Annotated in this window: 118 protein-coding genes, 1 tRNA gene and 1 pseudogene (2 of these 120 only partly in view); 67 read left to right on the top strand and 53 right to left on the bottom strand. The window is 69.7% G+C overall.

Translation table 11 applies throughout. The features are described from left to right. From DFR69_RS35150 to DFR69_RS10970, 3 genes are all read left to right on the top strand, one after another. Positions 1-2,028, top strand: partial view of an amino acid adenylation domain-containing protein gene (locus tag DFR69_RS35150; protein ID WP_244198198.1) — the 3' portion only. Its footprint begins 1,851 nt before the window's first position; only the last 2,028 of its 3,879 coding nucleotides appear in the window; its start codon lies beyond the left edge, outside the window; it ends in the stop codon at positions 2,026-2,028. Between the two features lie 43 nt (positions 2,029-2,071). After that, a complete protein-coding gene (locus DFR69_RS10975) occupies positions 2,072-2,935 on the top strand; it encodes an oxidoreductase (RefSeq protein WP_110037348.1) in 864 nt (287 codons plus the stop codon). A gap of 89 nt (positions 2,936-3,024) precedes the next feature. Then, positions 3,025-3,495, top strand: coding sequence for a carboxymuconolactone decarboxylase family protein (locus DFR69_RS10970; RefSeq protein WP_110037562.1), 471 nt, complete (start codon positions 3,025-3,027; stop codon positions 3,493-3,495). Between the two features lie 4 nt (positions 3,496-3,499). On the opposite strand, the gene DFR69_RS10965 is transcribed toward DFR69_RS10970, so the two are convergent. After that, positions 3,500-4,315 (bottom strand): NmrA family NAD(P)-binding protein, encoded by an 816-nt coding sequence (locus DFR69_RS10965; protein WP_110037347.1) that lies wholly within the window; start codon positions 4,313-4,315, stop codon positions 3,500-3,502. A gap of 303 nt (positions 4,316-4,618) precedes the next feature. On the opposite strand from DFR69_RS10965, the gene DFR69_RS10960 reads away from it, so the two are divergent. Next, positions 4,619-5,707, top strand: coding sequence for a 3-deoxy-7-phosphoheptulonate synthase (locus tag DFR69_RS10960; protein WP_110037346.1), 1,089 nt, complete (start codon positions 4,619-4,621; stop codon positions 5,705-5,707). Between the two features lie 72 nt (positions 5,708-5,779). On the opposite strand, the gene DFR69_RS10955 is transcribed toward DFR69_RS10960, so the two are convergent. Further along, entirely contained in the window at positions 5,780-6,064 is a 285-nt protein-coding gene (locus DFR69_RS10955; protein WP_110037345.1) for a hypothetical protein, read from the bottom strand. A 72-nt stretch (positions 6,065-6,136) separates the two neighbouring features. Here DFR69_RS10955 and DFR69_RS10950 point away from each other — a divergent pair, with 72 nt between their 5' ends. Continuing rightward, a complete protein-coding gene (locus DFR69_RS10950) occupies positions 6,137-8,722 on the top strand; it encodes an ATP-dependent RNA helicase (RefSeq protein WP_186817338.1) in 2,586 nt (861 codons plus the stop codon). Between the two features lie 13 nt (positions 8,723-8,735). Here the strand turns inward: DFR69_RS10950 and DFR69_RS10945 are convergent, their stop codons facing one another. Further along, positions 8,736-9,305: a class I SAM-dependent methyltransferase gene (locus DFR69_RS10945; RefSeq protein ID WP_110037344.1), complete on the bottom strand. Its 570-nt coding sequence runs from the start codon at positions 9,303-9,305 to the stop codon at positions 8,736-8,738. Between the two features lie 95 nt (positions 9,306-9,400). Further along, positions 9,401-9,976 (bottom strand): GNAT family N-acetyltransferase, encoded by a 576-nt coding sequence (locus DFR69_RS10940; RefSeq protein WP_110037560.1) that lies wholly within the window; start codon positions 9,974-9,976, stop codon positions 9,401-9,403. A 67-nt stretch (positions 9,977-10,043) separates the two neighbouring features. Between DFR69_RS10940 and sigJ the strand changes: the two genes are divergently transcribed. Further along, a complete protein-coding gene (sigJ, locus tag DFR69_RS10935; protein ID WP_110037559.1) occupies positions 10,044-10,937 on the top strand; it encodes an RNA polymerase sigma factor SigJ in 894 nt (297 codons plus the stop codon). 49 nt (positions 10,938-10,986) lie between these two features. Here sigJ and DFR69_RS10930 read toward each other — a convergent pair whose 3' ends face one another. After that, positions 10,987-11,202 carry a hypothetical protein gene (locus tag DFR69_RS10930; protein WP_110037343.1) on the bottom strand — a complete coding sequence of 72 codons (216 nt, stop codon included), beginning with the start codon at positions 11,200-11,202 and terminating at the stop codon, positions 10,987-10,989. A gap of 174 nt (positions 11,203-11,376) precedes the next feature. Here DFR69_RS10930 and DFR69_RS10925 point away from each other — a divergent pair, with 174 nt between their 5' ends. Next, the gene (locus DFR69_RS10925) at positions 11,377-12,555 is read left to right on the top strand and encodes a pyridoxal phosphate-dependent aminotransferase (RefSeq protein WP_110037342.1); all 1,179 of its coding nucleotides are present in this window, start codon (positions 11,377-11,379) and stop codon (positions 12,553-12,555) included. Between the two features lie 62 nt (positions 12,556-12,617). Here the strand turns inward: DFR69_RS10925 and DFR69_RS10920 are convergent, their stop codons facing one another. Then, positions 12,618-13,295, bottom strand: a complete 678-nt coding sequence (locus DFR69_RS10920; RefSeq protein WP_110037341.1) for a trimeric intracellular cation channel family protein — start codon at positions 13,293-13,295, stop codon at positions 12,618-12,620. 104 nt (positions 13,296-13,399) lie between these two features. Beyond that, complete coding sequence (locus DFR69_RS10915; protein ID WP_373867011.1) at positions 13,400-13,996, bottom strand: LysE family translocator; 597 nt, start codon at positions 13,994-13,996, stop codon at positions 13,400-13,402. Positions 13,997-14,367: 371 nt separating this feature from the next. Here DFR69_RS10915 and DFR69_RS10910 point away from each other — a divergent pair, with 371 nt between their 5' ends. From DFR69_RS10910 to DFR69_RS10900, 3 genes are all read left to right on the top strand, one after another. Then, positions 14,368-16,035 (top strand): DNA repair helicase XPB, encoded by a 1,668-nt coding sequence (locus DFR69_RS10910; RefSeq protein ID WP_110037339.1) that lies wholly within the window; start codon positions 14,368-14,370, stop codon positions 16,033-16,035. Positions 16,036-16,130: 95 nt separating this feature from the next. Next, the gene (locus DFR69_RS10905; RefSeq protein WP_110037338.1) at positions 16,131-16,796 is read left to right on the top strand and encodes a DUF3239 domain-containing protein; all 666 of its coding nucleotides are present in this window, start codon (positions 16,131-16,133) and stop codon (positions 16,794-16,796) included. A gap of 133 nt (positions 16,797-16,929) precedes the next feature. Beyond that, on the top strand, positions 16,930-18,321 hold the full coding sequence (locus DFR69_RS10900) for a M1 family metallopeptidase (protein ID WP_110037337.1): 1,392 nt from the start codon (positions 16,930-16,932) through the stop codon (positions 18,319-18,321). Between the two features lie 4 nt (positions 18,322-18,325). Here DFR69_RS10900 and DFR69_RS10895 read toward each other — a convergent pair whose 3' ends face one another. Continuing rightward, a complete protein-coding gene (locus DFR69_RS10895) occupies positions 18,326-19,183 on the bottom strand; it encodes a hypothetical protein (RefSeq protein WP_110037336.1) in 858 nt (285 codons plus the stop codon). Between the two features lie 109 nt (positions 19,184-19,292). Between DFR69_RS10895 and DFR69_RS10890 the strand changes: the two genes are divergently transcribed. Then, entirely contained in the window at positions 19,293-19,802 is a 510-nt protein-coding gene (locus tag DFR69_RS10890) for an LppU/SCO3897 family protein (protein ID WP_110037335.1), read from the top strand. On the opposite strand, the gene DFR69_RS10885 is transcribed toward DFR69_RS10890, so the two are convergent. Beyond that, on the bottom strand, positions 19,803-22,103 hold the full coding sequence (locus tag DFR69_RS10885; protein ID WP_110037334.1) for a helicase-associated domain-containing protein: 2,301 nt from the start codon (positions 22,101-22,103) through the stop codon (positions 19,803-19,805). Between the two features lie 94 nt (positions 22,104-22,197). Between DFR69_RS10885 and DFR69_RS10880 the strand changes: the two genes are divergently transcribed. After that, positions 22,198-22,389 (top strand): hypothetical protein, encoded by a 192-nt coding sequence (locus tag DFR69_RS10880; protein WP_110037333.1) that lies wholly within the window; start codon positions 22,198-22,200, stop codon positions 22,387-22,389. 66 nt (positions 22,390-22,455) lie between these two features. Here the strand turns inward: DFR69_RS10880 and DFR69_RS10875 are convergent, their stop codons facing one another. Both DFR69_RS10875 and DFR69_RS10870 read right to left on the bottom strand, forming a co-directional pair. Then, a complete protein-coding gene (locus tag DFR69_RS10875; protein WP_110037332.1) occupies positions 22,456-23,067 on the bottom strand; it encodes a resuscitation-promoting factor Rpf1 domain-containing protein in 612 nt (203 codons plus the stop codon). Positions 23,068-23,440: 373 nt separating this feature from the next. After that, a complete protein-coding gene (locus DFR69_RS10870) occupies positions 23,441-23,668 on the bottom strand; it encodes a hypothetical protein (protein WP_110037331.1) in 228 nt (75 codons plus the stop codon). 159 nt (positions 23,669-23,827) lie between these two features. Between DFR69_RS10870 and DFR69_RS10865 the strand changes: the two genes are divergently transcribed. Continuing rightward, entirely contained in the window at positions 23,828-24,247 is a 420-nt protein-coding gene (locus DFR69_RS10865) for a cold-shock protein (RefSeq protein ID WP_186817340.1), read from the top strand. Between the two features lie 123 nt (positions 24,248-24,370). Here DFR69_RS10865 and DFR69_RS10860 read toward each other — a convergent pair whose 3' ends face one another. The 3 genes from DFR69_RS10860 to DFR69_RS10850 all read right to left on the bottom strand — a co-directional run bounded on the left by DFR69_RS10860 (position 24,371) and on the right by DFR69_RS10850 (position 27,491). Further along, on the bottom strand, positions 24,371-24,889 hold the full coding sequence (locus tag DFR69_RS10860; protein WP_110037329.1) for a DUF2771 family protein: 519 nt from the start codon (positions 24,887-24,889) through the stop codon (positions 24,371-24,373). Next, positions 24,886-26,646: an MFS transporter gene (locus DFR69_RS10855; RefSeq protein WP_110037328.1), complete on the bottom strand. Its 1,761-nt coding sequence runs from the start codon at positions 26,644-26,646 to the stop codon at positions 24,886-24,888. The genes DFR69_RS10860 and DFR69_RS10855 overlap by 4 nt, the downstream gene beginning before the upstream one ends. Before the next feature lie 68 nt (positions 26,647-26,714). Further along, the gene (locus DFR69_RS10850) at positions 26,715-27,491 is read right to left on the bottom strand and encodes a glutaminyl-peptide cyclotransferase (RefSeq protein ID WP_110037327.1); all 777 of its coding nucleotides are present in this window, start codon (positions 27,489-27,491) and stop codon (positions 26,715-26,717) included. A gap of 8 nt (positions 27,492-27,499) precedes the next feature. On the opposite strand from DFR69_RS10850, the pseudogene DFR69_RS35145 reads away from it, so the two are divergent. Next, positions 27,500-28,339 (top strand): annotated as a pseudogene (locus DFR69_RS35145) (DUF3027 domain-containing protein); the annotation flags it as partial. 881 nt (positions 28,340-29,220) lie between these two features. Further along, complete coding sequence (locus DFR69_RS10840; protein WP_110037325.1) at positions 29,221-32,250, top strand: sacsin N-terminal ATP-binding-like domain-containing protein; 3,030 nt, start codon at positions 29,221-29,223, stop codon at positions 32,248-32,250. On the opposite strand, the gene DFR69_RS10835 is transcribed toward DFR69_RS10840, so the two are convergent. Continuing rightward, the gene (locus tag DFR69_RS10835; protein ID WP_110037324.1) at positions 32,247-32,873 is read right to left on the bottom strand and encodes a TetR/AcrR family transcriptional regulator; all 627 of its coding nucleotides are present in this window, start codon (positions 32,871-32,873) and stop codon (positions 32,247-32,249) included. The two genes, DFR69_RS10840 and DFR69_RS10835, sit on opposite strands and share 4 nt — an antisense overlap. Before the next feature lie 118 nt (positions 32,874-32,991). Here DFR69_RS10835 and DFR69_RS10830 point away from each other — a divergent pair, with 118 nt between their 5' ends. Then, complete coding sequence (locus DFR69_RS10830; RefSeq protein WP_110037323.1) at positions 32,992-35,028, top strand: neutral/alkaline non-lysosomal ceramidase N-terminal domain-containing protein; 2,037 nt, start codon at positions 32,992-32,994, stop codon at positions 35,026-35,028. On the opposite strand, the gene DFR69_RS10825 is transcribed toward DFR69_RS10830, so the two are convergent. Continuing rightward, positions 35,025-35,285: a DUF2530 domain-containing protein gene (locus DFR69_RS10825; RefSeq protein WP_110037322.1), complete on the bottom strand. Its 261-nt coding sequence runs from the start codon at positions 35,283-35,285 to the stop codon at positions 35,025-35,027. The two genes, DFR69_RS10830 and DFR69_RS10825, sit on opposite strands and share 4 nt — an antisense overlap. Before the next feature lie 62 nt (positions 35,286-35,347). Between DFR69_RS10825 and DFR69_RS10820 the strand changes: the two genes are divergently transcribed. Further along, positions 35,348-35,785, top strand: coding sequence for a MarR family winged helix-turn-helix transcriptional regulator (locus tag DFR69_RS10820; protein WP_110037321.1), 438 nt, complete (start codon positions 35,348-35,350; stop codon positions 35,783-35,785). Here the strand turns inward: DFR69_RS10820 and DFR69_RS10815 are convergent, their stop codons facing one another. Beyond that, a complete protein-coding gene (locus DFR69_RS10815) occupies positions 35,786-36,181 on the bottom strand; it encodes a YccF domain-containing protein (RefSeq protein WP_110037320.1) in 396 nt (131 codons plus the stop codon). Between the two features lie 25 nt (positions 36,182-36,206). Between DFR69_RS10815 and DFR69_RS10810 the strand changes: the two genes are divergently transcribed. Together DFR69_RS10810 and DFR69_RS10805 are read left to right on the top strand one after the other, a co-directional pair. Continuing rightward, complete coding sequence (locus tag DFR69_RS10810; RefSeq protein WP_110037319.1) at positions 36,207-37,010, top strand: TrmH family RNA methyltransferase; 804 nt, start codon at positions 36,207-36,209, stop codon at positions 37,008-37,010. Next, a complete protein-coding gene (locus DFR69_RS10805; RefSeq protein WP_186817339.1) occupies positions 37,007-37,309 on the top strand; it encodes a DUF2537 domain-containing protein in 303 nt (100 codons plus the stop codon). Before DFR69_RS10810 ends, DFR69_RS10805 begins: the two co-directional genes overlap by 4 nt. 1 nt (position 37,310) lies before the next feature. On the opposite strand, the gene DFR69_RS10800 is transcribed toward DFR69_RS10805, so the two are convergent. The 3 genes from DFR69_RS10800 to serC form a co-directional block, all read right to left on the bottom strand. After that, positions 37,311-38,042, bottom strand: a complete 732-nt coding sequence (locus DFR69_RS10800) for a DUF6928 family protein (RefSeq protein WP_373867009.1) — start codon at positions 38,040-38,042, stop codon at positions 37,311-37,313. Positions 38,043-38,176: 134 nt separating this feature from the next. After that, positions 38,177-39,172 (bottom strand): septation protein SepH, encoded by a 996-nt coding sequence (sepH, locus tag DFR69_RS10795; RefSeq protein WP_110037317.1) that lies wholly within the window; start codon positions 39,170-39,172, stop codon positions 38,177-38,179. A 312-nt stretch (positions 39,173-39,484) separates the two neighbouring features. Then, entirely contained in the window at positions 39,485-40,606 is a 1,122-nt protein-coding gene (gene serC, locus DFR69_RS10790) for a phosphoserine transaminase (RefSeq protein WP_110037316.1), read from the bottom strand. Between the two features lie 397 nt (positions 40,607-41,003). Between serC and DFR69_RS10785 the strand changes: the two genes are divergently transcribed. Next, complete coding sequence (locus DFR69_RS10785; protein ID WP_110037315.1) at positions 41,004-41,639, top strand: hypothetical protein; 636 nt, start codon at positions 41,004-41,006, stop codon at positions 41,637-41,639. A gap of 26 nt (positions 41,640-41,665) precedes the next feature. Here the strand turns inward: DFR69_RS10785 and DFR69_RS10780 are convergent, their stop codons facing one another. The 3 genes from DFR69_RS10780 to DFR69_RS10770 form a co-directional block, all read right to left on the bottom strand. After that, a complete protein-coding gene (locus tag DFR69_RS10780) occupies positions 41,666-42,088 on the bottom strand; it encodes a type II toxin-antitoxin system VapC family toxin (protein ID WP_110037314.1) in 423 nt (140 codons plus the stop codon). Next, a complete protein-coding gene (locus DFR69_RS10775) occupies positions 42,085-42,411 on the bottom strand; it encodes a type II toxin-antitoxin system Phd/YefM family antitoxin (protein ID WP_110037313.1) in 327 nt (108 codons plus the stop codon). Before DFR69_RS10775 ends, DFR69_RS10780 begins: the two co-directional genes overlap by 4 nt. A gap of 132 nt (positions 42,412-42,543) precedes the next feature. Continuing rightward, positions 42,544-43,497 (bottom strand): SDR family NAD(P)-dependent oxidoreductase, encoded by a 954-nt coding sequence (locus tag DFR69_RS10770; RefSeq protein ID WP_110037312.1) that lies wholly within the window; start codon positions 43,495-43,497, stop codon positions 42,544-42,546. 1,021 nt (positions 43,498-44,518) lie between these two features. Between DFR69_RS10770 and DFR69_RS10765 the strand changes: the two genes are divergently transcribed. Together DFR69_RS10765 and DFR69_RS10760 are read left to right on the top strand one after the other, a co-directional pair. After that, the gene (locus DFR69_RS10765) at positions 44,519-46,921 is read left to right on the top strand and encodes a polymorphic toxin type 15 domain-containing protein (protein ID WP_146229250.1); all 2,403 of its coding nucleotides are present in this window, start codon (positions 44,519-44,521) and stop codon (positions 46,919-46,921) included. Then, positions 46,903-47,556 (top strand): GAD-like domain-containing protein, encoded by a 654-nt coding sequence (locus tag DFR69_RS10760; protein ID WP_110037310.1) that lies wholly within the window; start codon positions 46,903-46,905, stop codon positions 47,554-47,556. The genes DFR69_RS10765 and DFR69_RS10760 overlap by 19 nt, the downstream gene beginning before the upstream one ends. A gap of 73 nt (positions 47,557-47,629) precedes the next feature. Here DFR69_RS10760 and DFR69_RS10755 read toward each other — a convergent pair whose 3' ends face one another. Further along, positions 47,630-48,751 carry a citrate synthase 2 gene (locus tag DFR69_RS10755; RefSeq protein ID WP_110037309.1) on the bottom strand — a complete coding sequence of 374 codons (1,122 nt, stop codon included), beginning with the start codon at positions 48,749-48,751 and terminating at the stop codon, positions 47,630-47,632. A 75-nt stretch (positions 48,752-48,826) separates the two neighbouring features. Here DFR69_RS10755 and pdxH point away from each other — a divergent pair, with 75 nt between their 5' ends. The 4 genes from pdxH (at position 48,827) to DFR69_RS10735 (ending at position 52,735) form a co-directional block, all read left to right on the top strand. Then, positions 48,827-49,531: a pyridoxamine 5'-phosphate oxidase gene (gene pdxH / locus DFR69_RS10750; RefSeq protein ID WP_110037308.1), complete on the top strand. Its 705-nt coding sequence runs from the start codon at positions 48,827-48,829 to the stop codon at positions 49,529-49,531. 61 nt (positions 49,532-49,592) lie between these two features. Next, positions 49,593-50,915 (top strand): MFS transporter, encoded by a 1,323-nt coding sequence (locus tag DFR69_RS10745; RefSeq protein WP_110037307.1) that lies wholly within the window; start codon positions 49,593-49,595, stop codon positions 50,913-50,915. A 97-nt stretch (positions 50,916-51,012) separates the two neighbouring features. Further along, entirely contained in the window at positions 51,013-52,326 is a 1,314-nt protein-coding gene (locus DFR69_RS10740) for a citrate synthase (RefSeq protein ID WP_110037306.1), read from the top strand. Positions 52,327-52,375: 49 nt separating this feature from the next. Further along, entirely contained in the window at positions 52,376-52,735 is a 360-nt protein-coding gene (locus DFR69_RS10735; protein WP_110037305.1) for an FKBP-type peptidyl-prolyl cis-trans isomerase, read from the top strand. A 63-nt stretch (positions 52,736-52,798) separates the two neighbouring features. Here the strand turns inward: DFR69_RS10735 and DFR69_RS10730 are convergent, their stop codons facing one another. Together DFR69_RS10730 and DFR69_RS10725 are read right to left on the bottom strand one after the other, a co-directional pair. Then, complete coding sequence (locus DFR69_RS10730) at positions 52,799-53,380, bottom strand: Uma2 family endonuclease (RefSeq protein WP_110037304.1); 582 nt, start codon at positions 53,378-53,380, stop codon at positions 52,799-52,801. A gap of 35 nt (positions 53,381-53,415) precedes the next feature. Next, positions 53,416-54,576, bottom strand: coding sequence for a YhgE/Pip domain-containing protein (locus DFR69_RS10725; RefSeq protein ID WP_167456225.1), 1,161 nt, complete (start codon positions 54,574-54,576; stop codon positions 53,416-53,418). A 278-nt stretch (positions 54,577-54,854) separates the two neighbouring features. Between DFR69_RS10725 and DFR69_RS10720 the strand changes: the two genes are divergently transcribed. After that, a complete protein-coding gene (locus DFR69_RS10720) occupies positions 54,855-55,511 on the top strand; it encodes a DUF8020 domain-containing protein (RefSeq protein ID WP_110037302.1) in 657 nt (218 codons plus the stop codon). Between the two features lie 9 nt (positions 55,512-55,520). Here the strand turns inward: DFR69_RS10720 and DFR69_RS10715 are convergent, their stop codons facing one another. From DFR69_RS10715 to DFR69_RS10705, 3 genes are read right to left on the bottom strand one after another with little or no spacing between them, the layout of a single operon-like run. After that, a complete protein-coding gene (locus tag DFR69_RS10715; RefSeq protein ID WP_167456224.1) occupies positions 55,521-56,939 on the bottom strand; it encodes a sensor histidine kinase in 1,419 nt (472 codons plus the stop codon). Next, entirely contained in the window at positions 56,936-57,649 is a 714-nt protein-coding gene (locus tag DFR69_RS10710; RefSeq protein WP_110037301.1) for a response regulator transcription factor, read from the bottom strand. The genes DFR69_RS10715 and DFR69_RS10710 overlap by 4 nt, the downstream gene beginning before the upstream one ends. 27 nt (positions 57,650-57,676) lie before the next feature. Continuing rightward, entirely contained in the window at positions 57,677-59,728 is a 2,052-nt protein-coding gene (locus tag DFR69_RS10705; RefSeq protein ID WP_110037300.1) for an AMP-binding protein, read from the bottom strand. Between the two features lie 319 nt (positions 59,729-60,047). On the opposite strand from DFR69_RS10705, the gene DFR69_RS10700 reads away from it, so the two are divergent. From DFR69_RS10700 to DFR69_RS10685, 4 genes are read left to right on the top strand one after another with little or no spacing between them, the layout of a single operon-like run. Further along, the gene (locus DFR69_RS10700; RefSeq protein ID WP_110037299.1) at positions 60,048-63,806 is read left to right on the top strand and encodes a HAMP domain-containing sensor histidine kinase; all 3,759 of its coding nucleotides are present in this window, start codon (positions 60,048-60,050) and stop codon (positions 63,804-63,806) included. Next, entirely contained in the window at positions 63,803-64,216 is a 414-nt protein-coding gene (locus DFR69_RS10695; RefSeq protein ID WP_011207200.1) for a roadblock/LC7 domain-containing protein, read from the top strand. The genes DFR69_RS10700 and DFR69_RS10695 overlap by 4 nt, the downstream gene beginning before the upstream one ends. A gap of 7 nt (positions 64,217-64,223) precedes the next feature. Next, positions 64,224-64,598 carry a DUF742 domain-containing protein gene (locus DFR69_RS10690; protein WP_019044950.1) on the top strand — a complete coding sequence of 125 codons (375 nt, stop codon included), beginning with the start codon at positions 64,224-64,226 and terminating at the stop codon, positions 64,596-64,598. Next, positions 64,579-65,181, top strand: a complete 603-nt coding sequence (locus DFR69_RS10685; RefSeq protein ID WP_019044951.1) for a GTP-binding protein — start codon at positions 64,579-64,581, stop codon at positions 65,179-65,181. Before DFR69_RS10690 ends, DFR69_RS10685 begins: the two co-directional genes overlap by 20 nt. Positions 65,182-65,239: 58 nt before the next feature. Here the strand turns inward: DFR69_RS10685 and DFR69_RS10680 are convergent, their stop codons facing one another. Together DFR69_RS10680 and DFR69_RS10675 are read right to left on the bottom strand one after the other, a co-directional pair. After that, a complete protein-coding gene (locus DFR69_RS10680; protein WP_110037298.1) occupies positions 65,240-65,782 on the bottom strand; it encodes a hypothetical protein in 543 nt (180 codons plus the stop codon). Continuing rightward, positions 65,779-66,057 carry a helix-turn-helix transcriptional regulator gene (locus DFR69_RS10675; RefSeq protein ID WP_110037297.1) on the bottom strand — a complete coding sequence of 93 codons (279 nt, stop codon included), beginning with the start codon at positions 66,055-66,057 and terminating at the stop codon, positions 65,779-65,781. The genes DFR69_RS10680 and DFR69_RS10675 overlap by 4 nt, the downstream gene beginning before the upstream one ends. A 109-nt stretch (positions 66,058-66,166) precedes the next feature. Here DFR69_RS10675 and DFR69_RS10670 point away from each other — a divergent pair, with 109 nt between their 5' ends. Both DFR69_RS10670 and DFR69_RS10665 read left to right on the top strand, forming a co-directional pair. Beyond that, positions 66,167-67,678, top strand: a complete 1,512-nt coding sequence (locus DFR69_RS10670) for an acetyl-coenzyme A carboxylase carboxyl transferase subunits beta/alpha (protein ID WP_208643958.1) — start codon at positions 66,167-66,169, stop codon at positions 67,676-67,678. 94 nt (positions 67,679-67,772) lie between these two features. Continuing rightward, on the top strand, positions 67,773-68,627 hold the full coding sequence (locus DFR69_RS10665; RefSeq protein ID WP_110037295.1) for an aldo/keto reductase: 855 nt from the start codon (positions 67,773-67,775) through the stop codon (positions 68,625-68,627). Here DFR69_RS10665 and DFR69_RS10660 read toward each other — a convergent pair. Further along, positions 68,608-69,726: an NAD(P)-binding domain-containing protein gene (locus DFR69_RS10660; RefSeq protein ID WP_110037294.1), complete on the bottom strand. Its 1,119-nt coding sequence runs from the start codon at positions 69,724-69,726 to the stop codon at positions 68,608-68,610. The two genes, DFR69_RS10665 and DFR69_RS10660, sit on opposite strands and share 20 nt — an antisense overlap. 91 nt (positions 69,727-69,817) lie before the next feature. Between DFR69_RS10660 and DFR69_RS10655 the strand changes: the two genes are divergently transcribed. The 5 genes from DFR69_RS10655 to DFR69_RS10635 all read left to right on the top strand — a co-directional run bounded on the left by DFR69_RS10655 (position 69,818) and on the right by DFR69_RS10635 (position 74,549). After that, the gene (locus DFR69_RS10655; protein ID WP_110037293.1) at positions 69,818-70,546 is read left to right on the top strand and encodes an enoyl-CoA hydratase; all 729 of its coding nucleotides are present in this window, start codon (positions 69,818-69,820) and stop codon (positions 70,544-70,546) included. Beyond that, positions 70,546-71,679: an MBL fold metallo-hydrolase gene (locus DFR69_RS10650; protein WP_110037292.1), complete on the top strand. Its 1,134-nt coding sequence runs from the start codon at positions 70,546-70,548 to the stop codon at positions 71,677-71,679. Before DFR69_RS10655 ends, DFR69_RS10650 begins: the two co-directional genes overlap by 1 nt. Before the next feature lie 31 nt (positions 71,680-71,710). Continuing rightward, positions 71,711-71,995, top strand: coding sequence for an antitoxin (locus tag DFR69_RS10645; RefSeq protein WP_110037291.1), 285 nt, complete (start codon positions 71,711-71,713; stop codon positions 71,993-71,995). Between the two features lie 51 nt (positions 71,996-72,046). Next, complete coding sequence (locus DFR69_RS10640) at positions 72,047-74,308, top strand: ATP-dependent DNA ligase (protein ID WP_110037290.1); 2,262 nt, start codon at positions 72,047-72,049, stop codon at positions 74,306-74,308. Between the two features lie 61 nt (positions 74,309-74,369). Next, the gene (locus DFR69_RS10635; RefSeq protein ID WP_110037289.1) at positions 74,370-74,549 is read left to right on the top strand and encodes an antitoxin; all 180 of its coding nucleotides are present in this window, start codon (positions 74,370-74,372) and stop codon (positions 74,547-74,549) included. A gap of 64 nt (positions 74,550-74,613) precedes the next feature. Here the strand turns inward: DFR69_RS10635 and DFR69_RS10630 are convergent, their stop codons facing one another. The 6 genes from DFR69_RS10630 to DFR69_RS10605 all read right to left on the bottom strand — a co-directional run bounded on the left by DFR69_RS10630 (position 74,614) and on the right by DFR69_RS10605 (position 80,465). After that, positions 74,614-75,258 carry a cysteine hydrolase family protein gene (locus tag DFR69_RS10630; RefSeq protein WP_110037288.1) on the bottom strand — a complete coding sequence of 215 codons (645 nt, stop codon included), beginning with the start codon at positions 75,256-75,258 and terminating at the stop codon, positions 74,614-74,616. A gap of 49 nt (positions 75,259-75,307) precedes the next feature. After that, entirely contained in the window at positions 75,308-75,946 is a 639-nt protein-coding gene (locus DFR69_RS10625) for a DUF8020 domain-containing protein (protein WP_110037287.1), read from the bottom strand. Positions 75,947-76,163: 217 nt separating this feature from the next. Further along, a complete protein-coding gene (locus tag DFR69_RS10620) occupies positions 76,164-76,901 on the bottom strand; it encodes an energy-coupling factor transporter transmembrane component T family protein (protein WP_110037286.1) in 738 nt (245 codons plus the stop codon). Continuing rightward, positions 76,901-78,967, bottom strand: coding sequence for an ABC transporter ATP-binding protein (locus DFR69_RS10615; protein ID WP_110037285.1), 2,067 nt, complete (start codon positions 78,965-78,967; stop codon positions 76,901-76,903). The genes DFR69_RS10620 and DFR69_RS10615 overlap by 1 nt, the downstream gene beginning before the upstream one ends. A 151-nt stretch (positions 78,968-79,118) precedes the next feature. After that, positions 79,119-79,895 carry a metallophosphoesterase gene (locus DFR69_RS10610; RefSeq protein WP_110037284.1) on the bottom strand — a complete coding sequence of 259 codons (777 nt, stop codon included), beginning with the start codon at positions 79,893-79,895 and terminating at the stop codon, positions 79,119-79,121. Between the two features lie 144 nt (positions 79,896-80,039). After that, complete coding sequence (locus tag DFR69_RS10605; RefSeq protein ID WP_110037283.1) at positions 80,040-80,465, bottom strand: MarR family winged helix-turn-helix transcriptional regulator; 426 nt, start codon at positions 80,463-80,465, stop codon at positions 80,040-80,042. A gap of 53 nt (positions 80,466-80,518) precedes the next feature. Here DFR69_RS10605 and DFR69_RS10600 point away from each other — a divergent pair, with 53 nt between their 5' ends. The 3 genes from DFR69_RS10600 to DFR69_RS10590 all read left to right on the top strand — a co-directional run bounded on the left by DFR69_RS10600 (position 80,519) and on the right by DFR69_RS10590 (position 83,354). Beyond that, positions 80,519-81,148 carry a TIGR03086 family metal-binding protein gene (locus DFR69_RS10600; RefSeq protein ID WP_110037282.1) on the top strand — a complete coding sequence of 210 codons (630 nt, stop codon included), beginning with the start codon at positions 80,519-80,521 and terminating at the stop codon, positions 81,146-81,148. 14 nt (positions 81,149-81,162) lie between these two features. Next, positions 81,163-82,095: an RNA polymerase sigma-70 factor gene (locus DFR69_RS10595; protein WP_110037281.1), complete on the top strand. Its 933-nt coding sequence runs from the start codon at positions 81,163-81,165 to the stop codon at positions 82,093-82,095. An 80-nt stretch (positions 82,096-82,175) separates the two neighbouring features. Beyond that, positions 82,176-83,354, top strand: a complete 1,179-nt coding sequence (locus tag DFR69_RS10590; RefSeq protein ID WP_110037280.1) for an NAD(P)/FAD-dependent oxidoreductase — start codon at positions 82,176-82,178, stop codon at positions 83,352-83,354. 251 nt (positions 83,355-83,605) lie between these two features. Here DFR69_RS10590 and DFR69_RS10585 read toward each other — a convergent pair whose 3' ends face one another. Further along, a complete protein-coding gene (locus DFR69_RS10585; protein ID WP_110037279.1) occupies positions 83,606-84,376 on the bottom strand; it encodes an RluA family pseudouridine synthase in 771 nt (256 codons plus the stop codon). Positions 84,377-84,445: 69 nt separating this feature from the next. Next, positions 84,446-85,438 carry an adenylate/guanylate cyclase domain-containing protein gene (locus tag DFR69_RS10580; protein WP_110037278.1) on the bottom strand — a complete coding sequence of 331 codons (993 nt, stop codon included), beginning with the start codon at positions 85,436-85,438 and terminating at the stop codon, positions 84,446-84,448. Positions 85,439-85,697: 259 nt separating this feature from the next. Here DFR69_RS10580 and DFR69_RS10575 point away from each other — a divergent pair, with 259 nt between their 5' ends. Continuing rightward, complete coding sequence (locus DFR69_RS10575; protein ID WP_110037556.1) at positions 85,698-86,564, top strand: NAD(P)-dependent oxidoreductase; 867 nt, start codon at positions 85,698-85,700, stop codon at positions 86,562-86,564. A 1-nt stretch (position 86,565) separates the two neighbouring features. On the opposite strand, the gene DFR69_RS10570 is transcribed toward DFR69_RS10575, so the two are convergent. Further along, positions 86,566-87,021 (bottom strand): hypothetical protein, encoded by a 456-nt coding sequence (locus DFR69_RS10570; RefSeq protein WP_110037277.1) that lies wholly within the window; start codon positions 87,019-87,021, stop codon positions 86,566-86,568. Between the two features lie 141 nt (positions 87,022-87,162). On the opposite strand from DFR69_RS10570, the gene DFR69_RS10565 reads away from it, so the two are divergent. After that, positions 87,163-87,672: a pyridoxamine 5'-phosphate oxidase family protein gene (locus DFR69_RS10565; RefSeq protein WP_110037554.1), complete on the top strand. Its 510-nt coding sequence runs from the start codon at positions 87,163-87,165 to the stop codon at positions 87,670-87,672. Here DFR69_RS10565 and DFR69_RS10560 read toward each other — a convergent pair. After that, positions 87,606-88,373, bottom strand: coding sequence for a MerR family transcriptional regulator (locus DFR69_RS10560; RefSeq protein ID WP_110037555.1), 768 nt, complete (start codon positions 88,371-88,373; stop codon positions 87,606-87,608). The genes DFR69_RS10565 and DFR69_RS10560 overlap by 67 nt on opposite strands. Positions 88,374-88,434: 61 nt before the next feature. Here DFR69_RS10560 and DFR69_RS10555 point away from each other — a divergent pair, with 61 nt between their 5' ends. From DFR69_RS10555 to DFR69_RS10540, 4 genes are all read left to right on the top strand, one after another. After that, positions 88,435-88,890, top strand: a complete 456-nt coding sequence (locus tag DFR69_RS10555) for a DUF6194 family protein (protein ID WP_110037276.1) — start codon at positions 88,435-88,437, stop codon at positions 88,888-88,890. Between the two features lie 168 nt (positions 88,891-89,058). Next, the gene (locus DFR69_RS10550; protein WP_167456223.1) at positions 89,059-89,949 is read left to right on the top strand and encodes an AraC family transcriptional regulator; all 891 of its coding nucleotides are present in this window, start codon (positions 89,059-89,061) and stop codon (positions 89,947-89,949) included. Between the two features lie 158 nt (positions 89,950-90,107). Then, positions 90,108-90,377, top strand: coding sequence for a hypothetical protein (locus DFR69_RS10545; protein ID WP_110037274.1), 270 nt, complete (start codon positions 90,108-90,110; stop codon positions 90,375-90,377). A 19-nt stretch (positions 90,378-90,396) separates the two neighbouring features. Then, positions 90,397-90,990 carry a hypothetical protein gene (locus DFR69_RS10540; RefSeq protein ID WP_110037273.1) on the top strand — a complete coding sequence of 198 codons (594 nt, stop codon included), beginning with the start codon at positions 90,397-90,399 and terminating at the stop codon, positions 90,988-90,990. A gap of 6 nt (positions 90,991-90,996) precedes the next feature. Here the strand turns inward: DFR69_RS10540 and DFR69_RS10535 are convergent, their stop codons facing one another. Then, positions 90,997-91,359 carry a hypothetical protein gene (locus DFR69_RS10535; protein WP_244198196.1) on the bottom strand — a complete coding sequence of 121 codons (363 nt, stop codon included), beginning with the start codon at positions 91,357-91,359 and terminating at the stop codon, positions 90,997-90,999. 141 nt (positions 91,360-91,500) lie between these two features. Here DFR69_RS10535 and DFR69_RS10530 point away from each other — a divergent pair, with 141 nt between their 5' ends. From DFR69_RS10530 to DFR69_RS10520, 3 genes are all read left to right on the top strand, one after another. Further along, positions 91,501-92,358 carry an imine reductase family protein gene (locus DFR69_RS10530; RefSeq protein ID WP_110037272.1) on the top strand — a complete coding sequence of 286 codons (858 nt, stop codon included), beginning with the start codon at positions 91,501-91,503 and terminating at the stop codon, positions 92,356-92,358. Positions 92,359-92,404: 46 nt separating this feature from the next. Then, entirely contained in the window at positions 92,405-92,584 is a 180-nt protein-coding gene (locus tag DFR69_RS10525) for a hypothetical protein (protein ID WP_110037271.1), read from the top strand. Between the two features lie 164 nt (positions 92,585-92,748). Beyond that, entirely contained in the window at positions 92,749-93,093 is a 345-nt protein-coding gene (locus tag DFR69_RS10520; protein WP_110037270.1) for a DUF1330 domain-containing protein, read from the top strand. Between the two features lie 3 nt (positions 93,094-93,096). On the opposite strand, the gene DFR69_RS10515 is transcribed toward DFR69_RS10520, so the two are convergent. Further along, positions 93,097-93,615: a MarR family winged helix-turn-helix transcriptional regulator gene (locus DFR69_RS10515; protein WP_110037269.1), complete on the bottom strand. Its 519-nt coding sequence runs from the start codon at positions 93,613-93,615 to the stop codon at positions 93,097-93,099. Positions 93,616-93,688: 73 nt separating this feature from the next. Between DFR69_RS10515 and DFR69_RS10510 the strand changes: the two genes are divergently transcribed. Continuing rightward, positions 93,689-95,101 carry an FUSC family protein gene (locus tag DFR69_RS10510; RefSeq protein WP_244198195.1) on the top strand — a complete coding sequence of 471 codons (1,413 nt, stop codon included), beginning with the start codon at positions 93,689-93,691 and terminating at the stop codon, positions 95,099-95,101. 2 nt (positions 95,102-95,103) lie between these two features. Here the strand turns inward: DFR69_RS10510 and DFR69_RS10505 are convergent, their stop codons facing one another. Both DFR69_RS10505 and DFR69_RS10500 read right to left on the bottom strand, forming a co-directional pair. Continuing rightward, positions 95,104-95,610, bottom strand: coding sequence for a hypothetical protein (locus tag DFR69_RS10505; RefSeq protein WP_110037268.1), 507 nt, complete (start codon positions 95,608-95,610; stop codon positions 95,104-95,106). Positions 95,611-95,717: 107 nt separating this feature from the next. Further along, a complete protein-coding gene (locus tag DFR69_RS10500) occupies positions 95,718-96,905 on the bottom strand; it encodes an ATP-binding protein (RefSeq protein ID WP_244198194.1) in 1,188 nt (395 codons plus the stop codon). Between the two features lie 579 nt (positions 96,906-97,484). On the opposite strand from DFR69_RS10500, the gene DFR69_RS10495 reads away from it, so the two are divergent. Next, positions 97,485-98,372, top strand: a complete 888-nt coding sequence (locus tag DFR69_RS10495; RefSeq protein WP_110037266.1) for an exodeoxyribonuclease III — start codon at positions 97,485-97,487, stop codon at positions 98,370-98,372. A 26-nt stretch (positions 98,373-98,398) separates the two neighbouring features. Here DFR69_RS10495 and DFR69_RS10490 read toward each other — a convergent pair whose 3' ends face one another. Together DFR69_RS10490 and DFR69_RS10485 are read right to left on the bottom strand one after the other, a co-directional pair. Beyond that, entirely contained in the window at positions 98,399-98,908 is a 510-nt protein-coding gene (locus tag DFR69_RS10490; protein WP_110037265.1) for a DoxX family protein, read from the bottom strand. Further along, on the bottom strand, positions 98,905-99,801 hold the full coding sequence (locus DFR69_RS10485; protein WP_110037264.1) for a sterol desaturase family protein: 897 nt from the start codon (positions 99,799-99,801) through the stop codon (positions 98,905-98,907). Before DFR69_RS10485 ends, DFR69_RS10490 begins: the two co-directional genes overlap by 4 nt. An 87-nt stretch (positions 99,802-99,888) precedes the next feature. Here DFR69_RS10485 and DFR69_RS10480 point away from each other — a divergent pair, with 87 nt between their 5' ends. Further along, the gene (locus tag DFR69_RS10480) at positions 99,889-100,491 is read left to right on the top strand and encodes a TetR/AcrR family transcriptional regulator (RefSeq protein WP_167456222.1); all 603 of its coding nucleotides are present in this window, start codon (positions 99,889-99,891) and stop codon (positions 100,489-100,491) included. Positions 100,492-100,563: 72 nt separating this feature from the next. Here DFR69_RS10480 and DFR69_RS10475 read toward each other — a convergent pair whose 3' ends face one another. The 3 genes from DFR69_RS10475 to DFR69_RS34410 all read right to left on the bottom strand — a co-directional run bounded on the left by DFR69_RS10475 (position 100,564) and on the right by DFR69_RS34410 (position 101,971). After that, positions 100,564-101,211 carry a Uma2 family endonuclease gene (locus DFR69_RS10475; protein ID WP_110037262.1) on the bottom strand — a complete coding sequence of 216 codons (648 nt, stop codon included), beginning with the start codon at positions 101,209-101,211 and terminating at the stop codon, positions 100,564-100,566. Positions 101,212-101,243: 32 nt separating this feature from the next. Next, positions 101,244-101,317: transfer RNA gene (locus tag DFR69_RS34415), tRNA-Ser, on the bottom strand. A 492-nt stretch (positions 101,318-101,809) separates the two neighbouring features. Next, positions 101,810-101,971 (bottom strand): hypothetical protein, encoded by a 162-nt coding sequence (locus tag DFR69_RS34410; protein ID WP_167456221.1) that lies wholly within the window; start codon positions 101,969-101,971, stop codon positions 101,810-101,812. 431 nt (positions 101,972-102,402) lie between these two features. Between DFR69_RS34410 and DFR69_RS35525 the strand changes: the two genes are divergently transcribed. Next, a complete protein-coding gene (locus DFR69_RS35525) occupies positions 102,403-102,534 on the top strand; it encodes a hypothetical protein (RefSeq protein WP_279629846.1) in 132 nt (43 codons plus the stop codon). A gap of 600 nt (positions 102,535-103,134) precedes the next feature. Here DFR69_RS35525 and DFR69_RS10470 read toward each other — a convergent pair. Both DFR69_RS10470 and DFR69_RS10465 read right to left on the bottom strand, forming a co-directional pair. Beyond that, positions 103,135-103,896, bottom strand: coding sequence for a glycosyltransferase family 2 protein (locus DFR69_RS10470; protein WP_110037261.1), 762 nt, complete (start codon positions 103,894-103,896; stop codon positions 103,135-103,137). Next, positions 103,893-104,690, bottom strand: a complete 798-nt coding sequence (locus tag DFR69_RS10465; protein WP_167456220.1) for a GntR family transcriptional regulator — start codon at positions 104,688-104,690, stop codon at positions 103,893-103,895. Before DFR69_RS10465 ends, DFR69_RS10470 begins: the two co-directional genes overlap by 4 nt. 192 nt (positions 104,691-104,882) lie before the next feature. On the opposite strand from DFR69_RS10465, the gene DFR69_RS10460 reads away from it, so the two are divergent. The 13 genes in view from DFR69_RS10460 to DFR69_RS10405 are tightly spaced (at most 47 nt apart) and all read left to right on the top strand, a layout consistent with a single transcriptional unit that may run on beyond the window. Beyond that, positions 104,883-105,332 (top strand): hypothetical protein, encoded by a 450-nt coding sequence (locus DFR69_RS10460; RefSeq protein WP_110037259.1) that lies wholly within the window; start codon positions 104,883-104,885, stop codon positions 105,330-105,332. After that, a complete protein-coding gene (locus DFR69_RS10455; protein WP_110037258.1) occupies positions 105,329-105,613 on the top strand; it encodes a hypothetical protein in 285 nt (94 codons plus the stop codon). Before DFR69_RS10460 ends, DFR69_RS10455 begins: the two co-directional genes overlap by 4 nt. 2 nt (positions 105,614-105,615) lie before the next feature. Then, positions 105,616-106,257, top strand: a complete 642-nt coding sequence (locus tag DFR69_RS10450) for a DUF2637 domain-containing protein (protein ID WP_244198193.1) — start codon at positions 105,616-105,618, stop codon at positions 106,255-106,257. 1 nt (position 106,258) lies between these two features. After that, on the top strand, positions 106,259-106,462 hold the full coding sequence (locus tag DFR69_RS10445) for a hypothetical protein (protein WP_110037257.1): 204 nt from the start codon (positions 106,259-106,261) through the stop codon (positions 106,460-106,462). After that, positions 106,462-106,800: a hypothetical protein gene (locus tag DFR69_RS10440; protein ID WP_110037256.1), complete on the top strand. Its 339-nt coding sequence runs from the start codon at positions 106,462-106,464 to the stop codon at positions 106,798-106,800. Before DFR69_RS10445 ends, DFR69_RS10440 begins: the two co-directional genes overlap by 1 nt. Then, on the top strand, positions 106,797-107,084 hold the full coding sequence (locus tag DFR69_RS10435; RefSeq protein ID WP_146229249.1) for a hypothetical protein: 288 nt from the start codon (positions 106,797-106,799) through the stop codon (positions 107,082-107,084). The genes DFR69_RS10440 and DFR69_RS10435 overlap by 4 nt, the downstream gene beginning before the upstream one ends. Further along, on the top strand, positions 107,084-107,311 hold the full coding sequence (locus tag DFR69_RS34405; RefSeq protein WP_167456219.1) for a hypothetical protein: 228 nt from the start codon (positions 107,084-107,086) through the stop codon (positions 107,309-107,311). The genes DFR69_RS10435 and DFR69_RS34405 overlap by 1 nt, the downstream gene beginning before the upstream one ends. After that, complete coding sequence (locus DFR69_RS10430; protein ID WP_167456218.1) at positions 107,311-108,612, top strand: FtsK/SpoIIIE domain-containing protein; 1,302 nt, start codon at positions 107,311-107,313, stop codon at positions 108,610-108,612. The genes DFR69_RS34405 and DFR69_RS10430 overlap by 1 nt, the downstream gene beginning before the upstream one ends. Beyond that, positions 108,609-108,887 carry a hypothetical protein gene (locus tag DFR69_RS10425; RefSeq protein WP_110037253.1) on the top strand — a complete coding sequence of 93 codons (279 nt, stop codon included), beginning with the start codon at positions 108,609-108,611 and terminating at the stop codon, positions 108,885-108,887. Before DFR69_RS10430 ends, DFR69_RS10425 begins: the two co-directional genes overlap by 4 nt. Positions 108,888-108,892: 5 nt before the next feature. Next, positions 108,893-109,084, top strand: coding sequence for a hypothetical protein (locus DFR69_RS10420; RefSeq protein ID WP_110037252.1), 192 nt, complete (start codon positions 108,893-108,895; stop codon positions 109,082-109,084). Further along, the gene (locus DFR69_RS10415) at positions 109,081-109,308 is read left to right on the top strand and encodes a hypothetical protein (RefSeq protein ID WP_110037251.1); all 228 of its coding nucleotides are present in this window, start codon (positions 109,081-109,083) and stop codon (positions 109,306-109,308) included. Before DFR69_RS10420 ends, DFR69_RS10415 begins: the two co-directional genes overlap by 4 nt. Further along, on the top strand, positions 109,305-109,982 hold the full coding sequence (locus DFR69_RS10410; protein ID WP_110037250.1) for a hypothetical protein: 678 nt from the start codon (positions 109,305-109,307) through the stop codon (positions 109,980-109,982). The genes DFR69_RS10415 and DFR69_RS10410 overlap by 4 nt, the downstream gene beginning before the upstream one ends. Before the next feature lie 47 nt (positions 109,983-110,029). Further along, on the top strand, positions 110,030-111,359 hold the 5' portion of the coding sequence (locus tag DFR69_RS10405) for a replication initiator (protein ID WP_110037249.1). The gene runs 386 nt beyond the window's last position; the window shows 1,330 of its 1,716 coding nt (coding positions 1-1,330); the start codon lies at positions 110,030-110,032; its stop codon lies beyond the right edge, outside the window.

Below are 111,359 nucleotides of genomic sequence, written 5' to 3'. Positions count from 1 at the left end.
CCTGGCGGCGGTTCCCCGGTCAGCGCCGACTCCGAGTCGGTGATCAGCCCCGCCGGGGCGGCGGATGTCCGCGGGCAAGGCATCAAGGCTCGGCCCGCGGCCGGAGGCGCCGGGTGGCAGGCCGAAGCGGGCGTGCGAATTCCGGTGGAACAGGCGGCGACTCGCGCCCGGGTCAACGCCACGGATGGTCCGGTGAGTGGCGGCCTGCTGCACACGGGCTTCTTCGCGAACGCCGCGACGAATCCGTCCGCGCCCGCGGTGCTCTGGGAGCCCGCCGGACGACTGACCTACGGGGAACTCGCCGCCGACGCGCTCGCTGTCGCGGGTGCCTTGCGCGAAGCCGGTGTGGCGCCGGGTGATTCGGTGGCCGTGCAGCTGCCGAAAGGCCCCGACCAGGTGCTCGCCGTGCTCGGTGTGCTCGCCGCGGGCGCGGTCTACGTGCCGATCGGCTTCGACCAGCCCGCCGCCCGCCGCGCGGAGATCCTGCGCATCGCCGACGCGGTCGCCGTCCTCACCGTCGGCGGCGCCGAGATCCCCGACACGCGCGCGATCGACCTCGCCGAGGCCCGCACGCACGCGGAACCGTTGGCGCGCCCCGTCTTCGGTGATCCGGAGAACATCGCCTACGTGCTGTTCACCTCCGGCTCCACCGGCAAGCCCAAGGGCGTCGAGGTGCCGCACCGGGCCGCGATGAACACCATCGACGACCTGAACGAGCGGTTCGCCCTCGGCTCCGCCGACGGGGCGCTCGCCCTCTCGGCCCTCGAGTTCGACCTGTCGGTCTACGACATCTTCGGCCTGCTCGCCGCGGGCGGCGCCGTGGTCGCGGTCGACGACACCCAGCGCGCCGATCCCACCCGCTGGGTGGAACTGATCCGGCGCCACGAGGTCTCGCTGCTGAATTGCGTGCCCAGCCTGCTCGACATGCTGCTCACCGCCGCGGCGGGCGAGCCGCTGCCCGCGCTGCGCACGGTGATCCTCGGCGGCGACTGGGTCGACGTGGCCCTGCCCGCCCGCCTGGCCGTGGTGGCCCCCGAGTGCCGCTTCGCCGGCCTCGGCGGCGCCACCGAGACCGCGATCCACTCGACCATCTGCGAAGTCGTCGGCGCCGAGGTGCCCGCCGAGTGGAGCGCGGTGCCCTACGGCACCCCGCTGCGCAATGTGCGGTGCCGCGTCGTCGGACCGGCGGGCAACGACTGCCCCGACTGGGTCACCGGCGAACTGTGGATCGGCGGCGACGGTGTGGCCGCCGGCTACCGCAAGGACCCCGAGCGCACCGCCGACCGGTTCGTCACCCACGAGGGTCTGCGCTGGTACCGCACGGGTGACCTGGCCCGCTACCTGCCCGACGGCGCCCTGGAATTCCTCGGCCGCGCCGATCATCAGGTGAAGATCCGCGGCTACCGGGTGGAACTCGGCGAGGTGGAGAGCGCCCTGCGCGCCGTGCCAGGCATCCGGCACGCGGTGGCCGCCGTCGTCGGCTCGGCCGCGCCCAAGCTGGTCGCCGCCGTCGTCCCCACCCCGGACACGGTCCTCGACGTCGAGCAGGTGCTCGCCGCCGCCGCGGAACTCGTCCCGGCCTACATGGTGCCGACCCGGCTGGAACTGCTCCCCGAACTCCCGCTCACCTCGAACGCCAAACCGGACCGCAAGGCCGTGCGCGCGATTCTCGAAAAGGGCGAGAGCACGGCGGAATTCGTCGCCCCGCGCACCGACTTGGAACGCGCGCTGGCCGCGGTGATCGGCGAGGTCCTCGCGACCGAGCGGATCGGTGTCACCGACGACTTCTTCGCCCTCGGTGGCGATTCCGTGCTCGCCACCACCGCCGTGGCCCGCATCCGCGAATGGCTCGACGCGCCCGACACCGTCGTGGCCGACCTGTTCACCGCGCGCACGGTCGCCGGCCTGGCCGCGCGAATGCTGGAGCGGGAGAACGAGTCGGGCACCGCGGGCAGGCTCGCGGCCGTCGCGGCGATGTACCTCGAGGTGGCCGCGATGAGCGACGAGGAGGTCCTCGCGCAGTCGTGAGCGCCGATTCGCGCTTTCCGCAGGTCGCACTAGACTTTCCCCAGTGAGTAAGTGGACTGCCGCGAACCTGCCCGACCAGACCGGCCGCACGATCGTCGTCACCGGAGCCAACAGCGGGCTGGGCGCGGCAACCGCGCGAGCGCTGTCGCGCGTGGGCGCCCGGGTGATCCTGGCCTGTCGCGATACCGGTAAGGCGCAGCAGGTGGCGGCGGGCATGCCCGGTCCGACCGAGGTCCGCGAACTCGACCTGGCGAACCTGAACTCGGTGCGCGCGTTCACCGACGCGATCGAGCGCGTCGACGTGCTGATCAACAACGCCGGCGTGATGGCGCTGCCGCTGCGCCGCACCGGCGACGGCTTCGAAATGCAGTTCGGCACAAACCATCTCGGCCACTTCGCGCTCACCAACCTGCTGCTGGACCGGATCACCGACCGGGTGGTGACGGTGTCGAGCCTGGCGCACCGCCTCGGCCGGATCGACCTGGACGACCCCAACTGGGAGCGTCGCCGCTACGACCGCTGGCTCGCCTACGGTCAGTCCAAACTGGCCAACCTGATGTTCGCCTACGAACTGCAGCGCAGGCTGGCCGGTGAGGGTTCGGCGGTGGTGTCGGTGGCCGCGCACCCCGGCTACGCCGCCACCGAGCTGATGTCGCACACCGAATCGGTGCGCGACCTGGTGATGGCGCTGGGCAACCGGCTGTTCGCCCAGGACGCCGAGCAGGGCGCCCTGCCGACCCTGTTCGCCGCCACCGCCGACATCGTGCCCGGCGCCTTCTACGGCCCCGACGGCTTCCTCGGGCTGCACGGCCACCCCGCGCGCTGCGGCAGCAGCGACGCGTCGAAGGACCGCGCGCTCGCCTCGGAGCTGTGGGAACTCTCGGAGAAGCTCTGCGGCCTGATCTGAGTGATGGTGACCGGCATCACATTCGGTGATGTCACACCGCCGCGGGCTCCGTCGTCGTCTCAGTGAATCCCACGACGAAGGAGCTCATCATGGAAGCGCGTTTCAACCTCTACGGCAACCCGGTCGCCGCCAGCTTCGTGAAGCGGATGACGATGGCGAGCAAGGTGATCGACGACTCCCCGCTCGACAAGGCCACCTACGAACTGGTGAAGATCCGGGCCTCGCAGATCAACGGCTGCAGCTACTGCGTCGACATGCACACCAAGGACGCCGCCCACGCGGGCGAGTCCGCGGTCCGGATCAACCTGGTCGCCGCCTGGCGCGAGGCGAACGTCTACACCGAGGCGGAGCGGGCCGCCCTCGCCCTCACCGAGGAGGCGACCCGCGTCGCCGACGGCGGCCACGTCGGCGACGACACCTGGCAGCAGGTGCGCAAGCACTACGACGACGACCAGATCGCCGCGTTGATCGCCGCCATCGCGATGATCAACGCCTGGAACCGGCTCAACGCCATCGCCCACACCCCGGCCGGCGACTACGTCCCCGGCCAGTGGGGCTGAGTCCTCAGGTCCGGGCGAACCGGTGCCCGTGTTCGGCCGCCCACTGCGCGAAGGTGCGCGCCGGGCGGCTGAGCACCTGTTCGACGGTCGGGTCCACCGTGTAGGACTCCGGGCTCGATTCGGCGTACCAGCCGATCACGTATTCGGCGTCGGCCTCCGAGACTCCCGTCGCCCGCAGCCGGTCGACGGCCTGCTGGTGGGTGATCCTGGCGAACTCGATCGGCCTGCCTGCCGCCTCGGCCAGGATCGCGATCCGTTCGTGCGGGGTGATCGCCGCCGGGCCGGTCAGGTTGTAGGCGCGGCCGTGATGGCCCTCCTCCAGCAGCGCGACGGCCGCGACCGCGCCGATATCGGCCTCGTGCACCACCGCGCTCGGATGGTCGTAGGGCTCGCGGACCACGCCGTCGGTCAGGATCGGTTCGAGCCAGCTGAGGGTGTTGGACATGAACTCCTGCGGCTCCAACCGGGTCCACTCCACCCCGGACTCGGCGATCGCCTGCTCGACCGGGCCGACCCCGCCGCCCCAGACCACGGTGATGCGCCGCACGCCCGCGTCCACGGCCCGGCCGATCAGTTCGGGACCGACCTCGGCGAGACCTGCGGTCACCGTCACGTGCAGCCGGTCCACCCCCTGCCACGCGTCGCCGATCGTCGCGGGCTCGTTGTGCGTCCCGGTGGCGAGTTCCACCTCGGGTCCGACCAGGGCGCGGGCCGCGGCGGCGTCGCGGGTGAGCGCCCTGACCTTCTCGCCGCGGGCGAGGAGTTCGCGAACCACCTGTCGCCCCGTGTTGCCGGTCGCGCCCGTAATCAGTGTTGTCACAGTCGATTTCCTTTCGTCGACTGCCACGGTAAAAGCTCAAGTATTATTCAGGTCAAGCCTTTCTTTCGCGGCCGTGCGATGTGATCGTCGGCACTCCCGGTAACCGTGGCCCGGCAGGCGGCGTTTCACCGGTGGTACAGTCCACGGCATGCAGCGCGCATATTTCTGGTTTAGCGAGCCGGCCCTGGGTGGGCCGGTCTGCGACCCTGCGCGCTGACCTCCTCACCCCGAGCCGGACACTGACCGGCTCGACGGGTTCGCGAAAAGTCCGTGGGTCGGCCTCGAAGAATAGGAAACCCACACATGACCACCGCAGCCGATGTCGACTCGCGGCATTCCGATCTCGATGACCAGCGCACCCTCAGCGTGAGCCCCCTGCGCTCGCCCGCCGAGGTGCGCACCGTCCACCCCATCACCGACGCGCTCGCCGACACCGTCCGCGCGGGCCGCAAGGCCACCGTCGACGTGCTCAACGGCGACGACGACCGCCTCATGGTGATCGTCGGCCCGTGCTCGGTGCACGATCCGGCCGCCGCCCTCGACTACGCTCGCAAGCTGGCAGTCAAGGCCGCGGAGCTGAGCGACCGGCTGCACGTGGTGATGCGGGTGTACTTCGAGAAGCCGCGCACGACACTGGGGTGGAAGGGTCTGATCAACGATCCGCACCTGGACGGCTCGTTCGACGTCAACACCGGTCTCGGTATCGGCCGCAAGGTCCTCGTCGACATCACCGCGCTCGGCCTGCCCGTGGCCTGTGAGTTCCTCGACCCGATCACCCCGCAGTACATCGCCGACCTGGTCTCCTACGGCGCGATCGGCGCCCGCACCGCCGCCAGCCAGGTGCACCGCCAGCTCTCCAGCGCGCTGTCCATGCCGGTCGGCATCAAGAACGGCACCGACGGTGACGTGCAGGTCGCCGTCGACGGCGTGCGCGCCGCGGCCGCCAGCCACGTCTTCCCCGGCACCGACCTGGACGGGCGTTCCGCCCTGATCCGCACCACCGGCAACCCCGACTGCCACGTCATCCTGCGCGGCGGCAGCAACGGCACCAACTACGACGCGGCCTCGGTGGCCGAGGCCAAGCTGCGGCTGGAGAAGTCCTCGCTGGCCCAGCGCGTGGTCGTCGACGCCAGCCACGGCAACAGCAACAAGGACCACAACCGGCAGGTCGACGTCGTCACCGATATCGCCGAGCGGCTCGCCGCCGGCGAGCAGGGTGTGGTCGGCGTGATGCTGGAGTCGTTCCTCGTGGCGGGCCGCCAGGACCTGACCCTCGGCAAGGCCGACGAGCTCACCTACGGCCAATCCATCACCGACGCCTGCATCGACTGGGACGTCACCGCGGCCCAGCTCGACCGGCTCGCCGCCGCCGTCGAATCCCGGCGCGGCTGAGTTCTCCGAAAGACTGTGGCCCCGGAGTGTATCGGGGCCACAGTCTTTCGGGCGGTCAGTGCTTTCCTGCGGTCAGCCGACGGTGTAGGCCCAGGTGCCGTTGCATTGGCCGCCCCAGTTCTGTTCGGCGTTGTAGCGCCAGGTGCCGCGCGGGGCGGTGAGTTTCCAGCTGCCGTCGTGGGTGACGAGATGGCGGCCGTCGGCGTGGTCGACGAAACTGTGCGCGGAGGCGGGGATGTCCCTGGTCGTGCCCTTGTATTCGTAGTTCTCCACGATGATGCGGACGGTGCCGCGAGTGTTGTTCTCGATCACCAGGCACGCGCCGGGCGTGGACGCCTGGGCCGGTGCGGCCAGCACGACCGACGGGCTGAGCGAAACCTTGTAGGTGGTTGTCGGGCGGCTCGCGGCGGGGCGGCAGACTGGGCGGTGATGAAGCTGCCTGAACTGCCTGATCTGCCGGTGCGGCCCGCGCTGGGCGAGATCGTCGAGACGCTGGCCGGACGGGGCGTGGCGGTGCTGGTCGCGCCACCCGGGACCGGCAAGACCACGTTGGTCCCGTTGGCTTTGGCGGCCGCGACGGAGGGGCGGATCGTGGTGGCCGAGCCGCGACGGCTGGCGGCGCGGGCGGCGGCCACGCGCATGGCCGCGCTGCTCGGCGAGAAGGTGGGGGAGACCGTCGGTTACGCCGTGCGGGGTGACCGCAAGGTCGGGCCGCGCACGCGCGTCGAGGTCGTCACCTCGGGTCTGCTGGTCCGGCGGCTGCAGAGCGATCCGGAACTGCCCGGCGTCGACGTCGTCGTCCTCGACGAGTGCCACGAACGCCACCTCGACGCCGACCTGCTGCTGGCACTGCTGCTCGACGCGAGATCGGGACTGCGCCCCGACCTGCGCCTACTCGCCACCTCGGCGACGGTGGCGGCGGACCGGCTGGCGCAGCTGCTCGGCGCGGACGACAGTGAGCCCGCGCCGGTGCTCGAGGTGCGTGGGCGGACCTACCCGGTCGACATGCGCTATCTGCCCGCCCTCGCGCGCGAGCGGGTCGAAGCGCAGGTCGCGCGGGCCACCCGGGCCGCGCTGACGGAAACCGACGGTGACGTGCTGGTCTTCCTGCCCGGTGTGGGCGAGATCAATCGGACGGCCGGGCTGCTCCGTGATGTGGATGCCGACGTGGTGCCGCTGCACGGGCGGCTCGGCGGTGCCGCCCAGGACACCGCGCTGCGGCCGGGCACGCGACGGCGCGTCGTCTTGTCCACGGCGGTCGCGGAATCCAGTCTCACGGTGCCCGGCGTGCGCGCGGTCGTCGACTCCGGTCTGGCGCGGGTGCCGCGCATCGATCATCGGCGCGGGCTGTCCGGCCTCGCGACGGTGCGGGTTTCGGCGGCGGTGGCCGAACAGCGCGCGGGCCGCGCGGGCCGTGAGGGTCCGGGCTCGGCCTGGCGCTGCTGGCCCGAGTACGAGCACCACACCCTGCCCGCCTACCCGGAGCCCGAGATCCGCACGGCCGAACTCACCCGTCTCGCACTGGAATTGGCCTGCTGGGGCACTCCCGATGGATCGGGGCTCGCCTGGTGGGATGCCCCGCCGGAAGGTGGCCTGGCCGCGGGTCGCGCCGTCCTCCGAGCCCTCGGCGCGCTCGACCCCGCCGACCGCGTCACGCCACGCGGCCGCGCCATGTCCGCCCTCGGCCTGCACCCGCGCCTCGCCCGCGCGCTCCTGGACGGCGCCCCACAACTCGGCGCCAAGGCCGCCGCCGAAATGGTCGTCCTGATGGACGACGACTCCCTGGCCGCGGGTACCGACGCCGCCACCGCCCTGCGCACCCTTCGCAACGAACGCCCACCCCGCTGGACCAGGGAGGTCCAGCGCCTGGCGAAGCAACTCACCGCTGGTGACCAGGCCGATCCTGCGACATCGGCCGATTTCCGTGCGCCCGGCGCGCTCGGTGTCGCTGGTGGGCGTGGCCGTGCCGGCGAGAGTGTCTGCTCGGGGGGCCGAGGGGAGCCTGGCCGAGCTACCCGTGCGGGGGGAGATGTGTCGGTGGGGGAGGTGGCGGCGTTGATGATCGCGCTGGCTTTCCCGGAGCGGTTGGCGCGGCGGCGGGCGCAGGGGGGTTCGTACCTGATGGCGGGTGGGACGGCGGTGTCCTTGCCGCCGGGGTCCGGGGTCGGGGACGCGGAGTGGTTGGCGGTGGCTGTCGCGGATCGGGATCCGGGGCGGGCCGAGGGGCGGATTCGGTTGGCGGCCATCGCCGATGAGGATCTCGCGCGGGCGGCTGCGCCCGGATTGGTGACGCGCGCCGACGAGGTGCGGTGGGAGGCGGGGGAGGTCCTCGCGCGGCGGGTCGAGCGGCTCGGGGCGATCGTGCTCTCCGAAAAGCCGCTGCGCGAACCGGATTCGCAACTGGTCGCGCGAGCCGTTCGGGACGGGCTGAAAGCCGAAGGGCTCGAACTCCTCCGCTGGGACGACGACGCCCGCGGCCTGCGGCAACGCCTCGACTTCCTGCACCGCGTCCTCGGCGACCCCTGGCCCGCCGTCGACGACGACGCCCTGCTCGCCGACCTCGACACCTGGCTCGGCCCCGAACTCGCCACCGCCCGCCGCCTCGCCGACCTCACCCGCGTCGACGCGGGCACCGCCCTGCGCCGCCTGCTCCCGTGGCCCGAGGCGGCCCGGCTCGACGAACTCGCCCCCGAACGCCTGGAAGTCCCCTCCGGCAGCCGCGTCCGGGTGGATTACACCGCCGACCCACCGGTCCTGGCCGTGAAGGTCCAGGAGATCTTCGGCTGGACCACCCCGCCCACCCTCGCCGACGGCCGCTGCCCGATCCTGCTCCATTTGCTCTCCCCGGCCCAGCGCCCGGTCGCCGTCACCGCCGACCTCGAGTCCTTCTGGCGCAACGGCTGGCCCCAGGTCCGCGCCGACCTCCGTGGCCGCTACCCCAAACACGCCTGGCCCGAAGACCCCACCACCCTCCCCGCCCACCGCGGCACATCGCGAAACGCCAAGAACCGCTGACCTTCACCCGATCTCAGCCGAGTGGGACGAGTTCCACGGCGAGCAGGTCGCCGGCCGCTTGCGTCCGGCAGCCGAAACCCGCTGTGGCGGCGCGGCGTTCCAACAAGGCGGTCTCCGGCTTCGGGCTGCTCGCGGGCCCCTCCGGACTGCCGTACCCGTAGCAGAGCCAGAATCGCCCACCGGGCGAAAGACATTCGCGCACCAAAGGCCACGCCCGCACCGCGGGCCCGGTCCAGAACAGATTGACGTTCACCGCGAACACCAGATCGAACCGCACGCCATCATCCAGCTCGGCGAGCACCTCGGCCGCCGACACCTCCCCGACAGTCCCCTCGATCAACCGCACCCGCCCGTCCACGATCTCCCCGGCACACCGCGCCGCAGCCCGCCCCAGCGCACTCGCGGACCGCTCGACCCCCACGATCCGTCCACCCCGCAGCCGCCCAGCGACCCGCGCCAACGAAACCCCGGCCCCCGGCCCCAACTCCAACACCCGATCCTCGGCCCCCACCCCCATGACATCGGCGAACCACTCGAACCGCGCGTCATCGGGCATGGCAACCTCCAGCTCGCTCGGGGCCACCGCCTAGGGACACCACTCGACGCGGGTCGTGGGGGAAACCGTCGGCAGGGCGATACGCGACCATGCTCGCACGGTGTGTTCGCCGCTTGCGGCGGCTACGGGAGGACCTCCGCAGGCCAGCCGTCCGCGTACCCCGGTGGGTCGGTGGCGAGGCGGGCGGCGTGCCATTCGTCGACGCGGGTGCCGCGTTGGAGGCCGCCCTGGCGGGCCAGGCCCTCGTAGTGGAAGCCGGTGCGGCGGACGGCGGCGGCGGAGGCGTGGTTGCCGACCATGGCGCGCCAGGTGAGGCGGGCCACGCCGAGGCCGTCGGGGGCGAAGGCGAAGTCGCAGGCCAGGGTGATGGCGCGGGTCATCAGGCCGCGGCCGCGGTGGGAGGGGGTGAGCCAGAAGCCGATCTCGTGGACGCCGGGGCCACGGTCGTGCAGGCCGAGCATGCCTTCGACCGGGCCGTCCAGCGCGGTGCGAATGGCCCAGACGGGAATGCCGGCCGCCCAGCCGGGGGCGACGACCAGGTCGAGGAACTGTTCGGCCTCGGCGCGGCCGTAGGGCGACGGGATGGTCGTCCAGCGCACGATCTCGGGGTCCTGGCAGCACTCGACGATGCGGTCGATGTCGGGGGCGCCGGGGCGGGTCAGCCAGACCGTGCCGTCGGTGAGCGTGTGCTCGTACATCGTGCCATCGTGCCAGGTCCCCGCCCGGTTTCTCATCCGGTTTTCGCCGACCGTAGGATCAGCGATGATGGTTTCCCCGCTCCTCACCGACCTGTTCGAATCACATCGAACGCATTTGCTTTCGGTCGCCTACCGGCTCACCGGAAGCGTCGGCGACGCCGAGGACGCGGTGCAGGAGAGCTGGCTGCGCCTGGCGGGCGTGCACCAATCCGAGATCGACGACCTGCGCGCCTGGCTGACGACGGTGGTCAGCCGGATCTGCCTGGACCACCTGCGCAGCGCGGCCGTGCGCCGGGAAACCTATGTGGGGCAGTGGCTTCCGGAGCCGATCGTCACCTCGCCCGCGCGCACCCCCGATCCGCTCGACGTGGTGGTCCGCAATCAGGACAGCCGGATGGCGGCGATGGTGGTGCTCGACGCGCTCACCCCGCAGCAGCGGGTGGCGCTGGTCCTGCACGACAGTCTCGACGTGCCGTTCGACGAGATCGCCGCGATCATCGGCGTAACCCCCGATGCCGCACGGCAATTGGCGGTGCGGGCGCGCAAGTCCGCGGCGCGGGCGCCGGAGCCGGTCGCCGACGAGGTGCACGACGCGGCGGTGCAGCGGTTCCTGGCCGCACTGGCCACCGGTGACGTCGCCGCCGTGGCGGCCACTCTGCACCCGGACGCGACCTTCACCGCCGACGCGGGCGGCACCACCAAGACCGCGCTCAATGTGGTCGAGGGAGCGGACAAGATCGCCCGCCTGGCGCTGGGACTGTGGCGCAAGCATCTGCTGGAGGCGGGGCTGGAACTGGCGCCCGCCGCGGTGAACGGACAGTCGGGCCTGGTGCTCACCGATCCGAACTCGCCGTTCGGCAGGCCCGTGCGCGTGATCGGGTTCGCGGTGCGCGAGGGGAAAGTCTGGGCTGCTTACGATTTCGCGAATGTGGCGAAGCTGTCGGGGGCGCGCTCGCGCTGAACCTGTGTGTCGGACCGGACCCGCGCGATCCGGTCCGAGCTGCACGGGTCTACGGGTAGGTGGACCCCCACTGGTGATCACCGGTGGACGAGCCGAGGTTGTGGTCGCCCGTCGAGGAACCCATGTTGTTGTCCGGGGTCGCCGAGCCGGTGAAGAAGTCGGCGATCGGGCTGCCGAGCAACTGGTCGTGGATGAACCGCAGAGCCGAACCGGCAACCTCCGACGCAGCCGGTCCGACGATGAAGTCGAGCAGAGGTGAGGCCATAGAGAGCCCCTTTCGATATGCCACCACGCTGTGGTGTGTGAGGTAGAACACGGCAAAGCTAGCTCAGCTTGGGTGACCGCACAATAGTGCAGGTCAAACAAGAAAAACGTTTGTGAAACATGCGTGTTCGCTATCGGTCGGCAACGGGCCGGAAAAGTGGGATACGCTGCGGGGATGTCGTCTGCGCCGCCCACCGTCTCCCGTCTGCGCCCGTTCGGATCGACGATCTTCGCCGAGATGACCGAACTCGCCGTCCGCCACGACGCGGTCAATCTGGGACAGGGTTTCCCGGACACCGACGGCCCCGCGGGCATGCTCGAGGTCGCGCGAACCGCCATCGCCGACGGTCTCAACCAGTACCCGCCCGGTCGCGGCATGCCGGTGCTGCGCCAGGCGATCGCCGACGACCGCGCGCGCCGCTACGGCACCGTCTACGACCCGGCCACCGAGGTGCTGGTGACCGTCGGCGCTACCGAAGCCATCAGCGCGGCGGTGCTCGGGCTGGTGGAGCCCGGCCAGGAGGTGGCGCTGATCGAGCCGTACTACGACTCCTACGCCGCCTCGGTCGCGCTGGCGGGCGCCCAGCGGCGCACCGCGCGCCTGGTCGCCGACGGTGACCGCTTCGTCCTCGACCTGGACAGCCTGCGCGCCGCGATCACCCCGAAAACCCGCATGCTGGTGATCAATTCACCGCACAACCCGACCGGCGCCGTCCTCGACCGCGCCGACCTCACCGCCATCGCCGAGCTGGCCCGCGAACACGACCTGCTGGTACTGGCCGACGAGGTGTACGAGCACCTGGTCTACGACGGCACCGAACACATCAGCATCTCCACTCTGCCCGGCATGCGCGAGCGGACCGTCGTGGTGTCCAGCGCGGCGAAGACGTTCAACGTCACCGGGTGGAAGATCGGCTGGGTGTGCGCGCCCGCGCCGCTGCTCGACGGGGTGCTCGCGGCCAAGCAGTTCCTCACCTTCGTCGGCGGTGGGCCGTTCCAGCCAGCCGTCGCGCACGCGATCAACGCTGAGCTGGACTGGGTGCACGCGCTGCGCGACAACCTGTCCGACAAGCGACTTCGCCTCTCGGCGGCGTTGCGCGACACCGGGTTCGGGGTCGCGCGCAGTTCCGGCGGCTACTTCGTCTGCGCCGACATCCGCCCGCTCGGCGCCGCGGACGGGATGACGTTCTGCCGCGAACTGCCCGCCCGGCTCGGGGTGGCGGCGGTGCCGGTGAGCGTGTTCGCCGACCACGCCGCCGACTGGAAACACCTGGTGCGCTTCACCTTCAGCAAGCGCGACGAGACGATCGACGAGGGCGTGCGGCGCCTGCGCGCCGGAACGGCGGTGCGCTGAGAGGTGCTCCGGCTGTCGCCTGCCGGGACCGCCAATGCGGCTGGTGGGCCGGCGACGCGTTCTCAGTCGCGGGCGTGCCGGGCCAGCGGCGCGTGCCACTGGTAGTGACGGGCCAGCAGGCGGAAGCCGACGGCGCCGAGGGCGGCGAGCAAGCCGGTCCACGTCCGGTACAGGTCGAAGTGCAGCAAGGTGGCGGTGGCGGCCGCGCCGAACAGGGCGGGGATCGCATACAGGTCCTGGTCGGGGCGGAGCACGAACGGGACCTCGCCGCTGAGGACATCGCGCAGGACACCGCCGCCGATGGCGGTCGTCATGCCGAGCAGCGCGGCGGTGGGGGCACCGACCCCCGCCGAGTACGCGATGACCGTGCCGGTGACGCAGAACAGGCCGAGCCCGATCGCGTCGGCGATCTCGAGCGGCCCCTTGGTGAGCCGCCGCGAGGGCGCGATGAAGTAGAGGATGAGCGCGGTCACCAAAGACGCGGACAAGTAGGTCAGGTCGGTGAACGCGCCAGGCGGTGTGCGTCCGATGAGCAGATCGCGCACGATGCCACCGCCGAGGGCGGTCGCGGTGGCCAGGATCGCCATGCCGAACATGTCGAGCCGTTTGCGCACGGCGACCAGCGCGCCCGAGGCGGCGAACGAGATGACGCCCATCAGCTCGCCACCACGGTGCACGGCGGTGAGCGCCGAATCCAGCTCCGTCGCCAACGGCCCGGTCGCGGCGACCGTCACCAGCATCCCAACACTCACCGCTCACTCCTTCGCACGAACCCCTGAGCAGCGTGACATGGGAAGGAACAGCGCCCGCACCCGCCTCGCCGTGGGGCGGCAGGGTGGCGCGCTCAGGCCGGGGCCGGGCGGGTGCGGTCGGTGGCGAGCAGGACCGCGATCGTGCCCAGCGCGGTGCCCATGAGGTAGCGCTGGGTGCGCAGCCACAGCGGCCGCGCGGTGAGGAACGACGCCAGCCCGGCGGCGCCGAGCACGATCAGCCCGTTGACCGTGAGCGCGACCCCGATCTGCACCGCGCCCAGCGACAGGCTCTGCAGCCACAGCGCGCCGCGTTCGGGGTCGACGAACTGCGGGATCAGCGCCATGTACATGATCGCGATCTTGGGATTGAGCAGGTTGGTGACGAACCCCATGGTGAACAGCCGCCGCGCGGGGGCGACCGGCAGCTCGACGGGCGCGAACACCGAGGTACCGCCCGGCCGCACCGCCTGCCACGCCAGCCACAGCAGATAGCCCGCGCCTGCGAGCTTGAGACCCAGGTACAGGCCGGGCACCACCGCGAACACGGCGGTGATGCCGACCGCGGCGGCCAGCAGATACACCGCGAATCCGGCGGCGACCCCGCCCAGCGAGATGAGCCCGGCCCTGCGGCCCTGCGCCACCGTCCGGGAGACCAGGTACATCATGTTCGGCCCCGGCGTGAGCACCATGCCCAACGCCGCCGCCGCTACCCCGAGAATCGCCGTCGTCTGTAGCACTCATCGAGTCTGACCTGGTCAGCGCGGCTTGTCGCGGTCCAGTGCGCAACCGCTGGACTGCCGGGTCGATTCCCGCCACCAGGACGTCTGTCGGTGCCCGTCCGTACAATCGAACAAGGCGACCGACCACCGGCGCCACCACGAAGATCAACACTCCAGGCCGAACGCACCCCGCACAGGGCGAGTCCTACGAGCCCGTTCGGGGCCGCCCCTCGATTCAGCGCTCGAAGCGCATGCGCCGCAGGCGCGAGTCTCGAGCGCTGAATCGAGGGGTCACGAGGCCCCGAACCCGCGCGCACCAGCGCGCCGAAAGCGCAGGCACTGTGACCGACGGTCCGCTGATCGTGCAGAGCGACAAGACCCTGCTGCTCGAGGTCGACCACGAGCTGGCCGGCAACGCGCGGCAGGCCATCGCGCCGTTCGCGGAGCTGGAGCGCGCGCCCGAGCACGTGCACACCTACCGGATCACGCCGCTGGCGCTGTGGAACGCGCGCGCGGCCGGGCACGACGCCGAGCAGGTCGTCGACGCGCTGGTGAGCTTCTCGCGGTACGCGGTGCCGCAGCCGCTGTTGGTGGACATCGTCGACACGATGGGCCGCTACGGCAGGCTGCAGCTGGTCAAGCATCCGGCGCACGGCCTGTGCCTGGTGAGCCTGGATCGCGCGGTGCTCGAGGAAGTGCTGCGGCACAAGAAGATCGCGCCCATGCTCGGCGCCCGCATCGACGACGACACGGTGATCGTGCATCCGTCCGAGCGCGGCCACATCAAGCAGATGCTGCTCAAGATCGGCTGGCCCGCCGAGGACCTGGCCGGCTACGTCGACGGTGAGGCGCACGACATCGGCCTGGACTACACCGAGGGCAAGTGGCACCTGCGCGATTACCAGGAGATGGCCGCCGACTCGTTCTGGGCCGGTGGCTCCGGCGTGGTGGTGCTGCCGTGTGGCGCGGGCAAGACGATGGTCGGCGCCGCCGCCATGGCCAAGGCGAAGGCGACCACGTTGATCCTGGTCACCAACACCGTCGCGGGCAGGCAGTGGCGGCGCGAACTGCTGGCGCGCACCACGCTCACCGAGGACGAGATCGGCGAGTACTCGGGCGAGCGCAAGGAGATCCGGCCCGTCACGATCGCCACGTACCAGGTGATCACCCGCAAGACCAAGGGCGAGTACAAGCATCTGGAGCTGTTCGACAGCCGCGACTGGGGCCTGGTGATCTACGACGAGGTGCACCTGCTGCCCGCCCCCGTCTTCCGGATGACCGCCGACCTGCAGTCGCGCCGCCGTCTCGGCCTGACCGCCACCCTGGTGCGCGAGGACGGTCGCGAGGGCGACGTGTTCTCCCTGATCGGCCCCAAGCGCTACGACACGCCGTGGAAGGACATCGAGGCGCAGGGCTGGATCGCCCCCGCCGAGTGCATCGAGGTGCGGGTGACGCTCACCGACGCCGAGCGGATGGCCTACGCGACGGCCGAGCCGGAGGAGCGCTACAAGCTGTGCTCCACCGCGCGCACCAAGATCCCGGTGGTCGAGTCGATCCTGGCCAGGCACAAGGACGCGCCGACCCTGGTGATCGGCGCCTATCTCGACCAGCTCGAGGAACTCGGCGTCGACCTGAACGCACCGGTCATCACCGGCGCCACGAAGAACAAGGAGCGCGAGGCCCTCTTCGACGCGTTCCGCTCGGGCGAGATCCCCGTGCTGGTGGTGAGCAAGGTGGCGAACTTCTCCATCGATCTGCCGGAAGCCTCGGTGGCGGTGCAGGTTTCGGGCACCTTCGGTTCGCGGCAGGAGGAGGCGCAGCGCCTCGGCCGCTTGCTGCGGCCGAAACAGGATGGGGGACAGGCGCATTTCTATTCGGTGGTCGCCCGCGACACTCTCGACGCCGAGTACGCCGCGCACCGGCAGCGCTTCCTCGCCGAGCAGGGTTACGCGTACCGCATCACCGACGCCGACGATCTGCTCGGACCGCCGATCGGTGACGGCGCGTAGCGCCTGTCGGCCGGTCAGGACGCGGTAGCGTGCGGTGACAGCCCTCGGCAGATAAGTGGAGGCAATCCCTCCGCAACCTGTGCTAGGAAGGAATCGTGCGCCGCTTCGAATTCGTGGTCGACCGTGAGCACGCTCATGCGGTCAACGAGACGTTCACCGGGCTCCGCAGACTGCGCGTCGTCGCGCTGCTGGCGGCCGGGCTCGCCATCGCGGCCACGGCCGCCCTGCTCTGGAGCGGGCAGGCGTGGGGCTACCTGCTCGCCGTCGTGTGCGTGCTGGCCGCCGCGATCGCGCTGTGGGTGGCGCTGTGGACCCCGCACCGATCCAGCATCGAAAAGCTGTACCACGACGGCGCTTTGGTGCCCGCCGTGGTCACCGAGGCCGAGCCGGGCGGCATCGTGCTGCTCGCCCTCGTCGACATCGCCGAACCGACGGCGCCGACCCGCGGCTGGGCGCTGGTAACCCGCAAGGTGCGCGCCCTGCCCGGCCACGCGCCGGAGCCGGGGGAGCGGGTGCCCGCCGTCGCGGTCCGCACCGACCGGGCTCCACGCCAGGTGGGGGAACGCTGGCAGCTGGTCACCGCCATGCCGATCGCCTGGGCCACCCGCGACAGCGCCGTGATCGAACGGGCCCGCGGCGCCATCACCGAACTCGAATGGCGGCTGCTCGCGGAGAATCTGGAGCTGGCCGACCGCGTGCGGCGCACGGCGACCAAGCGGATGATGCTCGATCCGGAGCGGCTGCCCGGCGAACTGCGCTGACGCGCGACCCGCGCCGGCCACCTGTCGGGCGGTTCGCGCAGACCACGCGCGGGCGGCGCCACCCGACGGCGCACGCGAATGCGACGATGGTCGGTGCCCGCGGAATCCCCTCCGGCGAAAGGTGTCTGTCGAGATGCGATGGTCGGCCGGATGGTGTTCGGTATTCGCTGTCGTCCTGCTCGCGAGTCCGACCGCGCTCGCCGACCCCGCGCTGATCGGGGCGCCGGGCCTCGGCGATCCGTACTTCCCGGCAGACGGCAACGGTGGCTACGACGTCACCCACTACGACGTGGCGATCGACTACGACCCGCCCACCCACTTCCTGCGCGGCACGGCGAGCGTCGACGCGCGGGCGAGCCAGCCGCTGGCCCAGTTCAACCTGGACTACACCGGCCCCGAGGTGCTGATGGTGACGGTGAACGGCCAGCCCGCCGCCTTCGGCCACGACGGCACGCAGGAGCTCGTCGTCACCCCGCTGCTGCCGCTGCCGCCCGGGCTGCCGTTGCGGATCGTCGTCGACTACGCGGGCCAGGCCGCCGACACCGAGGGCGAGGGCTGGACCTACGCGCCCAGCGGTGGCGCCTTCGCCGTCGGCCAGCCGCACAGCGCGAGCTCCTGGTATCCGCTCAACGACACCCCGCTGGACAAGGCGACCTTCACCCTGCGCGCCGCGGTCCCCGCCGACTGGGAGGTGATGTCGACCGGCGAGCGCACCCGGCACGAGGTGCGCGACGGCCGTCTGTTCACCACCTGGGAGACCCGGCAACCCGTGCTCGGCTATCTGACCACCGTCGCGGTCGACCATTTCACCTTCCTCGAACAGCGGCGAGCCGACGGCACCCAGGTGCTGAGCGCCTTCGCGCCGGATTCGGAGAGCAATCGCGAGGACGAGCAGCGGCTGCCGGAGATCCTCGACTTCCTCGAAAACCTGTACGGTCCCTATCCGTTCGACGTCGCGGGCGGCATCTACGTCGACGCCGAGATCCCGTTCTCGCTGGAAACCCAGACCCGGCCCACCTATGCGCCGTGGACCGATCTGAACACCGTCGTGCACGAGCTGGCCCACCAGTGGTGGGGCGACACCATGTCGGTGCGGCAGTGGTCCGACATCTGCCTCAACGAATGCTTCGCCAGCTACACCGCCGACTACCTGTGGCCCGAACGCGTCGACGGCGCCGACGTGGACACCGAGTACCGCGACACCATCGCGAAATTCCGCGACGACCCCGAGTTCTGGGACATCGCGCTCGCGAATCCCGGCGCCGACGACATCTTCACCTCGGTCTACTACCGCGGCCCGCTGTTCCTGCACGCGCTGCGCAAGCTGCTCGGCGAGGACGTGTTCTTCACGGCCCTGCGCGATTTCGTGCACGCGCACCGCGACGGGCACGCCTCACTGCCGGAGTTCCGCGCGTTCCTGCAGAGCCGGACCTCGATGCCGCTCGGGGAATTCCTGGCCGAATGGCTGGACGCGACGACCGCGCCGCGCGAGGCGTTCCTGTATCCGGGAACGCTGCGCCGCTGAGGGCTCAGCTCTCGTCCATGCGCGCCTTCGCGCGTTCGACCCAGCGCCGCATCCGATCGAACTGGCTACGCGCCGAGGTCAGTTCGCCGCGCGCGCGGTGTTCTGTGGTGCGGGCGAAATGGCGCTGCTGTTCGGCGTGCTCGAGTTCGGCGCGCAATTCGTCGATCCTGGACTCGATCTCGTCCAGCTCGGACTTGGCCCGCGCCGCCGCGGTTTCGGCTTCCTCCTTCGCGGATTCGGCTTCGGCGAGCGCGGACTCGGCATCGTCGAGTTCCTGCTTCGCCTCCGCCCTGCGCTTGGCCGCGGCGTCCTCCGGCGAGGTCTTGCCGCGGCGCGGGCTCGCCTTCTTCGGTGGCGTGGCCTTGCCGCCGGTGATCGCGACCAGCCCGGCCGGGCCGAACCCGTCATAGGTGACGGTGGTCGGCAGCACGCCCGCCCTGACCTGATCGGCGACATCGGGATCGGCCAGCGCGGCGGTGAGCGTCTGGCCGACCTCGCGCAGCACCTGCTCGCTCGCCGGGCGCTCGTGCTCGGCGGCCAGCTCGCCCGCCCGCTTGGTCATCGCGTTGACCACCTGCTGACGCTGGGCGCCGAGCGCGCGCAGTTTGTCACCGGAGAGCTGGCGCTGCGCCGAGCGCAGCGCGTCACCGAGGTCGAGCAGCGCCGAGATCTCCTTCGGCGCGTGCCGGGCCAGCAGGTTCACCGTCCACGCCGCGACCGTGGGTTTGCGCAGGGCGGTGATGGCCTTGGCCAGCTCGCGATCGCCGTCCTCGCGGGCCTGGGCGGCCCGCTCGGTGCGGGTCGCCACGAACTCGCCGGGGTCGAGGCCGTACAGCTCGTCCACGACATCGTCGATGGTCACCTTTGTGATGGTAGCCAGGGTTCGACGCGGGCGAGCGTGACCGGGACCCGCTTGGGTATCGTCACCGGCGGTCATATCTGCCTGAACCGTTCGGTGAGTGAGGTTTTCAGTGTTTTTCCCAGGAAAGCGACTGCTGGCACGGCTCGTGCTCGCCCCCGTGGCGACGGTCGCACTGGTCGGGGCGGTCGCCGCCTGTTCTTCCGACAGCGACTCGTCGGCGGATTCGGTGAGCAAGGGCTCCTGCGTGGAGGTCACCGACAACGCGGCCGACGCCATGAAGGCCACCGTGGGTGACTGCGGCGCGGCCACCTCGAACTACCGGATCGTGCAGGTCGGCACGGCCCCGCTGAACTGCGCCGTCGAGGACGCGACCTTCAACGGCACCGTCGGCGACACCAAGACCGGGCTGTGCCTGTCCCCGAACTTCGCCGAGGGCAAGTGCTACGCCGACGCGGGCCAGCGCCCGGCCGAGGCCGTCGCCTGCACCGCGCCGGAGGCCACCTTCAAGGTCGTCAAGCGCATCGACGGCGCCGCCGACGAACTCCAGTGCGGCGCCGACGCCACCCAGTTCCGCACGGTCTCCGACCCGAAGACCACCTTCTGCATGGCCAAGCCGTAGTCAGTCCAGCAACGCCACCGACGCGATGCGGTGCAGGGTGAAGTGGCGGGTGGCGCCGGTGACGGGGTCGACGGCGTCGAGTTGGCCGTTCCCGACGCGCAGCGGTTCGACCACGCGCTGGCTCGCCACGCCCTGGGCGTCGACGTAGCCGATGTTCACCGGGCGGCCCACCCTGGCGGCCAGCTGGAGCAGGGCCAGGGTGGCCGCGGTGCCGGTGCGGGTGCCGTCGGTGCGGACCTGCTTGCTGGAGCGGGCGCCCGCCGCGCGTTCGCCCGCGCGGAGTTCGGTGACCAGCAGCGCGAGCTGTTCGTCGCTCGGCGGAGTCGGGCGGTAGGGCTTGCGCGCCAGCGGGCGGACCGCGATGCGGGCCCCGCGCGGGCGCAGGTCGACGATCGCGCCCGCGGAATCCTCACCGGCCGGGGCGAACCCGGCAGCCCTGAGCTGGTCGAGCAGTTCGCTCAGCGGCGCCAGCGCGATCGCGACGGTGGGCGCGATCGCGCGCAGGGCCAGCGCGTCGGCGACCGGCGCGGCCAGCACCTGGGCCAGCAGGGCCGGGTCGTCGCTGCGCAGGAACGACTGCGCCATCCCGGCGCGCAACTGTCCGTGGCGACGGGCCACGTCGTCGATGAGATAGGTCAGCGACTGGGGGACCGGGGTGCGGGAATGGTTGGCGAACAGGGCGTGCAGCTCGGCCGCGGTGAGCCCGGCGTCGAGCGCGCGGCGCACCGAGGCGTCGCTCACCCGGTAGACCGTGGCCGCGCCCGCCGACTCCACATCGGCGACCAGCGCGATCCGGCCACGCAGTTCGGGCACCAGCGGGCCGGGCGCGATCACCGTCAGATCGGCCTGCACGAGCACGTGATCGACCGGTTCCGGGAGCGCGGCGGCCATCTCGGCCTCGGCGTCGGCCACGCTGGTCGCCGACCCGTGCAGCAGGGCCCGCGCCGCGGAATCCAGCGCGCCGCGCCCGAGTAGTCCGAGGGTGGCAGCCTCGGACAGGGTCGCGGTCACCGCGTCGAGGCGGAAGTGTCTGCGCCGCCGCGGCATCCGCCAGGCCAGCAGCTTGCCGATATCGCCCGCGGTGAGCGCGGTTCCGCTCGGGTATTCGGCGAGCAGCCCGAGGATCGCGTGCCGGTCGCGCACCGCGTGCGGGATGCGCAGCTCCGCGGAGAGCGCGGCGATGGGCTTGTCGGCGGCGTCGCGCAGGCCGATCATCCACGGCATGCGGTCCAGGTCGAGCCAGGACTGCGCGAGCAGCACCCAGCGGGTCGCCGGTGGCGCGTCCAGCCAGGCGTCGGCGGCCGGTGTCGGCGCCCAGAAGTCGTCGGTGGAATCGAGTTCCGGGGTCGGCTCCGGCAGGCCCTTCTCCACCAGCTTGGCGGCGGCGAGCAACTCCATGAGCAGGCCGGCGCGCTGCTCGTCGATCCCGGTCTGCTTGGCCAGCCTGCGCAATTCGCGCACGCCGAGCCCGCCGGCGCGTAGGGCCGGCGCGGGCAGGCGGCCCAGCGCGTCGAGCAGGTCGGCGCAATCGCGCAGCAGCTCACCGACTTCGCCCGCGCCGACCGCGTTCACCTCGGCCGGCGCGTTCTTGGTCAGCGCCGGCTTGGGCGGGGCGAGGGCGTGCGGGTCGGTCACCGGCTCGCCGCGCAGCACCTGGCCGACGGTCACCGGCAGTTCCACTGTCTCGTCGTCGATCCGGTGCAGCAGCCGGGCCGTCAGCAGGCGCGGTACCGGGCGGTCGGCGGGCGTCCCCGGCGCGGCGTCCCTGGTGCGACCGCGCGGGCCCGTGGTGGCCAGCTTGTCCAGCAGGGCGCGTTCGGCCGGGCTCGCCTGTGCCAGCGCGGCGGTGACCTCCGGCTCGGTGAGTGCGTCGGGCAGCGCGGTGGTGGCGCCCAGCGGCCAGGGGAGGGCCTCGGCGGCGCTCGGGGTGAGGTGCAGGTCGTCGCCGAGCTGCCAGACCAGCGCGCGGTCGAGCAGGCGGGTGAGCGCGGCGGTGAACGCGGTCTTGGTGACGCGGTCCTTCAGCAGCGCGTGCAAGGTGGTGCGGGTCAGCGGCTTGTGCTCGGTGCCGATCGTGCGGGCGTCCTCGTTGGCCGTGAGCGCCTCGATGATCGCGAACTCCAGCGTGTCCAGATCGTCGGCGGCGCGCAGCACCGAGGCCCGCTGCTGGGCGCGCACCGCGAGCACCGACATCGACGCGGGCAGCGGCACCGCCAGATCGGGCCGCAACTGCAGCAGTTTCACCAGCTGGGCATCGGTGCGCGCACCGAGCCAATCGGCGAGGGAGTCGGTCGCGATCATCCGATCCAGCCTACAGTTCGCGGCCGCCTCGAACCGGACCGACCGGAGTGCGCCAGCCGCTGTTCAGCGCGGATGCGTATGCCAGAATGAGCCCGTGGTGAACAAATCGAAGAAACCCTACGTCGACAATGGCTGGCCGCAGGTGGCCGACGGCGAGCACGCCGTGACCGAACTGTCGGCGACCCGCGCCGGTAACCTCTCGCCGTTCGGCGAGGAGACCGTGTTTCCCGTCCCGGCCACCGAGCTGCCGTACGTCCACCCGCAGACTGTCATCAACCGGGTGTAATACGGACGGGAAAGACAAGAGCCCGCATCCTCGAGGATGCGGGCTCTTGTTGTGTGCGTGGGGCGTTCAGGAGGGCAGCAGGCCCTTGTTCGCCTCGAAGAAGTTGATGACGGCCGGGTCGAGCTGAGTGCCCTTGGCCGAGTTGAAGAAATCGAGCGCCTGCTGCGGCACGGCGACACCCTGCTGCTGCACGACGGCGAGGGCGCGGTCGACGGCCTGGAAGACTTCCTGGCTCGGGTCGGCCTGCACCTGCGGGACGTTGACCTGCGGGACCCAGCTCGGCGAGGAGGGGACGGCGCGCTCGGTCGGACCGCTGCTCAGGCCCAGCTTGGCCGAGCAGGAGGGCCATGCGCCCCAGCCCTGCGAGGCGAGCACCTTCTCGGCGACCGCGATCTGCTCCTCGCGGGTGGCCTGGTTTGCCGTGGCGGCGTACTCGCCACCACCGTGGGCGTTCCAGGTCGACGGCGAGAACTGCAGGCCGCCCTGGTAACCGTTGCCGGTGTTGATGCCCCAGTTGCCGCCGGCTTCACACTGCGCGAGGCGATCCCAGTCGGAGTCGGGGGCCGCGCTGGCGTTTCCTGCGAAAGCTGCACTGGCGGTGCCGATGATGGCGCCGGTGACGGCGACCTTGGCGACAGTGCGGCCGGTGGAAGTCGGCTTGCGGTGGCGTCCACTCATATCGGGTTTCTTCCTCTCGTGCGCACCTGCATGTGGTCCGGACTGAGAGGTCTCCCGGTCCGCCCTCACCCCTGATTCCAATCGGGGTCCGGTACCCGCGGGGTGAGGTTCGGTGCGGCGGGCCGGTGGTTCCGGGGGTTGCCCCGGCTGAGAGAAACGGTACGACGGACAGCGGGGAAAGTCACTATTTGGTAACCGGCGTGTACAGGGTGGTCTCGGGGTGGTCTCAGGGTGATCCCCGAGGTGTCCGCGCAGGTAGTCGCCATGGTTTATGTGCGCGACGGTTGCACACACACTTCGTGACCTCCCCGTGATGTGATGAGGATCACATGTGCGTCTGGGTAACGACCGGGGCGGGTAACCGGTTGACGCGTCAACGCGCGCGACGGCCCGACCACAGCGCGAAGATCAGCCCGAGCAGGAACCCCACCGGAGCGAGCAGCGCGAGCAGATACAGCGCGAGGCCGGGTTCGGTATCGGAGACGATCGGCGTCAGGAAGATCGCGACCACCGCGAGGATCCCGATCCCGAACAGCGCCACGGCCAGTCGCAGCAGCAGATCGCTCGGCCGCCGCGGGCGGTCAGGGGAAGAGTTCGTCACCGGTGCACCGTAAAACTGATGTGCTCGCGGTATGGCCACCGGGGTAGACTCTGGGCACATCGCGTCCTGCCTTGCTGTGGGGCGCGTTCTTTTCGCGACAACGCAGAACTAGCCCGGACCACAAGGGTTCGGGTGTCGAATGATGAACGGGTGAGCGCAGTGCCGACCGGCCGGGTGAAGTGGTACGACGTCGAAAAGGGCTTCGGCTTCCTTTCCCAAGACGAGGGCGAGGACGTCTACGTCCGTTCCTCCGCGCTGCCCGAAGGCGTCGAGGGGCTCAAGCCCGGACAGCGCGTCGAATTCGGCATGGCCGCCGGTCGTCGTGGCCCGCAGGCGCTGAGCCTCAAGCTGCTCGAGGCGCCGCCGACGGTGCGCGGCAACCAGGCCCAACAGCCCACCCGCAAGGACGCGGGCCCGCGCAAGTCGCCCGACGAGCTGCACGGTCTCGTCGAGGACATGATCACGCTGCTCGAGACGAAGGTCCAGCCGGACCTGCGCCGCGGCAAGTACCCGGACCGCAAGCTCTCCCAGCGGATTTCCGAGGTCGTCCGCGCGGTCGCCCGCGAACTCGATCACTGAGTTGTCGGAGCGCTGGTGCGCTCGAGGTCGCGGCCCCCACGGGACGGGCCGCGACCGCCGCTGCGCGGCGGACCCTCCTCGAGGTCGGGTCGTCGGGGCTGAGTTCCAGCGGTCAGGCCCGTTTCAGGGTGCCGGTGTGCCGATCGACCAGGCGCCGTGGACGCCGGTGGTCTCCTGGCCGGTCGCCGGATCGGTGTAGATCATCGGCAGCTGCACCTCGAAACCGATGAGGCGCAGGTCCGGGGCGGGCTGGGTGTCGATGCTCAGGGCGCGGACCCCCTCGGGGAAGTCCAGCCAGCTCATGACCCGGTCCTCGCGCTCGCCGCTGGGGCGCTCGAAGCGCTGCAGCACCACCCACGGCGCCTCGGCGATCGCGCTCGGCAGCGACACCTGGACCGGATCGCCCGAGGGGACGAGCAGGTAGTAGGTGTGCTCGAAGTTCTCGCAGGCGCCCGTGGCCAGGTTGCAGTAGCCGAAGGGCTCGGCCTCGACCGTCTCGCCGCCGCCGTACACGGTGACCACCGGGGCCGAATCGGGCGCCTTCGACACCGCGTAGGCGACGATCGCCGCCGTCACGCCGACCACGGCCACCAGGCCCACCGCGACCAGCGCGATCACCGTTCGTGCGTTGAGCTTGCTCACCAGCTGGGGTCTCCTGTCCCTCTCGGATGTGTGGGCACTTCCTGCTCGGCGTGCTGGGGCCGGTTACCGCCGAGGCCCGGCAGCAGCGAGTGCCCGGTGTAGCTGACGAAGGTCTGGATCAGTCCGGCCACCAGGACCACGCTGATCACCGCGAAACCCTTCCAGAACTCGATCGGCAGCAGCACACCGGCCGCGCCGCCGACCACCCAGCTCAGCTGCAACACCGTCTCCGACCTGCCGAAACCCGACGCGATCGACTCCGGCGGCAAATCGTCCTGGATCGCCGCGTCCAGCGAGACCTTCGCCAGCGCGCTCGCCGCCGAGGCGACCAGGGTCGCGAACGCGGCGCCGAACAGATTGCCGGTGAACATCGCGAACACCGCGACGCCCGCGCAGGCGGCCGTGCAGCCGAGCACCACCAGCGAGGGCCTGCCCAGCTGCAGCCTGGCCCCGGTCGCGTTGCCGCCGAAGTTGCCGAGACCGGCCGCCGCGCCGACCACGCCGAGCATCGCGGCCTGTTCGGTGGGGCTGCCGCCGGAACCCTTGGCGACGAAGGCGATATAGAAGGTCAGGAAGCCGGTGAGCACCCGGATGGCGCTGTTGCCCCACAGGCCCGTCACCACCGCCCGGCCCAGCGGTTGACGCCGCTTCTTGGCCGGCACCGAGGACTCCTGCCCCGGCTCGAGCACCTCGGTGCGCGCGTCCGGGCCGTGATAGGTGAGAGTCGCGGGCACCTCGCCCTCGGTCACCTCCACCCACGACGGGATGCGCAGGCTCAGATAGGCACCGGCCACCGCGATGCCGGTGGCGAAGACGAGCGCGCCGGTGGAACCGGCGATCAGCGCGGCCAGCGCGGCCAGCGCGCCCGCGCCGATGGTGCCGCCGACCAGGCCGAACACGGTCAACCGGGAGTTGGTGCGCACGAGATCGATGTCGGGCGGGAGCACACGCGGGGTCACCGCGCTCTTGAGCACCGCGAAGGATTTCGAGCCGACCATCATGCACAGGGCCAGCGGATACAGGCCCCAGGTGTCGATGTTGAAGATCAACAGCACCGCGAAGATCGCGCGCAGCGCGAAGGTGGTGGCCAGAGCCATCCGGCGGCCGCGCTGCAACCGGTCGAGCATCGGGCCGATCAGCGGCGCGATCACCGCGAACGGGGCGATCGTGATGAGCAGGTACAGCGCCACCTTGGTCTTGGACTCGGCGGTGGCGCTGGCGAAGAACAGGGTGTTGGCCAGCGAGACGGCGATCGCGGCGTCGAGCGCGAAGTTGGCCATCGTGGCGTAGGTGAGCGCGGTCAGGCCGGACTGGTCGGCGCCGTCGGCCTTGGCGGCGCGCTGGAAGGTCGCGAAACCGCGCTCGGTGAGCTCCCTGCTGCGCATCGCGGCGACCCGGGTGACCGTCAGCTTGCGCGGAATCCGCTGCTTGACCTGGTCGGGTTCGTCGTCGAGGGGGAGCGGGCGGGTGGCCGCCGGGCCGTTCACCGGCGGGGCCGGACGCGGCGGCGGACCAGCCGGTTTGCGGACGGGGGTGGTCGGCGGTTCGTCCGTGCGGCCGCGGCGGAACACCCGCGACCTGGCCGTCGGCTGGTCCGGCGCATCGGGACGGGGGAAGACCTTGCGCGGCCGCGGCGGTTCCTGGCTCGCACGCGGCGGATAGTGCCCGAAGCCCGGATGACGGTCGGGCGGCGTGTCCGCGGGATTGCCGCCCCGGCGACCACGGTCGGGACCGGAGGGATCGCGGGGCGTAGTCACGAGTCCAATTCTGTCGTACGCGCGGTCTCGGCGTTCACTCGCGGCGTCGCTGTGTTCGCCACATCGGCCTATTTCGGGACGAACCGCACCTCGAACAGACGCGGCCAGTACTTGCCGGTGATCAGGAATCGGTCGGTGCCGGGCAGGTGCGCGATGCCGTTGAGGACATCGGTCCCCGCGCGTTCGGACGGCGCCAGCAGCCCGCCCGCCTCGATCACCGCGAGCACCCGGCCGGTCGCCGGATCGATCCGCAGGATCTCGTCGGTGGGGTAGTTGTTGGCGTACACGGTGCCGTCGGGGGCGCAGTCGAGCTCGTTGGGCCTGGGCGAGTCGTGGCCGGACAGCGTCACCGAGCCGGTCTCGGCGAAGGTCACCGGATCGCGGAAGGTGAGCGTGGCGGTGCCGTCGCTCATGATCAGCCGGTCGGCCTGCGCGCACAGGCCCCAGCCCTCGCCCTCGTACTCCGCGCGGCGGGTCTCGGCGAGCGTCACCGGGTCGCGCGCGATGGCGACGCCGTCCTTCCAGGTGATCTGCCAGACGGTGTCGCCCGCCCTGGTCATGCCCTCGCCGAACATCTCCTTCGGCAGCTCGACGCGCGCGGTCTCGACGCCCGTGGCCTGGTCGGCGGTCCGGGCGGTCGACACGCCCCACATGCCGGTGCTCTCGTAGCGGATACCGTCGACCACCTCGAGGCCCTGCGTGAACGCCAGCGGATCGTGCGGTGACGAGCCGATCACCTCGACGCGCAGCCGCGGCGGTCCACCCTCCACCGAACCGCCGCAGGCGCTCGCGCCGAGCAGGCTGACCAGCACTCCGACAGCCAACGAACTGCGATTGCGCTTCATACGGCAAAATGTATGCCGTGAGCGCAGTATCTGTTTCGGAGTCCGGCGTGCGTCCTGTTCTGGCCGATGCGGCCGAAGTCGCACGTCGTGCGCTCGTCGAGTTGGAACCCGACGGGGTAGGAGTCCACCTGGGGGTGACCGCCGAGGACGAGACGGCGGCCACCCACCGGTTCGAGGCGACCCTGGCCGGCTATCGCGGCTGGCAGTGGGCCGTCGTGGTCGCGGCGCCGCCGGAAGCCACATATGCCACGGTCAGCGAGTCGGCGCTGCTCCCGGGACCCGACGCGCTGATCGCGCCCGACTTCGTTCCGTGGGAGCAGCGGGTGCGTCCCGGCGACCTCGGCCCCGGCGATCTGCTCGCCCCGCCCGCCGACGATCCGCGCCTGGTCCCCGGCTATGTCGCCACCGGCGACCCGGTGGTCGACGAGGTGGCCCGCGAGGTCGGCCTCGGCCGCACCCAGGTGCTGAGCCTCGAAGGCCGTGCCGAGGCCGCCGAGCGTTGGTATGCCGAATTCGGGCCGGACACGGAGATGGCGAAGGCCGCCCCCTCCACCTGCGGCCTGTGCGGCTTCTACCTCCCGCTGGCCGGCGCCCTGCGCGACTGCTTCGGTGTCTGCGGCAACGCCATGGGCGCCGACGGCCACGTCGTCCATGTCGAATACGGCTGCGGCGCGCACTCCGACGTCGTCGCCCCCAGCGGCAACGGCTCACCTCGCTACGAGGCCTTCGACGACCACGCCGTCGACTACGTCGAGATCACCCGCACGGAATCCTCCGCCGAGGGCAACGGTTCGGCCGAGAACGGTGCCGGTGCGGTCACCGGAGAAGCGGCCGAGCCCGCCGCCACCCCCGATGTCGCCGAGGCGACCCCTGTCGGCGAGGTGACTGCTGCCGCTGAGGTCACCGGTGCTGGCGAGGCGACTGCCGCCGCCGCGACCGGTGGTGCTGCCGAGGCGGCCGGTGCAGCCGAAGTCGTGGATGTCGGCGAGATCGCCGCGCGGGAATCCGGAGAGCTCACCAACACCCAGGAGACCGCCGAGGCTTCCGTTGCCGCCGAGGCGACGGCTGCCAACGATGCCCAGGAGACCGCCGAGGCCGCGGCGGTCGAGGCGGCTGCCACCGATCGCGCCGCTCTCGCCGAAGGCGCGCAGCCGGAATCCGCCGCCGAGGTCATCGCCGCGGAATCCGCGACGCCCGGAGCCGAGGCGCCGACGACCACCGAGGCACCGGCGACCGACGCCGGCTCGGCGAACGACGTGGCGCCGACCGCCACCGCAGCCCCGGCGAACGAATCCACCTCGCCCACAGCAGTTGCCGAGACGAATGGCGACACGGCAACGGTCGACACCCCGGCGCCGGGCGCTGCGGCCCCGCTCGCCTCTCCGGCTGCGGCTGATGCTGCGACCGAAGACGATGCGCCGACGCATACCCCGGCACCCGCTGCTGATGCGGCAACGTCCGGTGACGATCTCGCGGCGACCGCTGACCGCGATGCCGGCGCTGCTGATGCGGCCACACCCAGTGACGATGACGCGGCAGCCGATGACAGCGCTGCTGACACGGCCACGTCCAGTGTCGATGACGCGGCAACCGCTGACCGCGATGCCGGTGCGGCCACGTCGGCCGATGCGGATGCCGGCGCGCACGACGCCGTGGACGAGCGTGGATCGTCGGTGGCGCGCTGAACGGTTCGGCGGATCCCTTCGGTACGGCGGAGCTGCGGGCCGGAGTGCTCGCCGCCTGGCGGGATTCGCCCACTCGGCTGCGTGAGGACTCCGCCAGCGAGGCGGATCTGGTCGCCGCGGGGTATCGGGATCGGGTGCTCACCGAGCTCGCGCAGAACGCCGCCGACGCGGCCGCGAAGTCGGGGGTCGCGGGTGAGCTGAGTGTGCGGCTGGTCGACGGGCGGCTGCATGTCGCGAATACCGGTGTGCCGCTGGATGTTTCGGGTGTGCATGCGCTCACCGCACTGCGTGCCTCCGGCAAGGCCGACACGGAGCTGGTCGGGCGGTTCGGCGTCGGGTTCACGGCGGTGCGGTCGATCGGCGACGAGATCGAGGTCCGGTCGACGACCGGGTCCATCCGCTTCTCCCGCGTCGCGACGCTGAACGCGCTGCACGACACCGGGATCGAGATACCCGACGACCTGGCGACCATCGCGCCGCCGGTCCTGCGCCTGGCCTGGCCGGTGCCGACCACCCCGGTCGCCGGGGCCGACACCGAGGTCGTCGTGCACCTGCGCCCCGACATCGACGGTGACGCCCTGCTCGCCGCGATGCGCGCCGAAGCGCCGGAGCTGCTCCTGGAACTGCCCGCCCTGCACCGCATCCGCATCGGCGCCGACGAATTCACCAGCGCGGTCACCGGGCTGGCGGACGGCCTCACCGAGCTCGCCGTCACCCTGCCCGGCGGCGAGCACCGCCGGTGGTGGCAGTACCGCACCGCCCGGGCCCGCTGGCTGCTGCCCGTGCGCCACGGCCGGCCCGTCGCCGCCGCCCCCGATGTCCTGCGCGCCCCCACCCGCTCCGACGAGGAGCTCTCGCTCCCGGCGATCCTGGTGGCCGACATCCCCATGCAACCCGATCGCCGCCGCCTGCTCCCCGGCGCCCGCCTCACCGAGATCGCCACGGGCTACGCCGATTTCGCCCGCGCGCTGCCGCCCCGCGACCGCCTCGTCCTCGTCCCCACCCCGGGTTTCGCCCGCAGCGAGGCCGACGCCCTGCTCCGCGAAGCCGTCACCACCGAACTCCGCACGCACGCCTGGCTCCCCACCTGCCCCGTCACACCTGTGGACAACTCCGCACAGGTACCCGAGGCCGCCGCCGCATGGCTCACCGGCGAGTCGGCACCGCAGGACGACACGTACGCCACCGCGCCAGGTCGTGCGGATGACGCGCCCGGCTCCTCGGACAGCGGGGCTGACCATCGCGGGTCGGCCCGCGTTCAGTACGTCGACGGGACGGTCGACCAGCCTACGACGGCCCACGGGCAACCGCCCGCCGGTGGCGTCACCGCTGCGGCGCAGAGGACCGAAGCGACCTCACGGTCGGCTGAACGAGTGGCATCGAGCGAGACGTGGCCGGACGGCGACTTGCCGGCGAGACCGACCGCATCGGACAGCATCCCCACCCGCGCGAGCGTGTTCCCCGACCTCACCCCGGAACTGGCCGCCGTCCTGGTCGAATTCACCGGCCCGCTGGTGATCCCCGAACTCTCCGATCGCGCCGCGCAGGAGAAGCTCTCGGTCCTCGACGTGCACCGCCTCGGCCCCGCAGCCCTGGCCGACCTGTCCAGCGGCCTCGAGCGCGAACCGGCCTGGTGGCGGCGGTTCTACGCGGCGGTGGAGCCGTTCGTCGTCGACACCAGGACCGCCGAGGAGTTCGGCGCGCTGGCCGTGCCGCTGGCCGACGGCAGGCTCGTCACCGGGCCGCGCACCGTCGTCCTGGACGACCAGCTCACCGTCGCGGTGCCGGTGCACTGGGCCCGGCTGGTCCATCCCGACGCCACGCACGCGCTGCTGTCGCGCCTGGGCGCCCGCAGCGCCGCCGCCGAGGACCTGCTCACCGATCCCGGCCTGCGTGACCTGCTCGAGCACGATCCGGCCGACCCGGACACCGTGCAGGCCGTCCTGCGCCTCGCCCCGTTCGCGCCCGCCGACTCGCTCCCCACCTGGCTCGGCCTGCTCGAACTACCCGACGACACCGGCGAACTGCGTCCCGCCGACGAGCTGCTGCTGCCCGGCGCGCCGCTGGGGGACGTGCTAGAGCCGGATTCGCCGTTCGGCACCGTCGCTGATTCGGTGGTCGAGGAGTACGGCGCCGAGGCCCTGCGCGCGATCGGCGTCGGCTGGGATTTCGGCGTCGTCACCGACCCGGATCCCGTCGGCCCCGACCACGATCTCGACGACGAGCCCGCCTGGTGGGAAAGCCTTTCCGAGGACCCCCGCGACCTGTCGGCCGTGCGCGATCTCGACCTGGTCGACGAAAACCGCTGGCCCACCGCGCTAGGTCACCTGCTCGCCGTCCCGCGCACCCGCGCCCTGCTCGCCGACCGCGACGGCTACACGGCCTGGTGGCTGCACCGGCACGCGCACATCGACGGCGTCGCCCTCGGCCGCCTCCGGCACCCCGACGACGACGAATTCACCGGACTGCTCCCGGCGATCACCGGCTTCGACGCCCGCGATCTCGACGCCCTGCGACCCTTGCTCGTCCGTCCCGACATCATGTCGGCCGAGCTGGCCGAGGAACTCCTCGACGCGCTGGCCGACCCGGCGAAAACCCCTGCGCCCGAAGTCGTCGCGCGCACCCACGCCCGCCTGGCCGCGGCCGTCGCCACCGGCGCGCTCGACCCACGCGACCTGGATCTGCCCGAGCAGGTCAGGGCACTGGACGGCACCGTCGTCGACGCGGGCACCGCGCTGGTCCTCGACCAGCCCTGCTTCGGCCTGGTGGTCCCCGCGAACCGTCTCGTGGCCGGCGACACCGCCCACGCGGAATCGCTGGCGACGCTGCTGGATCTGTCTCTGGTGTCGGAGGAGATCACCGCCGAGGTCCTCGGCGCGGGCACCCGAACCACCTGGGCGGCCAGCCCGTTGGGCGTGGTGCTGCGGCAGCTGTGGTCACCGGCCGACGCCACCGGCGCGCTGGTCTTGCACGACACGCTGGAAATCCACCTGCGCGGCGCGGTGACGGGTACTGTCACCGTCCCGTGGTGGCTCACCGACGACGCGACACACGTGCAGGTGCCGCGCGCCTAACTGGCGTGCGCGACGACCATCTCGGCCAGCAGGTCGAGCTGCTTCTGCACGGACTCGCTGTCGTCGTCGACCAGCCAGCGCAGCACGATCCCGTCGATGACGCTGAGGATGAACCGGCTCAGCTCGGAGACCGGCGTGTTCCACCGCGTTCCGGTCGCCTCCCGGCAGTGGTCGATGACATCGGCGACGGTGCTGTCGTTGAACGTGTACTGCTCGCGCGCGATGGCGATCTTGGCCGGGGTCGACTCACCCTCACGCAGCGCGTAGGTGGTGGTCTCGTAGGTGAGCAGCTGGCGTTCGGGGGTGGCTTCGATGTTGCGCCACATCAGTTCGAGTCCGCCGCGCACCAATTTGTGAAGCGCTTCTTTTCCGGTTCCGGCGTCGGCCCAGATCGAATCCTCGGCATCGACGGAATCGCGCAATTCCATGGACAACGCTTTGACCAGCTCGGTCATCAGCGCGTCCTTGTTTTCGAAACAGTAATGCACCACACCGAGCGAGACGCCGGCCGCTTGCGCGACATCGCGCGTGGTCACGCCCGCCACGCCCTTTTTCTCGGCGAGACCGATCGCTGCCTCGATCAGGTGGGCTCGTCGTTCTTCGACGCTCAATCGGGAGGACACGTGTGCGAGTTAAGCGCTCGCATGGCAAACAGTCAATTCGCCGATCCGCCAGAAATGCTGGACATGTGACCAGTTGATGTGGTTGTCTCCGAACCGGAAGTCGCGAAGGAGTCGTCTGATGTCCGTGTCCCGCCGTACCGTCCTGGCCGCCTCGGCGCTGGGTATGGCCGCTGTGCCCGTCGCCGCCACCCTGCCCGGCGGTGGCCGGGCCGCGCGCGCGAATCCGGGCGGATTCGAATTCGGGCTCGGCATCGCCGATCTCACCGGGCCCGCCGCGGAATGCGGCATGATGGGCTACTCGCAACTCGATCAGGCCACCGCGGGAATTCATCTGCGGCCGCGCGCACGCGCCTTCGTGATCGGGTCGGGGGGAAATCGGATCGCGTATGTGGCGGTGGAGAACGGCGCGGTGTTCGGCTCGGTGCACCACGGTGTACTCGACGCGCTCGCGCGGCGATTCGGTGACCGCTATACCGAGCGAAATGTCGTCCTCACCTCCACGCACACCCATGCCAGTTGTGGTGGTTCCGCGCACGACTACGCCTACACGCTGGCGACCCTGGGATTTCAGCAGCAGGTCTACGACGCGGAGGTGAACGGCATCGTCGAGGCGATCGCCGCGGCCGACGCCGATTACGCGCCGGGCACCGTCGCGCTCGGGCGATCGACCCTGCGCGACGCCAGCGTGAACCGCTCCCGCGTCGCCTTCGACCGCAATCCCGCGGCCGAGCGGGCGCTGTTCCCCGACGCGATCGACCCGGCGGTGACGACCCTGGTGTTCACCAGGGCGGGTCGCGAGGTCGGCGCGCTCACCTGGTTCGCCACCCACAACACCTCGATGACGAACGCGAACAGCCTGATCAGCTCGGACAACAAGGGCTACGCCAGCTATGCCGCCGAGCAGCTCGAGCACGGCGTGCGGCACCTGGACGGCAAGCCGTCCTACCTCGCCGCGTTCGCGCAGACCAACGCGGGCGACATGTCGCCCAATCTCAACCTCGCGCCCGGTGACGGCCCGACCACCGACGAGTTCGAGAACACCAGGATCATCGGCGAACGTCAGTACGCGGCCTCGAAAGCGGCCGCCGCGCAGGCGGTATCGATGTCGGGCGCGGTCGACGCGCTGCTGTGCTACATCGACCTCGCCGACATCACCGTCGACGGCCGCTTCACCCCCGACGGCGCCCCACGGCGCACCGCTCCCGCCGCGGCGGGCGTCTCCCTGGCGGCGGGCAGCGTCGAGGACGGGCCCGGCCTGCCCGGCGGCCCGATCCCCGAGGGCGTGCGCAACCCGCTCGTCGAGTACCTCGGCGGCATCGACCATCCGCACCCCGCCTGGCTGGCCGACGCCCAGGCACCCAAGGCGGTCGCGGTGCCGCTCGGGCTGCTGCCGCCGGTGCCGTGGGTGCCGAACGTGGTGCCGATCCAGCTGGTCCGGATCGGGGAGCTCTATCTGGCGGCCGCGGGCGCGGAGTTCACGATCGTGGCGGGCCTGCGGGTGCGCCGCGCGGTGGCGCAGGTGCTCGGTGTCGACGTGGAACAGGTGCTGCTGCAGGGCTACGCGAACGCCTACCACGAGTACGTCACCACGCCGGAGGAGTACGACGCCCAGCAGTACGAGGGCGCCTCGACCCTGTTCGGCCGCTACACGCTCGGCGCGTACCAGCAGGAATTCAGCAGGCTGGCCGCGGCATTCGTGGCGGGCGGCGCGATCGGCCGCGGCCCGGCGCCGCGCGATGTCTCCGCGCTGCAACCGAACCTCGCCACGACGCCGGGACCCGACGCGACGCCGCCCGGACGCGCCTTCGGTGACGTGCTCGCGCAGCCGCCCGCCCGGTGCGACGCGGGGACGCGGGTGGCGGTCGAGTTCGTCTCGGCCCATCCCAAGCACAATCCCCGCCGCGGTGACACCTTCCTCGAGGTGCAGCGCCGCAGCGGCGCCGACTGGGTGCGCGTGGCCAACGAGGGGGAGTGGGACGTGCGGTTCCACTGGCGCAAGGAGGGCGAGGCCGTCTCGATCGCGCGCTTCACCTGGGACGTCCCGGCGGGGGCAAGGGGAACGCACCGCTTCGTGCACTACGTGGACGTCCTCGGTGCCGACGGCACGCTGCGTCCGGTCAGTGGGACCAGCGCCGAGTTCGAGGTGACCGGTTAGTCGGTGGGCAGACCGACCTGCGCGCCCTTGTCGCCGCGCCGGGCCGAACGCCGCTGCGCCAGCCAGATCGACACGCCGAGTGCGCCGACCACCAGCCCCATCGCGCACACTGGTCTAGCCTCTGACCAGGCCGGATTCACCCACGCCAGCACCGCGGCGACGAGCCACGCGACGAAACCGGCCACCACCACCGGGCGCGGATCGACCAGCCCGCGAGGCAGCTCAGGGATCGATGTTCCGACGCGGCCGATATCCATACCCAAACAGTACCGACCTGAAACCCGTCAGGGTGCGCGGACGTACCGTAGAGTTCTGCACTGTGACAACGCCATCCGACGTCCGTGCCCTGGCCGGTGACCTCTCACTGGCCGTCGTACGGCTCACGCGACACCTGCGCGGCCGCCGTGCCGATGCGCAGATCTCGCTGACCCAGCTGTCGGCACTCGCGACGCTGGCGCGCGATGGCGCGATGACGCCGGGGGTGCTCGCGGGCAAGGAACGGGTGCAGCCGCCGTCGATGACCCGCGTCATCGCCTCGCTGTCGGACCTGGACCTGGTGCAGCGGCGCCCGCATCCGACCGACGGCAGGCAGATCATCGTCTCGCTCTCGCCGGCGGGCCGCGCGCTGATCGCCGACGAGACCCACGCCCGCGAGGCGTGGATGACCGAGCGGCTGGCCAGCCTGACCCCGGAGCAGATCGAGATCCTCGACCAGGCGGTCGCGATCATGAACCAGATCGTCGCCGAATCGGAGTGATCAGCTGGTCACAGCGTCCTTGTCGACCACCTCGTGGCCGAGCGGGAACAGTGACAGCGGCACCAGCTTGAGGTTCGCCCAGGCGAACGGCAGGCCGATGATCGTCACCGCCAGCGCGAGACTTGTGGCGATATGGCCGATGGCGAGCCACCAACCCGCGAAGATGAACCAGATGACGTTCCCGATCAGCGATCCCGCGCCCGCGCTCGGCTTGTCCACCACGGTGCGGCCGAACGGCCACAGCACGTATCCGGCCAGGCGCAGCGAGGCGACGCCGAACGGGATGGTGATGATCAGGATGAAGCAGATCAGGGCGGCGAGCAGGTAACCGAGTGCCATCCAGAATCCGCACAGCACCACCCACAGGATGTTCAAGATCAACTGTACGAGCTTCATGCATCCATCATGCCAGGATTGTGCGGTGGCCGAAGTGATCGACATCGACGACCCCGCCGACCCGCGCGTCGACGACTTCCGTGACCTGTCCGCCGCCGACCGCAGGCCCGACCTGCCCGGCCGCAAGGGCCTGGTCATCGCCGAGGGCGTGGTGGTCGTGCAGCGGATGCTGGACTCGCGGTTCACCCCCAGCGCGCTGCTCGGCACGGCGAAGCGCTACGAGGCACTCGCCGAGGATCTGGCCGACCGCGACATCCCCTACTACCGGGCGAGCGCCGAAGTGATGGCGGAGGTGGTGGGGTTCCATCTCAATCGCGGTGTGCTCGCGGTCGCGCCGCGGCCCGCCGCGCTGTCGGTCGAGGAGGCCCTCGCGGGCGCCCGCACGGTCGCGGTGCTCGAAGGCGTCAACGATCACGAGAATCTCGGCTCCATGTTCCGCAACGCCGCCGGCCTCGGCGCCGACGCCGTGCTGTTCGGCGACCGGTGCGCCGACCCGCTCTACCGGCGGGCGGTGCGGGTCTCGATGGGACACGTGCTGCGGGTGCCGTTCGCGCAGCTGCCGCAATGGCCGGGTGGGCTGGAATCGTTGCGCGAGCGCGGCTTCCAGATCATCGCGCTGACCCCGAACCCGGCCGCGGTCAACCTGGCCACCGCGATGACGGGCGAGCGCGTCGCGCTGCTGCTCGGCGCCGAGGGGCCCGGCCTGACCGAGGAGGCCATGCGCGCCACCGATGTGCGCGCCAGGATCCCGATGTCGCCCGGTACCGATTCGCTCAATGTCGCGACGGCCGCGGCCATGGCCTTCTACGAACGGGTGCGATCGTCGTGAACGAAGAAGAGGCCGACGGTCCCTATCGCGCGCAACCGGATTCGGTGCCGTGGGCGGCGGGGCTCACGGTGGTGGTGCTGGTGGCCTGGCTCGGCGGCGTGGCGGTGTACGCGTTCGGCGCCGCGCTGGCCGCGGTGCACCCCCTGCTCGCGGTGGCGGTGAACGTGGTCGCGGCGGTCGGCGTGGCGCCCACCGCGTGGCGCTGGCGGTTCACGCCGGTGGTGCGGTGGGTGCTGGCCGGTGCGGCGCTCGGGGTCGTCTTCGGCTGGCTGGCGGTGCTGTTCGATCAGCTGGGCTGAGTCACAGCACCCGGTCGCTGCCGCGCAGCCAACCGAGCAAGCCGCGGCGGCGCCGGGTGGCCGCGCCGGGGCTGGCCGTCTGGACCGTGTGCTGCCGTGGCGCCTTGCCCTTCGGATACAGGGTGAAGCCGCAGACAGCGAGATCGCCTGGTCCGGGGTGCCTGGGTTCGGCGGCGCGGTAGCCGAAGCCGAGCCAGGCGTCGTTGGCGGCGTCGGCGAACGTGGGCGGGTCGAACGGCAGGGTCTGGGGTCCCGGTGCGCCCTCGTGCCACGGCACCGGACGCGCACCGGCCCAGAAGGGCCGCTCCCAGACCATCGGCAGGCCCTCGTTCTCCAGGATGTCGACGCGCGTGGAACTGAACGAGCGGCGGAACTCGCCGCGCTCCCAATGCGCGAACGCGCCCCAGTGGATGCGCGTGTCGAACGAGACCAGGTAGGTGTGCTCCGACGCCAGCGGCCGCACCAGCAGATCCGGCAGCCGCGTCGGCCGCACCAGCGACGCCTCGGCCGTGCACACGACCGTCAGGCCCGGATAGCACCCGATGTAGACCTCGTCGCGATCCGGCGCCGCGCACCCGTTCAACGTGCCGATCATGATCGGCAGCAGGTCGTGGTCGGCGTACAACTGTCCGGCCAGCGCCGCCGCGGCATCGGGGTCGGGCTCGGGCCGACCGCGCAGGACGGCGGCCGGATCATCCACATCGGAGTACCACAGGGTGGACGCCGCCAGCAATCGAACCACCTCCCACGAACCGATCGCGCAAGAACATGGGTGACGCACCGGGATCGGGCCGGTCGACCGATCCGCGACCGCCGCTGCGCCTCTTCGTACCCGGGCCCGGCCGGACGCGCGGCGCGGCGGCCGCTCTAGTGCCCGGAGCTGCGGACGCCCAGCAGGACGTCTTCCCAGGACGGCATGGGCGCCTTGCCCCGCTTGGCCCGCGTCTGCTTCGCGGCGGGCTTCTCCGGCGCGGCTTCCTTCGGCGTCGCCTCCGGCTCCGTGTCCTGCTTGGCCGCGGGCTGACTCGGCGTCGCCGGGACGGCCGGGATCGGCGCCGCGGGCGCGGGCGCGGCCGGGATCGCGGCAGCGCCACCACCGGCGGCGACGGCGCGCTGCTCGTAGTACTCGTCCAGGGTGGGCTGGGCGGGCCGGGCCGTCGGGCGCGCGGTCGGCGCGACCTGCTCACGCGGCCGCGGCTCCACCGGGGTCGGCGGTTCCACGACCGGCGCGGCCTGCTGCGCCGGGGTGGGCAGGATGGTGGCCAGGCCGCGCAGCGCACGGCCGAAGTCGGGGTCGATCAGGTCGTTGGCCGGATCGTCGAGCGGGGAGACCGAGCCGCCGTGCGCGTCGGGCTGGTACCGCCAGTGCGCCGCGATCTCGGAGTGTCCGTGCCGCCACTGCAATTGGGCGACCCAGAATCCCTTCTCGTCCTTCCAGGCGTCCCATTCGGCCTGTTCGATGGTGTGGCCGCGCTCGGCGAAGGCCGCGGTGACGATCTCGTGCAGCGTTTCCACGGCCGGACCGTCGGGGCGAACGGGATGCGCCTTCTGCGCCAGTTCGGCGGCCCGGGCACGTTCCAGCAACACCGGATAGGCGAAACGTTCGACTTTGCTCGCCGGCATGCCGGATTCCGCCGTGACCTGCTCGACGGACGCTCCGGCTCGAATGCGGGCCTGGATATCGCGAGGACGCATGGACGCCTCCGTTTCGATCTCGATCTGGCCGAATCGTGCGAGGTCGCCGCGCGCCGCCGCGCGGAGCTTGTCATCGGCGGGCAACCGGAACTTGGTGCCGGACTCGGTGTCACTGCACACGATGTGCGTGGAGTCGGGCGTCACCCCGATCACTCGAAGTTCACGCACCGTTACCTCCCTATCGCGTCGGCTACGACACCGCCCACTTTCCTAGACAGTAGTGCACATTACTTGCCCGCGGCAGCAGACACGCACGACCGAAATCGCGCACCGAGCGGGCTGGTACCGCTAATCTGATCGGCTCAGCGCACGAATCCCGCACGTGTACAGGCGTTTTGGTGATGGATCAACATCAATTATCCGGGCTGGAACCGCCCGTGTGATGCGAATATTGCGAATCCGTGGCGCGTCTACGCAAAGGGCCGGTGCGCCGCGAACCGGAAATAGTTCGCCGCGCACCGGCCCGATGACCGAATTGTGTCAGAGCTGGCCGACGACCCAGTCGATCGAACGGGTCAGCTGCGAAACGTCTTCCGGATCGATCGCCGGGAACATGCCGACACGCAGCTGGTTACGACCCAGCTTCCGGTACGGCTCGGTGTCGACGATGCCGTTGGCCCGCAGGATCTTCGCGACCTGGGCGGCGTCGACCGCGTCGTCGAAGTCGATGGTGCCCACGACCTGCGAGCGGTGCGCCGGGTCGGTGACGTACGGGGTGGCGAAGGAGCTCGACTCGGCCCACGAGTACAGGCGCGAGGAAGAATCCAGGGTGCGCTTCACGGTCCAGTCCAGGCCGCCGTTGGCGTTCATCCACTCGATCTGGTCGGCGAACAGCAGCAGAGTGGCCAGCGCCGGGGTGTTGTAGGTCTGGTCCTTGGTGGAGTTGTCGATGGCGATCGGCAGCGACAGGAACTCCGGGGTCCAGCGGCCCGAGGCCTTGATCTCCTCGACGCGGGCCAGTGCGGCCGGGCTCATGATCGCGATCCACAGGCCACCGTCGGCGGCGAAGCACTTCTGCGGCGCGAAGTAGTACACGTCGGAGTCGGCGATGTTCACCGGCAGACCGCCCGCGCCCGAGGTGGCGTCGATGGCGATCAGGGCGTTCTCCGAACCGGCCGGACGCGACACCGGGATGGAGACACCGGTGGAGGTCTCGTTGTGGGCCCAGCCGATGAGGTCGACGCTCGGGTCCGAGACGGGCTCGGGCGCGCTGCCCGGCTCCGCCGAGACGACGATCGGGTCGCCGATGAAGGGGTTGCCCTTGGCGACCGAGGCGAACTTCGAGGAGAACTCGCCGTTGGTCAGGTGCAGCGAGCGCTCGCGGATCAGGCCGAAGGCGGCGGCGTCCCAGAACGCGGTGGTGCCACCGTTGCCGAGCACCACCTCGTAGCCCTCGGGCAGCGAGAACAGCTCACGCAGGCCGTTGCGCACCCGCGCCACCACGTCCTTGACCGGCTTCTGGCGATGCGAGGTGCCGAACACGGAGGCGCCGACAGTCACCAGGGACTGCAGCTGCTCCGGGCGGACCTTGGACGGGCCGCAGCCGAACCGTCCGTCGGCGGGCTTGAGGTCGGCGGGAATGGTCGGGAACGCACTGGTCATGGGGGCGAGTTTAGTGGTGCGCGGATGGTCCGGCGCGCACGGGGGCGGGGTCGGGAACGGGCTGTGAGGCGGCCCACTCGGCATGGGGACGGCCGTCGGCGAAGTGGGCGGGTGCCCAGCTTCGCGAGACGGCAGGGGCTCGGTCGGGAACGGGCTGCGAGGCAGCGCGCTCGGCGCCGCTGCGGCCGTCGCCGAAGTGGGCGGGTGCCCAAGCCTCAGGGGAACGGCGCGGGGCGGGGTCAGGAGTGGGCTGTGCGGCGACCCGCTCGGCGCCGCTGCGGCCGTCGCCGAAGTGGGCGGGTGCCCAAGCCTCGCGGAACGCGGCTGTGTGGTGTCGCCGAGGCCGAGTGCGGGGAATTCGCCCTTCCGGCCGAAACATTCGCATTACTCTTCTGCTATGAGTCTCGCCGCGGCCGACCCGGGTCGGACCCTGCTCGACCGTTTCGTCTGGGCCTTCGGGCGGCGGCCGGGGTTGCTGGCCGAGAGCTCCCGGCGGGAACTGCTGATCAGGGGCTTGCCCGCCACCGCGACGGTGCTGTCGGTGCGGTCGCGCCGCGGCGAAGGCGGCTACCGGTTCGCGGTGCGGGTGCAGCTGCCCGGCGAACTGGCCTACGACGCGCGGGTGCGGCAGCGGGTCCGTAGCCAGGACCTGGAATGGATGCAGCCCGGCGACACCGTCGGCTGCCGGGTCGACCCCGGCGACCGCGACCGCGTGGCCCTGTACGTCCCCGACGTGCCGCAGTCCGGCCGCAGCGCCGCCGCCAAGATCCTGGCCAACGGCCGCCGCGCCGAGGCCACCGTCCTCGCCGTCGCCCCGATCGCCGCCGACTACACCGGCCGCGACGACCCGATCCTGCGCCTGGACCTCGAACTCCGCGCCTGGGACGAACCCACCCCCTGGCGAGTCCGCCTGATCCAACCCGTCCCCCTGGCCGCCGTCGGCCAGATCGAACTCGGCACCCGCCTCACCGCCGCCTTCTTCACCGTCGACCGCGGAACCTCCGTCGCCATCGATTTCTCGACGCTGACCTGACCGCTGCCGCGACCTCGCGTGCGGATCTAGCGCTCGTCCGGGTGGGTGACCGGACGGAGGTCGACGAGGGCCTCGAGCCCGGCGAAATCCTTGGGATTCACCGTGTACAGCGGCAACCGGTGCGTCGAGGCGATAGCGGCGATGAGCAGGTCTACGCGGCGCGGCTTGGGGTTTCGCCCGGTGGCGAGTACCGCGGCGATCAGGTGGCCGAAGCGGCGGGCAGCGCGAGTATCGAACGGCAGGGGATCGAACAGTGCCTCGGCGTTCTGCAGACGTTCGATGCGGACTGCGCGTTCGCCGGCATCGGTGGTGTAATGCGGACCGGAAGCCAACTCCGCCATGGTGATCGAGCTGACGACGATCTCCTCCGGCAATTCGGCCGGATCCAGTTCGTCGAACAGGATGACGACATTCGTGTCGACCAGTCCCCGTGACGGCTCGACGGTCATCGAGGGTCCTCCCCGGCGAAATCGCCTCGCCGGTGCGCGCGATCGTAAGGGTCGTACAGCGAATCGTCGATGGCGCTGTCGGCGTCGGCGAGCGAAGTGTCTCGCAGCGAAGCGAGGTCGGCGAACGCGCGCAGCACCTCGTCTCGCGGGACGGCGACACGGCGCGGCCGGTGCCGGTGCCGGTGCGGGATCAGGTCGGCGACAGGCGCCCCGTCGACGGTGATGGTGTAGGACTGCCCGCCGCGAACTTCCCGCAGTACCCTGCTCGCCTCATTCCGCAGCTCCCGTTGGGGGATCTCTGGTAGTTCGGCTGGTGAAGTCATTTATCCATCGTATCCTGCGGTGCTACGCATGGACTACGGAATTGCTACGCCCTTCGCGGGCCGGAAACGGGTGTCGACGGCTCGGGGCCGTCGACACCCCGTCGGAAGTGTTCACGGGGGTAAGCGGGACCCTCAGTCGGCCGGTTGGTGCGCGCGGGCGGTGGGCTGTGTTCGGTGCTGGGGGGCGGGAGCCGGGCGGGGTGGCATCCTGTGGTGCACGGCGTGCAGCGCGTGTTTGACCAGGCCGGGGGCGAGCAAATTCAGCCAGGCGCCGGCGATGCCGAGCAGGTCCTGGACGTCGTCGGGGCGGCGGATGATGCCGTCGACCATCATGTCGACCGCGGTGTCGACGGGGAGTTTGGTGTAGGCGTGCAGGCCCTCGGGGGCGGCCATGGCCGTGTCGATCATCGGTAGGTGCACCTTGGTGAAAACCACTCCGTCGGAGAGGGTTTCGATCGCCGCGATGCGCATGACCGCGTCCAAGGCGGCCTTCGAGCCGACATAGGCGGAGAACTGCGGCGGGTAGGTGAGGGTGCCGACCGACGAGCTGGTGATGATCTGGGCGGCTTTCTTCTCGCGCATGTCGGGTAGCAGCCGGAGGATCAGCCCGACCGCGCCGAAGTAGTTGACGCGCATGGTGCGTTCGAAATCGTGGAGCCGTTCCGCGGACCGGTTCAGGGGCCGCCTGATCGAGCGGCCCGCGTTGTTGACGAGGATGTCCGGTGCGCCGAATTCGACGAGCATGTCGTCGGCCAGCTTCTCGATCCCCTCGGCCGTCGACAGGTCCGAGGTGATGGCGAACGCGCTGCCGCCCTTGCCGCGGATCTCGGCGACCAGCTGATCCAGCTCCGCCGTCCGCCGCGCGGTGACGACCGCGATCGCCCCCGCCTCGGCGACGCGCGCGGCCAGCCCCCGCCCGATCCCGCTGGACGCGCCGGTGATCAGCACCGTCTTGCCCGCGACCTGGTCGCGCAGGCTGGGCCGAAAGGGGTTGGGGAGGCGGACCGGGCCGGTCAACGCGTTGCTGACGAGCCGCATGAGCTCGAATTCGGCCCTCTGCAGAGCTTTCCCGGTATCAATCATCATCGAGCGACCCTTCGGTTATCCAGCCAGAGCCCAACTGACCATACCGTGTGTCAGAATCCACTGCCCGGCAATGGATTCGGACATATCGGGTCGTTCGAAACGAGGGTTCGGGAATCAGCTCCCGGGAGATGGCGGACCACGGCGGCGCCGCGGCGCCGGCTGTCGGCGATAGCTGCCCTGACCTCGCCGTGCGCCTTCTCTGCCTCGTGCCGAACCCGGTGGAGGGCGCCAGGAACGTTGGCCCGAGCTGCTGAGCGCCGCCGGATAGCGCTGGCGGATGGCCTTGGTAGATCTCGGCGTACGAGAGATTGTCGAAGACCTCGACGGCGGGCGGCGCGTAATTGGGATCGGTTGCCGGGCGTGCGTCGCATGTGTCCACTTGGCCTGTCGTCGCCATAGCGAACAGAATCGCTTACGCACCAAGGTCCTTCGTTGAGGACGAGATCGAGTTCTGGTGCGAATTGCCAATTGACCTGCGTGATCACGATCGACTATTGACCAGGTCGGCTCAGTGAGCTTCAATGGAGATCTCGGGCGAAGCTGCGTCCAATTCGCGTTCTGTGCAACAGATTTCGTCTGACAGCGACTGTCGGTCGTGAGTCGCAGGCATTGAGGTCCGTGCGCGCTTCAACCGCAGGTGGCAGTTCCCTTCACGTGATCAATCTGCCCACCGCAGCAATCGATCCCGAGCGTCTCCTCGGAATCGGTTTGCACCCAGCTTGTAGCACGCTGTGCTGGCGTGTACATCGCTTCCGTAGGCGACTTCAACCACACGTCTCACAGAGAGCCCCGGTCGGTAGGCCGGGGCTTTTTCGTGCCTGTACCCAGGAGATTCCGTGTTCGATACGGACAACATCGCCCCTGATGATTTCGCTACCACTGGTCCGCCGCGGCGAGCTCTTGTCCAGACCGGGGCTGTCTGATGACTGCCCCGAAGTGGGCCACTCGCGGTATCAGTTGGCGCGATTCGCTCACCCCGGCGGCGACGCAGACATCCACCCTCGACGACCGCGAGCCGCGGGTGTTCAACGTCTCGGTGGCCTCGCCTGCGGCCGCCGCACGCGAACTGAGCCGGATCTACAACAGCCGCCGACTGTTCGACGATGCGCGGCAATCACCGATCCACGCGGACCCCATCGATGCCCCGCTCGATACCCCCACCGATGGTGCCCGCGGTGCGAACAAGTCCGCAGCGCCGAAGGTTGCTGTCCCCAAAACCGCAACACCGCCGCCACCGGTGGCCGCGCCATCCACACCCGAGGTCGCACCGCCGGTCACGACGCCCGACACGCCCCCGGTCGACAGTGAACCCGTCCCCACATCACCTATGGCTCTACAACAACTCGGTGTGCTCCCGGGCGCCACGGAACCGGCCACAGTGCCGAACTATCCACAGATTGCCCCCGGGTCGCAACTACCCGTCGTAGTGGCCACCGCCTTGCCGGAAAACAGCTCGATCCAGCAGATATCCACCACTTCGAATGGCGTCATGGTTACCGAAACAACGGTCACCACCCCAGCCTTGTCCCCTGTCACGACGACAAAGATCACCGACGACCCCGTTGTCGCGGCCACCGTGGAGTGCACCGTGCCGGTCCCGCTGGCTCAGCCCGGCGTCCTGCCACAGTCGATCACCAGCCCTCAGACGATCTTCCGGACCGGGTCGGACTACTCCCAGCAGCAACTCGAAGCCGATCTACGGACCTTCGAAGCCGGACAACTCGTCTGGGTCGGCCCGAACGGCCCGACGCCGTACGACGTCGCCCGCGCGCGACTGGCTGCGGCCATGTACACCCCGGGCGAGCAGTTCAACGACCTGGTTTGGGCCAACCACATCCCTCGTAACCAGACGGAGATCGCGGAACGATCCGCCGCGATCCAGCGGCTCAATCGAGCAGGGATCCCGTGGCTGGACCCGGCGGTAGCTACCTGGGTAGCCGACCAACAGCAGATCACCGTCGCCGACGACCCCTTCAGCCCGCCGCGCAACACCCGACCGTCGATGTACAGCCCGGCCGAGCTCCGCAGACAAGCACTCGAAGCAAGCCGCACCGAACTCACGGCGAACGACCTGAAACAAGGACTAAACGACGTCTTGGTCGGCGTGACCGTGGGACCGGCGCTCATCCTGTGGGACGCCGCCCACGGCCGGGGCGACTACAGCGGTGCGGAAATCGCCTGGGCAGCCGCCGAGCTCGGCATCAACACTGCCTCGATCGTCCCTGGCCTCGGCACCCTGACCGGAGCGGCGGCCAAAGCCGGTCTACGCAGAATCGCTCCGAAAACCTGGGAAGCCCTCGCTGCGGCAGACAACGCCGCCGACGCGGCACGAATCGGTCGAACTACCCAGCAACGTCAACTCGGCGACGCTGTCGAAAACTACCGGCAGCGAGCCAATCCATACAGCGCGCCACCCCGAACGACGGGACCCTCACCCGCGTCTCGACTGAATGACCCGGACCCAACTGGGGCGGCGCCGAGGATGAGCGCAGCGCCGAACGGACAGATGCCGGTCGAATCGCGGTCGACCAGGCTGCCGGATCGCGCCGGAGAGGTAACGCCACCCGCCGCATCGCGTCCGGCCGTTCCGTCGTACTCACCGTTCTCCCCATACCTCAATCCCGGTCGGTTCGACGACTTGAAGTCAGCCCTCGTTCGGCTGCCGGACCGTATTCGATCGTTCGCGCAGGCGCTCGGTGAATTGGAGTGGACCGGAGGCCTGTACCCGGCCAGCGTCGGTGTCGGCGGCCGTACTTCTACGACGGGATCGGTCTTTTCCGCCTCGTCGCCGCTGCGCTCAGCACCGGCGCACTCCGGGTTGAGTCCACGCTGGAGCGGGCGAGTTCGTAACCCGGACAACAATGTTGGGCCGGTCCGGCCTCGTGCTTCCGACCCTCTTCTACTAGACTTTCACTATGGAGTCAGCCCCGGCGTCCGGGCGAAGCCGCTGGAGATGGTCGATCAATTGACGGGGCAGATCAACGGATTGAATAATCTTACAGCCGCAGAAGTGGTAAACAACCTCAACACGGCGCACCGGGGCGGAAACGCGCAAAAGAATGCGCGAAAGCAGTACGAAAAGTTGGCAGTTGAATCGGAAAAGGAAAATGCCCAGAGGCTTGCTCTACTCAATCCTGCGGCGCTTAACGGCCTTAGTCCGACCGAATATGCTGAGAAAATTGTCAAAGACAGAATGAAAGGCATGGCAGCGCTGCATGAACCGGATATCATAGGTGGCGGTGCGGACGTTATACGGCTGGATTCGAGCGGTTTGCCGAGGCTTGGTGACCTTGGTGTGAACTCATCCATCGGAAGCCAGTGGAAGGGACGAAATCATCTGGCAATACAAATGTATGCTCGAAACCTGGTAGCTAGTGGACGCGGTCATGAACTGATGAATGTCGAATGGAGACTAAACCCTTGAGTCAATTGCGGATAGAGCGGGTCTTGGTCAATCTGGGGAACCCGTATGCGACAGTGCCCGCAGAGGATCGCATAGTCGATCGGTATTCGGGGGTTGTCCCCACGCTACTGCAAGGCGTTTGGAAGGCGGCGGGATTTTCCGGGTATGCTGATGGTTTGCTTTGGTTGTGTAATCCGGAGGAATGGCAGCCTGTAGTCGATGAATGGATATCTGGTCTGCGACTTCCGTTTCGTGATGAGTGGGTTCCCTTCAAACGCACTGCCTTCGGAACGATGACCATGTGGGGAAAGAACACTGGTAAGAGTTTGACAATCAACCCCAAAGATGGATTCGTCATCCCTGTAGACCGCTCGGCAGATATGGGCGATGAGTTGGACATAGATCTCCAGATCCTCGCGGCCCTCGACTCTGATTTCGGGAGTCTGGATGTGGACGGTGACGATGGCAAGCCGTTGTTCGGGCGCCTGCGTAAGAAGCTGGGCGGGCTGACCGACGCGACGATGTATGGCTGCGTTCCCGCCGTCGGCTTGGGTGGTTCCTTCACGCCGCGTGGCATGGAGATTGTGAACGCGGTCGATCATGTCCGGTTCCTGAGCACGGTGACACCACGTCAAGTGATGAATTGGAAGTTCTGAGGCCGGACAGCAAACGATCGGGCGTCGACGGTGCGAGTGGCCGTCGACGCCCGATCAGCGGGGTGGGGGTGGGTCAGCCGGCGATGGTGGACCAGCCGGCGACCTCTTCCGGCTTGCGGGGGCCGGGGCCGGTGTAGATGGCGGCGGGGCGCACGAGCTTGCCCAGCTGCTTCTGCTCGAGAATGTGGGCGCACCAGCCGGCGGTGCGGCCGCAGGTGAACATGGCGGGCATCATGTGGGCCGGGACCTCGGCGAAATCGAGGATGACCGCGGCCCAGAACTCGACGTTGGTCTCGATGGCGCGGTCGGGACGACGCTCGCGCAGCTCGGCCAGGGCGGCCTGCTCCAAGGCGGCGGCGACCTCGTAGCGCGGGGCGTCGAGGCGCTTGGCGGTGGCGCGCAGCACGCGGGCGCGCGGGTCCTCGGCGCGGTACACGCGGTGACCGAAGCCCATCAGCTTCTCTTTGCGGTCCAGGATGCCCTTGACCAGAGCGCGCGCGTCACCGGACTGCTCGACGGCCTCGATCATCGGCAGCACGCGGGCCGGGGCGCCGCCGTGCAGCGGGCCCGACATGGCGCCGATCGCGCCGGACAGCGAGGCTGCCACGTCGGCGCCGGTGGAGGCGATGACGCGGGCGGTGAAGGTGGAGGCGTTCATGCCGTGCTCGGCGGCCGAGACCCAGTAGGCGTCGATGGCCTCGGTGTGGCGCGGGTCCGGGTCACCCTTCCAGCGGGTCATGAACCGCTCGGTGACGGTGGTGCACTCGTCGATCTTGCGCTGCGGAACGGCCGGCTGATAGATGCCGCGCGCCGACTGCGCCACGTAGGACAGCGCCATCACCGAGGCGCGCGCGAGGTTCTCGCGGGCGGTCTCGTCGTCGATGTCGAGCAGCGGCTCGTAGCCCCAGATGGGGGCCAGCATGGCCAGGCCCGCCTGCACGTCGACGCGCACGTCGCCGGTGTGCACCGGCAGCGGGAAGGGCTCGGCCGGCGGGAGGCCGCGGCCGAACTGGCCGTCGACCAGCAGGGCCCACACGTCGCCGAAGGTGACCCGGTTGGTGACCAGGTCCTCGATGTCGACGCCGCGGTAGCGCAGGGCGCCACCGTCTTTGTCCGGCTCGGCGATGTCGGTGGTGAAGGCCACCACGCCTTCCAATCCGCTGACGAAATCCTGGGGTACCGAGCTGGTAGTCATGGTGACTCTCCTTGCGGGGGCATGCCGATCACCGCAACCATAGTCCCGCCGATACCCCGGAGTAACCTCACCCCTATGCGTGACCAGGACCCTTCCGCGGCCGCCTCGCCCGACCTCGCCCGCATGCGCGTCGACTACGGCGACCCGCTCTCGGCTCCCGCCGTCGAACCCGACCTGGACGAGACCTGGGTGGCCGGCGGCTGGGAACCGTTGCTGCGCAACTGGATCGAGCAGGCCACCATGCTCGGCGTCGCCGAGCCCAACGCGATGGTGCTGGCCACCGTCTCCCTGGCGGGACCGGTGCCGCGACCGGTCGCGCGCACGGTCCTGTGCAAGGGTCTCTCGCCCGAGGGCGTGACGTTCTATACGAACTACGACTCGGCCAAGGGCGGCCAGCTCGCCGCCGACCCGTACGCGGCGGCGACCTTCGTCTGGCCCGCGCTGGCCAGGCAGGTGCACGTGCGCGGGGTGACCGAACGGGTCCCCGCCGAGGTCACCGCCGCCTACTGGCAGGCGCGGCCGCGCGAATCGCGGCTCGGCGCCTGGGCCTCGGCGCAGTCGAAGCCGGTGGCCTCGCGCGCCGAACTCGACCGCACGCTCGCCGAGACCACGGCCCGCTTCGCCGACGTCGACGACATCCCCGTGCCGCCGTTCTGGGGCGGCTATCTGCTGCGCCCCGACGAGGTCGAGTTCTGGCAGGGCAGGCGCGGGCGCCTGCACAACCGCATCGTGGTCCGGATCGACGGCGAGCACACCAGGGTGGAGCGGCTGCAGCCGTAGGTGGCCTATGTCACCGAAAAAATCGTGGGATCTTTCCGCGGTGATCGCTAGCGTCCCGTGAGTGAAACTGCTCGCCGACACCGAACCCCTGCGGAATCCCGACTACCGCAGGCTCTGGACGACCAACATCGTCACCGTCATCGGCGCGCAGCTCTCGGTGGTCGCGGTGCCGCAGCAGATCTTCCAGATCACCGGTAGCTCCGGCTATGTCGGCCTGTCCGGGCTGTTCGGATTGGTGCCGCTGATCGTGTTCGGGCTGTGGGGCGGCGCGCTCGCCGATGTGATGGACCGGCGCACGCTGCTGATCATCACCACCGCCGGCACCGGCGCGACGGCCGTCGCGTTCTGGGTCCAGGCCGCGCTCGGGTTGAACAACGTGTGGCTGGTGCTCGGGCTCTTCGCCGCGCAGCAGGCGTTCTTCGCGGTCAACCAGCCCACCCGCAGCGCGGCCATCGCCCGCCTGCTGCCGCCGGAGCAGATCGCCGCGGCCAGCTCGCTGAGCATGACCGTGCAGAACGTCGGCATGATCGCCGGACCGGTGCTCGCGGGCATGTTGATCCCGGTGCTCGGGCTGCCCACGCTGTACCTGCTCGACGCGATCGCCCTGCTCGCGACGCTGTGGGCGGTGTGGAAACTGCCCGCCTTCCCGCCGACCGGTGACCAGCGCAGGGCCGGACTGCGCGCCGTGCTCGACGGCTTCCGGTACCTGACCGGCCAGCGGATCCTGCTCGCCTCGTTCGTCGTCGACATCATCGCCATGGTGTTCGGCATGCCGCGCGCGCTGTTCCCGCAGATCGCGCACGAGACCTTCCACGACCCGGCCGAGGGCGGGGTGGCCCTTGGACTGCTGTTCGCCGCGATCTCGGCGGGCGCGGTGCTCGGCGGCGTCTTCTCCGGCTGGGTGCCGCGCATCCGCAGGCAGGGGCTTGCGGTGATCGTCTGCATCGCGGTCTGGGGGCTGGCGATGGTCGGCTTCGGGGTCGCGGTCGGGCTCGCGGGCCACGTGTTCGGGCTGGGCGTGTGGTTGTGGATCGCGGTGGCGTTCCTCGCGCTCGGCGGCGCGGTCGACATGATCTCGGCCGCCTTCCGCACCGCGATGCTGCTCAACGTCTCCACCGACGAGATGCGCGGGCGGTTGCAGGGCGTATTCATCGTGGTCGTGGCGGGTGGACCGCGGGTCGGTGATGTTGCCCACGGTTTCGCGGCCGCCAGCCTGGGTACCGCTGTAGCTGCCGCGGGTGGTGGCGTCCTGGTCGTGATCGGGGTGGTTCTCGCAGCGCTGGCCTTTCCCGCGTTCGTGCGCTACCGGGTGGGTCGCGCGCACTCCGATTCGACCTCACCGTCTGACGGGCTCGGTGTGAGAACAGCGCAGGACAACCCCTGATTGCTCGCCTCGACCGAACAACAGCTAGCGTTAGCGCAAGTGCACCGCGTGCCGACCGCATCGGTGCCGACGGTTCTAGCCTGAGAGGGATCCTTCCGTGCCCGCTGAGAACATCACCAACGTCGCCGAAGACGCCAAGGCGGTACTGCAGTACCCCGGTGGCGAGTTCCCGATCTCGGTCACCAAGGCCGCAGAGGGCAACGACGGACTCGACTTGGGCAAGCTGCTGGCCAGCACCGGCTACGTCACCTACGACCCCGGTTTCATGAACACCGCGTCGACCAAGTCGGCGATCACCTACATCGACGGTGAGGCGGGCATCCTGCGCTACCGCGGGTACCCGATCGACCAGCTGGCAGGCCGCTCGACCTTCATCGAGGTCAGCTACCTGCTCATCTACGGCGAGCTGCCCACGCAGGCCCAGCTCGACGACTTCACCGATCGCATCCGCCGCCACACCCTGCTGCACGAGGACCTGAAGCGGTTCTTCGACGGCTTCCCGCGCAACGCGCACCCGATGCCGGTGCTGTCGTCCGCGGTGAACGCGCTGTCGGCGTACTACCAGGACTCGCTGGACCCGCGCGACCCCGAGCAGGTCGAGCTGTCCACCATTCGCCTGCTGGCCAAGCTGCCCACCATCGCGGCCTACTCGTACAAGAAGTCGGTCGGCCAGCCGTTCCTCTACCCGGACAACTCGCTGAGCCTGGTCGAGAACTTCCTGCGGATGACCTTCGGCTTCCCGGCCGAGCCGTACGAGGTCGACCCGGAGATCGCCGCCGCGCTCGACATGCTGCTGATCCTGCACGCCGATCACGAGCAGAACTGCTCCACCTCGACCGTGCGCCTCGTCGGCTCCTCCGACGCCAACCTGTTCACCTCGGTGTCCGGCGGCATCAACGCGCTGTGGGGCCCGCTGCACGGCGGCGCCAACCAGGCCGTGCTCGAGATGCTCGACGAGATCAAGGCCAACGGCGGCGACGTCAAGGAATTCATCCGCAAGGTCAAGAACAAGGAAGACGGCGTGAAGCTCATGGGCTTCGGGCACCGCGTCTACCGCAACTACGACCCGCGCGCCACCCTGGTCAAGCAGGCCGCCGACAAGATCCTGTCGAAGATCGGCGGCGACGACCAGCTGCTCGACATCGCCAAGCAGCTCGAAGAGGCCGCCCTCACCGACGACTACTTCGTCTCGCGTCGCCTGTACCCGAACGTCGACTTCTACACCGGCGTCATCTACCGGGCCATGGGCTTCCCGACCCGCATGTTCACCGTGCTGTTCGCCATGGGCCGCCTGCCCGGCTGGATCGCCCACTGGCGTGAGATGCACTCCGAGCCGCTCAAGATCGGCCGCCCGCGCCAGATCTACACCGGCTACGGTGAGCGTGACTACCTCGAAATCGGCACCCGCTGATCTCGACAACTCGTCTGGCGACTACTCAACTATCGAAGGGGATAGCCGAATGACCAAGCCGGAGATCGAATTCCAGGAGGGCCCCGCGCCCACCGAGCTCGTGATCAAGGACCTCGTCGAGGGCGAAGGCAAGGAAGCGGTGCCGGGCGGCACCGTGGAGGTGCACTACGTCGGCGTCGAGTTCGAGACCGGCGAGCAGTTCGACTCTTCGTGGGACCGTGGCGAATCCATCACCTTCCCGCTGCGCGGCCTGATCCAGGGCTGGCAGGACGGTATCCCCGGCATGAAGGTCGGCGGCCGCCGCCAGCTCACCATCCCGCCGGAGCTCGCCTACGGCCCCGCAGGCGCGGGCCACCACCTCTCCGGCAAGACCCTGGTCTTCGTGATCGACCTCCTCGAGGCGCACTGACCGAAGCCCGACGACACGGCCCGCCTCCCTCAGGGAGGCGGGCCGTAGTCGTCTGCGGGCAACTCAGCGGATGAGGTCCGCGAAAGCGATATCGCCGACGATCACATGCTCCAACCGGAGCAGACCGTCCCGGTGGATCTGGTGCAGCCGGTATTCGCGGGCGTGCGCGTCGAGCCGGAACTCGAGTACCTCCGCGATACCGAATTTCGTGTCCAGCATGACGACGAGATAGAGCGGGATACCGACCCGCGCGTACTGGGCCTTCTTGTCGAGCAGGTCCTCGGCCGCCGTCGACGGTGACGACACCTCGACCACGATCAGCGCGTCGCCCGCCTCCGGTTTGTCGCCCGGCTGATCAAGGCATCGGTACACCGTGACGTCGGGTCGCCGGAAGGTGAACTTCGGAACCCGCCAGAGCACGACGTCGATATCGGTTTCGGCCCGTATGCACTGCTCGGTGCTCGGCAGGTCCTCCATGGCGCTCGCGAGCCGACGGGCCACCCGGTTGTGTTCGGGCGTCGGCGATTCACAGACGATGACATGCCCGTGTACCACCTCGATCTCCCGCGAGACATCCTCGGGGAGCCGACGGTACTGCTCTTCCGTCATCTGATGCGGTAGCGAGTCCACAGCCTGGATCGTCATGGGCCGAGCCTACCGACCCGGCCGTTCCCCCGACGCTATTCGTGGACGACCTCGACGGGGTCGGTGAGGGCCAGGGCGAGGGCGGATTGCTGGGCCTGGCCGAGCTGGGGGAGGGCTTCGATGGCCTTGCCGGTCTGGGTGTTGAGGTTGCCGACGATGTTCTGCAGGGCGCCGACGCCGGTGGTCATCTGTTCGATGGCGGAGGCGACCTGGGCGCCGCCCTGGTCGGCGAGGGCGGGCAGGCCCTTGGCCAGTTCGGCGCCCTGGCTGAGCTGCACGCGCGCGCTGTCGAGGCGGGTGACGACGGTGCGCAGCAGGGTGCCCAGGTCGGTGCCGGGATCCACGGCGGCACCGGTCAATGCGGCGAGGCCGGTGAGCTGGCTGCCCGCCTGGCTCGAAATACCGCGCAGCGCTTCGAGTTTGGTGATGATGTCGGCCAGCTGCGGATCACCGGCGAATGGCAGGGCGCGCAGCAGCGGCAGGATCTGGTCGAGACCGGCGCTCATGGCGCCCGCGCTGCGCTCGACCTCCGCGATGGTGACTCCGGTGGCGCCAAGCGCGTCGGCGAGCTGATTCGCCTGCGTGGTCGCACCGTCGACGGTCTGGTTGAGCAGCTCGATGGCCGAAGTGAGCTCGCCCGCACCCTGTTTCGCGAAGTCGAGGAAGCCGAGCATCTCCTCGGCGCCGCCGCTGAACTGGGCGGCGCCGTCGGCGGCCGCGTTCACCCCGGCGCTGAGCAGCTGCGCGGTGAACTGCACGGAGGTCATCTGGTTGCGTGCCTGCGCCACCGCGGCCAGCGCGGCGTCCACCCCGGACGCGCCGATCCGGTGGGTGACGGCGGCGACGGCTCCGTTCACCTCGCCCTCGTCGGCGCCGTCGTGCGCGGCGACGGTGACCTTGGCGCGCTGGGGTTGCGGGGAGGCCAGCGTGGCCATGGACGCCGTGAGGTTCTCGGGCAGGGTGATCACCGCGGCGTAATCGGCCGGATCGATCTCACCGGGCTTCGCCACCGTCCACTCGTAGCCGCCCGCCTCCTCGACGGCCTTGGCGACGCGCGCCCCGGTCGGCCCGGCGTCGGCGTTGACCAACGCGTATCCGGTCGGCGCCGCACCGCCGCCCGCGCACGCGGCGATGCCGCCCGCGGTGAGTGCGACAGCGGCGACGAGACAGGCCACTCGGGCACGTTTTCCGATCATGGCGGCGACGGTATCGGTGCAGTGCGCAGTGCGGATTGGGAGAGGTCTGAGAGTTCGGTGAGGATGCCGTCGCGGCGTTAACTGCCGGTGTGCCGGTGACAAGCCTTTCCCGGTGAGCGGGACGACCAAACCTTCCCGCGATATGTGGTGCGTCACATCTGCTTTCGTGGTCCCGGTACATCCGGTACAAATCTCGAGTCAATCGACATCGAGAATTTTTTCGATTCGTCCGGGGGTTGCGGGGATTCACCGGGGGCATCGGGAGGGAGACATCGAACATGGGTAACCACAACATCATTCGTTCCGCGCGCCGCGCGCTGGTCGCGGCGCTGCCGCTGGTCGTCGCCACCTCGCTGGTCACCGCGGGCACCGCGGCGGCCGACGTCGACACCGAGCGTCAGGCGCAGATCGCCACCGGCCTGTCGAGCGCGGGCACCGAGGGCGGCGTCGACTTCCGCACCGTCGTCGCGCCGGACCTGCGCAGCATCTCCGCGACCGTCGACAACGGCCGGTTCGTGCTCACTCCCGATGCCGTCACGGTGGTCTCGGGTACCGGCGCCGTCGTCGGCCAGGTGCCGCTGAAGTTCACCACGGCCACCGGCAACGCCGTCGCGATCGCCTCGGTGGTCTCCGAGGACGGCAAGAGCCTCGCGATGGCCCCGCAGCTGTCCACCGACACCAGCACCGAGCTGAAGAACATCGCGACCGACCCGTCGGCCGCCAACCACGATCCGGTGCAGAACGGCGCCGCCGCGGGCGCCACCGTCGGCGCGATCGCCGCCGCGATCCTGTGCATCCCGGCGCTGGCCGCGTTCATCATCGGCTACGTGTTCTGCGCCGTTCCCGGCATCATCAACATGGCGCTGACCGGCGCCGTGATCGGCGCGGTCATCGGCCTGGTGATCCCGGAGTCGGTGCCGCAGGTCCTGCCCTGACGCTGAGCGTTAGCTGAACGGCCCCGTCTCCGCTTCGGAGGCGGGGTTTTTCGCTGTCCGGTCGGGTCTGCGAATCGGCAGATCGAGCACCAGCCGTGCCCCGCCCAATCCGCTGGCCTCGAAACGGGCGCTGCCGCCGTGCAATTGGGCCTGCTGGGCGACCAGCGCGAGACCGAGGCCCGAGCCGCCCTTGCTGGCGTTGACGCCACGGGCGAAGCGGGCGAACACGGCCTCGCGCTCGGCGGGCGGCACCCCGGAGCCGTTGTCGTCGACGGCGATGACGATGCGGTCGGCGCCGGTGCGGTGCGCCGAGACTATCGCCCGGGTCGCGCCACCGTGCTTGACCGAGTTGGTGAGCGCGTTGTCGACGGCCAGCCGCAGCCCGGCGGGCAGGCCGAGGGTGATGAGCTCGGCGTCGGTCTCGATGCGGACCGACAGGCCCGGGTAGTGGCGCATCGCGTCGTGCGCGGCCTGGTCGCAGAGGTCGGCCACATCGGTGGGCACGTGATCGGCCTCGGCGGTGAGATCGCCGCGGGCCAGGCGTTCGAGCGCGGTGAGCGTGGTCTCGATCCTGGTCTCGTTGCGGGCGAGGTCGTCGAGGATCTCCCGGCGCTGGGCCTCGGTGAGGTCGAGGGTGCGCAGGACCTCGAGGTCGGTGCGGATCGCGGTCAGCGGGGTGCGCAGCTCATGGGCCGACACGGCGGCGAAGTCGCGGGCCGTCTCGAGTGCCGCGGCCGTCTCCGCCTGCGCCTCGTCGACGCGGGCCAGCATGGTGTTCACGGCATCGGCCAGCTTCACCGCCTCGTCGACGCCGGAGCCGTCGACCGGCTGCGCCGAGGCGTCCGGGTCGCCGAATCCGCTGCGCGCCGAGACCTGTTCGGTGAGCTTCACGATCGGCCGCACGGCCCGCCCGGCCAGCAGCCAGCCCAGCGCCGCCGCGGCCGCCACGGCGATCGCCGCGCCCGCGAGCACCCAGCGCTGCTGGTCGGCGGTGGCCTTGGCGGCCTCGGTGGTCGGGATGGCGAGGGAGACGGTGCGGCCGGCCGGTTGGTTCTCGGTGGAGGTGAGCACCCGGTAGGGCTGATCGTCCACCACGACGGTCTGCGAGCCCGGCGGCAGATCCGGGAGCTGGGTGGAACTCGACGCGGTCACCTGGCCGTTGTCGCGCACGGTGAGCGCCATGGTGTTCTGCAGCCCGGTCAGGTTGACGAATCCCGTCGCCAGCACCGGTTCGATCAGCACGATCCTCGAGGCGATCTCGAGCTGCTGATCGGTCTGGGTCACATTGTTGCGTTCGATTGCCTGGAAGCCGACGAACGCGGCGATCGTCACGATGATGACGGCGCCGGCGGCGGCGGCCCCCGCGACGCGGGAGCGCAACGAAAACGATTGTCTCCGATGAACTTTCGATGAAAGCTCGGGAGTCATTTGGGTTCCCGGAGCACAAACCCGACGCCCCGGATCGTGTGCAGAATCCTTGGCGTGTCATCTATTTCGAGTTTGCGGCGCAGATATCCCACGAACACGTCGACGACATTCGTATCGGCGACGAAGTCGTAACCCCACACCAATTCGAGCAGCCGCTCCCTGGTCAGCACCACACCCGCATTCCTGGCGAGCGTCGAGAGCAATTCGAATTCGCGTTTGGTGAGCTCGATTTCCCGGCCGTGCAGCAGCGCGCGATAGCCGGCCACATCGATCTGCAGCGGCCCGACGGTGATCGTGCCGGGCGCCGCGGGTTCCGCTGTATCGGTGCGGCGGCGCAGCAGCGCGCGGATCCTGGCGACCAGCTCGGCCAGCTCGAACGGCTTCACCAGATAGTCGTCGGCGCCGGACTCCAGCCCGGCGATCCGGTCGTCCACCGAGGAGCGGGCGCTGAGCACGCAGACCGGCACGTCGTTGCCCATCGCGCGCAAGGCCGTCACGACTCCGGCGCCGTCGAGTACCGGCATGTTCATGTCGAGCACCACCGCGTCGGGGGCGTGCTCGGTCACCGAACGCAGCGCGGCGGCGCCGTCGCGGGCCACCAGCACCTGGAAGCCGGACAGGCGCAGCCCGCGTTCGACCGAGGCGAGGACATCGGGATCGTCGTCGACGACGAGGACGGTGGCGGCGGCGCGTTCGGTCACGGAGGCCATGGTATTTCGCCACGGCGTCCGGCGGCGTCAGGGCGTCGGCGCCACCGGGTCACCGTCGCGCTCGCCCGCCTCCTGGCCGGGCGCGGCGGGCGCGCCGAGCGGGGGATTGGCGAGGATGCGGTCGGACAGGGCGGTGAGCACGGCCGGGTCCTCGATGGTGGCCGGAACCTCCACGTGCTCGCCCGCGGTGAGCTGGCGGATGGTCTTGCGCAGGATCTTGCCCGAGCGGGTCTTGGGCAGACCGGTGACGATGATCGCGCTGTGCAGGGTCGCGATGGCGCCGATCTGGGTGCGCACGCGCTCGGCCAGCTCCTCGCGCAACTGCTCCGGATCGACCTCCACACCCTGCTTGAGCACCACGTACGCCAGCGGGAGGTGGCCCTTGAGCTCGTCGGGAACGCCGATGACGGCGCATTCGGCGATCGCCTCGTGCCCGGCGATCGCGGCCTCGATGCTGCCCGCGGAGAGCCGGTGCCCGGCCATGTTGATCACGTCGTCGCTGCGGCCGAGGACGTAGAGGTAACCGTCCTCGTCGAAGTAGCCGGAATCGCCGGTCAGGTAGTGGCCGGGGAACGCCGACAGATAGGAGCGGATGAACCGGTCGCGGTCGCGCCACAGGCCGGTCAGCGCGCCGGGCGGCAGCGGCAGGCCGATGACGATGTTGCCCTCGACCCCGGTGGCCACCGGATTGCCGTTCGCGTCGAGCACCCGCAGCCGGTACCCGGGCACCGGCACGCACGACGAACCGGGCTTGACCGGCAGTTCCTGCAGGCCCAGCGGGTCGGCGCAGATCGGCCAGCCGGTCTCGGTCTGCCACCAGTGGTCCACCACCGGCGTGTCCGGGTGCTCGGCGAGCAGGGTGTCCGACGCCCATTCGAAGGTGGCCGGGTCGAGCCGCTCGCCCGCGCAGAACAGCGCGCGCAGGCGGGACAGGTCGTGGCGGTGCGCCGCGGCGGCCTCCGGGTCGGCCCGGCGGATCGCGCGCAGCGCGGTCGGCGCGGTGAACAGCACCCGCACGTCGTGCTCGTCGATGATCCGCCAGAACACGCCCGCGTCGGGGGTGCCGACCGGTTTGCCCTCGTAGAGCACGGTCGTGGCGCCGACGAGCAGCGGCGCGTAGACGATGTAGGAGTGGCCGACGACCCAGCCGACATCGGAGGCGGCCCAGAACACCTGGCCGGGCCCGACGTCGTAGATGTTGCGCATCGACCAGGACAGCGCGACCGCGTGCCCGCCGTTGTCGCGCACCACGCCCTTCGGCTTCCCGGTGGTGCCCGAGGTGTAGAGAATGTAGAGCGGGTCGGTCGCGGCGACCGAGACCGGCTCGGCCGGGTCGGCCCCGGCCACCGTGGCGTCCCAGTCGACCCAGCGGGCCGCGACGGTCTGCTCCGAGGACGGCAGCACCTCGGTCGCCGGCAGCGGGGCGGCGAACTCGATGGTCGGGAAGTCGGCCCGCTGCTTGACGATCACCGTGCGCACCGAGGTGGTCTCGGCCAGGTCGAGCGCCTGCAGCACGATCGGCGGGTACTCGATACGCCGGTTCGGCTCGAGCCCGCCGGAGGCCGTGACGACCAGCACCGGCTCGGCGTCGTCGATGCGGGCGGCCAGCTCGGGCGCGGCGAACCCGCCGAACACCACCGAGTGCACCGCGCCGATGCGTGCGCAGGCCAGCATCGCGATCACGGCCTCGGGGATCATCGGCAGATAGATCACCACCCGATCGCCCGCGGTGACCCCGAGATCGCGCATGGTGCCCGCGAACCGGGCGACCTCGTCGAGCAGCTCGGCGTAGGTGTAGACGGTGGTGGTGTCCGTCATAGCGGAGACATATATGAGAGCGGCCTGATCGGCGCGCCCACCCTCGGCGACGGTGCCGGTTCGCACGTGCCGGTCGAGCGCGTTCACGCTGGTATTGAGGCGGGCACCGGGGAACCAGCGGGCCGAGCGTTTGTCGGCGGCGTCGAGGATCTGATCCGGCTCGACATCCCACTCGATGGCCTGAGCTGCGACGGACCAGAAGTCGGCTGGATCGACCAGGCTGGTCTGATAGACCGGCCTGTACTCGTGTTCGGTGTCCAAACCCGTGACTCCCTAGCCTCGCTTCGATGCCCGCTCGATAGATCCTGACGATTGTGGCAGACTTCACGCGACACCCGATGGGGTGCCGCGACCTTTGGTTTTGCCTGGAACGGGCAGGTCATCGCGCGGACCTCGACCGGGAGTCAGCCAAGAAGTTATTGATCCGTTAGAATCTGTTGTCACTTATTCGGGCAGTCGTAGACGCAATTTCTCGGCCAGCCGCAGTTCTCGGCCAGTCACTCTGGCGAGCCACCATTGCGCCTGTGGAGGTTCGCTGATGGCGCCAAGGCACGAGGCCAGTTTGGAAAGTGAGTGGGAGATGCGTGACGCCGCTAGGTCCGGCAGCAAGCGCTGGGCGCTCGGCAACTGGGACCTGCGTTGGAAGGTTACGGCCGTGCTGGCCGTGCCGCTCGCGGTCGCGGTCGGGCTCGGCGTGTCGAGAATTACCTCGGAGTTCTCGGAAGCCAACCGGCTGTCGAGCATCAATGAGCAGGTAGACACGATTCCGTCGGTCACCGGGCTGAGCGCGATGACCGCGAAGGTCGCCGGTAGCCAGATGGTGCCGGCCGGTGGAGGCGCCACCCTGGTCACCGACCAGGACCTCACCGACCTCGACACCGCCATCGGCGCGGCCGAGACCTCGCTGGGTCGCCTGGTCGACCTGCCGGAGGCGCACTCCTCGCTCGAACGCATGGTCAAGCAGGCCAAGGCGGTGCGCGCGCAGGGCAAGGCGCTCACCTCCTCTGCCGAACCGGCGCTGGCCGGGGTCGATCAGATGCGCCGCGACAGCGTCAGCGTCGTGGAGACCACCGTCGCGCAGGTCAGCGACCCGGTGATGGACACGGCCAAGCTGCGCCTGGTCGACACCCTGAACACCCGCTCCGTGCTCGTGAGCCAGCTGGCCGCGATCTCCGAGATGCTGCGCGGGCTGCCGAACGGCCCGCAGGACTACCTCACCGGTGTCGCCACCGAGCGGCACATGCTCGACGTGCTGGCCAACCGCCTGCCCGACGGCGATCCGGTGATCGCCGAACTGAAGGCACAGGCCGACACCAGGCAGAACCTCGTCACCGGCCCGGACGTGCAGGCGGGCAAGCTGCCCATCGGTGAGATGCGTACCTCGCTCTACACCAGCCTCGGCGCCTACCAGGGCGTCGTCGACGAGTCCAGTAAGGCCATCGAGGTCCTGATGGACGACCTGACGTCCTCGGCCGCCACCGGCGCCTGGACCTACACCGGCGTCGTCATCGCGACCATCCTCGCCGCGCTGTTGCTCGCGGTGTTCGTCGCCCGCTCGATGATCGTGCCGCTGCACCGCCTGCGCCTGGCCGCGCTGCGCGTCGCCGAATCCGACCTGCCGCACGAGGTCGCCCAGCTCCGCAACGGCGCCGCCCCCGAGGACGTGCCGCTCGAGCCGATGCCGGTGCGTTCGGCCGAGGAGATCGGTCAGCTCGCCCGCGCCGTCGACGACATCCACGGTCAGGCGCTGCGCCTGGCGAGCGATCAGGCGCAGATGCGTTCGCAGGTCAACGACATGTTCGAGACCCTGGCCCGGCGCTCCAAGTCCCTCGTCGACCATCAGCTCACCCTCATCGAGGCGATGGAGTACGACGAGAAGGACCCGCGCCTGCTCGAGAACCTCTTCCGCCTCGACCACCTCGCGGCCCGCATGCGCCGTAACGGCGACAACCTGCTCATCCTCGCCGGTACGAAGCAGCGCAGGACCAAGTCGGCCCCGGTCGAGATCGCCGACGTGCTGCGTGCCGCGATCTCCGAGGTCGAGGACTACGAGCGCGTCAAGCTCGGCGCCACCCCGCGCGGCTCGCTGGTCGAACCGGCCGCCTCCGACCTGGCGCACCTGTTCGCCGAGCTGCTCGACAACGCGCTGCGCGCCTCTCCGCCGGAGACCGACGTCAAGTTCACCTTCGCCCAGGCCCACGATCAGGGTCTGCTGATCGAGGTCGCCGACCGCGGTATCGGTATGCCGCCCGCGGAGATGGCCGACATCAACCGCAGGCTCGAGCAGACCGCCGAGCCGGGTCCCGACACCGCCCGCCACATGGGTCTGTTCGTGGTCGGCAGGCTCGCCGAGCGGCACGGGCTGACCGTGCGGCTGCGGCCGACCTTCGACACCGCGCGCGACCCCGGCGTCACCGTCACCGTGCACGTGCCGGTCGGCCTGATCGTCACCGGCGCCGGTGGCCCGGCCCTGGCCAAGCAGCAGCCGCAGCCGAGCGCGCCGCAGCAGCCGCAGCGGCCGAACCCGCAGAACCAGCCGAGCACGATGCAGACCCGTGCCATCACCCGGACCCCGGGTGGCAACATGATGGTCACCGTCGATCCCGGCGTGAGCAGCGGCCCGATCCCGAACGGCGCGGGCGGCCTGCCGCAGCGTCAGCCGGGCAACTCGATGGCGCAGGGCCTGCAGCAGGACGCGGCCGAGCAGTCGTCGCCGACGCTGCGTCCGCCCGCGCCCGGCCAGGGCAATGTGCCGCAGCGCGGCAAGCTCGCCGCCGCCGCGCTGCCCAAGCGCAATGTCACCCCCGGTGGTCCCGGTGGTCCCGGTGGGCCGCAGCGTCCCCAGGGGCCGCAGGGCGCCGCGCCGGGCCAGCCCGGCGATCCCAAGCCCGCCGGTGCGCCGCAATCGCTGGCCGGTGGCCTGCCGCAGCGTCAGCCGGGCGCCAACGGCGCTCCGGCGCGCGATCAGGCCCAGCCGCCGCGTGACGCGGCGCCGCCGCAGCGCGACAGCGCCGCGGGTGGGCTGCCGCAGCGTTCGCCCGGCGCCAACGGCGCGCCGCCGCGTGACCCGTCCGTGGGTCTGCCGCAGCGCGATCCGGCCAACCGCCTACCCCAGCGGGACCAGACCGGTGGTCTGCCCCAGCGTGACCCGTCGAGCGGTCTTCCGCAGCGGGACCAGACCGGTGGTCTGCCCCAGCGTGACCCGTCGAGCGGTCTCCCGCAGCGCGAGCAGACCGGCGGCCTCCCGCAGCGTGACCCGGCCACCGGGCTCCCGCAGCGCGATGGCGCGGGCAACGGCGCGCCGCAGCGTGATTCGGGCCCGGTGCAGCGTGATCCGTCGACCGGCCTGCCGCAGCGCTCGCCGTCCAACGGCCTGCCGCAGCGTGATCCGGCGCCGCGCCTGCCGCACCGCGAGCAGTCCGGTGGCCTGCCGCAGCGTGATCCGGCGAGCGGTCTCCCGCAGCGGGACCAGACCGGCGGCCTGCCGCAGCGCGATCCCTCGGGTGGTCTGCCGCAGCGCGAGCAGACCGGTGGTCTGCCGCAGCGTGACCCGTCGACCGGCCTCCCGCAGCGCGGTGGCCAGCCGGGCGGTCTGCCGCAGCGCGAACCCGCCGCCGGCCAGCGTCCGGCCAACGGCCTGCCCCAGCGTGGTGAGTCGGGTGCCCCTGCGCCGCAGCGTGATTCGGGCGAATCGGGCCTGCCGCAGCGCGCCCCGGCCGCCGGATTGCCGCAGCGTGAGGCGCCCAACGGCACGCCGTCGCGTCCGGCTGGCCCGATTGGGCTGCCGCAGCGCGATCCCGGCGCTACTGTGGTACCGCAGGCGACAGCCGGCCCAGGAGTGGCTCTGCCGCAACGGGATCGGGATCCTGCGGAGCCGGAGAACGCTGCGTCGGCAGGGCGTGATCCGGGTCGGCACAGTTTCCGGTCCAACCCGGCCAAGGCTGCGTCGTTCTTCCAGACCAGGTTGCAGCCGGCACCGGAGGGCGATTCCGTGATGGGCGGAACGCCGATCTTCGCGGAGATGATGTCTGCGTGGCTCTCGGATGAGAATTCCGACCGGTCCCAGATGGCCGCTGCCTTCGAATCACCCGGTGACGAAGGATGGCAGGCCGCTCGCCGGGCCAGCGAGGCGCAAGCAGAGGTGCGAACCGCTGCCGGCTTGCCTCAGCGCAATCCGGGCGGCAGGCTCGTGCCCGGTGGTGTCAGCGGTAAGGCCGACAGCACCCCGCACCGTGATCCCGAAACGATCAGGTCCAGCTTGAGTCGTCACCAGCAGGGCGTCCGGGATGGCCGCGCAATGAAGGCAATGAACCTAACCGGAGATAAAGGAGACCGATGAACCCCGATCTAGGTGGTACGAACCGTCAGCTGGATTGGCTGGTTTCGAACTTCGCCAACGAGGTTCCTGGCGTAGCCCATGCCGTCCTGGTCTCGGCTGACGGCCTGCTGATGGCCGCGAGCGCCCAGCTCCCGGTGGACCGCGCGGAGCAGCTCTCCGCCGTGACCGCCGGCCTGGCAAGCCTTTCCGTCGGCGTGTCGAATCTGTTCGAAGGCGGTACGGTACTGCAGTCCGTCGTCGAGATGGAGCACGGCTACCTGCTGCTCATGGCAGTCGGTGACGGGTCCTACTTGGCGGTCCTGACCAACACGTCGTGCGACATCGGTCAGGTCGGCTACGAAATGGCTCTGTTGGTCGAGCGTGTGGGCCAGACCGTCCAGGCCACGCCACGCGTCACGATGGGTTCCTGATGGTGGGATGGACATAGACGATCACCGCATGGGGAGCGCCGAGCCGAGTCTCGTTCGCCCGTACTCGCTGACTGCCGGCCGCACCAGGCCGGCGGTCGAGTTGGCGTTGGAGGCCCTCGTTGCATCGCATCCGGTCGCCATGGAGCGGCAGTTCGAACTGAACAACCTCGAAACGTCCATCGTGGAGTTGTGCAGGCAATCGCCGTCCGTCGCCGAGATAGCCGCCCAATTGGGTATTCCGATCGGGGTGGCGCGGGTACTCGTGGCCGACCTCATCGAGGCCGGTCATGTCCGGGTCTCGGCGACTTTGAAAGACGATTCCAGCGACGATGAACGTCGCGAGCTGATCGAAAGGGTTCTCAGTGGACTCCGGCGTATTTGATTCGACGGCGCAGGTCGACACCCGCACGAGCAAGCCGACTTCGGCGAAGATCGTTGTCGCCGGTGGCTTCGGTGTCGGTAAGACCACGTTGGTCGGTGCGGTGTCGGAGATCGTTCCGCTGCGCACCGAGGCGTTGGTCACCAACGCCAGTACCGGAATCGACAACCTGACCGGCATTCCGATGAAGTCGACCACCACGGTGGCGATGGACTTCGGCCGTATCAGCCTCGCCGACGACCTGGTCCTGTACCTGTTCGGTACTCCGGGCCAGTACCGGTTCTGGTTCATGTGGGACGACCTGATCCGCGGCGCCATCGGCGCCGTGGTGCTCGTCGACACCCGCAGGCTGGAAGACAGCTTCGCCGCTGTCGACTACTTCGAGGCGCGCGGCCTGCCGTTCCTGGTCGCGCTCAACGAGTTCGACGACGCGCCGAAGTATCCACTCGAGGACATCCGCCAGGCCCTGGCGGTTCCCGCCGACGTGCCGATCATGTCGATCGACGCCCGTCGCCGGGAACCCGCCAAGCAGGCCCTGGTCTCACTCACCGAGTACGCGCTGCGCAAGGTGATGCAGGGCTACTGACCCGAAGACGGGGCTGCCGCGATGAAGGCCGCAGCCCCGCCCTCGTGCAGTGGGTGGGTCAGGGTTCCGGATCCGGGTCGGGGCGCGTCCAGCCGATGATCATGGCCGGGGCGCAGCCGCCTGTCATGATGGCCGCCAGCAGCATCAGCCCGCCCGCGTAGGCGGTGCGGTAGGCGTCGGCCTCGGGTGCGAAGGCACCGGCGAAGATCAGGAAGAACAGGCCGGGCATGGTCAGGGACTGGGTGAGTGCCAGTCCGACCGAGCGTGCCTTGTTGCGTTCGGCGATCTCGAATTCGTCGAGCATCTCCGCCGGCGCGTGGTCCTGGCCGCCGCTGGCGATGCGGAGCATGGTCCAGGCGGGCAGGAACAGCACTAGCGCGATCATCGCGACCGTGATCGACACGTTTCGCAGGTCGAACGCGCACAGCACGCCCGCGACGGCGAGTCCGGCCAGCGCGACGACCACCCCGACCACCAGCTGGCGCCGACGACGTTGCGGCCGCCAGCTTTTCAGCATGCCGGCGGTCCGCTGCTCCTGCACGAGCCAGCGCTTGACCCGGTAGTTCTGGTAGCGGTCCAGCAGTCCGGTCGTGCTTGTCATGGCGTGCTGCCTTTCGTCCGTGGGTACAGCTCGGCCGAGAGCGGGCCGAATTCGGTGCGGGAGAAGACCGCCTCCACCGGGAGCTCGAACACATCGCAGATGCGCAGGGCCAGGTCGAGGCTCGGATAGTGGTCGCCGCGTTCGAGCGCGCCGATGGTCTGGACGTTCACGTTGACGGCCTCGGCGAGTGCCGCCCTGCTCATCCGATGTTCGGCGCGGAGCACCGCGATGCGGTTGAAGATCGGGAGGGTTTCCCCTCGTCTGACTGGGCTCACACAATGAAGTGTTGTAAAAACCCAACAACCTGTCAAGAATCTCGAACATATTGCCGTGCTGTCGTGACCCTCGCGCCCCTGCCGGGGCGGTTACGCTCACCGCGTGCGTATGTCGGCGAATGACCTGATCGGGCAGCTGCTCGACCCCGATTCGTTCCGGAGCTGGGACCGCCCGCCCGTCGAGCCGCCCATTTCCCCGCGCTACCGCGCGGAGCTGGTGGCCGCGGCCGAGCGCGCCGGTGTCGACGAGTCGGTCCGCACGGGGGAGGGGCTGCTGCGTGGCCGCCGCGTCGCCGTGATCGCTTGCGAATTCGCGTTTCTCGCCGGGTCGGTCGGTGTGGCAGCGGCCGAGCGGATCGTCTCGGCGGTGGAGCGGGCGACCGAGCTCGGGCTCCCGCTGATCGCCTCACCCACCTCCGGCGGCACCCGGATGCAGGAGGGCACAGTCGCTTTCGTGCAGATGGTGAAGATCGCCGGGGCGGTCGCGGTGCACAAGGCGGCGGGCCATCCCTACCTGGTGTACCTGCGCGATCCGACCATGGGCGGTGTTTTCGCGTCGTGGGGATCGCTGGGCCACATCACCTTCGCCGAACCGGGCGCGCTCATCGGGTTCCTCGGTCCGCGGGTGTACGAAGCCTTGTACGGCAGACCATTTCCGCCCGGCGTGCAGACCGCCGAGAACCTGTACCGCAACGGCGTGATCGACGGCGTCGTCCCGGTCGAGGTGTTCCGCCGCATCGCCAACCGCGCGCTGAGCGTCGCCAGCGGCGTCGTCCTGCCGGCCGAGGCGGAGCCGGGTTGGGCCGCGCCGGTACGCAATCCGGGTCCGATGGCCCGGCGCGAGACGACCGCGTGGGACGCGGTGCTCAGCACCAGGCGGCCCGGCCGCCCCGGCATCCGCGACCTGCTCCGCCATGTCACGCAACGGGTTCCGCTCAGCGGCACCGGGCAGGGCGAGTCCGATCGCACGGTGGTGCTCGCCCTGGCCAGGTTCGGCGGGCAACCCTGCGTCGTCTTCGGGCACGACCGCTCCGGCCAGGAGGGCGAGCACACCATGGGCCCCGCGGCGCTGCGGGAGGCGCGCCGGGCGATGGCGCTGGCCGGCGAACTGCGCCTGCCGCTCGTGCTGGTGATCGACACCGTCGGCGCCGCGCTGTCCAAGGAGGCCGAGGAACGCGGTCTCGCCCCGGAGATCGCCCGCTGCCTGGCCGACCTGGTCACCCTCGACACCCCGACCGTCTCGATCCTGCTCGGCCAGGGCACCGGCGGCGGCGCGCTGGCGCTGCTGCCCGCCGATCGGGTGCTCGCCGCCCGGCACGGCTGGCTGGCGCCGCTGCCGCCCGAGGGCGCGAGCGCGATCGTCTTCCGCGACACCGAGCACGCGCCGGAACTGGCCGCCGCCCAGCGCATCGGCGCCGAGGATCTGCGCGCCGACGGCGTGGTCGACCGGATCGTCGACGAATACCCCGACGCCGCCGACGAACCCGTCGCGTTCGCCCGCCGGATGGTGCTCGCCGTCACCGAGGAACTGGCCGCGTTGCGCGCCACGCCGACGGCGGAGCTGCGCGCGCTGCGCCATGCCAGGTACCGCCGAATCGGGCTGACAGGGGTCACTCACTGACCGGCGCCCCGGTTCATACCCGATTCGGCACCTGGGGAAACACGCGAGTGAGCCGTCATTGACGGTACGGCGAAGCACTTCTACCGTCGGAAGGGTGACCTTCCGAAGCGCAGGCAGCCCTGTTCCCACCATCGTGCTCAACGACGGGAACGTCATCCCACAGCTCGGCTTCGGCGTCTTCCAGGTACCGGAGGACGACGTCACGCCCGTGGTGGCCGAGGCGCTGAAGGTCGGCTACCGCAGCATCGATACGGCCGCGGTCTACGGCAACGAGGAAGGCGTAGGCCGCGCCATCAAGGCCTCGGGGATCCCGCGCGACGAAATCTATGTCACCACCAAGCTGTGGAACTCCGAGCACGGCTACGACAGCACGCTGCGCGCCTTCGACGCCAGCATGCGCCGTCTCGGCCTGGACTATCTCGACCTGTACCTGATCCACTGGCCGGTCCCGTCGGCAGGCCGTTTCGTCGACACCTTCCGCGCCTTCCAGGCGCTCAAGTCGCAGGGCCGCGTCGGCTCGATCGGGGTGTCGAACTTCCGGGTGATCGACCTGGAGACCCTGATCGCGGAGGCGGGCGAGACCCCCGCGGTCAACCAGATCGAACTCCACCCCACCCTCGGCCAGCGTGAGCTGCGGCAGTACGACGCCAACCACGCGATCGCCACCGAGGCGTGGAGCCCGCTCGGGCAGGGCACCCTGCTGGACAACCCGACGATCGTCACCATCGCCAAGGAACTCGACCGCACGCCGGCGCAGGTCATCATCCGGTGGCATCTGCAGCTGGGCAACATCGTGATCCCGAAGTCGGTCACGCCCTCGCGCATCGCCGAGAACTTCGACGTGTTCTCGTTCGAACTCGACGGGCCCGCGATGGAGGCGATCAGCCGCCTCGACACCGGCAGCAGGGTGGGCCCCGATCCGGCCACCTTCAGCGCCGGTCTGGAGTGATCCCCAGGTATTCGGTCAATTCCACGGCCGCGGCCCGGCCCGCCCGGTTCGCGCCGATCGTGCTCGCCGACGGCCCGTAGCCGATCAGGTGCACCCGGGGGTCCACCTCGACCTGGGTCGCCAGCCGCCCGGTCATCGTGATGCCGCCGCCCGGCCCGCGCAGGCGCAGCGGGGCGAGATGGTCGAGCGCGCTGCGGAACCCGGTGGCCCACAGGATGACATCGGCGGTCTGGAACCGGCCGTCGGCCCAGCGCACCCCGGTGGGCTCGATCCGTTCGAACATCGGCTGCCGGTCCAGCACGCCCCGGTCGCGGGCCGCGCGTAGGCGCGCGTCGAGCGGCAGACCGGTCACCGAGACCACCGACCCCGGCGGCAGCCCGCGGCGTACCCGGTCCTCGACGATGGCCACCGCGGCCCGCCCGTCCTCCGGCCGGAAGGGCTCGGCGCGGAACACCGGCTCGCGCCTGGTGACCCATGTGGTGGACGTCACCTGGGAGATCTCGTCGAGCAACTGCACCGCCGAGATGCCCCCGCCGACGATGACCACGTGTTTGCCCGCGAACTCCGCCGCGGTCCGGTAGTCGCGGGTGTGCAGCTGCCTGCCCGCGAAGGTGTCCGCGCCCGGATACACCGGGATGAACGGGTGTTCCCAGGTGCCGGTGCCGTTGATCAGCCCGCGCGTGCGCAGGGTCCCCGCGCCCTCGGTCTCGACGTGCAGCACCTCGCCGCGACCGTCGCAGGCCTGCCCGTCCGCGGTGCGATCACAGACCACCCGCACCGTCACCTGCCGGTGTACGCGCAGGTCGAAGCGCTTTTCGTAGAGTTCGTAGTAGTGCGGCACCGCGGTGGCGGCCGGCGCGGACTCCGAGCCGGGCGGCAGCGTCTCCGCGAACGACATCCCCGGCAGGTCGTGCACGCGGTTCACGGTGGTCAGCGTCAGTGAGGGCCAGCGGAACTGCCACGCGCCGCCGGGGCCAGGGGCGTGGTCGACGATCAGGAAGTCGCGTTCGGGCTCGAGTCCGAGGCGGCGCAGGTGGTAACCGGCCGAGAGTCCCGCCTGGCCCGCGCCGATCACCAGGATGTCGAAGTCTGTCGCCACAGCCGCCAACGGTATCGCCTTGCGGGGCGTTCCCGGCCGCCTGTGGCAGAGTGAAGACATCCATGGTGTCCGGTACTTCTGGGGAGGATGCATGCTCGGCGTGACTCGCGATGGTGACGTGATCACCATCGAAATGCGGCGCGAGGAACGGCGCAACGCGCTCAACGAGGAGCTGGTCGGTCAGTTGCGCGCGGCCATGCTCGACGCCGTCGATCAGGGCGCGCGCGTCATCGTGCTCACCGGGCGCGGCCCGATCTTCAGCGCGGGCGCCGATCTGTCCGGGGTCTACTCCGAGTCGTTCCTCGACGGCCTGCTCGACATGCTGCACACCATCGAATCCCTTCCGGTGCCGGTGATCTCGGCGATCAACGGTGGCGCGCTCGGCGCGGGCGTGCAGCTCGCGCTGGCCTCGGACCTGCGGGTGATCGAGCCGGACGCGTTCATCGCGATCCCGGCCGCCAAGCTCGGCATCTCGGTGGATCGGTGGACGATCTCGCGCCTGGTCTCGCTGATCGGCGGGGGCCCGGCCCGCACGATCCTGCTCGCCGCCGACCAGGTGAGCGCGTCGGATGCCTACTCCTACGGCTTCGCCAACAAGCTCGGCTCCCTCGCCGACGCGCAGGACTGGGCGAAGTCGATCGCCGCGCTGGCCCCGCTGTCGCTGCGCGCGATGAAGCTCATGCTCAACGACGACGGCACCCGCGACCCGGCGAGCGCCCAGCAGCGCGCCGCCCTGGAAGCGGCCTGGACCAGCGACGACGCCAAGGAGGCCCGGTTGGCACGGCAGGAGAAGCGCCCGGCGAAATTCGTGGGCCGCTGATGCGGCTCGCACGCGTGGCGGGGTCGGTGGCGAGCGCGGTCGGGCTCGCCTGGGTGGCGCGTGCGGTGCGGGGTCTGCCCACCGCGCTCGGCGCCGGACCGGCCGAGATCGAGCCGACCGCGCTCGGCAAGTCGTCCTATCGCGACGGCCGTTTCCACAACACCGAGCCGAGCAGCATGGTCGCGCCCGGTGCGGCGCCGTCGCTGCTGTGGTCGGGCATCACCAAGGGCCGCGTCGGCAGGCCGTCACGGCCGGTGCCGCTGGTCACGCCCGCGCCGCCGGAGCAGGCCGCGACCCTGGCCGTCACCTGGTACGGGCACGCGAGCGCGCTCGTCGAACTCGACGGCTATCGCGTGCTGGCCGATCCGGTGTGGAGCGAGCGGGTCTCGCCCTCGCCCGCGATCGGTCCGGCGCGGCTGCATCCGCTGCCCGGTGATCCCGCCGCGGTACCGACCGTCGACGCGGTGATCATCTCCCACGATCACTACGACCACCTCGACAAACCCACCGTCGACCAGCTCGTGCGCGATCAGCGCGCGCCCTTCGTGGTGCCCACCGGCATCGGCGCGCATCTGCGCCGCTGGGGTGTGCCCGAGGACCGGATCATCGAGCTCGACTGGGGCGGCTCGGTCTCCCTCGGCAAGGACGCCGACGATCGCGGCCTCACCATCACCTGTGCCGAGGCCAGGCATTTCTCCGGTCGCGGCCTGATCCGCAACACCACGCTGTGGGCGTCGTGGGCGCTCGCCGGGCCCACCAAGCGGGTGTATTTCGGCGGCGACACCGGCTACACCAAGGCCTTCGCGCAGGCGGGCGCCGTCCTCGGCCCCTTCGACCTCACGCTGCTGCCCATCGGTGCCTACGACGAGCGCTGGACCGATGTGCACATGAATCCCGAGGAGGCGGTGCGCGCGCACGCCGATCTGTGCCTCGGTGACCCCGCCCACGGCCTGCTGGTGCCGATCCACTGGGCGACCTTCAATCTCGCGTTCCACGGCTGGTCGGAGCCCGTGCGGCGGCTGATCGAGGCCGCGGCCGAGGCGGGCACGCGCACGGTTGTCCCCAAGCCGGGTGAGCGGGTGGTTCCGAATGACCTCCCACCACGGGTTTCGTGGTGGGAAGATGTGGAGTGACTGACCCAGCTCGGGAAAGGAACATCGGCAGATGAGTCTCGTGGACACCTTGAAGGGCTTGCTCGGCAAGGGCAAGGAAACAGTCGAACAGAACGCCGACAAGATCAACGAAGCGGTCGACAAGGCCGGGACGTTCATCGACGAGAAGACCGGCGGCAAGTACAGCGACAAGATCGAGAAGGGCAAGGACGCGGCCAAGAAGGTCGTGCCTCCGCAGTCCGGCACCGATCAGGGCACCGGCGGCACGGCCCCGAAGACCGACCCGGGCGCCACCCCCGGCGGCGCGGCCCCGACCGATCCGGGACCGCAGGCCTGATTCGGTGCGCGGGGGCCGGAGCTGATCGGTCCCCGCCGCCGAAGCGCGTCGATGGTCCGCCGGGAGTTCCGGGGTCCGCCGGGTGAGCCGGAGATCGAGGTTGAGCTCAGCAACCTCGACAAAGTGCTGTACCCGGAGACCGGGACGACCAAGGGCGAGGTGATCGCCTACTATTCGGCGATCGCCGAGGCCATGCTGCCCCATATCGCCGGGCGCGCGGTCACCAGGAAGCGGTGGCCCAACGGCGTCGAGGCCGCCGACTTCTTCGAGAAGAACCTGCCCGAGCACGCGCCCGCCTGGATTCAGCGCCGGGCGCTGGAGCATTCCAGCCGCAGGGTGGTCTATCCGCTGATCGATTCCGAGGCGGGGCTGGCCTGGCTCGGCCAGCAGGCGGCGCTGGAAGTGCATGTGCCGCAATGGCGTTTCGACGGCGAGCAGCGCGGCCCGGCCACCAGGATCGTCTTCGATCTCGACCCGGGCCCCGGCGCGGGGCTCGTCGAATGCGCGCGCGTCGCGCTCGCCGTGCGCGACATGGTCGCCGCGATCGGGATGCGGGCCTTCCCGGTGACCAGTGGTAGCAAGGGAATTCACCTCTACGTGCCCCTGGATCGCGAGGTGAGTTCACGCGGCGCCTCGACGGTCGCCAAGCAAGTGGCGACCAATCTCGAAGCGCTGCACCCCGATCTGGTGACGGCCACGATGGCGAAGGCGGTGCGCAAGGGCAAGGTCTTCCTCGACTGGAGCCAGAACAACGCCGCCAAGACCACCATCGCCCCGTACTCGCTGCGCGGCCGCGCCGAGCCCAATGCCGCGGCGCCGCGCACCTGGGCCGAGATCGAGAACGCGAAGTCGTTGCGCCAGTTGCGGTTCGACGAGGTGCTCGCGCGCTGGCGCGCCGACGGCGACCTGCTGGCGGAGCTCGACCCGCCGCTCCCCAGCGGCCCGGACGCGCTCACCAAGTACCGCAGCATGCGCGATCCAGCGCGGACGCCGGAGCCGGTGCCGGCCGGGTCACCGGAACCGGGCCCCGGTGACCGCTTCGTCGTCCAGGAGCATCACGCCCGCCGCCTGCACTACGACGTCCGCCTCGAACGTGAGGGCGTGCTCGCCTCCTGGGCGGTGCCCAAGGGGCCGCCGACCGAGCCCAAACACAACCGCCTCGCCGTGCGCACCGAGGACCATCCGCTGGAATACCTGCACTTCCACGGCACCATCCCCAAGGGCGAGTACGGCGCGGGCGAGATGACCATCTGGGACTCGGGCACCTATCTCACGGAGAAGTGGCGCGAGGACGAGGTGATCGTCGAACTCGACGGCGAACGGCTGCACGGCCGCTACGCGTTCATCCGGACCAACGGCGACCAGTGGCTGATGCACTACATGCGCGACCAGACGCGCCGGGAACCCATGGTGGACAAGGGTTCCGGTGCCCTGCCGCGCGGCCTGTCACCGATGCTCGCGACCGCGGGCGAGGTGGAGCCGCTGCCCGCCGACGAGTGGGCCTTCGAGACCAAGTGGGACGGCTTCCGGGTGATCGTCGAGGTCGACGACGACGGTGTCACGGTGCGCAGCCGCGCGGGCAACACCGTGACGGCGAGGTACCCGCGGCTGGCCGCCCTCGGGGAGGAACTGGCCGGGCACCGGGTGGTGCTCGACGGGGAGGCGGTGGTCTTCGACGATCGCGGAATCTCCGATATCTCCGCGCTGCAAGCAGATTCGGCGCGTGCGGTGTTCATCGCCTTCGATGTCCTGCACCTGGACGGCACCTCGCTGCTGCGCAAGAAGTACAGCGATCGGCGCGCGGTGCTCGAGGCCCTGGGCAGGCTGGCGCCCTCGCTGAATGTCGCTCCGCTGCTGGAGGGTTCGGGCACGGAGGCCATGCGGGCGAGCCGCGAGCAGGAACAGGAAGGCGTCGTCGCCAAGCGCAGGGACTCGGTGTATCAGCCGGGCAAGCGCGCGCAGACCTGGCTCAAGCAGCGCAACTGGCGCTCGCGGGAGGTGGTGCTCGGTGGGTGGCGGCGCAGCGACAAACGGGAATTCAAGTCGCTGCTGCTCGGCATCCCGCACGAGAACGGCCTCGTCTACGTCGGCCGGGTGGGCACCGGATTCGATGCCGAGCAGTCCCGCAGGCTCGCGACCGAACTGCGGCGCCTGCGCCGCGAGACCTCGCCGTTCGTCAACGAGATGACCGCCGAGGAGCGCCGCGACGCCGAATGGGTCACCCCGAAACTCACCGGCACGGTGCGTTTCCAGGCGTGGACCGACACCGGGCGGCTCTGGCATCCGGTGTGGGACGGTCTGACCCGCCCGTGAAAGCTGCGCAGTTGCTAGGGTGATCGCGTTGGACGCGGTTCGAATCAGCGAGGAGTGCACGGTGGATTTCAAGAACCTGGCGGGCAAGGCGATGGACATGGCTGCCCAGCACGCGGACAAGGTCGACAACGTCATCGAGAAAGCCGGTGACGTGGTGGACGAGAAGACCGGCGGCAAGTTCGCCGGACAGGTCGACTCCGCGCAGGAGGCGGCGAAGAACGCCGTCCGTAATCAGGCTTGAGTTGCCCCGGCGGGCCGGTCGACCCCGGCCCGCCGATCCGGCACGCTGAGAATTTGCCCGCCGGTCATTTCCCGGCCATCAGGCCGGTGATCGTCGCGACGTCGGTGACCAGCGCGTTGCCCTGGAACGCGAACTCCTCGTAGGCCCTGGCGATGCCCGGCTCGTCGCGACCGCCGCAGGCGTCGCTGATCACCACGGGGACGAAGCCCAGGTCGGTGGAATGGGCCACGGTCGGCGCGATGCCGATCTCCAGTGCCACCCCGGCGATGGCGTAGGCGCCGATCCGCAGGTCGCGCAGCAGGCTCGCGAGCGGGGTGCCCTCGAAGGCCGACATCGTCATCTTGTCCAGTACCAGCTCGTCCGCGCGCGGCATCAGTTCCGGGACCAGCTCGAAGGACGGGGTGTCGCGCTGCAGGATGAACTGCACGTCGTCCACGGATTCGGCCTGCTGCCAGCCCATCAGCAACCGCATGGCGTACACGCCGGAGAGGCGGCGCGGCGGGAAGAAGTGGCGCAGGAAGATGATCGGATACCCGGCGGCGCGGGCGGCTTCGACGACGCGCACCACCCGATCGATGATCGGCTTGCCGCCGTCGGGCAGCTGGCCGAGGACGCCGACCTGCATGTCGTAGACGATCAGCGCCATCCGATCGGGGGCGCACAGATCGTCGAGGTCTACCGGAATGTCGAGTCCGTTGCCTTGTCGCACCGGCGCCAGTGTAGGCGCCGATGCGACGGCGATTCGGTTCTCGCGCAGACTAGTTGGCCTGCTGCGCCCAGCGGGTGGTGCCCGGCGGCGCGGTCAGGGTGTTGATCAGATCGATGCCGGCGACGACCAGGGTGGGGCCACCCGCGACGATGGTGCCGATGATCCCGCCGACGGTGGCGCCGGTGATGAAGCCGGGCAGGGCGCCGATGCCGCCGGCCGCGGCACCGACCACGAGGCCGATCACGGCGCCGATGGCCATGCCGACGAAGCTGCCGATCGCGGTGGCCAGCCCGAAGGTGGACGCGAAATTGGCCTGTGCGGCGTAGTTCTCGGCGGGGGAGGCGACCGGGGTCAGGTTCGGCCGCGCGGCGGCGACGTCCTTGACGGCGGTCAGCTCGAGCACCCGGCTGTCCTCGCGCAGCTTGTGCGGGAGCGGGTATTCCAGCGCGCCGTCGCGCACCGACAGCGGCAGCGAGACCAGCGTGGCGCCCGCCTCGTCCCGGACGTCGACCTTGCCGCCGTCGATGGTGAAGGTGCCGTTGGTGAGGGTGGTGACGACCGTGTTGCCGATGAGTTCGGTGCGGAACTCGACGTCAGGGGCGACCGGCTCGGCGTGCGCGACTCCGGTACCGACCAATGCCGCCGCGAGGATCGGGATCGCCGCGGCGGCGATCTTACGGATGATCATGTGAACGTTCCCATCTGGTTCATCAGGTGTGAGACATGCCCAAACGAAGGCGCCGATGATCGTGTGGCTTCCCCCGAGAAGCGTTGCGGCGGCGCGTGAAGCGGTCCAGCTCGGTTTCCGAGTTGAACCATAGTCGCCTCGAGGGTTGCCGAACAGTGAATTTGAATTTTAAACCTAAATTCTTTGAGAGTTATTCGCTATGGTTCGCTGTGTGCTGTCACAGCGCGACGCTCAGGGCGATCGCGCCGGCGCACACTGCGATCACCACGCCGAGCGCGACCGCATCGCGCCTGGTCGGAGCGCTGGGGTGGGCCGTGAGCATGCCGGTGCCGCCGCGGGCGGTGATCGCCTCGCCGAGCTCGCCCGCCCGCCGGGTCGACACCGCCATGCAGGCGGTGAGGATGTCGATGAGCGGATTGTCGGCGGCGCGGTGCAGCAGGTCGTCCTTGGGGCGCAGCTTGCGCGCCGCCCGCAACACCCGGATCTCGTCGAGCAGCAGCGGCAGCCCGCGCAGAGTGAGCGCGACGACCACGGCCCACTCGTCCACCGGCAGACGCAACTTGCGCAGTGGCGCACCGAGTTTCGCGAGCGCGGGGGCCACCTCGCCCATCGGCGTGGTGTAGGCGATCAGGAACGAGGCGGCCACCAGCACCATGCCGAAGACGAAGACCTGGGCGTAGCCGAGCACGGCCTTCGTCCCGATCGGGGCGTTGATCAGGCCGCCGAGCACCACCAGGCCCCAGAACCACCAGGGCAGGCGCGGCAGCGCGCCCAGCGGCAGCCGGGCCAGCACCCAGATCACCACGAGGAAGCCGATCATCACGCCGAGCACCGGCCACGACGGCAGGAACATCAGCAGCAGGCTGATCAGGAAGGCGGCGATCATCTTGGTGCCCGCCCACAGGCGGTGCACGACGCTGTCGACGGGGACCTCACGCAGCAGGACCGTGCTCATCACCGACCACCTTCCGGCATCGCGCGGTCGAGCGGGCTCGCGGGCGCCGGGCTCGGTCCCTCCTCGCCGAACCCGCGCCTGCGCGGTGGTGCTCCGGCGCCGGACGCCTGCTCCGCGCGGACGCCGCCGCGCACCGCGCTCGCCTCGAGCACGCCCGCGTTCAGATGCACCGTGCGGTCGCACACGGCGGCGATGTCGGCCACGTCGTGCGAGATGACGATGAGGGTCAGTCCCGAATCCCGGAGCCGGGCGAGCAGCTCCACGATCTCGGCGCGGCCGTGCGGATCCAGCCCGGCCAGCGGCTCGTCCAGGACGACCACCTGCGGCCTGCTGGCCACCATGGCCGCGAGCACGACCCGTTTGGCCTGTCCGCCGCTGAGCGTCTCGATCGAGCGCGCCGCCAGCCGCCGGTCCAGGCCGACCGCGTCCAGTGCCTGGCCGACCGCGCCGGAGCCGGTGGCGCGACCGCCCCAGTCGGCGATCTCGGCGCCGACCGTCTGCTTCTGCAACTGCAGCCGCGAGTGCTGGAAGGCCAGCGCGACCCGGCCGATCTGTTTGCCGACCGGATCGCCGCGCAGCTCGCAGCGCCCGGAACTCGGCGCGATGAGCCCGGCCATGATCCAGGCCAGCGTCGACTTGCCGGAGCCGTTGCCGCCGACGATCAGCAGCGCCTCGCCGTGGCGCACCGACAGGTCGACGCCGTGCAGGGCGGGCGCCTCCCACGGCGTGCCGCGGTTGTAGGTGTGGCGCACGTCGGTCAGTTCCAGGATCGGCGGGCCCATGGGGCGGCGGCGTTGATCGCGCGCCGGCTGCGGCCAGCTGGCCAGGTGGTCGACTACGCGGCCACCGGCCAGATGGATCACCCGGTCGGCGGCGTCGGCGTCGGCCTCGTGGTGGGTCACCAGGACCACGGCGGTCCCGTGCTTGCGCGGCAGCTCGGCCAGCAGGGCGACCAGGTCGCGGCGGCCGTCGGGGTCGATCATCGAGGTCGCCTCGTCGGCGATGAGCAGCGCGGGGCGCCGGGCCAGCGCGGCCGCCACGGCGAGGCGCTGTTGCTGTCCGCCGGACAGGGTCGCGGTCTCGAGCCTGCCCATGCCGTCGAGGCCGACCTCGGTCAGCAGCGCGTCGACGTCGACCTCGGCGGCACGTTCCGCCGCCAGGCCCCAGACGACGTCGTCGGCCACGGAGACGCCGAGGGTCTGGCTCTCCGGTCGTTGCAGCACCAGCGCGGTGCCGCCCACCTCGCCGAGCCCGGCCGAGCCCGGCCTGCTCACCGCGCCCGTCGTCGGCGGCCTGCCCGCCAGCACCCGCGTCAGCGTCGACTTGCCCGAGCCGTTGTGCCCGACGACGGCCACGAACTCGCCGGGCCGGATGGTCAGGTCGATGTCGGACAGCGCGTCGGCGCCCGCGCCCTCGTACCGGTAGCCGACGCCGTGCAGCGTCACCGGCAGCGGGCCGACCGGCCGATCGTCGGCGGGCGCGTCGAGCCGGTCGCTGCCGGGTAGCCAGGCCAGCCGATCGAGCACCGAGCCGAGCACGAACCAGGACACCAGGCCGCTCGCGACGACGCCGAGCGCCACCGAGCCGCCCAGATAGACCCACCACCAGCGCAGGAACGCCTCGGTGAGGTCGGCGGCGGCCCGGCCGAGCGGTTCCAGCGCGGCCTGGCGCGCGGCCAGGTTCTGGATACCCTTGGCGGTGTTGCGGATGGCTTCGAAGAACAGCTCCCGCGTGCGGGCGAAGACCAGCAGCATGCCCACCGAGAACAGCCCCCACGCCACACCGGCCACGATCGAGAGCGCGAGCACCGCGGGCAGCCCGCCCCCGCGTCGCTTCACGATGCCGATGATGCCCGCGATCGTGGCGGCCCCGAACACCCCGAGCGCGGGCATGATGCCCGCGGCGACGAACGTGACCAGTCCCGCGGCGATGGTCGCGGTGACCAGCGCGCGCAGGCGGTAGCGGTGCGCGAGCAGTCCGAGCGGGACCGCCGCGACCAGCTGCAGGGCCGCCGCCATCGGCACCAGGGAACCGATGGTGATCAGGCCGACGGTCAGTCCGGCCATGACGGCGCCGGTGGCCAGCTCGATGGGGCGTAGTGGTCCGCGGGGGAGAACCGCGGGCTTTTCTCTCACGGTCCCAGTCTGCCAGGGCGCCGGGCGGTCGGCTCGTGCCCTCGGGTGAGGATCGTGTGGGGAAACTGTGTGGTTGCCGGGCTCAGATCGGCGGCTCGGCCAGCCAGCCACCCATCGCCACGGTCCGGAAATGGGTTGTGAGCGTGTTGGTTTCGTCGATGACGTGCAGCGCGACGGCCGGATCGGGGGCGTAGTCCATCACCTTGTGCGGCAGCGTGACCTCCCATTCACCGCCGAGGACGGAGGCGGTGCTCGGGCAGGTGATCATCGGTTTGCCCGCGAAGGTGGTGGCGATCGGCGAGTGCGCGTGGCCGGTGAGGACGCCGATGACGCGGGGATCCCCGGCCACCACGGCGGCGAGCCGGGCGGGTTCGGCGAGGGCGATCACGTCGACGACCGGGCTGGCGACGGGACGCGGCGGGTGGTGCAGCGCGATCAGGATGGGGCCGTCCGGCGCCTCGGCGAGGGCGTCGGCGAGCCAGGCGTGGGTCTCCTCGGCCAGCAGGCCGCCCGGTTCGCCGGGAACGCTGGAGTCGAGCATGAGGACGGTGAGCGGGCCGACGCGGTGGACGCTGTTGATCGGGGCGTCCGAGGCCGGTTCACCCAGCAGTTCGGTGCGGAAGGTGGTGCGATCGTCGTGATTGCCCGGCAGCAGGCAGACGGGGATGTCGGCGCGCAGGGCCAGCCGCGCCTCGGCGTACTGCTCCGGCTTCCCGGAGTCGGTGATGTCGCCCGTGACGAGGATGACGTCGGGCCTGCGGGGCAGATCGGCCAGATAGGCCATCACCCGCTCCACGCGCTCGGTGTTGCGCGGGGTGAGATCGAAGTGGGTATCGCTGAGCTGAGCCGCCAGGATCATCGGCAGTCGCTTTCTTCTCTGGGATCGCTCCGTTGCGTCAGAGTGTGCCGGTATGACTCGTCGGCACCTCTCAAGGCTAGATGACCTGCGTATATCCGTCTTCATGAGCCGTACCACGGGCCGAAACCTCATCGGTGGTCTGTGTCACTTCTCACGCTCGGCGAGGTATTGCAGGACGCGCAGAAAAGTGCGCCGATCCTCGGCGGGCACGTCGGCGAGCAGCCGCTGTTCCTGGTCCTGGATGTCGCGCTGGGCGCGGTCGCGCAGGCGTGCGCCCGCCGGGGTGAGCCGGACCAGGTTCACGCGGCGATCGGTGGGGTCGGGATCGCGCCGGAGCAGGCCGCGCCGCTGCAGATCGTCGAGGACCGGGATGATCCTGGTCTTGTCCGCGCGGATCGCCTTGGCGAGCGCGGCCTGGGTGTGCACGGGCTCCTCGTCGAGTCCGAGCAGCACCGCGTAGGCCCACATGGTGAGGCCGTGCCGTTCGAGCACGGGGAGCTCGGCGTCCGTCAGCGCGCGGCCGAGCGGCACCAGCATGGCCGCCAGGTCGGGGCGGGTCGCTTTCGGCATGGTCGCAATGTACCGACCTTGTCGTTTCGTACGTGTGTGCTTACGATATGCGTATGCCTACTAATACGGAGTACCGGCTTCTGCTCGCCCGGCACTCGCTGGCCGTGCGAATGAGCGCCGACGCGGTCGAGGCGGCGTCCGGTACCGCGCTCTCCGCCGAAACCCCCTGTGTGGGTTGGGATCTGCGAGCGCTGCTCGAACACATGGGAACGCAGAACCGGGGCTTCGCGGCGGCGATGCGCGGCGCGGACGACCCGGCCGTGTGGGAGGTCCGCCCGGCCGCCGATCCGGTCGGCGACTTCCTGCGCTCGGCCGAGGACGTCGTCGCGGCCTTCGCCGAGCCCGGCGCAGGCGCCCGCACCCTGGTCCTGCCGGAGATCCCGCCCGGCCGGTTCCCCGCGCGCCTGGCGCTCGGCTTCCACCTCATCGACAGCGTGGTGCACGCCTGGGATGTCGCCCGGTCCGCCGGCCACACCGTCGACCTGGACCCCGACCTGGCCCCGACCGCGCTGCGGATCGCCGAGGCGGTGCCCGCCGGGAACTCGCGCCGGCGTCCCGGCGCCGCCTTCGCGCCCGCCCTCGCCGTCCCGGACGAGACGGCCACGCTGGACCGCGTCCTGCGGCTGCTCGGCCGCGCGCCCGACTGGGCGCCGGGCCGGGCTGGCGCCGCCCCACCCGCATAGCCGACCATGGGGTGATGACACGCCCTGCCGATCTGTTCGAAGCCAGTCGCGGCCGCCTGGAGGCGATCGCCTACCGGCTGCTCGGGTCGGCCGGTGACGCCGAAGACGCGGTGCAGGACACCTACCTGCGCTGGCACGCGGCCGACAAGGACCTGATCGAGACGCCCGAGGCGTGGCTCACGAAGGTGCTCACCAACCTCTGCCTCAACCAGCTCACCTCGGCCAGGGCGCGGCGGGAAACCTATGTGGGGCAATGGCTCCCGGAGCCGGTGCTGGCCGGTGACCGGATGCTCGGTCCCGCCGAGACCGTCGAGCAGCGCGAGTCGGTGTCGCTGGCGATGCTCACCCTGATGGAGCGGCTCTCACCCAACGAGCGCGTGGTGTACGTGCTGCGCGAGGCGTTCGGCTACCAGCATCGCGAGATCGCCGAGCTGCTCGACCTCACCGAGTCGAACTGTCAGCAGATCTATCGGCGCGCGAAACAGCACGTCGGCGGGCGCTCGCGCGCGAGCGTCGACTCCGCCACCGCCCAGCGGATCGTCGAGGAATTCCTGGCCGCCGTCCTCAGCGGCGACACCGACCCGCTGATCCGGTTGCTCGCCGACGACGCGGTGAGCGTGGCCGACGGCGGCGGCCGCGTCCCGGCCCGCAAGTCCCCGGTCGTCGGCGCGCTCGCGATTGCCCGCTACCTCTCGCACGTGTTCCGCCGGACCCCGGCCAAGCTGACCTACGTCGGCGGCGAGCCGGTGTTCTACGCGGACGTGGTCAACGGGGAGCCCGCGGTGCTCGCGGTGGTCGACGACCGGATCATCACCGTGCTGAGCGTGGTCGCGACACCGGACGGCGTCGCCGCGGTGCACCTGCAGGTCAACCCCGAGAAGCTGGAGCGGCTCAACCGGCAGTGGGCCCTCGCGGGACCGCATCGACCACTCGCCGTGGCCTGGTGACCCACATCACATCGCCGAACTGTCAGGGTTCGCGCGCCTATCCGGTTCAGGAGGGGAGTCCATCCCGATAGGAGCGAGCCATGAAGCACCGCATTGTCGTCCTCGGAGCCGGGTACGCCGGAGCCACCGCCGCCGGTCGTCTCGCGAAGCGGCTGCACCGCGACGACGTCGAGATCACCCTCGTCAGCGCCGACGCCGATTTCGTCGAACGGGTGCGCATGCACCAGCTCGCGGCGGGCCAGGAGCTGCGACAGCGGCCGCTGCGCGAGCTGTTCGCGGGCACCGGTGTCCGGGTGGTGAACGAGCTGGTCACCGCCGTCGACGTGGATGCCAAGATCGTCCAGCTGGCCGATGCCGAACCGCTGGCCTACGACTCGCTCGTCTACGCGCTCGGCAGCACCGGCGCCACCGACGTGCCAGGGGTCGTCGAGCACGCCCACAGCGTGGCGGGCAAGCAGGCGGCCCTGCGCCTGCGCGCCCGGCTCGACACGCTGGCTCCCGGCGCGACGGTCCTGATCGTCGGCGGCGGCCTGACCGCGATCGAAGCGGCCACCGAGATCGCCGAGGCGCACCCGGATCTCGCGGTCACGATCGTCGCGCGCGGCGGGGTCGGGGACTGGCTGCACGAGAAGGCGCAGCGGCACCTGCGCACCGTGTTCGACCGGCTCGGCATCACCGTCCGCACCGACACCGACGTCACGCGGGTCACCGAGAACGGTGTGATCACCGGTGCGGCAACGGAACTCGACGCCGACGTCACCGTGTGGACGGCCGGTTTCACCGTGCACCCGATCGCCGCGGCGACCGGCCTGACCGTGTCGGACACCGGACGGATCGTCGTCGACATCACCATGCGGTCGGTCTCGCACCCCGAGGTCTACGCCGCGGGCGACGCCGCCCAGGCCCCCGGACCGGACGGTCGCCCGCTGCGCATGTCCTGCGCCGCCGGCACGCCGATGGCCTGGCGCGCCGCCGACGCCCTCGCCGCCCGGCTCACCGGCGGGACGGCGCCCGAGGACCCGATCGGCTATGCGGCGCAGTGCATCAGCCTCGGCCGCCGCGATGCCGTCTTCCAGCGCGTGAGCTTCGCCGACGAGCCCACCTCGACCGTCCTCACCGGCCGGCTCGGGGCCCGCGTCAAGGAGTTCATCTGCGCGGGCGCGGCCTGGGGCGTCGGCCATCCGACCGTGCTGATGCCGACCCGGCGTCGGCGGATCGTCGCGCTCGACGCGCGTGAGGATCGGCTCGCCGCGCGGTGAACTCCGGCGATCCGACGGCGGCAGCGCCTGAGTCCAGGCGCTGCCGCCGGTCGGATTCCGCTGTGTCACAAAGAATTACGGCCGAATCGTGCGGCGGGCGAAGTTCCTGTCCGGTCCGTTGCGAGGGCCCTGTTCCCGTCGCCAGTGGGCTCGGATTCCTCGGCCCCACGTCGCGGGGCCGCGTGAACACCGTGCGGCTGCCCCGCGTGAATGCGCTGGAACCAGCTGCCTCGCAGGGTGTTCGGCCCGCGTCAGCCAGTGATCGTGGACAGTCGCTCATTCGCCGTGGCCAGCAGGTCGGCCGCCGCGGCGGGGTCGGTGCCAAGGGGCACCCAGAAGTCGGGGCCGGGGGTCGCCCTGACATCGAGGACCGGTGGGGTGAGCCAGTCGGCGTCCAGGCGCAGCTGCCAGGAGTGCAGATGGGTCCGCGGGAAGGCGGCGGTGCGGTCGAACAGCGGGTCACCCAGGATGGGGTGGCCGATCCAGGCCAGCTGGACCCGGATCTGGTGCCGCCGGCCGGTGACCGGCGCGAGCGCGAGCAGCGTGTGCTCCCCGTGCGTGGCCACTTTGGCGAACCGGGTGAGCGACGGATAGTTCTTCGCCGCGAGCAGATCGGCCTCCTCGACGAACCAGCGCCCGCCCGCGCGGCGGATGGCCTCGCGCGGCGCCGCGATCCGCACCCGGTTCTTCCGCCCGACACTGAGCGGCAGATCGAGCTCGCCGCGCTCGGGCAGGTCGGTGCCCGACACGATCGCCAGGTAGGCCTTGCGCGCGGTCTGCTTGTTGAACTGTTTGGTCAGCGGGCCGTGTGCGGTCAGATCGGTGGCCAGTAGCACCAGGCCCGAGGTCACCTTGTCGATCCGGTGCACCGGGTACAGCTGGGTGCCCGCCGCCTGCGCGAGCTCGACCAGATCGGTGTCGTGCCGTTCGCCGGTCACCGAGATCCCCGCGGGCTTGTTCAGCGCCAGCACGGCGTCGTCGGCGTACACGGTGTACTGCTCGCGCACGCTCTGCCAGTCCATCTCCACGACGACACCCTAGAGAACGGTGTGCGTGGCCGCCGCTGGGAGGCCGACCGAGGGTCACCGCCGCTAGGTGGCCGAACGCAGGCGGTGCGGGCGCAACCGGTTGAAGCCGCGCACCCGCACGCTGCGCAGATGCCGGATGGCGAATTCGGGATCGCCGTCGAGCGCCTCGGCCGCGGCGTCGTCGATGAGGATGTTGCCCGGCCGTGCCACGCCGGTGAGGCGGGCGGCGATGTTGACCACCGAGCCGTACAGGTCACCGAAGCGCTGCAGCACCTCGCCGTAGGCGAAGGCCACCCGCAGCTCCGGGGTTCCGCCCACCAGCATCGTCGACTCCTGGATGGCGAGCGAGATGCGCGCGGCGTCCACCGCGGTCTCGGCGGCGAACATCACCTCGTCGCCGACGTTCTTGATCACCCAGCCGCCGTTGTCGGTGATGGCGGAGGTGGTCGTCGACTCGAAAGCCTCCAGCAGCGTGGACAATTCGTCGGGGTGCAGGTGTCGGGTGAGGCGGGTGAAGCCCACCATGTCGGCGAAGCCGACGGCCAGGGTGCGCAGCGTGTCGCCGCCCACCTCGGCGTCGATCGAGCGGGCGACGGCCGCCGCCAGATGCCTGCGCCACACGTACGACTGCAGCTGCTCGATGCTGGACATGGTGGATTCTGTTGCCGCGCTGATCCTTTCCTCGAGCGGGATCGCGGGATCGCCCGCCGCGGCGCGCGCCTTGATCTCGGCGAGCACCAGATCGGCCTGCCATTCGGCCAGGCGCGCCATGCCCTGGCCGATCGTGCGCGCGGCGGCGGCCTGCTGGCGGATGTCGGAGGCCGCAACGACTTTCATGCTGCGGAAGTTGGTGACGGCGGTGATGTCGAGCTGGGTGTAGTCGACCTCGTCGTTCTCGTTGGCGGGGAAGCCGAGCGCCGTCCAGAGCCGTCGCGATTCGCTCTCCGGGACGCCGGACTGCTCGGCCACCTGGGTGCGGGTGTACCGGCGCGGCCCGGCCAGCAGTGCTTGCTCCACCGTGCGCTGGACCAGCTCGTTCATCTCGGCATCCGACATGGCAGTGACTCTACGACGCGGGCTGTCCTCGCAGGTCACACCTGTGCGGCGTTGGGTGTCGTCACAATCGCCGTCGCGCCGACCGGGCCGAGCGTGACACCGGGCACACCCGGCGCCTGCCCGCGTCGCTGACCTGGATCCTTACCCCGAGGTGGGGAACTCCGGTGCCAAGTGCGTACTTGCCGGGCCTGTCCACCGCGCCGACAGTGAGAGCACCGCGGTGGTCATCGGACCCCGCCCCTTCTCGATCGGAGCGACCATGACGAAATCGTCGGTGACCGTGCTCGGAACCGGATCGATGGGCGCCGCGCTGGCCCGTGCCCTGCTCGCCGCCGGCCACCCGACCCACGTCTGGAACCGGAGCCCGGAACGAACGAAAGATCTGGCCGCCGCGGGCGCGATCGCGCACCTGTCGATCGCCGACGCCGTCGCGGCGAGCCCGGTGTCCATCGCGATCCTGACCGGTTTCGACGCCACCCGTTCCAGCCTCGCCGACGCGGACCCGGCCGGCCGCGACATCATCACCCTCAACAGCGGAGCACCCGCCCAGGCAAGGGAATTCGGACGTTGGGTGCAACAGCGCGGCGGCCGCTACCTGGGCGGTGCGATCAAGAATGTCGCAGCGGCGGTGGGCGATCCGGACACACAGCTGTACTTCGGCGGTGACCGTGCCGTCTTCGACGCCCACCGCGAGACCTTGCGCGTCTTCGGCGGCGACCTCGAATTCCTCGGCCCCGAGCCGGATCTCGCCGCGCTGTACGAGGCCGCGGTCGGCGCCACCCTGCTGCCCGCCCTGCTCGGTTTCGCCGAGGGCGCCGCGCTGCTCGCCTCGCGCGGGCTGCCCGCGCGCAGCATGGTGCCGTACTCGGCGAAGTGGCTGCGGATGATCGAATCGCTGCTGCCGACCCTGGCCGAGGAGATCGACACCAAGGATTACACCCGGCTCGGCTCCTCGATCGACCTGTTCGCGACCGCGCTGTCCGAGGACGCCGTCGTCGCCGCCGAATCCGGCGTCGACCTGTCCTGGCACGCCTCGATGCACGAGCTGCTGCGGCGCGCCGTCGCCGAAGGACGTGGCGAGCAGAGCGTCACCGCCCTGTTCGAACTGCTCGCCGCGCGGCGGTGAGTCAGTACAGCACGCTGTAGGTGGCGGCCAGGGTGAACCCGTGCTCGCCGACCTCGCAGGTGACGGTGCCCTGATAGCCGACGCCGCAGGTCGCGTTGCCCGAGGTGACGCGGTGACCCTCGGGCAGCACCTTCGCCTCGGGATGGGTGAAGGTCGGGCGCTCGCTGTCGACGAAGTGGGCGGCCTCGAGCGTTCCGACCCGCAGCTGATCGGCCCACTCGGGCGCGTCGATCGGGACCGCGTCACAGCCGGTCGGCCCGTTGTTCCAGTAGATCGCGCAGTGACGCCCGTCCGGCGTGCGGAAGAAGACGTTGCCGCCGTACGGCTCGGACACCACGTAGTCCGCGCGGTCGACCGGCGTGTAGTCCCACAAGCCCGATTGCGCGTGCGCCGTGCCCGCCGCCACCAGCGTCACCGCTGCCCCCGACAGCACCGCGAGCGTGGATCGATTCCCCATGAGAGCCCTCCCTTGTCTCGTCTACCTGGTGTTTCGCCGAGTGCGCCGACATCGTTAACCCGCGGGTATCCGTTCCGGGTCCGTGCCAGGTGATGGCTGGGTATGGTCGGCGCACAGTGCCATGAGCTGGAGGTGGAGACGGTGGGTATCAAGCAGCGGGCCGCGGTGCGGATGTCCGAGGAGGAGATCGCGCAGTTCCTCGATCGCAGCCGGGTGCTCACCCTGGCCACCCTCGACGCGGCGGGCAAGCCGCACCTGACGGCCATGTGGTTCGGCCACATCGACGGCACCATCTACTTCGAGACCAAGTCGAAGTCGCAGAAGGCGGTCAATCTGCGCCGCGACCCCACCCTCACCTGCATGGCCGAGGCGGGCGACACCTACGACCAGCTGCGCGGCGTCGCCATCGAGGGCACCGCCCACCTCATCGAGGACACCGACGACGAGGAGTATTGGAAGGCGGGCATCGACATCTACGAGCGCTACGTCGGCCCGTACAGCCCCGAGGTCCGGCCGTTCGTGGAGGCCATGATGAACAACCGGATCGTGGTGCGCGTCGAACCGACCCGCGTGCGGTCCTGGGATCACCGCAAACTCGGGTTGCCCGCCATGCCCCTGGGTGGGAGCACCGCGGAGTCGCCCGCGCCCTGACCGAGCAGTTCGGCCAGCGGCGCCGCGGCCTCGAGCAGCGCGAGTGAGCGCGCCGTGAGGGCGGCGTCTCTGGCGGACAGCGCCCGCCGCACATCGGCGGTGTCGCGGCGGAATTCGGGCATGATCGCGCGGATCTGCGGGATCCGATAGCCGGCCCTGCGCAGCTGATGGACGATGCGGGCATCGCGCACCTGGGCCGGGGTGTACTGGCGCGCAGTGCCTTTCGCGGTCGAGCGGTCCGGTACGACCAATCCCTCCGCGTCCCAGTGCCGCAGTGTCGACGTCCGGATGCCGAGTGCCGCGGCGAGTTCGGCGATGTTCATCGCATCGGTCGCGCGGACGTCGGTGATCTCTTCTGTCGCGATCGCTTCCGCCGCGGTGCGGGCCAGCGCGAGGTCGACGCGCTCGCCGTGCAGGCCGGCGTGGGCTTCGTCGAGCGCGGCCAGGGCACGTGCCCGCGGGCCCGCGTGCACGATCCGCAGCAGCCGCTTCGCCGCCACCGGCCCGAGCGCCGCCGCGAGCCCGCGATAGGCCAGCGCCGAGTGGACGTGGATCTCGCGATAGACCCGATGGCCGCCCGCCGTGCGGTCCGCGGGCGGCAGCACGCCGTCGCGTTCGAGATTGCGCACCTGCTGCACGGAGTACCCGGCGCGGCGCGCGACGTCGACCGTACGGCCGACAGGCGAGTGGAGGTTCCACATCGGAAATCCCTGGTGATTGTTGAAAAAGTCCACACAAGCACTTCAATGAGAAGCTCGAACCATGACGATAGACGACATCCTCGAGTTCCTCGGTTCCCTCGACGGCGTACTGATCCTGCGCCCCGAAGCGGGCAGTGACGCACCGGAGATCAGCTGGGGCGATGCGTTCTGCTACTACGCGCCCGACGGCATCGTCCCCACCACGGTCCAGCCCTTCGCCACCATCGTGACCAAGCAGTACCCCGACGAAAGCGACACCGGGCTGGACCGCCCCGGCGCCTTCCGGGTCAATGTCGCCGCCGGTCGCGACGCCTTCACCGCCTGGACCGGCCACGCGCCGGGTCGCACACCGGCCCGGCCCACCGCCGACGACACCGTCCTGCCGCATCCGACCTACGGCTCGGCGGGCTGGCTCGCCGTCGTGAATCCCGGCGAACGGACGGCCACCGTGATCCGCGAGCTTCTCACCGACGCGCATGCCCGCGCGCGTGCGCGGTTCCAGCGCCGGACCTCGTGACGGCCGGGGCGGGGCGCACCGTCCGACACGGGGGAACAATCCTGTTCACGAAGTGGGATCGGTGTCAGCATGGAGGCCATGAACCCGGGCGAGGTCGTATTCGGTGGCCCTACCTTGTCGACCGCCGAAGTGCCGCGGCGGGAATCGTTCGATCTGTGGGCTTCGATCGTGAGCGAGGCGATGGTCGGCTGCTCGATGGAGCCGCTCGACGACGGGCCGTTCCACGGCTCGTTGACGCCGAAGGTGACGGCCGAGTCGATGTCGATCGCCGTGGTGTCGAACTCGGCCGAGATCGCCCGGCGCAACCAGCGCCACATCTCCCGCGCGCCCGAGCCCTATGTGATCGCGGGCCTCACCCTGTCGGGGGTCGTCGGGCTGACCAGTGACGAGCAGGTACTCCCCGTTCCGGCCGGAGCGATGTACCTCGTCGACGGTGAACGCCCACAGTCGGTACGCACCACCGCGTACCAGGGCATCCTGGTCCGAGTGCCGAAGGCGGCGCTGCTCCGCACCGCCGGACTCGGTCCGGGGGAGTTTCCCTCGGTCACGACCGTCGAGCCGATCGCGCACGGCGCGCTGGTCATCGACTTCTTCCGCAGACTCGCGACGCTGCCCCCGGAGACCGCCGCGGTGCCCCAGTTGCTCAACGCCGGTGTCGAGCTGCTCGGTGCGGCAATTGCCATCCGTCGAGGTCGGGGGCCGTCCGGGCATTCGGCGCAGACCCTCGACCGCGAGTATCTTGTGCGTTTCCTCCGCGCGAACCTGGCCGATCCGCGACTCACCGCGCAGAGCATCGCCGCCGCGTGCGGTATGTCGCGCCGGAAGCTGTTCAGGGCGATCGGCCCCGATGACGGCGGTCCGATGGCCCTGCTGCGCAGCATGCGCGTCCAACACGCGCGCGAACTGCTGATCGCCGGCCCCGACCGCACCATCTCCTCGGTCGCCCGCGCCTGCGGCTTCGCCACCGATCGGCACTTCTACCGCGTCTTCCGCGGCGAGACCGGGATGACGCCCGCCGAGTATCGCGAATACATCCTCTCCCGGCCGCGCCACGCCTGACGCATTCTTGCGAATGAAGGCACGTTCTGTCGCTGAACGGTTGCTGAATGTCAGTTCGCGCGTCGGACCGGTCTCTGTCGCGCCGAATCCGGGCCGCCGCGCGGTACCGTGATGTGACCGTTTCACAGGCTTTCGAGTACGTGAGCGAAAGGAACGTCATGACCGTCGACCATCGTTTGCTGCTGACTGGCTCGCGCTCCAGAGGTACCTTGGGTCCGGTCGAGTTGATCACCGGAGGCCTTCTGCTCACCGCCGCTGGCCTCGCGATGGTCGGGCCACTCGTCGCCGCGCTGCTGATCCGCCGCAGTGGCTCGGCCAGGGTGGTCGAGACCGCCGCGACCATGCCGCTGATCCTGCTCTCCGTCGCCGTCACCCTGGCACTCACCGCGGGCATCGGCATGGTGGTGACAGCGGTGCGCCGCCGCTGATCTCTGCGAGAATGCGGCCGTGGGTGACTATTTCGAGCGAATCGTCGATGTCGAGGTCTCCGGTACCGAGGCGGCCGCGACGGCCGAGCGGATGATCGACTGGATGGTCTCGCGGGGCTGGCTGACCAGGGAGATGTCCGGCGAGGTGATGTACAGCCTTCAGGTCTCGGAAGGCCATGTGCCCGGGCCTGATTGGGGCGAGATCACCCAGGAATGGGGTGCGGACTGGATGCCGGGACCGGTCGCGGTGATCACCGTCCGCGACGCGCACTACCCGGGGCAGGGCGGGATCCCGCCGTCCTCGGTGGACTGCCCGCGCTGCGCGGCGACCGCGGTCATCATCGACTACCCCAACGCCTGGGAACCCGATGAGGCTGTGTGGCAGCCGTTCTCGGAAGCCATCGACAACTGGCGCTACACCGGTGACGGCCCGATGACCTGCCGCGCCTGCGGCGTCACCAGTCCGATCACCAGCTGGGAGTGGGCGGACGGTTTCGCCCTCGGCGCGCTGGCCTTCGACTTCTGGAACTGGCCTCCGCTGTCCGATTCCTTCGTGGCCGAGTTCGCCGCGCACCTCGGCCACCGGATCGTCCAGCACGGCGGCAAGTTCTGAGCTCGCTCAGCCGCGATAGACCTCCACGTAGGCATTGGTGGCCACGGCGACGATGCCGGGCCCCATGCCCGTGCAGCCCGCCGTGACGCGCTGCCCCTCGGGGGTGAAGGGGTAGCTGAGCGAGTAGTACGGGCCGATCGCGTACATGGGGAACGGACCGCTCGCGTACAAGCCGACGCAGTCGACGTGGAGCACGTAGTTGCTGCCGCCATCGGGCTGACAGACAGCCGACGCGCCGAACATGTCCCGCTGCACGGCGCAATCCTGCGGAGCCGCCTGCGCGGACCCCGTCCCGATGATCGCCACGGCGGCCAAACCAGAAATACCAGCGGCCGCGACACGTGCCGCGGCGAATACTGCTCGTTTCATGTGGAAACTCCTCCGGTGTCACGGTGATCTTCGGGTGGTTCCCGCGAATCGTTACTGATCCGAACGACAGGCTTGACCTGAAGTTGGGTTGAGCTCCTACCGTCCGATCTCGAATGTTGTTCCACGAGAACGGAGAAGGCGATGACGGTCACGGTACTTGGCCTCGGCGAGATGGGGACGGCACTGGCGCTCGCCACGCTGGCGACTGATCAGCAGGTCACGGTGTGGAACCGGTCGGCGGACAAGGCCGCTCCGCTGCTGGCGAAGGGCGCGCGCGAGGCCGCGACGGTGGCGGCCGCGGTGGCGGAGTCCGAGGTGGTGCTCGTCAATGTGAAGGGCGGCGGGGTCGCGGCGGAGTTGTTGCGCGAGGCGGGTGCGGGGCTGGCGGGCCGAACCGTCCTCAATCTGACCGATGGACCCGCTGAGCAGGCCAAGGCCACGGCGGAGCTGGCGGCCGAACTCGGCGCCGACTACCTGCACGGGCAGATCATGACCATCGCCCCCGCGATCGGCTCGCCGGACGCGGTGATCTTCCTCGGCGGTTCCCGCGCCGCGTTCGACCGGCACGAAGGCCTGCTGCGGGCACTGGGCGGGCGCGCGAGGTACGTGTCGGCGGATCCGACGGTTCCCGTCCGCTACGGAATGGCCGTGCACGACATCATGTGGGGCCTGCTCAACGGATTTCTGCACGCCTCGGCGTTGCTCGGGAAGGCGGGCCTGTCCGTCGGCGAGTTCAGCGAACACGCCGAACCGTCGCTGGCCGGGATGCTGTCGATGTTCCCGATGCTCGCCACCGAGATCGACCGCGCCGAGCACGCCACCCCCTACGGCGCGCTCGTGCACCACCTGCCCTCCATCGACGATCTGATCACCGAGAGCGCGGCGCTCGGCATCGACGTGGAGCTGCCGAACTACACCCGCGGCCTCGTCGCGCGGGCCATCGACGCCGGTCACCGCGACGACAGCTACTCCAGGCTGGTCGAGCACTTCCGGCGCTGACGCGACGGCATTGCCACGTCCCGCGGTATCGGCGGACACTGGAGGAATGGTTGACAGAGAGCAACGCACGCCGTTCTACGGGGTGGTGCTGATTCTCGCGGCCCTCGGTGCCTCGATGGCGGTCAGTTACTACGGGCCCGCCTGGCTCCGTGTCACCGTCTACATCCTCACGGCGATGATCGTCGTGGTCGGCGGTGTGATGACCTTCCGCGACTACTCGCGCTGATCCCGCGACGACGCGTCGCCCCCGGTCCGCCAGGGGCGACGCCTTCCGCCGCGCGATACCGAGGTCACCCGGATCGGGACGAAAGTACTCAAGCGTGACTGATTCCCGCGCGTCCCTCGCTGCCTAACGTCGTGATGACAGCAGTCGATCACGAGGAGAATCGCATGAACGCCTACGTCATCGCCCGGTTGCGGGACGCCGCCCCGCACGCCGAGATCGCGGAGTACATCGAGCGCATTCCGGGCACTTTCGAGCCCTACGGCGGCCGGTTTCTCGTGCACGTCACGCCCCACGAGGTGCTGGAGGGGGAGTGGACCGGCGGCGTCGTGATGATCGGGTTCCCCGACCTCGACCAGGCGCGGGCCTGGTGGGACTCGCCCGCGTATCAGGCGATCGCGCCGCTGCGCTCCCGGCACATGGACGGCGACATCATTCTGGTCGGCGGCGTGCCCGACGGGTACGACCCCGCCGCCACCGCCGCCGGTATGCGGGCCGCGCTCGAGCCCTGAGGCTCAGGCTCCGGACCCGTGCTGGGACGCCCCGTCGGTGTTGTGGGAGACCCGGCGCAGCAGGTCGGCCAGCGTGCGGCGCTCCTGCTCGTCGAGTCCGTCGAGCAGCCGGTGGTCGCGCTCGGCCCGGTTCGGCAGTTCGGTGTCGACGAGTTCGCGCCCGGCCGCGGTCAGCCGCAGCAGCACCACGCGACCGTCCCGCTCGAACGGAAGCCGTTCGATCAGGCCGATCTTCGTCAGCCGGTCGGCGTTCTTCGTGGTGGACGCGCCGCTGGTCATGGTCCGCTCGGTGACCTCGCTGGCGCGTAGCGGGCGGTCGGCGCGGGCCAGGGCGCACAGCACTTCGAACTCGCCGCGGGTGATGCCCCGGGGCGCGAGCGCGCGGTCGAGCTGGTGCAGCGCCAGCGCGCTGATCCGGTTGATGCGCCCGATCACCTCGACCGTGAAGGTGTCGACCTCGGGATACGCCCGAGCCCATTCGGCCCGGACGCCGTCGACGAAATCGGGGGAGGTGTCGCCCATGGGTTCATCCTAGCGACCGGTTTCACACTATTTCGGATGTATTTTACTAGTGAAGTATATCTAGGATGGTGAGGTGCCCACCGATCTGCTGAACCCACCCCGCGCCACCGCGCGTCTGCGGCACTCCGGCGGTGCCCTGGCGCACTCGGTCTCCGCGTCGACCTGGCGCCGCGCGCTCGAGGTGCGCCCCGCGGACGCGACCGTGGCCGCCTCCCTGCGAGTCGGCGCCGCCGCCGCGCTGGTGTTCGTCGGCTGTGGCCTGCTCGACCTGCGGCAATACGTCGGCTTCGCCGTGCTCGGCGCGCTGGCGTCCGCGTTCGCCAGGCACGAGCCGCTGGTCCGGGTGACGGCCAAGGTGTCGCTGGTCGGCGCGCTCGTCGTCGCCTTCGTCGCCGGTGGTGGGCTGCTCGCGCTCGCGCGGGTGCCGATGTGGGCCGAGGTCGCGCTCATGGCCGTGGGTGCCGCCGTCGCCGCGATGTCGGTGTCGGCCTTTCGGATCACCGGTCCCGGCCCGGTGATCCTCGTCTTCGCGGCGACCGCGGCGGTCGGCTCTGTCGCGGTTCCCGCCGATATCGTCCACGCCTGCCTCGCGGCCGCGATCGGCGCGGGGATCGGCCTGCTCGCGCAGCTGCTGCCCCTGCTGGTGCTGCCGCTCGGCCCGGCTCGGCTCGCCGTCGCGCGAGCGCTGTCGGCCGTCGCCGCGCTCGAGGACGGCAGGCCCGTCGAACCGGCCCGCGCCGCCATCGCCCAGGCCCGGGAGAAGCTGGCGCTCAGCGGCGTTCGCGAGGCAGACTCGCGCCATCATCGCGATCTCGTCGCGCTGCTCGACGAGGCGGAAGCCGCCGTCGACGACTGGGTCGCCGGCGACCCGGCCCGGCTGCTCGAGGTGGTCCGCCACGAAGCCGAACTGCGAAAGGTCAAGCGGCGCAGCGTCATTTTCGACAGCGCTCCCGAGGTCTCCGCGCTGCCGCGCCCCGAGGGTTTCGTGGCGACGGGCCTGTCCGGCCTGCGTTCTCGCGTAGTGCTTGGCAACGCCGCCCGCATCGCCCTCGCCGCGGCCTGCGCCGGCTGGTTCGCCGCGGCGGCCGGGCTGCACCACCCGCTCTGGGCGTCGATGGGCGCGTTGGCCGCGATGCAGGGCGTCTCCTACGCGATGACCGTGCAGCGCGGTATCCAGCGATTGCTCGGCAATGTCGGCGGCGCGCTCATCGGCGCCCTGCTGATCGGCGCGGGCCTCGGCTACTGGGCCACCGCCCTCGTCATCGTCGTCCTCCAGGTGACCGCCGAACTCATGGCCACCCGCAGCTACGCCCTCACCTCACTCGCCGTCACCCCGATGGCCCTGCTAATGGTCGGCCTCGGCACCCACATCACCCCTGACATCGGCCTCAGCCGCATCGCGGACACCCTCGTCGGCGTCGCCATGGGCGTCCTCGTCGCGGCCCTGACCATCAGCCACACCGACCGCCACCACCTCCCCGCCTGAGCTCACCGCGCCCGCCCGGCCGAACGTTTGATCACCAGGAGCGTGATGGCCAGGACGATGGTCGCGACCGTCGCCGCCAGATAACAGAGGACGGCCACGCCGCTGATCGTGTGATAGACCTGCGCCTGCGCGTTGGTCAGCGTCCCCGAACCGCTGACGATCGCCACGATCGGAACGCCGTTCTCGTCCGCCGCGTCGGTGAAGTCGGGCATGGTCGCCGCCGCCGTCAACAGCGCGGCGTAGCCGGCGGCGAGCGCGCCCGCACACGCCACCCGCACCCGGGATCCGCCCCGCCGCATCACAGGCAGCGCGACCGCGACCGCCAGCACCGACGGAGCGAACACCACCAGAAACCCACCGAACAGGAAGATCACCAGCAGCCACCCGCCCGCCGCGAACCGCAGGGCGGTGACGGCGAGCATCACCATCATCTGCACCCCGAGCACCGCCCAGGTGATGGCTTTGGCGTCGATCCCGACCGGATTCCGAGGTGTGATGGTGGATGTCATGCACCCATGCTCGCCGCCCCCGCCCCACCGGAAATCCGTACGACTACTCAGTGGCCCCGGTAGTTCCGCGAATCACGGTGATTCGGCGGCAGGCGGTCAGCGATCGCTCAGCGAGCCGGGGTGGTCCACAGCGCGCTGATCGGGATGGCGGAAAGGCCGTCTCCGAAGGGAAGTTGCTGGTCACCGCAGTAAACGACCAAACCGGCGTGAAGGCGGTCGCCGAGTCGGCGTTGCAGACTTCGGAGACCCCGGAAGTCGTCGGTGCGGACAGTTTCGGCGGCCTTGACCTCTATCGCGACCACCCGGCCCGCATTGTCCTCGAGGACGGCGTCGACCTCGTAGCCGTCACGATCGCGGTAGTGGTGCAGCCTGGCCATGGTCGTACTCCAGGTGAGCTGTCTGGTCAGTTCGCCGAGCACGAAGGTCTCCACGATGGCGCCGGTCGTCGCGTCGTTGGTGATGCCGGTCAGCAGATGAGCGGCGAGGCCGGAGTCGGTGAAAGTCAGTTTCGGGGTCGAAATGGCGCGGGTTGTCGCGTTGGCCGACCAAGCGGGGACCAGGCGGATGAGGTAGATGAGTTCCAGGATGTCGACGTAGTCACGGACGGTCGTCACCGGTATGCCCAGATCAGCGGATAGACGGCTGTAGTTCAGTAGCCCGCCGGTCTGGGCGGCCAAGGCGGCGATGAGCCGACGCATATCGGATCCGCGTCGGATGTCGGCGACCTGGTGCACGTCGCGGGTCATGATGTCGTCGAGGTAGGAGCTGAAGAACTGGGCGCGCCGCCGGGATGCGGTACGGCGAATGGCTTCGGGGTACCCACCCCTGGCAGCCGCCGCCAGGTAGTCCCTACGTCTCAGCTCCGACGGGCCGGTGCGGAATTCGGCGCCCGCGGTGAAGACCGCGTCGATGAAACCATCTGGGGCGCCGCTGATTTCGCCCTGGGAAAGCGGAAACAGCTCCACAGTTTCCGAGCGCCCCGGCAGTGAATCGCCCAGGTTGCTCAGTCCGAGCAGCCTGGCTGAGCCGGTCAGCAGGAAGCGGCCAGGCCGTGGGTCGCGGTCGACAGCGTGTTTGATCGACAGCCACAGATCGGGGACGCGTTGGACTTCGTCGATCATCATCGTCCCCGGGACGTCGAGGAATGCGGCGGGGTCGGCCGCTGCGGAGGTACGGGTTCGCACTTCGTCGAGATAGCGTTTGGTGACCTCGGGAAGGCCTCGCAGGCATTGCTCGGCCAGCGTGCTCTTGCCGGTCTGACGGGCGCCGTTGATGATCACCACTCGCGTGTCCATCAATGCTTCTCTTACCAGCTCAGAAGCTTTTCGCGGTAAGAGATCGGCGGCGTGATGCATGGCGGAATACTACCGCGAGTCGTCAATCTGCCGAAGAGTGTGCCGTCAATCTGCCGAAGGTACCTCCGTCGATCTGCCGAACCGGTTCCGTCGATCTGCCGCGTCCGGCACCGGCACGATCGCGTACGCGTCGCTCAGCTGCTTCGGAGTGACTCGGGGACGACCGCGCAAGCTCGCCCCGTAGCGCACGCGACTCCGAGCGCCTACTTGAATCGACTGACAGCGACAGCCGAAAGATCCGGCAGTGCCACTGGGCTGTCATCGGTGTGTGTGCTGTATTCGAGCCCCCCTTACCCCAGGTGGCCATCACCTGGATGTGTGGAACTTGGGACAGAAATTCGTTCACGCCGGGAAATTCGACCGACAGCAACTTGCGAACAGTCGATTCTTCGTGTGGATCGAGTGGGCGTGCGGCTATCGGTCTTCTGCTCATGGTTCCTCTACTGGCAAGGGCTTGGTCGCGGGCCGCGTACCGGAGCTGCCCCGGGAGGGGACAGGGGGCTCCGGCACAGTGTTGCCATGGGTTCGTCGGTCGCTGACTCTTTCACTGTCGCCACATTCAACGTCAACGGCATCCGAGCGTCACGTCGTCGTGGATTCGACGAGTGGTTGCGGGCGCGGTCGGCGGATGTGGTCGCACTGCAGGAGTTGCGTTGTTCCGCAGCTGATGTGGGAACCTTCCCGGGCTATTCGGCGGCAGTGGACGTCGGTTCCGTGGCCGGTCGTAACGGTGTGGCCGTACTGACCAGGGTTCCCGCCGCTGCCGTGCGGACCTGGGTGACCCACCCGCCCAGGGCCCGCGGACTCGGTGAGTTCGCCGCACAGGGGCGCTATATCGAGGTCGACCTGGCCGACCGCCCGGTGACGGTGGCCTCGCTTTATCTCCCCAAAGGAGGTCTGCCCGCGCATCTCCAGCGCCCGGGATCGATGCGCGAACTGCCCGACGGTGGGGTCAAGTACGAACGCAAGCAGCGGTTCCTCGCGGCGTTCGCCCGCGAAGTGCACCGGAACCGGCTCGCTGCGCTCAGCGCGGGACGTGAATTCGTCCTCACCGGAGATCTGAACATCGCGCACACCCAGCACGACGTGACCAACTGGCGTGCCGCCCGCACGATGGACGGCTTCCTGCCCGCCGACCGCGAGTGGTTCAGCTCGATTCTCGGCACGCGCCGGCTCGTCGACGTGGTCCGACAGGTGCACGGCGACCGCCCGGGTCCACTCACCTGGTGGAGCTGGGCAGGCCAATCGTTCGCCAAGGATGTGGGTTGGCGAGTGGACCACCAACTCGCAACCCCCGGCCTAGCCCGCCTCGCCACATCCGTCGTCGTCGACAAGGAACCGTCACCTGCCGAAAGGCTTTCGGATCACGCGCCCCTGGTGGTGGCCTACTCGGCGACGTCGGCCTGAGACGTTCTGATGCCCTACGAATCGGATCAGAGGTTTTCGCGCGGTGCTGGACGCCAGCATGTGACTAGCAGCAGCGCTGCCGACCCGACGCCGAGGACGGCCGCGATCCCCAGTGCTGCCATGCCGTTGAGGTCGATGTCGACGAGGTGGTCGGCCGACCACCGCCCGGGTCCGAGCGTGGCGGTCGCCAGGGCCATCGCGGCGAGGACCGCGGTGTACTCCCATCCCTGACCCGGCCGGAAGATGAAGAACCCGTTGCGCAGGTGCGCGGTGATCAATGCGACCGTCATCGTCGAAACGACGGCGGCAGCGGTGAACGGCGTGAGCAGGCCGACGATGAGGAGCAGGCCCGCCGCGATCTCGGTCGCGGTGGCGAGCACCGCGTGCAGCTTTCCCGGACGCAGACCGATCGAGGCGAACCATCTCGCCGTGCCCGCGAGTTTGCCGCCGCCCCAGGCGTGATTGATGCCGTGGGTGAGTACGACAGCGCCGAGGGTCAGGCGCAGGATCAGGTCGGCGGCGTCGACGGCGCTCACGCGGACTGCTTGTCCGGCGCGGCACTGCTCGCCCGCTGCGCGGCGGGCTGCCAGCCGGGCGGGGCGAAGACGTAGCCGAGCCGGTCGCGCCACCGGGTCGCTCGGCGAACATCGCCGATGATGTTGCCGTACTCGCGATACTGCAACTTCAGCACGTTGTAGGTAGCGACCGGAGTAGTGAGACCGTAGGTAGGCGTGTGTAATTCGGCCTGGAAGGTGCCGAACATCCGATCCCAGATGATCAGGATGCCGCCGTAGTTGCGATCCAGGTAAATCGGGTCGCTGCCGTGATGCACCCGGTGATGCGACGGTGTGTTGAAAACGAATTCGATCGGACGCCACATCTTGCCGATCGTCTCGGTGTGGGTGAAGAACTGGTAGATGAGGTTGAAGGCGAACGCGACGTAGATCGTCCATGGTGCGAAGCCGAGCAGTGGCAACGGCAGCCAGAAGATCGCCTCCGACCACGGGTTCCACTTCTGTCGTAGTGCGGTACCGAGGTTGAAGTACTCGCTCGAGTGATGGGCCTGGTGCGCTGCCCATCCGATTCGGACGCGGTGCGAGAAGCGGTGATTGCAGTACCAGGCGATATCGACGACCAGTAGCAGCAGCGGCCAGTACCACCACGCGTCGGTCGGCAGATGCCATGGCGCGAGCTCCGCCCACACGATTACGAACAGCAGCAGCGTCAGCGTCTTGAAGATCAGCATCGCCACGATCGCGCCCATGCCCATGGTGAGGCTGGTTCGCGTGTCGATGGGGGAGTAGGCGCGTGGACTCGAATCCGCGTCCGCGTGACGCAGGCTCGCTGCCTCGATCCCGATCAAGACGAAGAACGCTGGGATGGCATAGAGCAAGGGGTTGTTGATGTGGTTCCACAGTGTGGACAGCAAGCCGACTCCTTATATAGACGCAGGAGTAATTTACGAAAAAGTAAATTCGAGGTCAAGGGGCCGGCCGAGGGATGATTGGATGGTGGGGTGAGTACAGCCGGAACCAAGGGGGTCCCCCGCGCGCGGCGCGAGCAGTTGATTCTCGACGCCGCGGTGGCCGAGATCGGCCGCACCGGCTATGCGGGGCTCTCGCTGGCCGACGTCGCGCAGCGTGCTGGGGTGTCGAAACCGCTGGTCTACACCTATTTTCAGTCCAAGGACCTGATTTACGTCGCGTGCGTGGAGCGGGCTGAGACCATCCTGTGCGATGCGATCGAATCGGCGATCACCGCGGGCAACGACCTGCTGATGGCGCAGCGAACCCTCGACGCGATCTTCGTCGTGCTCGAACCGCGTCCACACGACTGGACCGTCGTGTTCGACCGTTCCCACCCCGAGGAAGGCCCCGCTGCCGACGCCGCCCGCAGGGCGCGCCGCCGCATTGCGGCGCAGGCGGCCCGCGGCGTGGCGGGTGTGCTGGGCGCCGTCGACCTCGCCGACCCCGATGACCTCTCCGCTCTCACCGATATCTGGATGGGAACGGTCACCTCGCTGGTCCTGTGGTGGCTGCGTCATCCCGACCAGACCGCGGCACAGATGAGCGCCCGCAGTCGCCGGCTGGTCGCGGCACTCATCGCTACCGCTCGCTGATGCCGCCGGCCGGGCCTACCTCGAGTTCATCAGCTGCCGCTGACCGAACCCTGACGAAGCCGGCGCGAGATCTCAGTATTCGAGGTCGGCCCAGCTGAGGGCGAGTGGGAAGGGGTGGTTCAGTGCGATTTCGGGGTGGACGGTCGGTGACCACTCGCTGACCAGTGCATACTGACGCGGGCGCAGGGGGGTGACGCCGGGCGGAAGGTCGGTGGGAGTCGCCAGCACGTAGGTCAAGATGGTGTCGATCCGGCGGCCTTCGCGATCGAGCAGTACTTCCCAGTACTCGTCGATCCCGGCCTCGGCGTAGCGCGCCTGTTTCGTCAGCATGTGGCCGATGTGGTTGGACGGGGAGAGCACTTCGCCGACGATGACGACGTCCTCGGCGAAGATCGGCGTCCACGGCTCGCCAGGGCAGTGATAGACCATGAAATCGGGGGTGAGGAAATCATCCTTGGCGCGACTCAGGAAAACATTGGTCTCTGTGTCGACCTGCCAGCACTCACCGGGGCGGGCTTTCATGCTTCGTCGCGCGGCGCTCTCCAGTGCGTTGCGCAGGCGAGTGGCGAAGCGCTGGTGTTCTGGCGGGCCGGTACGAACCCACACCGGGCGCCCTTTGATCAATTCGATGCGTTCCGACTGGTCAGGAGGCAGGGCGCTCAACTCGTCCCAGGTCATGCGATCGGGCAGCGGGGGGAACTTTGTCGACGGGTTCGACATTGTCGTTCCTCCTCGCGCCCTACGGACTCCGGTGCCCTCGGCAGGATTCGAACCTGCGACACCCGCTTTAGGAGAGCGTACTACGGCTGTTTGGCCTGGTGACGGCGTTGGTTGGCATCGTTGGTGACGATGGTCTGACCTGGGAAAATGAAGTTGCTTGCGTTGGTGCGTGTTGGCTCCGTCGGGTGTTGCTGCGTACGAACTGCGTACGAGAGCGGCGGGACTGAACCCCCGCCGCTTTGTCGTGTCCGGTCCACGGTGGCCCTGGTCTGGGTTGGGTTGCGCATGAGGTGGGCTGGCTCCCCGTCTGCCCCATAGGGCCTGCCTGTCACGCGCAGAGGCTCACAGGTCAAGGGTGGACTTGTCCATCAGCTTGCTGACGCGTAGCGCCCTTGAGGTGTGAGGGGCGCGGGATCACAATGCAGGCCAACCCAGACCAGGGCCACGCGGCCACCGGTCGCGATACCACCGACCTCGCTGGAGATTTGTTCAGCAATTCGCTTCGGGGGACCTGACCTGGGGTCGACGTCGTTGGCGACCCGCTACCGGCTTCGTTGACGGCGGCCAGGTGGTGAAGGGGGCCGAAGCCCCCGGGCGGTCAGTGGTACTCGGCCAGCTGGCGCATGCTCTCGTGGTAGTCCTCGAGGCAGGGCTGGCAGACGAGGCAGGGCTTCCAGGGGCCGGGTTCGAGCTCGGGGAAGACGGTTGTGGCGGCGGCGGTCTGGCAGGCCCAGCAGGTGACGGGGGCGGTGATGGCCATGATCGGGGTTCCTCTCCGGTTGGGGTGGTCTGACTCTGTGTCGGTGGGATCTGGGCTCGCCCGGACCAGGCCGCACCCGCCCCGGCAAAGGCTCACCACCCGAGGTGGTCACCCGGCAAAATGGCCGCGGTGAGGTGAAGATCCCGAAACGACGTCGCCGCTGGTGACCACCTCGGGTGGTGACACGTCTTGGTCTTTGCCGGGGTGGGTGTGGTCTGGTACGCCATCGGCAGATTCCGTCGGCACAGAGCCGGGCCGCACCAACTGGAGAGGAACCCTGGTGACCATTGCTGCTGATGACGTGGGGATGGCGAGACCACCGCTGGTGACGGACACGAGGACGGGCCGATCAACTGGAACCTGGATCGGCTGGAACCAACCAGGTCGGGAGTGCGGCAGGCCGGGATTTCCATGGCAAACGAGCGGAGCTCGTGCGGCAGCACCGTATGGGAGTCGGTGAGCTGGTAGCCGTCGACACCGGCTGGATGCCGGCCGAATTGCCGACGTTCGCCGGACAGCAGACCGGGAACAACTCCCCGTCACGCCCAGCACTGCTCGGGTGAATGCAAAAGCCGGCCGAAGAGGCGGGCTGCCACGGTATGGCGCTGAGCGTCGCCGACGTGCCGACGCGCCGCGGCGACGTCCGTTTGGAGCCGCGCTGCGCGTCGCAGCGCGGCGGCGGCGCTCCGCGCCGCCGCAGGCGCCCTTGACTCTATATAGCCGAATTCGGCAACCACTTCGTTGAAGTGACGGGCGCTCAACAGCTCGGGGCGTCGTGAGCTATACCTGCTCGCTCCGCGAGATCGGTTGGCGTTGTTGGCCTTCCACCTGACCGGCTCGAGTAGGCTGGCGGTACCTCCAGCCCAGGGGCGGTACGGGACCTGGTCACCGTGCCGTGCCGGGAAAGGAGGTGGTGGGAGATGGCGAAACATCGCCGGAGCAAGCAGAAAGCCCCGGTCGATTACGGCGTGCTGTTGGTAGCAGCGTCCGTGATCGCCGGGGCTCTGTTCCTGGTCAGCCGAGTTTGGCGGGCTAGCTAATCCCATCAGGGTGGGCCGTCGCTGCAACGGCGGTCCACCCGCTCGACATCACTCGACATCACTCGCGTGATGATGACATGTTATCAAGATGGCGCGCATTGCAGGGCGCTAGTGCGCTCCGGCTCAGACGCGCTGTGCTTCCATGTCGAATGTCGTCGTGAGGTGCATGGATGTGGCGCGCTCCTCGATGAGATGCATTCGGGCCGTCCGCTCTGTTGGGTCGACGTGGGTCGGGTGTGCGGTCATTTGGCCATCCCACTTGCGGTAGAGCAAGCCGGGTTCAGCGTTGAACCAGCCATCAGCGAGAGCGTCCGCAGCGAGTAGTAGCCCAACGTCCTCGGATGCTGGCAGGGCCATCCAGCCGCCAGCTGCGAGCAGCAGATCACGGCGAATGCAGAGCGAAGCCGGGTGTACCTGTGCGCGAAAGTCGTTGCGCCGCCAGTGGTCTAGGACAACTCCGCTCCGCAAGCGGCCATCCTCGGGGTCCTGGTCAAATCCAACGGTCGTTCCGTCCGGCAAGTAGTCGAGGACCCTTGATGTGGTCCAGCCAACGCCCGGCTGCGTGAGCGCTTCTATGTCACGCGCAAGGGTGCCGGGGGTGAGCTGGTCGTCTGAGTCGAGGACCTTGACGAAAGTTCCGACCGAGCGGGCCAACGCCAGCGAGCGGCAGACCCCGGGGCCACCATGTCGGCCCACTCCCGGCCGGATTCGCGAGTCGTTTGGAAGCATGGGAACTGCGGCCCCGGTGGTCCCATCCTCCTGCACGATCCATTCCCATGACCAGCCGTCCGGAAGTTCCTGCGCGACGAGAGATTTGTAGGCGGCGTCAAGATATTCGGCGACAGGTCGATAGGTTGCCGTAATGACAGAGACTGTGCGGTTCATCTTGCGTCCCAGCGGTTGAGTTTGGTGGAGAAGACGAGTTCGGTTCGGTCGCCAGGCAGGATGACATCGGAGAATTCGACCGTGCGCCCCGTGGTGTCTATCGTCCGTTTCTGAACCACAAACACCGACACGCCTGTTGAGAGGTCGAGCTCTTCGGTCTCGGCAACTGTCGGAGGTCGAGTGCTGATCGTCTCATCAACGCGGTCGACCTCGATGCCGATGGTGAACAGCTGGTGCTGTGTGCCACCTGGCCATGGTTCGTTGCTGTCGTTCAGCAGCTCGGGGTTCTTGGCGGCGAGTTCGTACGAGAGGTACGACGTGCTGAGGTTCAGCGGCATCCCCTCGTGATCGAGCATCGTCCGATAGTCACGTTGCAACACCCTGTCTCCGGCTGCGATTGCCAGAAGGCCGGCGATTCGCTCGTCAGCGCCGATCACGCTGTAGCGAGCGGAAAATCTGAGGTCGCTGACGGTGACTCCGGTGTCGCGTTCAGTTGAGCCGGTTGCGCGACGCTCGGACTCTGGCAGTCGAACGCGGTCTTTCTCCCACTGGTACCGAGCGGCATCGCGTCGGACCTTCTGACGTGGCGCCCGGACAAATGTCCCGATCCCGTGCCGTGCGTCCAGGAGACCTTCGCTTCGCAAGACTTGAAGGGCTTGGCGGAGTGTCGGCGGGCTGACCTTGTACTTCTCGATCAGCGAGGACTCGCCCGGGATTCGATCGCCGGGGATTAGCTGCCCGGATGCGATCTGCTGTCGGATGTCGTCCGCGATTAGCTCGTACTTAGCTGGCACGGCACTACCTCTCACTGTCGAAGACCGCTTCATCTTATGTCCTCTGTAGGTGTTGACTTCCTCAGGTCCTATGTGCTTCTCTATAGATGTTGGTTCTATAGAGGACCATAGAAGTACCGCAGTTTACCCGCTCCGGGGCGATCGACAAACGGGTTCATCCACGAAGCCCCCACCACGACAGGAGACAAGATCATGGCTTTCACTCGCGGTCACCGCTTCCCGGTCTCGCACGCCGAGGCGTTCCCCATGGGCCTGGTTCTGAACGGCCAGATCGAGCCCGCGGTCAAGTACAACCAGGACCGCAACGCGCCCCAGGAGCAGCGGCGCGATTACGACACCAAGACCGGTGAGGGCACTGGCTTGCTGATGTGGAAGGCCAACGTCACCGATCCGCACGAGCCGAAGGCCAAGCGCAAGAGCTTCGAGCTGTTGTTCCTGGCCGAGAACGTCCCGGTGCCCGTCACGGACGAGGTGGTTCCGGGTACGGGCATGCGCATGATCGAGGTCGAGGGCCTGATGGCCGAGCCGAAGGTGATGGGTACCGAGCAGTTCAAGTACCTGGGTTACCAGTTCTATGCCGGTGGCATCAAGGGCGACAACTCCGGTGCCCGCAACGTCACCGCCGAGCGCAAGGCCGCGTGACCGCGATGTCGTCCATCAGCGTGACAGCGTCCGGGTGTGAGTCGATCGAGGTGGAGTACCGGCCGTCTCGCCGGGCTGATTGGGGTGGTGAAATCCCCGCCAGTGTGACCATCTGGCTCGATGGCCGGGGCGGGCGTTCGATGGTGAGTCTGGCCATCGAGCATGTTCGTCTACTGGCCGAGCAGCTGCCGGATCTGCTGATGTCGCATGACTCGGCTGAGCGTGCGGCCAAGGAACAGGCTGCGGCTCAGAAGGCTGTGGCCGCGTCCAAGGCGGCGTGACCGTGAGTACGGCGGATCAGCAGCCCAAGAGCATTCGGTGGGCACGCTGGTCCGCCGTTCTCATCGTCCTGGCGATCGGGGGCGCGGCGTTCGTGTTGTCGTTCGCGGCCCTGCGTGACCTCGCGGTCATGGCCCACACCCCCAACCATCTGGCGTGGCTGTTCCCGGTGATCGTGGACGGCACCATCATCCAAGCCACCATTGCCGTGCTGGCCCTGGCCGACAGCCCGGAACGATCGTTCTTCACCCGCGTCCTTGTCGCCGGGGCAACGGTGTCGATTGGCGGCAACATCGCTCACGCTCTGGTCTCCGGCCACGGAGTCTTGGCCGCGATTCTGGCGGTGATCGCTCCGGCTGCCCTGCTGCTCGACACTCACGGTCTGGCCGTGCTGCTACGCACCCGCACCCCGGCACCGGCCGAACCCACCGAGGAACCGGCCGATGAACCCACCGAGGAATTGGCCGACGAACCCGCCGAGCCTGCCGTCACGAAACCTGTTGAGCCTACGCCGGTTCCGGCACCGCCACCGGTCCGCGCCCCGATTCCCCCCGTACCTGTGCGGCCGACTGTTCCCCCGCCTGTGCGGGTGGTCCAACCTATCCAGCCCCCGCGCCCGGTCGCGGTCCCTTCAGGAGGTAACTGACATGTCCGACAACGCGTTCGCCACCGTGACCACGATCAACGACGGCGCGCCGGTCACCGCCCGGTATTCGGAGACCACCGGCATGGTGGTGCTCACCGTGGGCGCGGTCCGGGTGTTTTTGCCCGTGCTCGACGCCGCGACGGCCGCTGACGAGATCACCGCGGCTCTCAACGCCTACACCTCGACCCTGCTGGCGGTGGCGTGATGCTGCACAAGCGTCAGGGTTACTGGGAGACCCGCCATGCTCCGACCTGGTCGCGGGGCTGGATCTTCGACAGCGACAACAACCGCCGCGTCGTGCGGTCCCAAGGCGTGCTGGGCGTGCTGTATGACCCGGAGGTCTGCGACGGCACCCCGGGCATCATCGTCGCTCTGGGCCATGACCTGAGCGGGCTGAATCTGGAGCTCGCGGTCGGTGAGGCCATGGAGCTGATCGAGATGCTCGCCGCGGCGATCGGTGAGGCCAACGGCGTCGTTCAGCCCTTCATCGACGTCACCGACACCAAGTGCAAGTGGCTGTGCTGCAAGGCGGTCCAGCGATGAACGCCCGTCTGGCCTTGCTGGCCATCCCCGCCATGCTGGGCCTGTTCCTGGCCCCGGTGATCATCCCGGCCGTACTCACCGACAACGACACCTCGGACGGTCTCGGCACGGTCCCCACGGTCACCACCTCCGACGTGGCGGGGTGCGCGATGTTCTGCGCCGAAACCCCTGGCTGTTCGGTCTTCTGCGATGAGCCCGAACCGGGCTGCTCGATGTTCTGCGACACCCCCGAAGTCGTGGCGGTGTGCGCGATCTTCTGCAACGAAACCGAGGAGGTGCGCTGATGCGTACAACCACTCTCACCCTGCTGACCGGCCTGGCCACCGCCCTCGCGGGCACCGTGGTCACCGCTCCGGAGGCGGTCGCGGCTACCGAATGCGTGATGTTCTGCGACAACCCCGCCCCCGCCGAGACCGACGCCACCGAGAAAGCCGACCCCGGCTTCGACTACTGCATTCGCTGCGGTCTGCCGCTCCCGTTGATCGGGCTTCCCCGGCAGGAGGCCGCGTAATGGGAACGACTGTCGTGTCGCTGTCGACCATCCTGGCCACCGGGCTGCTGTTGTGGTGGCGTCACCTCGACGGCGTGGTCAGCAAGGTGATCGAGCGCGACCCGTACGCCACAGTGCCGGCCGAATTGCGTACCGCCGCTCTCGTGCTGACCGATCACCGTCACCTTCAGCTGATGTGGTCGGCGGTCGGTTTGGGCTCGGACGGCAACTGGCCCAACATCGTCGGCGGTGTCGACACCATCCCTTCGGGCGCGGTATTCGACGTGCAGGTCGTCGGTGGTCAGAAGCTGGCGGACTGGACCAACGAAGCGACCCGCGACGTCCTCGCCCAGTACCTCGGGGTATCGAAGGTGCTGGTCTCGGCTGCTGGTCCGGGGTTCGTGCGGATCGAGCTGCGGACCTTCGACACCCTCGCCCAGCCGGTCACCGCGCCGGGTGTGGAGTCCACCGGTGTCGACCTCGAGGCGGTGCACGTCGGTGTTCGTGAGGACGGTCAGCCGTGGCTGCTGCGACTGCTGTATGCCCACGTCCTCCTCGCTGGCGCGATGGGGTCGGGGAAGGGCTCGGTGCTGTGGTCGGTGATCAACGGTGTCGGTCCGGCGATCAAGGCCGGGTTCGTGGATGTGTGGGTGGCAGATCCCAAGGGCGGCATGGAGTTCAGTGCTGGCAAGCGGATGTGGGTTCGGTTCCATACCGACGCTGACGGCATCCTCGGCATGCTCGAAGAAGCTGTCAATGTCATGGACGAGCGGTCTGCCCGCCTGGCTGTCGCCGGTGTCCGCAAGCACGTCCCCACCACTGATGAGCCGCTGATTCTGATCATCATCGATGAGGCCGCCGCCCTGTCGTCGTATGCGACCCGCGATCAACAGGAGAAGTTCCGCCAGCTGACCGGGCTGTTGCTGTCAAAGGGCCGCGCGGTGGGTGTCTCGGTGATCGCGGCGTTGCAGGACCCGTCGAAGGAGACGATGCCGAACCGGCAGTTGTTCCCGGTCCGGATCGGGCTGCGCCTGGACGAACCGACCCAAACGGCGATGGTGCACGGGCAAGGGGCCAAAGACCGCGGTGCCCTGTGCCACGAGATCCCCGACACCACTCCCGGCGTCGGCTACGTCGGGGAGGTCGGCACCACCGAGTTCGTTCGGGTGCGCGCGTTCTGGATCTCCGACGAGGACGCTGACGCGATCGTGGATGCCTACGCCCCGACTCCTGCCGTCGACCTGGCTCCGCAAGGCGATTACTCCGACTTCGACCCGGACTTCATCCCCGGCGAAGACGACGAATTGGGGCGTGCGGCATGAAACGCGGCTTCTGCACCGAATCGCACGTTGTCGTCTACTGCGACACCTGCGGCGACATCTACACCGACGCCGCTGGTGAAGCGATCTGCTTCGGCTCCACCAACCAAGCCGTCTCGCTCCTGGGCGCTGATCGTTGCAGCGGCTGGGTCTACGACGGCGACACCATCGTGTGCGACATCTGCGTCGCCACACAGCAGTGCCAGCGCGACGGGCACCGGTTCACAGAACTCGAATGCACCGTCTGCGGAATCTTCCCCACCGACGAACAGGAGTAATTGCTATGTCCCGCAACATGATTCGCACCGACAACGGTATCGCCGATGTGATCGACTTCGCGTCTCGCTCGCGCTGCCGCTCCGAAGCCCGTGGCCTCGATCCGCTCGCGGTCGCGGTGACCGTGCTCGCTCAGACCGGGGCCTCACCGCTGTGGGGCACTCGTGACGACTACGCCGGATGGGACGACGCGGCATGAGGATCAGCCCGCACAAGGCCAAGCACTGGGGCCTGCTGTACGGCGAGACCGTCAAACCGCTGCCGAAGGCTCGCAGTGCGGCGGATGCCTACATCGCCGCCAGCAAGGCCCCCGCCCCGCATCCCGATGTCGTCTACCGCCACGACCCCGCCGACCCCTGGCGCACGATGCACAGCGACAACGAAGTAGCCACGCAACTCGAATTCGATTGGGACGCAGCATGACTCGCACAACCACCTACAACACCCCCACCGGGACGGTAGCCACCACCACCCATGACGGCGGGTTCTCCGACGATGTCCTGGACGCGCTCGGCCGTCTCCTGGTCCTGGTCGTCACTGGCTCGTTCCGGCTGATCTGGTGGGCGCTGCTGTTCCCGGTCCTGTCCCTGCCCGCCGGCCTTTCGATCGCGGTCGGGTGGTGGCTGGGCTGGCCTGCCGGGGTCGGGTTGGCCGGGGTGGCTGTCGCGGGGATGGTGCTGTGGCGACTTCGGAGCCCGCAGACCTTCGAGCGCTGGTGCTCCGGCCGGATCCGGTCCCGCTTCCTGGCCTGGTTCCGCTACCGACGCCGCTGGGTCCCCGTGATGGCGGCGTGCTCACTGGCCAAATCCGCCGGTGGCGCCGTCCAGACCCCCCGCCTCATCTCCGTCCACATCGGCGACGACGTGGACACGGTGAAGGCGAAGATGCTGGCTGGCCATGCCCCAGACGACTGGTGCAACCGCTCCGAACACCTCGCCCACGCGTTCGGCAGCCATCAAGCCAAGGTCGCGATCGTCGGCCCGAGCCTGGTCGAACTGGCCTTCCGGCGCAGCGATGCCCTGGCCGAACCGGTCGTCGTCGACGTCGAATCCGTCGCCGGGTTCAAGACCCTGCCCGGTACCCGCAAGGCCGCATGACCACCACCACACCATCCGATATTCACCGAGCTGAGGGAGGCCGCACCATGGACAACTCGACCGCCACCGTTGACGGGACCATGCCCGCGGCTTCCCTCGGCCGTATGACTGCCGCCGAACGTCGTGCGATGCCGTCGCTGAAAGACATTGCTGAGGCCGCCGCCGAACGAGAAGGCGTGTGCGCCCGCGTCGTCCCCATGCGCGCCGTGAACGACAAGACCGGCAAGATCTCCTACATCGGTGCCCCGTGCAAATGCCGATTCGAATCGGTGTGCCCGGCCTGCGCCAAGGCCTATCGCCTCCTGCGCGCCAACCAGCTGCGTGAAGGCTGGTGCCTGAGTGAGGAACCGGTCGATGAGACCGTCGAGCCCACCCAGGAACAAACAGACTTGCTCGGCGCCCGAGCACTGATGGCTGAGCAGTACCACCATTACCGCGATGTCGGCGACGACGAACAAGCCGACGCGCTGCGTGATCTCGTCGCCGAAATCGACAAAGAACTCCGCGAACTCGGAGTCAAGGGCCGATTCCCCGCCCTCGATGAGAAACCGCGCCGCAAAGCCAAGAGCACTCGCCGCCGCCAGGACGTACCGAACCTGCCACGCCGCAAGGTCGAAAAGCGCACCATCGGCGAGGTCTACAACGGCTACCAGCCCTCGACGTTCCTCACCCTGACGCTGCCCTCGTATGGCGCGATCAACCAGGTATGGGACGCCAAGGGCGGCAAAGACGGCAATGGCGCGATGGTCTCCGACGGTTCCCCAGTCGACCCGGACACCTACGACTACGCCCGTGCTGCCCGCGATGCGATCCACTTCGCTGCCCTGGTTGACCGGTGGGTTCAGAACTTGCGTCGGGCGGTCGGCTGGAACGTGCAGTACTTCGCCAGCGTCGAACCGCAGAAACGGGCCGCACCGCATGTGCATCTGGCTATCCGGGGTTCGGTGTCGAACAGGATGCTCAAGGCGGTCACCGCCGCGACCTACCGTCAGATCTGGTGGCCCCACTTCGACCGCGAGGTCTACTCCGGTACCAACATGCCGGTCTGGGACTACGAGGCCGGCACTTTCACTGACCCGAAAACCGGTGTCCCGCTGACCTCGTGGGATGACGCGCTGGCGGTGATGGATGAGGTGGACGACCTCGAACCCGCCCACGTGGTGCGTTTCGGCGTGCAGGCCAAACCGATTCAGATCCTCGGTGGCACGGACAAGATGGAACGCCGGGTGCGGTACCTGACGAAGTACCTGACCAAGAGTGTCGGTGACCTGCTCGATCCTCCGTCGCGTCGTGTGGCCGAGCATTACGACCGGTTGCACGCCGAGATGTGCGTGACGCCGTGCTCGCCGAAGTGCGGGGTGTGGCTGCGATACGGGA

It is taken from the genome of Nocardia neocaledoniensis, from assembly GCF_003182135.1.
Lineage (GTDB): Bacteria > Actinomycetota > Actinomycetes > Mycobacteriales > Mycobacteriaceae > Nocardia > Nocardia neocaledoniensis.
Note: the sequence above shows the minus strand (reverse complement) of the source record. Positions and strands in the feature narration are given on the sequence as shown.

Bases quoted from the DNA above. Each gene is read 5' to 3' on its own strand.
- DFR69_RS10915 (WP_373867011.1), bottom strand. From the start codon at position 13,996: ATGGTGCTCACGCCGGGGCCGAACATGATGTACCTGGTCTCCCGGACG.
- DFR69_RS10970 (WP_110037562.1), top strand. From the start codon at position 3,025: ATGGAAGCGCGTTTCAACCTCTACGGCAACCCGGTCGCCGCCAGCTTC.
- DFR69_RS10690 (WP_019044950.1), top strand. From the start codon at position 64,224: ATGGACATAGACGATCACCGCATGGGGAGCGCCGAGCCGAGTCTCGTT.
- DFR69_RS10555 (WP_110037276.1), top strand. From the start codon at position 88,435: ATGACGATAGACGACATCCTCGAGTTCCTCGGTTCCCTCGACGGCGTA.
- DFR69_RS10570 (WP_110037277.1), bottom strand. From the start codon at position 87,021: ATGGGGAATCGATCCACGCTCGCGGTGCTGTCGGGGGCAGCGGTGACG.
- DFR69_RS10605 (WP_110037283.1), bottom strand. From the start codon at position 80,465: ATGCCGAAAGCGACCCGCCCCGACCTGGCGGCCATGCTGGTGCCGCTC.
- DFR69_RS10930 (WP_110037343.1), bottom strand. From the start codon at position 11,202: ATGGCCTCACCTCTGCTCGACTTCATCGTCGGACCGGCTGCGTCGGAG.
- DFR69_RS10600 (WP_110037282.1), top strand. From the start codon at position 80,519: ATGCCTACTAATACGGAGTACCGGCTTCTGCTCGCCCGGCACTCGCTG.
- DFR69_RS10580 (WP_110037278.1), bottom strand. From the start codon at position 85,438: ATGTCGGATGCCGAGATGAACGAGCTGGTCCAGCGCACGGTGGAGCAA.
- pdxH (WP_110037308.1), top strand. From the start codon at position 48,827: ATGCGTGACCAGGACCCTTCCGCGGCCGCCTCGCCCGACCTCGCCCGC.
- DFR69_RS10460 (WP_110037259.1), top strand. From the start codon at position 104,883: ATGGCTTTCACTCGCGGTCACCGCTTCCCGGTCTCGCACGCCGAGGCG.
- DFR69_RS10960 (WP_110037346.1), top strand. From the start codon at position 4,619: ATGACCACCGCAGCCGATGTCGACTCGCGGCATTCCGATCTCGATGAC.
- sigJ (WP_110037559.1), top strand. From the start codon at position 10,044: ATGGTTTCCCCGCTCCTCACCGACCTGTTCGAATCACATCGAACGCAT.
- DFR69_RS10445 (WP_110037257.1), top strand. From the start codon at position 106,259: ATGTCCGACAACGCGTTCGCCACCGTGACCACGATCAACGACGGCGCG.
- DFR69_RS10440 (WP_110037256.1), top strand. From the start codon at position 106,462: ATGCTGCACAAGCGTCAGGGTTACTGGGAGACCCGCCATGCTCCGACC.
- DFR69_RS10670 (WP_208643958.1), top strand. From the start codon at position 66,167: ATGTCGGCGAATGACCTGATCGGGCAGCTGCTCGACCCCGATTCGTTC.
- DFR69_RS10425 (WP_110037253.1), top strand. From the start codon at position 108,609: ATGAAACGCGGCTTCTGCACCGAATCGCACGTTGTCGTCTACTGCGAC.
- DFR69_RS10760 (WP_110037310.1), top strand. From the start codon at position 46,903: ATGGAGACTAAACCCTTGAGTCAATTGCGGATAGAGCGGGTCTTGGTC.
- DFR69_RS10680 (WP_110037298.1), bottom strand. From the start codon at position 65,782: ATGACAAGCACGACCGGACTGCTGGACCGCTACCAGAACTACCGGGTC.
- DFR69_RS10830 (WP_110037323.1), top strand. From the start codon at position 32,992: ATGTCCGTGTCCCGCCGTACCGTCCTGGCCGCCTCGGCGCTGGGTATG.
- DFR69_RS10770 (WP_110037312.1), bottom strand. From the start codon at position 43,497: ATGATGATTGATACCGGGAAAGCTCTGCAGAGGGCCGAATTCGAGCTC.
- DFR69_RS10575 (WP_110037556.1), top strand. From the start codon at position 85,698: ATGACGAAATCGTCGGTGACCGTGCTCGGAACCGGATCGATGGGCGCC.
- DFR69_RS10415 (WP_110037251.1), top strand. From the start codon at position 109,081: ATGAGGATCAGCCCGCACAAGGCCAAGCACTGGGGCCTGCTGTACGGC.
- DFR69_RS10475 (WP_110037262.1), bottom strand. From the start codon at position 101,211: ATGTCGAACCCGTCGACAAAGTTCCCCCCGCTGCCCGATCGCATGACC.
- DFR69_RS34405 (WP_167456219.1), top strand. From the start codon at position 107,084: ATGCGTACAACCACTCTCACCCTGCTGACCGGCCTGGCCACCGCCCTC.
- DFR69_RS10590 (WP_110037280.1), top strand. From the start codon at position 82,176: ATGAAGCACCGCATTGTCGTCCTCGGAGCCGGGTACGCCGGAGCCACC.
- DFR69_RS10755 (WP_110037309.1), bottom strand. From the start codon at position 48,751: ATGACTACCAGCTCGGTACCCCAGGATTTCGTCAGCGGATTGGAAGGC.
- DFR69_RS10645 (WP_110037291.1), top strand. From the start codon at position 71,711: ATGAGTCTCGTGGACACCTTGAAGGGCTTGCTCGGCAAGGGCAAGGAA.
- DFR69_RS10780 (WP_110037314.1), bottom strand. From the start codon at position 42,088: ATGACCGTCGAGCCGTCACGGGGACTGGTCGACACGAATGTCGTCATC.
- serC (WP_110037316.1), bottom strand. From the start codon at position 40,606: ATGACCAGTGCGTTCCCGACCATTCCCGCCGACCTCAAGCCCGCCGAC.
- DFR69_RS10695 (WP_011207200.1), top strand. From the start codon at position 63,803: ATGAACCCCGATCTAGGTGGTACGAACCGTCAGCTGGATTGGCTGGTT.
- DFR69_RS10535 (WP_244198196.1), bottom strand. From the start codon at position 91,359: ATGAAACGAGCAGTATTCGCCGCGGCACGTGTCGCGGCCGCTGGTATT.
- DFR69_RS10410 (WP_110037250.1), top strand. From the start codon at position 109,305: ATGACTCGCACAACCACCTACAACACCCCCACCGGGACGGTAGCCACC.
- DFR69_RS10700 (WP_110037299.1), top strand. From the start codon at position 60,048: ATGCGTGACGCCGCTAGGTCCGGCAGCAAGCGCTGGGCGCTCGGCAAC.
- DFR69_RS10500 (WP_244198194.1), bottom strand. From the start codon at position 96,905: ATGGACACGCGAGTGGTGATCATCAACGGCGCCCGTCAGACCGGCAAG.
- DFR69_RS10655 (WP_110037293.1), top strand. From the start codon at position 69,818: ATGCTCGGCGTGACTCGCGATGGTGACGTGATCACCATCGAAATGCGG.
- DFR69_RS10470 (WP_110037261.1), bottom strand. From the start codon at position 103,896: ATGAACCGCACAGTCTCTGTCATTACGGCAACCTATCGACCTGTCGCC.
- DFR69_RS10950 (WP_186817338.1), top strand. From the start codon at position 6,137: ATGAAGCTGCCTGAACTGCCTGATCTGCCGGTGCGGCCCGCGCTGGGC.
- DFR69_RS10585 (WP_110037279.1), bottom strand. From the start codon at position 84,376: ATGGACTGGCAGAGCGTGCGCGAGCAGTACACCGTGTACGCCGACGAC.
- DFR69_RS10925 (WP_110037342.1), top strand. From the start codon at position 11,377: ATGTCGTCTGCGCCGCCCACCGTCTCCCGTCTGCGCCCGTTCGGATCG.
- DFR69_RS10850 (WP_110037327.1), bottom strand. From the start codon at position 27,491: ATGAAGCGCAATCGCAGTTCGTTGGCTGTCGGAGTGCTGGTCAGCCTG.
- DFR69_RS10620 (WP_110037286.1), bottom strand. From the start codon at position 76,901: ATGAGCACGGTCCTGCTGCGTGAGGTCCCCGTCGACAGCGTCGTGCAC.
- DFR69_RS10515 (WP_110037269.1), bottom strand. From the start codon at position 93,615: ATGGGCGACACCTCCCCCGATTTCGTCGACGGCGTCCGGGCCGAATGG.
- DFR69_RS10825 (WP_110037322.1), bottom strand. From the start codon at position 35,285: ATGGATATCGGCCGCGTCGGAACATCGATCCCTGAGCTGCCTCGCGGG.
- DFR69_RS10495 (WP_110037266.1), top strand. From the start codon at position 97,485: ATGGGTTCGTCGGTCGCTGACTCTTTCACTGTCGCCACATTCAACGTC.
- DFR69_RS10610 (WP_110037284.1), bottom strand. From the start codon at position 79,895: ATGATCCTGGCGGCTCAGCTCAGCGATACCCACTTCGATCTCACCCCG.
- DFR69_RS10595 (WP_110037281.1), top strand. From the start codon at position 81,163: ATGACACGCCCTGCCGATCTGTTCGAAGCCAGTCGCGGCCGCCTGGAG.
- DFR69_RS10640 (WP_110037290.1), top strand. From the start codon at position 72,047: ATGGTCCGCCGGGAGTTCCGGGGTCCGCCGGGTGAGCCGGAGATCGAG.
- DFR69_RS10525 (WP_110037271.1), top strand. From the start codon at position 92,405: ATGGTTGACAGAGAGCAACGCACGCCGTTCTACGGGGTGGTGCTGATT.
- DFR69_RS10560 (WP_110037555.1), bottom strand. From the start codon at position 88,373: ATGTGGAACCTCCACTCGCCTGTCGGCCGTACGGTCGACGTCGCGCGC.
- DFR69_RS10530 (WP_110037272.1), top strand. From the start codon at position 91,501: ATGACGGTCACGGTACTTGGCCTCGGCGAGATGGGGACGGCACTGGCG.
- DFR69_RS10940 (WP_110037560.1), bottom strand. From the start codon at position 9,976: ATGTACGAGCACACGCTCACCGACGGCACGGTCTGGCTGACCCGCCCC.
- DFR69_RS10775 (WP_110037313.1), bottom strand. From the start codon at position 42,411: ATGACTTCACCAGCCGAACTACCAGAGATCCCCCAACGGGAGCTGCGG.
- DFR69_RS10625 (WP_110037287.1), bottom strand. From the start codon at position 75,946: ATGATCATCCGTAAGATCGCCGCCGCGGCGATCCCGATCCTCGCGGCG.
- DFR69_RS10815 (WP_110037320.1), bottom strand. From the start codon at position 36,181: ATGAAGCTCGTACAGTTGATCTTGAACATCCTGTGGGTGGTGCTGTGC.
- DFR69_RS10420 (WP_110037252.1), top strand. From the start codon at position 108,893: ATGTCCCGCAACATGATTCGCACCGACAACGGTATCGCCGATGTGATC.
- DFR69_RS10710 (WP_110037301.1), bottom strand. From the start codon at position 57,649: ATGGCCTCCGTGACCGAACGCGCCGCCGCCACCGTCCTCGTCGTCGAC.
- DFR69_RS10505 (WP_110037268.1), bottom strand. From the start codon at position 95,610: ATGACATCCACCATCACACCTCGGAATCCGGTCGGGATCGACGCCAAA.
- DFR69_RS10735 (WP_110037305.1), top strand. From the start codon at position 52,376: ATGACCAAGCCGGAGATCGAATTCCAGGAGGGCCCCGCGCCCACCGAG.
- DFR69_RS10785 (WP_110037315.1), top strand. From the start codon at position 41,004: ATGAGTCTCGCCGCGGCCGACCCGGGTCGGACCCTGCTCGACCGTTTC.
- DFR69_RS10725 (WP_167456225.1), bottom strand. From the start codon at position 54,576: ATGATCGGAAAACGTGCCCGAGTGGCCTGTCTCGTCGCCGCTGTCGCA.
- DFR69_RS10730 (WP_110037304.1), bottom strand. From the start codon at position 53,380: ATGACGATCCAGGCTGTGGACTCGCTACCGCATCAGATGACGGAAGAG.
- DFR69_RS10520 (WP_110037270.1), top strand. From the start codon at position 92,749: ATGAACGCCTACGTCATCGCCCGGTTGCGGGACGCCGCCCCGCACGCC.
- DFR69_RS10615 (WP_110037285.1), bottom strand. From the start codon at position 78,967: ATGGCCGGACTGACCGTCGGCCTGATCACCATCGGTTCCCTGGTGCCG.
- DFR69_RS10900 (WP_110037337.1), top strand. From the start codon at position 16,930: ATGCGATGGTCGGCCGGATGGTGTTCGGTATTCGCTGTCGTCCTGCTC.
- DFR69_RS34410 (WP_167456221.1), bottom strand. From the start codon at position 101,971: ATGGCCATCACCGCCCCCGTCACCTGCTGGGCCTGCCAGACCGCCGCC.
- DFR69_RS10435 (WP_146229249.1), top strand. From the start codon at position 106,797: ATGAACGCCCGTCTGGCCTTGCTGGCCATCCCCGCCATGCTGGGCCTG.
- DFR69_RS10920 (WP_110037341.1), bottom strand. From the start codon at position 13,295: ATGCTGGTGACGGTCGCCGCGACCGGGCCGTTGGCGACGGAGCTGGAT.
- DFR69_RS10715 (WP_167456224.1), bottom strand. From the start codon at position 56,939: ATGACTCCCGAGCTTTCATCGAAAGTTCATCGGAGACAATCGTTTTCG.
- DFR69_RS10885 (WP_110037334.1), bottom strand. From the start codon at position 22,103: ATGATCGCGACCGACTCCCTCGCCGATTGGCTCGGTGCGCGCACCGAT.
- DFR69_RS10875 (WP_110037332.1), bottom strand. From the start codon at position 23,067: ATGAGTGGACGCCACCGCAAGCCGACTTCCACCGGCCGCACTGTCGCC.
- DFR69_RS10650 (WP_110037292.1), top strand. From the start codon at position 70,546: ATGCGGCTCGCACGCGTGGCGGGGTCGGTGGCGAGCGCGGTCGGGCTC.
- DFR69_RS10430 (WP_167456218.1), top strand. From the start codon at position 107,311: ATGGGAACGACTGTCGTGTCGCTGTCGACCATCCTGGCCACCGGGCTG.
- DFR69_RS10720 (WP_110037302.1), top strand. From the start codon at position 54,855: ATGGGTAACCACAACATCATTCGTTCCGCGCGCCGCGCGCTGGTCGCG.
- DFR69_RS10545 (WP_110037274.1), top strand. From the start codon at position 90,108: ATGACCGTCGACCATCGTTTGCTGCTGACTGGCTCGCGCTCCAGAGGT.